This is a genomic window from Streptomyces sp. NPDC127117 (assembly GCF_042677325.1).
Classification (GTDB): domain Bacteria; phylum Actinomycetota; class Actinomycetes; order Streptomycetales; family Streptomycetaceae; genus Streptomyces.
Genome location: NZ_JBHXTM010000005.1, coordinates 126165 through 236227, shown reverse-complemented (window position 1 = coordinate 236227; position 110063 = coordinate 126165). Strand labels below are relative to the sequence as shown.

At 72.3% G+C, this 110063-nt stretch carries 110 protein-coding genes and 2 pseudogenes (2 of these 112 cut by a window edge); 48 read left to right on the top strand and 64 right to left on the bottom strand.

What is annotated here, in order from left to right; genetic code table 11:
- The 3 genes in view from ACFVH0_RS07370 to ACFVH0_RS07360 are tightly spaced (at most 13 nt apart) and all read left to right on the top strand, a layout consistent with a single transcriptional unit that may run on beyond the window.
- Positions 1–470, top strand: partial view of a lipid-transfer protein gene (locus ACFVH0_RS07370; RefSeq protein WP_385818566.1) — the final stretch only. The gene continues 679 nt to the left of window position 1, outside the view; the window shows 470 of its 1149 coding nt (coding positions 680–1149); its start codon lies off the left edge, out of view; it ends in the stop codon at positions 468–470.
- A gap of 13 nt (positions 471–483) precedes the next feature.
- Positions 484–924 (top strand): Zn-ribbon domain-containing OB-fold protein, encoded by a 441-nt coding sequence (locus tag ACFVH0_RS07365; RefSeq protein ID WP_385818594.1) that lies wholly within the window; start codon positions 484–486, stop codon positions 922–924.
- Between the two features lie 5 nt (positions 925–929).
- Positions 930–1703 (top strand): enoyl-CoA hydratase/isomerase family protein, encoded by a 774-nt coding sequence (locus tag ACFVH0_RS07360; protein ID WP_385818564.1) that lies wholly within the window; start codon positions 930–932, stop codon positions 1701–1703.
- A gap of 36 nt (positions 1704–1739) precedes the next feature.
- Here ACFVH0_RS07360 and ACFVH0_RS07355 read toward each other — a convergent pair whose 3' ends face one another.
- The gene (locus ACFVH0_RS07355; RefSeq protein WP_385818563.1) at positions 1740–2282 is read right to left on the bottom strand and encodes a hypothetical protein; all 543 of its coding nucleotides are present in this window, start codon (positions 2280–2282) and stop codon (positions 1740–1742) included.
- A 159-nt stretch (positions 2283–2441) separates the two neighbouring features.
- On the opposite strand from ACFVH0_RS07355, the gene ACFVH0_RS07350 reads away from it, so the two are divergent.
- The gene (locus tag ACFVH0_RS07350; protein WP_385818561.1) at positions 2442–3167 is read left to right on the top strand and encodes a hypothetical protein; all 726 of its coding nucleotides are present in this window, start codon (positions 2442–2444) and stop codon (positions 3165–3167) included.
- Positions 3168–3291: 124 nt separating this feature from the next.
- Here ACFVH0_RS07350 and ACFVH0_RS07345 read toward each other — a convergent pair whose 3' ends face one another.
- Positions 3292–5652: a PQQ-binding-like beta-propeller repeat protein gene (locus ACFVH0_RS07345; RefSeq protein ID WP_385818559.1), complete on the bottom strand. Its 2361-nt coding sequence runs from the start codon at positions 5650–5652 to the stop codon at positions 3292–3294.
- Between the two features lie 161 nt (positions 5653–5813).
- Positions 5814–6743: a VOC family protein gene (locus ACFVH0_RS07340; protein WP_385818558.1), complete on the bottom strand. Its 930-nt coding sequence runs from the start codon at positions 6741–6743 to the stop codon at positions 5814–5816.
- 329 nt (positions 6744–7072) lie between these two features.
- Between ACFVH0_RS07340 and ACFVH0_RS07335 the strand changes: the two genes are divergently transcribed.
- A complete protein-coding gene (locus ACFVH0_RS07335) occupies positions 7073–7720 on the top strand; it encodes a TetR family transcriptional regulator (protein WP_124717053.1) in 648 nt (215 codons plus the stop codon).
- A gap of 224 nt (positions 7721–7944) precedes the next feature.
- Here ACFVH0_RS07335 and ACFVH0_RS07330 read toward each other — a convergent pair whose 3' ends face one another.
- Both ACFVH0_RS07330 and ACFVH0_RS07325 read right to left on the bottom strand, forming a co-directional pair.
- Positions 7945–8439 (bottom strand): nitroreductase family deazaflavin-dependent oxidoreductase, encoded by a 495-nt coding sequence (locus ACFVH0_RS07330; RefSeq protein WP_385818556.1) that lies wholly within the window; start codon positions 8437–8439, stop codon positions 7945–7947.
- The gene (locus tag ACFVH0_RS07325; protein ID WP_385818555.1) at positions 8439–9650 is read right to left on the bottom strand and encodes an acyl-CoA dehydrogenase family protein; all 1212 of its coding nucleotides are present in this window, start codon (positions 9648–9650) and stop codon (positions 8439–8441) included. The genes ACFVH0_RS07330 and ACFVH0_RS07325 overlap by 1 nt, the downstream gene beginning before the upstream one ends.
- Before the next feature lie 209 nt (positions 9651–9859).
- Here ACFVH0_RS07325 and ACFVH0_RS07320 point away from each other — a divergent pair, with 209 nt between their 5' ends.
- Both ACFVH0_RS07320 and ACFVH0_RS07315 read left to right on the top strand, forming a co-directional pair.
- Positions 9860–11029, top strand: a complete 1170-nt coding sequence (locus ACFVH0_RS07320; protein ID WP_385818554.1) for an acetyl-CoA acetyltransferase — start codon at positions 9860–9862, stop codon at positions 11027–11029.
- Positions 11030–11145: 116 nt separating this feature from the next.
- Positions 11146–11826: a pyridoxal 5'-phosphate synthase gene (locus ACFVH0_RS07315; protein WP_385818553.1), complete on the top strand. Its 681-nt coding sequence runs from the start codon at positions 11146–11148 to the stop codon at positions 11824–11826.
- A 56-nt stretch (positions 11827–11882) separates the two neighbouring features.
- Here ACFVH0_RS07315 and ACFVH0_RS07310 read toward each other — a convergent pair whose 3' ends face one another.
- Positions 11883–12083 carry a ferredoxin gene (locus tag ACFVH0_RS07310; protein WP_385818552.1) on the bottom strand — a complete coding sequence of 67 codons (201 nt, stop codon included), beginning with the start codon at positions 12081–12083 and terminating at the stop codon, positions 11883–11885.
- 29 nt (positions 12084–12112) lie between these two features.
- A complete protein-coding gene (locus tag ACFVH0_RS07305) occupies positions 12113–13309 on the bottom strand; it encodes a cytochrome P450 (RefSeq protein WP_385818551.1) in 1197 nt (398 codons plus the stop codon).
- 324 nt (positions 13310–13633) lie between these two features.
- Here ACFVH0_RS07305 and htpX point away from each other — a divergent pair, with 324 nt between their 5' ends.
- The 4 genes from htpX to ACFVH0_RS07285 all read left to right on the top strand — a co-directional run bounded on the left by htpX (position 13634) and on the right by ACFVH0_RS07285 (position 16584).
- A complete protein-coding gene (htpX, locus tag ACFVH0_RS07300) occupies positions 13634–14557 on the top strand; it encodes a zinc metalloprotease HtpX (protein ID WP_385818550.1) in 924 nt (307 codons plus the stop codon).
- Positions 14558–14566: 9 nt separating this feature from the next.
- Positions 14567–15151: a hypothetical protein gene (locus ACFVH0_RS07295; RefSeq protein WP_385818548.1), complete on the top strand. Its 585-nt coding sequence runs from the start codon at positions 14567–14569 to the stop codon at positions 15149–15151.
- Positions 15152–15221: 70 nt separating this feature from the next.
- Positions 15222–15809 (top strand): DUF1707 domain-containing protein, encoded by a 588-nt coding sequence (locus ACFVH0_RS07290; RefSeq protein WP_385818547.1) that lies wholly within the window; start codon positions 15222–15224, stop codon positions 15807–15809.
- A 73-nt stretch (positions 15810–15882) separates the two neighbouring features.
- Positions 15883–16584, top strand: a complete 702-nt coding sequence (locus tag ACFVH0_RS07285) for a hypothetical protein (RefSeq protein WP_385818546.1) — start codon at positions 15883–15885, stop codon at positions 16582–16584.
- Positions 16585–16648: 64 nt separating this feature from the next.
- Here ACFVH0_RS07285 and ACFVH0_RS07280 read toward each other — a convergent pair whose 3' ends face one another.
- Positions 16649–17068, bottom strand: a complete 420-nt coding sequence (locus ACFVH0_RS07280) for a Zn-ribbon domain-containing OB-fold protein (RefSeq protein ID WP_385818544.1) — start codon at positions 17066–17068, stop codon at positions 16649–16651.
- Positions 17065–17517: a DoxX family protein gene (locus ACFVH0_RS07275; protein WP_385818543.1), complete on the bottom strand. Its 453-nt coding sequence runs from the start codon at positions 17515–17517 to the stop codon at positions 17065–17067. Before ACFVH0_RS07275 ends, ACFVH0_RS07280 begins: the two co-directional genes overlap by 4 nt.
- Positions 17518–17719: 202 nt before the next feature.
- Here ACFVH0_RS07275 and ACFVH0_RS07270 point away from each other — a divergent pair, with 202 nt between their 5' ends.
- Positions 17720–18907 (top strand): flavin-containing monooxygenase, encoded by a 1188-nt coding sequence (locus tag ACFVH0_RS07270; protein ID WP_385818541.1) that lies wholly within the window; start codon positions 17720–17722, stop codon positions 18905–18907.
- A 76-nt stretch (positions 18908–18983) separates the two neighbouring features.
- Here ACFVH0_RS07270 and ACFVH0_RS07265 read toward each other — a convergent pair whose 3' ends face one another.
- Together ACFVH0_RS07265 and ACFVH0_RS07260 are read right to left on the bottom strand one after the other, a co-directional pair.
- Positions 18984–19118, bottom strand: coding sequence for a hypothetical protein (locus ACFVH0_RS07265; RefSeq protein WP_385818540.1), 135 nt, complete (start codon positions 19116–19118; stop codon positions 18984–18986).
- A 111-nt stretch (positions 19119–19229) separates the two neighbouring features.
- Positions 19230–20582, bottom strand: a complete 1353-nt coding sequence (locus ACFVH0_RS07260) for a hypothetical protein (RefSeq protein ID WP_385818539.1) — start codon at positions 20580–20582, stop codon at positions 19230–19232.
- 253 nt (positions 20583–20835) lie between these two features.
- Between ACFVH0_RS07260 and ACFVH0_RS07255 the strand changes: the two genes are divergently transcribed.
- The gene (locus ACFVH0_RS07255) at positions 20836–23067 is read left to right on the top strand and encodes an acetate--CoA ligase family protein (RefSeq protein WP_385818538.1); all 2232 of its coding nucleotides are present in this window, start codon (positions 20836–20838) and stop codon (positions 23065–23067) included.
- A gap of 94 nt (positions 23068–23161) precedes the next feature.
- Positions 23162–24010: an enoyl-CoA hydratase/isomerase family protein gene (locus tag ACFVH0_RS07250; RefSeq protein WP_385818537.1), complete on the top strand. Its 849-nt coding sequence runs from the start codon at positions 23162–23164 to the stop codon at positions 24008–24010.
- Between the two features lie 201 nt (positions 24011–24211).
- Here the strand turns inward: ACFVH0_RS07250 and ACFVH0_RS07245 are convergent, their stop codons facing one another.
- Positions 24212–25033 (bottom strand): SDR family NAD(P)-dependent oxidoreductase, encoded by an 822-nt coding sequence (locus ACFVH0_RS07245; protein ID WP_385818536.1) that lies wholly within the window; start codon positions 25031–25033, stop codon positions 24212–24214.
- 170 nt (positions 25034–25203) lie between these two features.
- Here ACFVH0_RS07245 and ACFVH0_RS07240 point away from each other — a divergent pair, with 170 nt between their 5' ends.
- Both ACFVH0_RS07240 and ACFVH0_RS07235 read left to right on the top strand, forming a co-directional pair.
- Complete coding sequence (locus tag ACFVH0_RS07240) at positions 25204–26628, top strand: sensor histidine kinase (RefSeq protein ID WP_385818535.1); 1425 nt, start codon at positions 25204–25206, stop codon at positions 26626–26628.
- 31 nt (positions 26629–26659) lie between these two features.
- Positions 26660–27346, top strand: coding sequence for a response regulator (locus tag ACFVH0_RS07235; RefSeq protein WP_385818534.1), 687 nt, complete (start codon positions 26660–26662; stop codon positions 27344–27346).
- A gap of 39 nt (positions 27347–27385) precedes the next feature.
- Here the strand turns inward: ACFVH0_RS07235 and ACFVH0_RS07230 are convergent.
- From ACFVH0_RS07230 to ACFVH0_RS07220, 3 genes and pseudogenes are all read right to left on the bottom strand, one after another.
- Positions 27386–28033 (bottom strand): annotated as a pseudogene (locus ACFVH0_RS07230) (phosphatase PAP2 family protein); the annotation flags it as partial.
- Positions 28034–28128: 95 nt separating this feature from the next.
- The gene (locus ACFVH0_RS07225) at positions 28129–28779 is read right to left on the bottom strand and encodes a DUF1700 domain-containing protein (RefSeq protein WP_385818533.1); all 651 of its coding nucleotides are present in this window, start codon (positions 28777–28779) and stop codon (positions 28129–28131) included.
- On the bottom strand, positions 28776–29165 hold the full coding sequence (locus ACFVH0_RS07220) for a PadR family transcriptional regulator (RefSeq protein WP_385818532.1): 390 nt from the start codon (positions 29163–29165) through the stop codon (positions 28776–28778). Before ACFVH0_RS07220 ends, ACFVH0_RS07225 begins: the two co-directional genes overlap by 4 nt.
- Before the next feature lie 109 nt (positions 29166–29274).
- Between ACFVH0_RS07220 and ACFVH0_RS07215 the strand changes: the two genes are divergently transcribed.
- Positions 29275–29889 (top strand): flavin reductase family protein, encoded by a 615-nt coding sequence (locus tag ACFVH0_RS07215; protein WP_385818593.1) that lies wholly within the window; start codon positions 29275–29277, stop codon positions 29887–29889.
- A 13-nt stretch (positions 29890–29902) separates the two neighbouring features.
- Here the strand turns inward: ACFVH0_RS07215 and ACFVH0_RS07210 are convergent, their stop codons facing one another.
- Entirely contained in the window at positions 29903–30805 is a 903-nt protein-coding gene (locus ACFVH0_RS07210) for a LysR family transcriptional regulator (RefSeq protein ID WP_385818592.1), read from the bottom strand.
- A gap of 105 nt (positions 30806–30910) precedes the next feature.
- Between ACFVH0_RS07210 and ACFVH0_RS07205 the strand changes: the two genes are divergently transcribed.
- On the top strand, positions 30911–31654 hold the full coding sequence (locus ACFVH0_RS07205) for a DUF6585 family protein (protein WP_385818530.1): 744 nt from the start codon (positions 30911–30913) through the stop codon (positions 31652–31654).
- 25 nt (positions 31655–31679) lie between these two features.
- Here ACFVH0_RS07205 and ACFVH0_RS07200 read toward each other — a convergent pair whose 3' ends face one another.
- The 4 genes from ACFVH0_RS07200 to ACFVH0_RS07185 form a co-directional block, all read right to left on the bottom strand.
- Positions 31680–33044 carry an MFS transporter gene (locus tag ACFVH0_RS07200; protein ID WP_385818529.1) on the bottom strand — a complete coding sequence of 455 codons (1365 nt, stop codon included), beginning with the start codon at positions 33042–33044 and terminating at the stop codon, positions 31680–31682.
- A 306-nt stretch (positions 33045–33350) separates the two neighbouring features.
- Positions 33351–33506, bottom strand: coding sequence for a hypothetical protein (locus ACFVH0_RS07195; protein WP_385818527.1), 156 nt, complete (start codon positions 33504–33506; stop codon positions 33351–33353).
- Complete coding sequence (locus ACFVH0_RS07190) at positions 33503–33970, bottom strand: DUF2809 domain-containing protein (RefSeq protein WP_385818526.1); 468 nt, start codon at positions 33968–33970, stop codon at positions 33503–33505. Before ACFVH0_RS07190 ends, ACFVH0_RS07195 begins: the two co-directional genes overlap by 4 nt.
- Positions 33967–35184, bottom strand: coding sequence for an MFS transporter (locus tag ACFVH0_RS07185; RefSeq protein ID WP_385818591.1), 1218 nt, complete (start codon positions 35182–35184; stop codon positions 33967–33969). The genes ACFVH0_RS07190 and ACFVH0_RS07185 overlap by 4 nt, the downstream gene beginning before the upstream one ends.
- Positions 35185–35326: 142 nt before the next feature.
- Between ACFVH0_RS07185 and ACFVH0_RS07180 the strand changes: the two genes are divergently transcribed.
- Complete coding sequence (locus tag ACFVH0_RS07180) at positions 35327–36313, top strand: GlxA family transcriptional regulator (RefSeq protein WP_385818525.1); 987 nt, start codon at positions 35327–35329, stop codon at positions 36311–36313.
- Positions 36314–36352: 39 nt separating this feature from the next.
- On the opposite strand, the gene ACFVH0_RS07175 is transcribed toward ACFVH0_RS07180, so the two are convergent.
- The 3 genes from ACFVH0_RS07175 to ACFVH0_RS07165 are packed head-to-tail and all read right to left on the bottom strand — an operon-like array spanning position 36353 to position 39547.
- The gene (locus ACFVH0_RS07175; RefSeq protein WP_385818524.1) at positions 36353–37402 is read right to left on the bottom strand and encodes a Zn-dependent alcohol dehydrogenase; all 1050 of its coding nucleotides are present in this window, start codon (positions 37400–37402) and stop codon (positions 36353–36355) included.
- A complete protein-coding gene (locus ACFVH0_RS07170) occupies positions 37399–38595 on the bottom strand; it encodes an acyl-CoA dehydrogenase family protein (protein WP_385818523.1) in 1197 nt (398 codons plus the stop codon). Before ACFVH0_RS07170 ends, ACFVH0_RS07175 begins: the two co-directional genes overlap by 4 nt.
- A gap of 37 nt (positions 38596–38632) precedes the next feature.
- Complete coding sequence (locus ACFVH0_RS07165; protein ID WP_385818522.1) at positions 38633–39547, bottom strand: SDR family oxidoreductase; 915 nt, start codon at positions 39545–39547, stop codon at positions 38633–38635.
- Positions 39548–39630: 83 nt separating this feature from the next.
- On the opposite strand from ACFVH0_RS07165, the gene ACFVH0_RS07160 reads away from it, so the two are divergent.
- Positions 39631–40557 (top strand): cyclase family protein, encoded by a 927-nt coding sequence (locus tag ACFVH0_RS07160; protein ID WP_385818521.1) that lies wholly within the window; start codon positions 39631–39633, stop codon positions 40555–40557.
- Between the two features lie 48 nt (positions 40558–40605).
- Here ACFVH0_RS07160 and ACFVH0_RS07155 read toward each other — a convergent pair whose 3' ends face one another.
- The 4 genes from ACFVH0_RS07155 to ACFVH0_RS07140 form a co-directional block, all read right to left on the bottom strand.
- Positions 40606–41124 (bottom strand): ATP-binding protein, encoded by a 519-nt coding sequence (locus tag ACFVH0_RS07155; protein ID WP_385818519.1) that lies wholly within the window; start codon positions 41122–41124, stop codon positions 40606–40608.
- A 517-nt stretch (positions 41125–41641) separates the two neighbouring features.
- Entirely contained in the window at positions 41642–42592 is a 951-nt protein-coding gene (locus ACFVH0_RS07150) for an acyl-CoA dehydrogenase family protein (protein WP_385818518.1), read from the bottom strand.
- 7 nt (positions 42593–42599) lie between these two features.
- Complete coding sequence (locus ACFVH0_RS07145; RefSeq protein ID WP_385818516.1) at positions 42600–43760, bottom strand: acyl-CoA dehydrogenase family protein; 1161 nt, start codon at positions 43758–43760, stop codon at positions 42600–42602.
- A 7-nt stretch (positions 43761–43767) separates the two neighbouring features.
- A complete protein-coding gene (locus ACFVH0_RS07140) occupies positions 43768–44961 on the bottom strand; it encodes an amidohydrolase family protein (RefSeq protein WP_385818515.1) in 1194 nt (397 codons plus the stop codon).
- 144 nt (positions 44962–45105) lie between these two features.
- Here ACFVH0_RS07140 and ACFVH0_RS07135 point away from each other — a divergent pair, with 144 nt between their 5' ends.
- Positions 45106–46644 (top strand): class I adenylate-forming enzyme family protein, encoded by a 1539-nt coding sequence (locus tag ACFVH0_RS07135; RefSeq protein ID WP_385818514.1) that lies wholly within the window; start codon positions 45106–45108, stop codon positions 46642–46644.
- Positions 46645–46689: 45 nt separating this feature from the next.
- Here ACFVH0_RS07135 and ACFVH0_RS07130 read toward each other — a convergent pair whose 3' ends face one another.
- Both ACFVH0_RS07130 and ACFVH0_RS07125 read right to left on the bottom strand, forming a co-directional pair.
- Complete coding sequence (locus tag ACFVH0_RS07130) at positions 46690–47211, bottom strand: EF-hand domain-containing protein (protein WP_385818513.1); 522 nt, start codon at positions 47209–47211, stop codon at positions 46690–46692.
- A 272-nt stretch (positions 47212–47483) separates the two neighbouring features.
- On the bottom strand, positions 47484–47858 hold the full coding sequence (locus tag ACFVH0_RS07125) for an STAS domain-containing protein (RefSeq protein WP_385818512.1): 375 nt from the start codon (positions 47856–47858) through the stop codon (positions 47484–47486).
- Between the two features lie 293 nt (positions 47859–48151).
- Here ACFVH0_RS07125 and ACFVH0_RS07120 point away from each other — a divergent pair, with 293 nt between their 5' ends.
- A complete protein-coding gene (locus tag ACFVH0_RS07120) occupies positions 48152–48727 on the top strand; it encodes an RNA polymerase sigma factor (protein ID WP_385818511.1) in 576 nt (191 codons plus the stop codon).
- Positions 48724–50082: a zf-HC2 domain-containing protein gene (locus ACFVH0_RS07115; protein ID WP_385818510.1), complete on the top strand. Its 1359-nt coding sequence runs from the start codon at positions 48724–48726 to the stop codon at positions 50080–50082. The genes ACFVH0_RS07120 and ACFVH0_RS07115 overlap by 4 nt, the downstream gene beginning before the upstream one ends.
- Positions 50083–50085: 3 nt before the next feature.
- Here the strand turns inward: ACFVH0_RS07115 and purU are convergent, their stop codons facing one another.
- Together purU and ACFVH0_RS07105 are read right to left on the bottom strand one after the other, a co-directional pair.
- Positions 50086–50964 (bottom strand): formyltetrahydrofolate deformylase, encoded by an 879-nt coding sequence (purU, locus tag ACFVH0_RS07110; protein ID WP_385818509.1) that lies wholly within the window; start codon positions 50962–50964, stop codon positions 50086–50088.
- 28 nt (positions 50965–50992) lie between these two features.
- A complete protein-coding gene (locus ACFVH0_RS07105) occupies positions 50993–51496 on the bottom strand; it encodes a hypothetical protein (protein WP_385818508.1) in 504 nt (167 codons plus the stop codon).
- 117 nt (positions 51497–51613) lie between these two features.
- Between ACFVH0_RS07105 and ACFVH0_RS07100 the strand changes: the two genes are divergently transcribed.
- Entirely contained in the window at positions 51614–52894 is a 1281-nt protein-coding gene (locus ACFVH0_RS07100) for an ABC transporter substrate-binding protein (protein WP_385818507.1), read from the top strand.
- Positions 52895–52943: 49 nt separating this feature from the next.
- On the opposite strand, the gene ACFVH0_RS07095 is transcribed toward ACFVH0_RS07100, so the two are convergent.
- Both ACFVH0_RS07095 and ACFVH0_RS07090 read right to left on the bottom strand, forming a co-directional pair.
- Complete coding sequence (locus tag ACFVH0_RS07095) at positions 52944–54470, bottom strand: hypothetical protein (protein WP_385818506.1); 1527 nt, start codon at positions 54468–54470, stop codon at positions 52944–52946.
- 186 nt (positions 54471–54656) lie between these two features.
- Complete coding sequence (locus tag ACFVH0_RS07090; RefSeq protein WP_385818505.1) at positions 54657–56039, bottom strand: transcriptional regulator; 1383 nt, start codon at positions 56037–56039, stop codon at positions 54657–54659.
- A gap of 354 nt (positions 56040–56393) precedes the next feature.
- Between ACFVH0_RS07090 and ACFVH0_RS07085 the strand changes: the two genes are divergently transcribed.
- Genes ACFVH0_RS07085 through ACFVH0_RS07075 form a run of 3 tightly spaced genes read left to right on the top strand, consistent with a single transcriptional unit; the run spans position 56394 to position 59586 of the window.
- Entirely contained in the window at positions 56394–57047 is a 654-nt protein-coding gene (locus tag ACFVH0_RS07085) for a bifunctional DNA primase/polymerase (protein WP_385818504.1), read from the top strand.
- 59 nt (positions 57048–57106) lie between these two features.
- Entirely contained in the window at positions 57107–57946 is an 840-nt protein-coding gene (locus ACFVH0_RS07080; protein WP_385818502.1) for an ABC transporter ATP-binding protein, read from the top strand.
- A complete protein-coding gene (locus ACFVH0_RS07075; RefSeq protein WP_385818501.1) occupies positions 57943–59586 on the top strand; it encodes a transporter in 1644 nt (547 codons plus the stop codon). The genes ACFVH0_RS07080 and ACFVH0_RS07075 overlap by 4 nt, the downstream gene beginning before the upstream one ends.
- Before the next feature lie 56 nt (positions 59587–59642).
- On the opposite strand, the gene ACFVH0_RS07070 is transcribed toward ACFVH0_RS07075, so the two are convergent.
- Together ACFVH0_RS07070 and ACFVH0_RS07065 are read right to left on the bottom strand one after the other, a co-directional pair.
- On the bottom strand, positions 59643–60536 hold the full coding sequence (locus ACFVH0_RS07070; RefSeq protein ID WP_385818590.1) for an alpha/beta fold hydrolase: 894 nt from the start codon (positions 60534–60536) through the stop codon (positions 59643–59645).
- Positions 60537–61300: 764 nt separating this feature from the next.
- Positions 61301–61993: a metal-dependent transcriptional regulator gene (locus tag ACFVH0_RS07065; protein ID WP_351261730.1), complete on the bottom strand. Its 693-nt coding sequence runs from the start codon at positions 61991–61993 to the stop codon at positions 61301–61303.
- 217 nt (positions 61994–62210) lie between these two features.
- On the opposite strand from ACFVH0_RS07065, the gene ACFVH0_RS07060 reads away from it, so the two are divergent.
- A complete protein-coding gene (locus ACFVH0_RS07060; RefSeq protein ID WP_385818500.1) occupies positions 62211–62966 on the top strand; it encodes an SIS domain-containing protein in 756 nt (251 codons plus the stop codon).
- A gap of 32 nt (positions 62967–62998) precedes the next feature.
- Here the strand turns inward: ACFVH0_RS07060 and ACFVH0_RS07055 are convergent, their stop codons facing one another.
- Together ACFVH0_RS07055 and pdxH are read right to left on the bottom strand one after the other, a co-directional pair.
- Positions 62999–64357 (bottom strand): PAS domain-containing protein, encoded by a 1359-nt coding sequence (locus tag ACFVH0_RS07055; protein ID WP_385818499.1) that lies wholly within the window; start codon positions 64355–64357, stop codon positions 62999–63001.
- 354 nt (positions 64358–64711) lie between these two features.
- Positions 64712–65338, bottom strand: coding sequence for a pyridoxamine 5'-phosphate oxidase (gene pdxH, locus ACFVH0_RS07050; protein WP_385818589.1), 627 nt, complete (start codon positions 65336–65338; stop codon positions 64712–64714).
- Positions 65339–65559: 221 nt separating this feature from the next.
- Between pdxH and ACFVH0_RS07045 the strand changes: the two genes are divergently transcribed.
- Both ACFVH0_RS07045 and ACFVH0_RS07040 read left to right on the top strand, forming a co-directional pair.
- Positions 65560–66669 (top strand): citrate synthase 2, encoded by a 1110-nt coding sequence (locus ACFVH0_RS07045; protein ID WP_385818498.1) that lies wholly within the window; start codon positions 65560–65562, stop codon positions 66667–66669.
- Positions 66670–67142: 473 nt separating this feature from the next.
- Positions 67143–67787 carry a hypothetical protein gene (locus ACFVH0_RS07040; RefSeq protein ID WP_385818497.1) on the top strand — a complete coding sequence of 215 codons (645 nt, stop codon included), beginning with the start codon at positions 67143–67145 and terminating at the stop codon, positions 67785–67787.
- A 67-nt stretch (positions 67788–67854) separates the two neighbouring features.
- Here the strand turns inward: ACFVH0_RS07040 and ACFVH0_RS07035 are convergent, their stop codons facing one another.
- From ACFVH0_RS07035 to ACFVH0_RS06975, 13 genes and pseudogenes are all read right to left on the bottom strand, one after another.
- Positions 67855–68442 carry a hypothetical protein gene (locus tag ACFVH0_RS07035; RefSeq protein WP_385818496.1) on the bottom strand — a complete coding sequence of 196 codons (588 nt, stop codon included), beginning with the start codon at positions 68440–68442 and terminating at the stop codon, positions 67855–67857.
- Positions 68443–68457: 15 nt separating this feature from the next.
- Complete coding sequence (locus tag ACFVH0_RS07030; RefSeq protein ID WP_385818495.1) at positions 68458–68637, bottom strand: DUF397 domain-containing protein; 180 nt, start codon at positions 68635–68637, stop codon at positions 68458–68460.
- A complete protein-coding gene (locus tag ACFVH0_RS07025; RefSeq protein WP_385818494.1) occupies positions 68634–68780 on the bottom strand; it encodes a hypothetical protein in 147 nt (48 codons plus the stop codon). The genes ACFVH0_RS07030 and ACFVH0_RS07025 overlap by 4 nt, the downstream gene beginning before the upstream one ends.
- Positions 68781–68974: 194 nt before the next feature.
- A complete protein-coding gene (locus ACFVH0_RS07020; protein WP_385818493.1) occupies positions 68975–69568 on the bottom strand; it encodes a TetR/AcrR family transcriptional regulator in 594 nt (197 codons plus the stop codon).
- Positions 69556–70302 (bottom strand): enoyl-CoA hydratase family protein, encoded by a 747-nt coding sequence (locus ACFVH0_RS07015; protein ID WP_385818492.1) that lies wholly within the window; start codon positions 70300–70302, stop codon positions 69556–69558. The genes ACFVH0_RS07020 and ACFVH0_RS07015 overlap by 13 nt, the downstream gene beginning before the upstream one ends.
- A gap of 71 nt (positions 70303–70373) precedes the next feature.
- Complete coding sequence (locus ACFVH0_RS07010; RefSeq protein WP_385818491.1) at positions 70374–71534, bottom strand: acyl-CoA dehydrogenase family protein; 1161 nt, start codon at positions 71532–71534, stop codon at positions 70374–70376.
- The gene (locus tag ACFVH0_RS07005) at positions 71531–73480 is read right to left on the bottom strand and encodes a biotin carboxylase N-terminal domain-containing protein (protein WP_385818489.1); all 1950 of its coding nucleotides are present in this window, start codon (positions 73478–73480) and stop codon (positions 71531–71533) included. Before ACFVH0_RS07005 ends, ACFVH0_RS07010 begins: the two co-directional genes overlap by 4 nt.
- A 7-nt stretch (positions 73481–73487) precedes the next feature.
- Positions 73488–75086, bottom strand: a complete 1599-nt coding sequence (locus ACFVH0_RS07000; protein ID WP_385818487.1) for an acyl-CoA carboxylase subunit beta — start codon at positions 75084–75086, stop codon at positions 73488–73490.
- Between the two features lie 66 nt (positions 75087–75152).
- A complete protein-coding gene (locus ACFVH0_RS06995) occupies positions 75153–76808 on the bottom strand; it encodes an acyclic terpene utilization AtuA family protein (protein ID WP_385818588.1) in 1656 nt (551 codons plus the stop codon).
- Between the two features lie 65 nt (positions 76809–76873).
- Complete coding sequence (locus ACFVH0_RS06990) at positions 76874–77668, bottom strand: TIGR03084 family metal-binding protein (protein WP_385818486.1); 795 nt, start codon at positions 77666–77668, stop codon at positions 76874–76876.
- Between the two features lie 649 nt (positions 77669–78317).
- Positions 78318–78488: pseudogene (locus ACFVH0_RS06985) on the bottom strand (ABC transporter ATP-binding protein); the annotation flags it as partial.
- Between the two features lie 467 nt (positions 78489–78955).
- Positions 78956–79387, bottom strand: a complete 432-nt coding sequence (locus ACFVH0_RS06980; protein WP_385818485.1) for a DUF3592 domain-containing protein — start codon at positions 79385–79387, stop codon at positions 78956–78958.
- A gap of 83 nt (positions 79388–79470) precedes the next feature.
- Positions 79471–80442, bottom strand: a complete 972-nt coding sequence (locus tag ACFVH0_RS06975; protein ID WP_385818483.1) for a DMT family transporter — start codon at positions 80440–80442, stop codon at positions 79471–79473.
- Positions 80443–80592: 150 nt separating this feature from the next.
- On the opposite strand from ACFVH0_RS06975, the gene ACFVH0_RS06970 reads away from it, so the two are divergent.
- Entirely contained in the window at positions 80593–81495 is a 903-nt protein-coding gene (locus ACFVH0_RS06970; RefSeq protein ID WP_385818482.1) for a LysR family transcriptional regulator, read from the top strand.
- Between the two features lie 432 nt (positions 81496–81927).
- Here ACFVH0_RS06970 and ACFVH0_RS06965 read toward each other — a convergent pair whose 3' ends face one another.
- Entirely contained in the window at positions 81928–82866 is a 939-nt protein-coding gene (locus tag ACFVH0_RS06965) for a MarR family transcriptional regulator (protein WP_385818481.1), read from the bottom strand.
- A gap of 601 nt (positions 82867–83467) precedes the next feature.
- On the opposite strand from ACFVH0_RS06965, the gene ACFVH0_RS06960 reads away from it, so the two are divergent.
- Genes ACFVH0_RS06960 through ACFVH0_RS06950 form a run of 3 tightly spaced genes read left to right on the top strand, consistent with a single transcriptional unit; the run spans position 83468 to position 85183 of the window.
- A complete protein-coding gene (locus tag ACFVH0_RS06960) occupies positions 83468–84007 on the top strand; it encodes a hypothetical protein (protein ID WP_385818480.1) in 540 nt (179 codons plus the stop codon).
- A gap of 2 nt (positions 84008–84009) precedes the next feature.
- Positions 84010–84396 carry a tail fiber domain-containing protein gene (locus ACFVH0_RS06955; RefSeq protein WP_385818478.1) on the top strand — a complete coding sequence of 129 codons (387 nt, stop codon included), beginning with the start codon at positions 84010–84012 and terminating at the stop codon, positions 84394–84396.
- Between the two features lie 52 nt (positions 84397–84448).
- Positions 84449–85183 carry a 2OG-Fe(II) oxygenase gene (locus tag ACFVH0_RS06950; RefSeq protein ID WP_385818477.1) on the top strand — a complete coding sequence of 245 codons (735 nt, stop codon included), beginning with the start codon at positions 84449–84451 and terminating at the stop codon, positions 85181–85183.
- 26 nt (positions 85184–85209) lie between these two features.
- Here ACFVH0_RS06950 and ACFVH0_RS06945 read toward each other — a convergent pair whose 3' ends face one another.
- On the bottom strand, positions 85210–88140 hold the full coding sequence (locus tag ACFVH0_RS06945) for an FAD-binding and (Fe-S)-binding domain-containing protein (protein ID WP_385818476.1): 2931 nt from the start codon (positions 88138–88140) through the stop codon (positions 85210–85212).
- 293 nt (positions 88141–88433) lie between these two features.
- Here ACFVH0_RS06945 and ACFVH0_RS06940 point away from each other — a divergent pair, with 293 nt between their 5' ends.
- From ACFVH0_RS06940 to ACFVH0_RS06905, 8 genes are all read left to right on the top strand, one after another.
- Entirely contained in the window at positions 88434–90023 is a 1590-nt protein-coding gene (locus ACFVH0_RS06940; RefSeq protein ID WP_385818475.1) for an ATP-binding protein, read from the top strand.
- Positions 90020–90463: a roadblock/LC7 domain-containing protein gene (locus ACFVH0_RS06935; RefSeq protein WP_385818474.1), complete on the top strand. Its 444-nt coding sequence runs from the start codon at positions 90020–90022 to the stop codon at positions 90461–90463. Before ACFVH0_RS06940 ends, ACFVH0_RS06935 begins: the two co-directional genes overlap by 4 nt.
- A complete protein-coding gene (locus ACFVH0_RS06930; RefSeq protein ID WP_124717135.1) occupies positions 90460–90825 on the top strand; it encodes a DUF742 domain-containing protein in 366 nt (121 codons plus the stop codon). Before ACFVH0_RS06935 ends, ACFVH0_RS06930 begins: the two co-directional genes overlap by 4 nt.
- Positions 90806–91483 (top strand): ATP/GTP-binding protein, encoded by a 678-nt coding sequence (locus tag ACFVH0_RS06925; RefSeq protein WP_385818473.1) that lies wholly within the window; start codon positions 90806–90808, stop codon positions 91481–91483. Before ACFVH0_RS06930 ends, ACFVH0_RS06925 begins: the two co-directional genes overlap by 20 nt.
- Positions 91484–91491: 8 nt before the next feature.
- Positions 91492–92760: a cytochrome P450 gene (locus ACFVH0_RS06920; protein ID WP_385818587.1), complete on the top strand. Its 1269-nt coding sequence runs from the start codon at positions 91492–91494 to the stop codon at positions 92758–92760.
- On the top strand, positions 92757–93965 hold the full coding sequence (locus ACFVH0_RS06915; RefSeq protein WP_385818472.1) for a cytochrome P450: 1209 nt from the start codon (positions 92757–92759) through the stop codon (positions 93963–93965). Before ACFVH0_RS06920 ends, ACFVH0_RS06915 begins: the two co-directional genes overlap by 4 nt.
- 95 nt (positions 93966–94060) lie before the next feature.
- The gene (gene serC / locus ACFVH0_RS06910) at positions 94061–95179 is read left to right on the top strand and encodes a phosphoserine transaminase (protein WP_385818470.1); all 1119 of its coding nucleotides are present in this window, start codon (positions 94061–94063) and stop codon (positions 95177–95179) included.
- A 180-nt stretch (positions 95180–95359) separates the two neighbouring features.
- Positions 95360–95527 carry a hypothetical protein gene (locus tag ACFVH0_RS06905; protein ID WP_385818469.1) on the top strand — a complete coding sequence of 56 codons (168 nt, stop codon included), beginning with the start codon at positions 95360–95362 and terminating at the stop codon, positions 95525–95527.
- Here ACFVH0_RS06905 and ACFVH0_RS06900 read toward each other — a convergent pair whose 3' ends face one another.
- The 3 genes from ACFVH0_RS06900 to ACFVH0_RS06890 form a co-directional block, all read right to left on the bottom strand.
- Positions 95528–95938 carry a DUF4259 domain-containing protein gene (locus tag ACFVH0_RS06900; RefSeq protein WP_385818468.1) on the bottom strand — a complete coding sequence of 137 codons (411 nt, stop codon included), beginning with the start codon at positions 95936–95938 and terminating at the stop codon, positions 95528–95530. It abuts the gene before it with no gap.
- Between the two features lie 66 nt (positions 95939–96004).
- Complete coding sequence (locus ACFVH0_RS06895) at positions 96005–96532, bottom strand: GNAT family N-acetyltransferase (RefSeq protein WP_385818467.1); 528 nt, start codon at positions 96530–96532, stop codon at positions 96005–96007.
- A 4-nt stretch (positions 96533–96536) separates the two neighbouring features.
- A complete protein-coding gene (locus ACFVH0_RS06890; protein WP_385818466.1) occupies positions 96537–97526 on the bottom strand; it encodes a WD40 repeat domain-containing protein in 990 nt (329 codons plus the stop codon).
- Positions 97527–97584: 58 nt separating this feature from the next.
- Here ACFVH0_RS06890 and ACFVH0_RS06885 point away from each other — a divergent pair, with 58 nt between their 5' ends.
- Entirely contained in the window at positions 97585–98271 is a 687-nt protein-coding gene (locus ACFVH0_RS06885; RefSeq protein WP_385818464.1) for a GDSL-type esterase/lipase family protein, read from the top strand.
- Between the two features lie 57 nt (positions 98272–98328).
- On the opposite strand, the gene ACFVH0_RS06880 is transcribed toward ACFVH0_RS06885, so the two are convergent.
- Together ACFVH0_RS06880 and ACFVH0_RS06875 are read right to left on the bottom strand one after the other, a co-directional pair.
- Complete coding sequence (locus tag ACFVH0_RS06880; protein ID WP_385818463.1) at positions 98329–98952, bottom strand: helix-turn-helix domain-containing protein; 624 nt, start codon at positions 98950–98952, stop codon at positions 98329–98331.
- A gap of 35 nt (positions 98953–98987) precedes the next feature.
- Positions 98988–99578, bottom strand: coding sequence for a TetR/AcrR family transcriptional regulator (locus ACFVH0_RS06875; RefSeq protein WP_385818586.1), 591 nt, complete (start codon positions 99576–99578; stop codon positions 98988–98990).
- Between the two features lie 379 nt (positions 99579–99957).
- On the opposite strand from ACFVH0_RS06875, the gene ACFVH0_RS06870 reads away from it, so the two are divergent.
- Positions 99958–100734, top strand: a complete 777-nt coding sequence (locus ACFVH0_RS06870) for a class I SAM-dependent methyltransferase (protein ID WP_385818462.1) — start codon at positions 99958–99960, stop codon at positions 100732–100734.
- 245 nt (positions 100735–100979) lie between these two features.
- On the opposite strand, the gene ACFVH0_RS06865 is transcribed toward ACFVH0_RS06870, so the two are convergent.
- Positions 100980–101630, bottom strand: a complete 651-nt coding sequence (locus tag ACFVH0_RS06865; RefSeq protein WP_385818460.1) for a hypothetical protein — start codon at positions 101628–101630, stop codon at positions 100980–100982.
- A gap of 123 nt (positions 101631–101753) precedes the next feature.
- Complete coding sequence (locus ACFVH0_RS06860) at positions 101754–102338, bottom strand: isochorismatase family protein (RefSeq protein WP_385818459.1); 585 nt, start codon at positions 102336–102338, stop codon at positions 101754–101756.
- Positions 102339–102536: 198 nt separating this feature from the next.
- Between ACFVH0_RS06860 and ACFVH0_RS06855 the strand changes: the two genes are divergently transcribed.
- Positions 102537–102923 carry a YwqJ-related putative deaminase gene (locus ACFVH0_RS06855; RefSeq protein ID WP_385818457.1) on the top strand — a complete coding sequence of 129 codons (387 nt, stop codon included), beginning with the start codon at positions 102537–102539 and terminating at the stop codon, positions 102921–102923.
- Positions 102924–102960: 37 nt separating this feature from the next.
- On the opposite strand, the gene ACFVH0_RS06850 is transcribed toward ACFVH0_RS06855, so the two are convergent.
- The 3 genes from ACFVH0_RS06850 to ACFVH0_RS06840 all read right to left on the bottom strand — a co-directional run bounded on the left by ACFVH0_RS06850 (position 102961) and on the right by ACFVH0_RS06840 (position 106412).
- The gene (locus ACFVH0_RS06850; protein ID WP_385818456.1) at positions 102961–103578 is read right to left on the bottom strand and encodes a hypothetical protein; all 618 of its coding nucleotides are present in this window, start codon (positions 103576–103578) and stop codon (positions 102961–102963) included.
- Between the two features lie 54 nt (positions 103579–103632).
- Positions 103633–105699: a serine/threonine-protein kinase gene (locus tag ACFVH0_RS06845; protein WP_385818455.1), complete on the bottom strand. Its 2067-nt coding sequence runs from the start codon at positions 105697–105699 to the stop codon at positions 103633–103635.
- A 194-nt stretch (positions 105700–105893) separates the two neighbouring features.
- Positions 105894–106412, bottom strand: coding sequence for a hypothetical protein (locus tag ACFVH0_RS06840; protein ID WP_385818454.1), 519 nt, complete (start codon positions 106410–106412; stop codon positions 105894–105896).
- 145 nt (positions 106413–106557) lie between these two features.
- Here ACFVH0_RS06840 and ACFVH0_RS06835 point away from each other — a divergent pair, with 145 nt between their 5' ends.
- Positions 106558–107553: an aldo/keto reductase gene (locus ACFVH0_RS06835; RefSeq protein ID WP_385818453.1), complete on the top strand. Its 996-nt coding sequence runs from the start codon at positions 106558–106560 to the stop codon at positions 107551–107553.
- A gap of 113 nt (positions 107554–107666) precedes the next feature.
- On the opposite strand, the gene ACFVH0_RS06830 is transcribed toward ACFVH0_RS06835, so the two are convergent.
- Complete coding sequence (locus ACFVH0_RS06830) at positions 107667–108194, bottom strand: PadR family transcriptional regulator (RefSeq protein ID WP_385818452.1); 528 nt, start codon at positions 108192–108194, stop codon at positions 107667–107669.
- Positions 108195–108281: 87 nt separating this feature from the next.
- Here ACFVH0_RS06830 and ACFVH0_RS06825 point away from each other — a divergent pair, with 87 nt between their 5' ends.
- Complete coding sequence (locus ACFVH0_RS06825; RefSeq protein ID WP_385818451.1) at positions 108282–109058, top strand: alpha/beta fold hydrolase; 777 nt, start codon at positions 108282–108284, stop codon at positions 109056–109058.
- Between the two features lie 40 nt (positions 109059–109098).
- On the top strand, positions 109099–109416 hold the full coding sequence (locus ACFVH0_RS06820) for a hypothetical protein (RefSeq protein ID WP_385818449.1): 318 nt from the start codon (positions 109099–109101) through the stop codon (positions 109414–109416).
- Between the two features lie 134 nt (positions 109417–109550).
- On the opposite strand, the gene thpR is transcribed toward ACFVH0_RS06820, so the two are convergent.
- On the bottom strand, positions 109551–110063 hold the 3' portion of the coding sequence (thpR, locus tag ACFVH0_RS06815; RefSeq protein WP_385818448.1) for an RNA 2',3'-cyclic phosphodiesterase. 63 nt of this gene lie beyond the right edge of the window; only the last 513 of its 576 coding nucleotides appear in the window; its start codon lies off the right edge, out of view; it ends in the stop codon at positions 109551–109553.

The following is a 110063-nucleotide window of genomic DNA, read 5'->3' as shown; positions in this document are numbered from 1 at the left end:
GTGACTGCCGGCAGAAGCCCGTCTACCTCCACTCCGTAGCCCAGGGGCTGCCCGCCCAGCACCACGGGATGGTCAACTACTGGAACGAGGACCCGCTCTCCGGACCCGCCTGGACGGCCGCCCGGCAGCTGTGGAAGCAGGCCGACTTCGGCCCGGACGACGTGGACGTCGCGCAGATCTACGACGCGTTCACCCCGCTCATCCCGCTCTCCCTGGAGGGCTACGGCTTCTGCGGACGCGGCGAGGGCGCCGCGTTCACCGAGGGCGGGGCGCTGGAGAGCGGCGGCCGGCTGCCCATCAACACCGGGGGCGGCGGGCTCAGCGAGGCGTACGTGCACGGCTTCAACCTGATCAACGAGGGCGTCAAGCAGCTGCGCGGCGTCTCCACCGCCCAGGTCCCGGACGCCCGGACCTGTCTGGTCACCGCCGGGGAAGGCGTCCCCACGTCCGCCCTGCTGCTGAGGAGTTGAGGAGTTGACCGCCATGGATGCCCTGCTGCTGCCCGTCGTGGACGAGGACGGCGCCCCCTTCTGGGAGTACGCGGCCCGCGGTGAACTCCGCGTCCAGGCGTGCGCCGCCCCTCAGTGCGGACGGCTCCGCTTCCCGCCCCGGCCGTGCTGCCCGCACTGCCAGTCCTTCGAGAGCGAGTGGCGGCCGATGAGCGGACGCGGCCGCATCTGGTCCTACGTACGGCCGCATCCGCCGCTGCTGCCCGCGTACGCCGCGCAGGCCCCGTACAACGCGGTGGTGGTCGAGCTGGCGGACGCCCCGCAGATCCGGCTGGTCGGCAACGTGGTGAGCGGTCCGGAGGCCCCGCTGGACTCCGTCGATCCGGAGCGGCTGCGGATCGGTGCACCGGTCCGGGCGGTGTTCTGCCCGGCCGGTCCCGGGGTGACCCTGGTGCGCTGGCTGCTGGAGAGGTGAGCGCGATGGCGCTGCGCACGGAGACGGACAAGGAGACCGGGGTCGCGCTCGTCACTCTCGACCGGCCCGCGAAGCACAACGCGATCGACCTGGCCACGGCCGCCGAACTGACCGCCGCCTGGCGGGCGTTCCGCTTCGACGACGGGGTGCGGGCCGTGGTCCTCACCGGTGCGGGCGGCCGGGCCTTCTGCACCGGGATCGACCGGGGCGTGGAGGTGCCGCAGCCCTCGTCCCCGTACACGATCGACGATCCGCTGATCGCGATCGGGCCGAAGGCCAACGACCTGTGGAAGCCGGTGATCGCGGCCGTGGAGGGGATGGCCTGCGGCGGGGCGTTCTATCTGCTGGGCGAGGCGGAGTTCGTGATCGCGTCCGAGGAGGCGACGTTCTTCGACCCGCACACGACGTACGGCATGGTCAGCGCGTTCGAGGCGATCTCGATGGCGCAGCGGATGCCGTTCGGCGAGGTGGCCCGGATGGCGCTGATGGGGACGGCGGAGCGGGTCTCGGCCCGTCGCGCGTACGAGACCGGGCTGGTCAGCGAGGTGACGGCGCCCGGTGGCGCGGTGGACGCGGCGCTGCGGGCGGCGGGTGTGATCGCCTCGTACCCGACGCGGGCGGTGCAGGGGACGGTGCGGGCGGTCTGGTCCGCTCGGGAGGCGGCCAGGGCACAGGCCATGGCCCATGCCCCGCACCTCGTCGCGCTCGGCAATCTGCCGCCGGAGCGGCAGGCCGAACTGTTCCGGGGGCGGGGCGGCAGCGAATTCCGGACGCGCTGACGGGGCGGCGGGCGGGGCCGTCGCCGGGCCGGCGGGTCAGTGGCTCAGCTCGGCCACGACGCGGCACTTCTTCACCTTGGAGACCTTGCGCGGGCTGTCCATCCGCACGGAGACGGTCCTGGTCTCGCCGCCCTCGGCGTCCACGCTGGCCTCACCGGTGTCGACGGTGTTGCCCCGTGCGTCGAGGAAGGCCACGTCGACCTCGTAGGTGTGCGAGCCGGTGGCGTTGGCGGTGAGCCTGACGGTGGAGGTGGTGACGGCCTTGCGCTTGCCCTTGCGGGGCTGGGCGCAGCGCAATACGTACGCCTGGGGCTCGTCGGTCGCCGTGGCGGTCGGGGTCGGCGTCCCGTAGTCGGTGCCGCCGGAGGAACTGCTCGACGAGTCGTAGTCATCGTCGTCGTAGTCGCTGCTGTGGTAACCGCCGTTGCTCTTCTTGGAGTTGGAGCAGCCACCGCCGCTGCTCGACCCGTGGCTCTTGCTCTTGCCACTGCGGCCACCGTGGCTGGAGGTCGAGAAACCGGTGAGCGCGAGCACCACCACGACCAGTACCGCGGAAAGCCTTATGTGCTGCCGCATCATCGATGCAGCCCCCCTTGTGTTGTTGTCCGTTTCTGCAGTTGTCGAACGACCGTCCGTCACGCTAGCGCAAGGTGGCGAGGGCCAGGGGCCGGGCGTAGCGTCGAGGCCGAGAGCGGTGCAGAGCTGTGACGCCGGTCCGTGGCACGCAGGAGGCCGATGATGATCCGCAACGTCCTCGGCTCGGTCCTCGCTCTCGCCGGAGCGGCGGCCGCCGTGCTGAGCCCCTTCCGTGACTGGTACGACGGTCGCCTCGGGCGTCACTACCGGGTCGACGAGCTGTTCACCGGCATCACGGCCGGCCGGCCCGGACCGCTGGGTTCGATCCTGGTCGCGTTCCTCTTCGCCGCCGTGCTGACGGTGGTGGGTGTGGTGCTGCGGTCGCGGCTGCTGGTGGCGACCGCGGGTGTGGTGGTGCTCGGGTTCACCGTGCTGTGGATGGTGCGCCAGGGGGAGTCGGTGGGCAGTCTGACGGTCGCGGGCGACGGTTCCGGGCTGGGGTGGGGCGTGGCCGGGGCGGCGGCGGGCGGGGTGCTGCTGCTGTTGGGCGCGGCGGTGATGTCGGGGCGGCGCGGTACCGGTCGCCGGTCGGTCCGCAAGGGGCACAACCAGCCGTACGCGGCGCCGGGCTCGGAGAACCCCGACACCTGGCCGCCGACGCAGGAGCCGGGGCCGTCCGTGCAGACGAGCACCCTGCCGGAGCCCGAGCCGGAGCTGTACACGGGGCCGGATCCGGCGGAACGGCACCGTCCGGCCGCGGGCCCGGGCCCGGACGGCCGGGACACGGCCCCGTACCCCGTCGTGCCGGACGAGGGCCCGGCCCCCGGCCCGGGCTCCGCGCCCGGCCCGGGCTCCGCCTCGGATGCGGACGGGCGCCCGCGCGGCTGAGGCCCTCCTCGCCCGGGTTCCGTCCTCGAACGCCGGACGGGCTGGATTTCGCTGCGGCCCGGTCCATGTACCGACCTGACCTCGGACCGGCTGGATTTCGCCGGACGGGCTGGATTTCGCCTTGCTACGCCCTGGCCCGGCTGCCGGTGCCCGTGCCCTTCAGCGCGTCCAGCGCGTACACGCAGCGGTCCTTGCTGCACGCGTACACGACACCGCCCTGCGCCACCGGCGACCCCGTGATCTCGCCGCCGGTCGCCAGCTTCCAGCGGAGCTGGCCGCCCGCAGCGTCCAGGGTGTACAGGACGTGGTCGGCGGAGCCGAAGTGGACGCGGCCGTCGGCGACCACCGGGGCGCCCACCACCTCGCCGCCCGCCGCGAACCGCCACTTCGGGGTGCCGGTGACCGCGTCGAGCGTGTACAGCGCGCTGCCGCTGCCGACATGGACGTTCCCGGCCGTCACCAGCACCGGTTCGATCGACTGGCGGGCCTCCGTGGCGATGCGCCAGCGGTCCTTGCCGGTCGAGGCGTCGAGCGCGTACACCGTGCCGAGGTAGTCGGCGAGGTACACCCCGCCGCCGGTGACGGCGGGGCCGGGCGCGAACGCGGGCGGGGAGAGGAAGACCGCGGGCGACTCGAAGTGCCAGCGCACATGCCCGGACACGTTGTCCACGGCCAGGACCCGGGCCCCGGCGCTGACGTAGACGAAGCCGTCCGGCGCCGCGGTCACCCGGACCGGCACCCCGCCGCAGGAGGCCGCGTCGCCGATGGGGTACGACCAGCGCTCGATGCCGGTACGGGCGTCGACGGCGCGCAGCCGGGCGTCCTGCCAGAGGTAGACCGTGCCGTCGTGGATCGCGGGTCCGGCCTCCGCCGTCTCGAAATCGGTCTGTACGCCACCGCTCTCCCAGAGCTTCTCGCCCGTGGACGCCTCCCACGCCTGGACGCCGCCGCCCCGGGTTCCGGTGACGACGGTGCCGCGGTCGGCCTTGAGGGAGTACACCCAGGCGTCCGTCTGGAGCCGCCACCGCTCGGCGCCGGTGGTCGCGTCCAGGGCGTACAGGGACGGACCGTCCGAGGCATGGATCCGGCCGCCCTCGACGGCCATCACCCAGGCCACGTCGCGGGTCTTGAACTGGCGCCGCCCGTTTCCGACGTCCAGGGCGTGCACCTCGAACGACGTGACGTAGAGGAGGTCCCCGGCGACGACGGGCGTTCCCCAGACGTCGTTGGACATCCGGAACCGCCAGGGCCGCCAGCGGTCCGGGCCGGGCGGCGGCTCGGGCGGCTGCGCGGGGCCGGGTACGGGCGCGGACGGGCCGGAACCGTTCACTCCGGCGGGCGGGCGCACCCAGCCGGTCGCGGGGCCCGCGTCCGTGGTGGCCGTGGCGGTGGCCCGGACGTCCTGGGCCCGCGGGCCGGGGCCGATCGGCACCTTCGCGCCGGGCAGCCGTACCGGACCGCCCGCGTCGGGGGCGGGCACCGGATCGGGGGCCTGGGGGCGCGGGTCGGTGTTGCGGCGCCAGCCGGGGTCGATGCCCGGCGGCGGACCGGGCGGCGGGCCGACGGGCGGGCCGGGCGGCGTGGGCCTCCGGCCGCCGCGGCGCTGCTCGATCATCGCGGTGGCGGAGGTCGGCAGCCAGGCGGAGGCGGTACCGCTGTCGTCGCCGCCGGAGGCGAAGAGGTGCGGGGCGAGCTGGGCCTGGAGGTCGGCGGGGGTGGGCCGCAGCGCGGCGTCCATCTGCATGCAGGACTCGATCAGCGGCCGCAGCTCGCCGGGCAGGCCCTCCAGGTCGGGGCCCTCGCGCAGCAGCATGAAGACCGTCTCGACCGGGTTGGCGCCGTGGAACGGCGCGTGGCCGGTCGCGGCGAAGACCAGCGTGGAGCCGAGCGAGAAGACATCGCTGGCGCCGGTGACGCTGCGGGAATCCCTGGCCTGTTCGGGCGACATGTAGGCGGGCGTGCCCACGGCGACGTTCGTCATGGTCAGCCGGGTGTTGGAGACCCCGGACGCGATCCCGAAGTCGATCACCCGGGGGCCGTCCTCTACGACGAGCACGTTCGACGGCTTCATGTCGCGGTGGACCAGCCCCGCGCCGTGGATCGACTGGAGCGCCTCGGCGATGCCGGCGGCCAGCCAGCGCACCGCCTGGACGGGCATGGGCCCGCACTCGCTCACTATCTCCTCCAGCGAGGGGGCCGGCACATAGGCGGTGGCCAGCCACGGCACGGCGGCGCGCGGGTCGGCGTCCACCACGGCCGCGGTGTAGAAGCCGCTGACGGCGCGGGCGGCCTCCACCTCACGCGTGAACCGGACCCGGAACAGCTGGTCCTCGGCGAGCTCCGTACGGACCGTCTTGATCGCCACGCGCCGGCCCGAAGCCGAGCGGGCGAGATAGACCAGCCCCATGCCGCCGGCACCGAGCCGCCCCAGCACCTCGAACGGGCCGATCCGCCTCGGGTCGTGCTGCGTCAGCTGCTCCACCACTTGCCCTGCCACCTCCCCGTACGAGCCTCAGGAACAGAAGCCCGCGAAAACCCGCCCTGTACGGCGTCTCACCACTGGGCACCACCCGGCGGTGCGCACCCCCGATTCTTCCTGGCTGAGGCCCTGGTTGCGAACCCGGGGGCGGATCGGGGTGTCACAGCTCACTCTGCCCCGTTCTCGGACACAGGGGGCTGAAGTACGGCGAAGACGGCGCCCTGATCGTCCTGGAGGACCGCCATCCGCCCGTACGGAATGTCGAAGGGGGCTGCGGAGATCCGGCCGCCGAGGCGTACGGCGTTCCCGGCGGTGCGGTTGCAGTCCTCGACCGCGAAGTAGCTGAGGAAATAGCTGGGCATCTCCGCCGGGAGCGCGTCGGTGATGACGCTGCGGCCGCCGACCGCGGTGTCCGGACCGGGCTCGGTGCCCGCCGGGGACCACATGCGGAAGCCGGCGGACCGGGAGTCGTCGGGCGCGGAGTCGCCGGACCGGGAGTCGTCCGGCCGCGTGTCGGAGTCTTCGGGTCCGGAGTCGTCGGGGCCGGAGCCTTCGGGTGCGGCGTCGTTGAATACGGCGTCGTCGGGTCCGGCGTCGCCGGGTCCGGCGTCGTCGAGGTCGGTGCCCTGGAAGCCGAAGACCCTCTCGTAGAAGGGATCCACCCGGTCCTTCTGCCGGGTGTAGACCTCGGTCCAGCAGAAGGAGCCGGGCTCGTTCTGCTTCTGGAAGCCCTCGCGGTCACCGGCCTGCCAGAGTCCGAAGACGGCTCCGCCGGGGTCGGCCGCCTGGGCGAGCACCCCGGCCCGGCCGGCCCGGACCGGCTCGGTGATCACCTGGCCGCCCGCCTCCCTGATCCGGGTCACGGACGCGACGATGTCGTCGGTGGCGAAGTAGATCCCCCAGGCGGTGGGCATCCGGCCGTCCTGCTTGGCGGCGAGCGCGGCGACGAGCTTCCCGCCGCTGAAGGCGTCCGCGTACGGCCCCTCACCGGCCCGGAAGGTCCAGCCGAACAGCTCGCCGTAGAAGCGCTTGCCCGCTTCCAGGTCGGGCAGCTGCACATCCACCCAGCACGGCGCGGATCGCGCGAATGCGGCCATGGGCCCGGGTCCTTCCCTTTGCGGCGGTCGTACGGCGCACGCGGCGGTCGAAGTTCGTCACAGTGACACTCGTCACAGCAAACGTAACCGCGGGTCGCACGCACCGCGCCCCGACCCGTCCGCATCGAACTCATTTTCGAAAGAAGGGTTCCATGCTCACGGCATCACGGAAAGTTATCCACGGAAGTTATCCACAGGCTGTTGATAAGACTTATCGCTCCGTGGTGCGCATACGTCGAAATCCGGCCACTCCCCCCACCACGTCTGCGGTGATCCCCATTTGCAGTCGGCCGAATCGCGCTCCGATCACCCCTCGGTAAGCTGACGGCATGACAGGACAAGTGCGCACCGTCGACGGCCGCGTGGCCGGTCGACGCGGACAGGCGACGCGGCAGAAGCTGCTCGACTGCCTCAGCGAGATGCTCAGCTCCTCGCCGTACCGGGACGTCAAAGTCATCGACGTCGCCCGGAAGGCGGGGACTTCACCCGCGACCTTCTACCAATACTTCCCCGACGTCGAGGGCGCCGTCCTCGAAATCGCCGAGGAAATGGCCAAGGAGGGCGCCGGGTTGACCGAACTGGTCGCCGGCCGCTCCTGGGTCGGCAAGGCCGGCTGGCAGACGGCCGAGGAACTCGTCGAAGGGTTCCTCGACTTCTGGCGCCATCACGACGCGATCCTGCGCGTGGTCGACCTCGGCGCGGCCGAGGGCGACAAGCGGTTCTACAAGATCCGCATGAAGATCCTGAACTCGGTCACCAACTCCCTCACCGATTCGGTGAAGGAGCTCCAGGCCAAGGGCAAGGTCGACAAGGAGGTCAGCGCCGCCGCGATGGCGGGCTCGCTGGTCGCGATGCTGGCCGCCGTCGCCTCGCACCAGAAGGGTTTCACGACCTGGGGTGTGAAGCAGGCCGAACTCAAGCCGAACCTCGCCCTGTTGGTGCATCTGGGCATCACCGGCAAGAAGCCCACGAGGTAGCGCAGGCGCCGACGGCCCCTTCCCCACCGGGTTCGCGCGGCCGTCCCGGGCGCCCCAGGTCCTGTCTCACCGACGGCGGGCCACGCATTGTGGTCCGCCGTCGGTGCACCCGGACCGGGTCACGGCGCACGGCCCCTTCCCCGCACTTCCCGGCTCTCCGGCTCCCGCTGCCCAGCTCCTCCGCTTCTTCGCTCCTCGGCTCTCCCGCTTCCCGCTCCCCCGGCTCAGGACGCGGCTTCGTCCCGCCCGCGCAGCCTGAAGAGCCGGATCTCCCGCTCCACCCGCGCCTGGTAAGTCGCGTACGGGGGCCAGAACTTCAGCGCCGCCCGCCACACCTCTTCCCGTTCCTCGCCCTCCAGCAGCGTGGCGTGCACCGGGATGTCCCGGCCCTGCCAGTTCACGACCGCCTCGTCGGGACCGGCCAGCAGATTCGCGGTCCAGGCCGGGTGCCCGGCACGGCCGAAGTTGCTGCCGACCAGGATCCAGCTCCGCTCCGTACCCTTCTCCGGCATGCAGGCCAGCGGGGTGGTTCTGAGCTGTCCGCTCCGCGCCCCCGGCACCGTCAGGATCAGCCCCGGCAGCATCCGGGCACTGAGCAGCACCTTTCCGCGCGTGAGCCGGTGCACCGTACGGTCCATGACGGGAACCACATGCGGGGCGACCCTCGCGAAGGCGCGGGTGGAGGAGACCTTCTGGACCAGCCGGACGCCGGGCGCCATCAGACCGCCACCCGCTCGGCCGGTGCGGTCGTGGCCGCTCCCGCGAACAGCCCGGCCAGCTGCGCCGCCCGGTCCCGGAGCCGGTGGACGGGGCCGAAGAGCAGTTCGTCGGCCGCGGCCCGCTTGAAGTACAGATGCGCCTCGTGCTCCCAGGTGAAGCCGAGCCCGCCGTGCAGCTGGACGGCCTCGGCGGTGGTGATCCGGAGCGCTTCCAGGGCCTGGGCCAGGGCGAGCCCCCCGGCGTCGGCCGGATCCCAGGCCGCGTAGTACGCGGCGGAGCGGGCCGCCTGCACCTGTACGTACAGATCCGCCAGGCGGTGCTTCACGGCCTGGAAGGAGCCGATCGCCCGGCCGAACTGCTCGCGCGCCTTCACGTATTCGACCGTCCGCTCCAGCGCACTGCTCGCCGCTCCCACCGCCTGGGCGGCGAGCAGCGCGGCGACCGGGTGCCCGGCCGTGGCGAGTGCGCCGGTGACGTCGGCGCTGTCGTCGGCGCCGAGGAGTTCGGCCTCGGTGTCGCGGAGTTCGATCCGGGCCAGCGGGCGGGTCTCGTCGAGCGAGGTCCGGCGGGTGCGGACGACTCCGGCCGCCGTGTCGGGACGGACCAGGAAGAGGAGCGTGCGGCTGCGCGGAAAGCCTCCGGCGTGGGCCGCGACCAGCAGGAGTTCGGCGCTGTGCCCGTCGAGGACCTGCGCGGCCTCCCCGTACAGCCGCCAGCCCCCGGCCCCGTCGGCCGGTGCGGCCTGCATGCCACCCGCCCGGCCGCCGCCCGCCCAGGTGCCGTCGGCGGGGTCGCCGGTGAGGCCGAGGGCGGTGGCGAGCGAGCCGCCGGGGACGGCGAGGGTCGCGGTCAGCTCACCGGCCGCGATGCGCGGCAGCAGGGCGGTGCGCTGGGCGTCGGTGCCGAGTGCGGCGATCAGGGGCGCGGCGAGCACGGCGGTGGCGATCAGCGGCGAGGGCAGCAGGGCGCGGCCCGTCTCCTCGCAGGCGACGGCGAGCTCGGTGCGGCCGCAGCCGACGCCCCCGTACTCCTGCGGGAGGGCGAGTCCGGGCAGCCCGAGGTCCTGGGCGAGCCGTCGCCACAGGTCCGCGTCGTACCCGTCGGCGGTGCGCACGGCGCTCCTGACGTCGTCGGGCGCGCAGTGTTCGGCCAGCAGTTCGCGCAAGGTGCGGCGGATCTCGTCCTGTTCCGCGGTGAAGGCGGCATCCATCGTCGGACTCCTTCCCCTCAGAGGCCTCCGGCCCCCGATCTGACGGTGCGTCATGTTAGGGGCGAATACGTCAGATGCCCAGAGTCTCGCACCGGCGGGGACGGAAGATCCGCGCCCGGCCGTTATGGGGCATCCGTACGCGGCCGGACGGGAGATCCACGCCGTACCGGGCGGTCCACCCCCGCCCTATCTGATGTACCGTCAGATTCATGCCTTCTTCCCACCGCAAGGTCGCTGTCGTCGGCATATCCCTCGCCGACTGCGGACGCGTCGACACGGCCACGCCGTACGCACTGCACGCCCAGGCCGCCCGCCGGGCGCTGGCCGACTCGGGGCTGGACCGGTCCGTCGTCGACGGTTTCGCCTCCGCCGGGCTCGGCACGCTCGCCCCGGTCGAGGTCGCCGAGTACCTGGGGCTGAAACCCACCTGGGTGGACTCCACCTCGGTCGGCGGCTCGACCTGGGAGGTGATGGCGGCGCACGCGGCGGACGCCATCGCGGCGGGGCACGCCAATGCCGTACTGCTGGTGTACGGGTCGACGGCGCGCGCGGACATCAAGGCGGGCCGGCGGACCTCCAACCTCTCCTTCGGCGCGCGCGGCCCGCTCCAGTTCGAGGTGCCGTACGGGCACTCGCTGATCGCGAAGTACGCGATGGCCGCCCGCCGCCACATGCACGAGTACGGGACGACCCTGGAGCAGCTCGCCGAGGTCGCGGTCCAGGCACGGGCGAACGCGGCGGCCAACCCGGACGCGATGTTCCGTGACCCGGTCACGGTGGACGACGTCCTGTCGGGGCCGATGATCGCGGACCCGTTCACCAAGCTGCACTGCTGCATCCGCAGCGACGGCGGCTGCGCGGTGCTGCTGGCCGCCGAGGAGTACGTACCGGACACGGCGAAGGCGCCGGTGTGGATCCTCGGCACGGGCGAGCACGTCTCGCACTCCACCATGTCCGAGTGGGACGACTTCACGGTCTCCCCCGCGGCGGTCTCGGGCCGCCTGGCGTTCGAACGGGCCGGGGTGCGCCCCTCGGAGATCGACCTCGCCGAGATCTACGACGCGTTCACCTACATGACCCTGGTGACGCTGGAGGACCTGGGTTTCTGCGCGAAGGGCGAGGGCGGCGCGTTCATGGAGAAGGGCCGGACGGGGCTGACCGGCGAGCTCCCGGTGAACACCGACGGCGGCGGCCTGTCCGCCTGCCACCCCGGGATGCGCGGGCTGTTCCTGCTGGTGGAGGCGGTACGCCAACTCCGCGGCGAGGCAGGCGAACGCCAGGTGCACCGCCCGGACGGCCGGCTCCCGGAACTCGCGGTGGCATCGGGCACGGGCGGCTGGTTCTGCTCGTCGGGGACGGTGGTGCTGGGGCGGGGGTGAGGGGCGGGGTGGGGCGTCTGCGGGTGGGCGGCCGCGGCCCGGCGGCCGCCATTGCGTTGCGGGTGATGTGAAGGACCCCGGCCGGCCCGTGCCGTCCCATGCGCTGCAATGGGGGCATGACCGACGCACACCAGAACTTCCTGGACCTGCTCCACACCCAGCGCGTCTGGGACGTGGAGCTTCCCGGTTTCGACCCGGCCGCCGCGCCCCCGGCCCCGCTCCCCCTCTTCCACAGCTGGTTCGCCGAGGCGGTGGCCGCCGGGCAGGTGGAACCGCACACCATGTCGCTGGCCACCGTGGACGCCGAGGGGCGTCCCGACGTACGGACGGTGATGCTGCACGACGCGGACGAGCGCGGCTGGCACTTCGCCACCCACCGCACCAGCGCGAAGGGCCGCCAGCTCGCCGCCCGGCCGTACGCGGCGCTCGGCTTCTACTGGCCGGCGCAGGCCCGGCAGGTACGGGTGCGGGGTCCGGTCACCGAATGCACGCCCGCCGAGAGCCGGGCCGATCTGCGCGCCCGCTCGACCGGGGCGCTCGCATCCGCGCTGACCGGCTCGCAGAGCGAGGTGCTGGGCTCGCGGGAGGAACTGGACCGCACCGCCGACGCCGCCAGGGAACGGGCCCGGGCCGAGCCGGACGCGGAGGTGGCGAGCTGGACCCGGTACGTGGCCGAGCCGCAGGAGGTCGAGTTCTTCCAGGGCGACGCCGCACGCAGACACGTACGGCTGCGCTACCGCAGGACGGACCCGGCCCGGGGCGACGCGGCGTGGGTCCGGGAACTGCTCTGGCCCTAGGGCCAGAGCAGTTCCGTACGCACGCGGACGCGGACACGAGCCGGCGGGCGGGCCGGTCACCCGATGGTGATCGCCTGTACCGGGCAGACGCGGACGGCTTCCTTCACCGATTCCTTCACCGTCGCACCGTCGAGGGCGTCCTCGTGGCCGGGCAGCAGTTCGCTGAAACCGTCGTCGTCCTGGGTGAACACCTTCGGTGCGGTGAGCGCGCACTGACCCGCGCCGATGCACCGGCTCCGGTCGATATCGATCTTCATCGCTTCGGGGCCTTCCGGTCGGATTCCGGTCACCATGTCACGGGCATTTCGAGCAGGCCCTGAATGGTGTCACCGGGTTTGAACGGGACTTCTTCGGCGGGGACCGCCAGCCGGAGTTCCGGAAGGCGGTCGAAGAGTGCGGGCAGTGCGATCTCCAGCTCGGCCCGTGCCAGATTCTGTCCCAGGCACTGGTGAATTCCGAAGCCGAACGCGACGTGATTGCGCGCGTTCCGGCCGAGGTCCAGCTCGTCCGGCGACGGGTACACGGTCTCGTCCCGGTTGATCACCGCCGTGGTCAGGATGACGCCGTCCCCCGCACGGATGGTCACCCCGCCCACTTCGATGTCGTCGACGGCGACCCGCGAGATCCCGTCGGCGATGGACAGGAAGCGGAGGAGCTCCTCGACCGCGGAAGGCATCAGGCCCTCGGACTCGCGCATCCGGGCCAGCTGGTCGGGGTGCTGGAGCAGGGTGAACGTGCCGAGCGAGATCATGTTCGCGGTCGTCTCGTGACCGGCGATGAGCAGGATCTGGGCCAGCCGCACCAGCTCCTGGTGGTCCACGGCCCCGGTCTCCAGCTGCTTGACGATCAGCTCGTCGAGCAGCCCTTCGCCGGGGGCGGCCTGCTTCTGCTCGATCAGGACCTGGAAGTACGCGTCGAGCGCGTCCCGCGCGGCCTCGACATCCGCCGAGGCCGGGCCGCGGAGCAGCTTGCGCGACTGCGCCTCGAAGAACTCGTGGTCGTCGTAGGGCACCCCGAGCAGCGCGCAGATGACCATGGAGGGCACCGGCAGGGCGAACGAGTCGACCAGATCGGCCGGCGGACCCTGCTTGACCATCGCGTCGAGCAGCCGGTCCACGGTCGCCCGGATCTGCGGCCGGAGCGAGGCCGTCCGCCTGACCGTGAAGCTCGGGATCAGCATCCGGCGCTGGACGTTGTGCTCCGGATCGTCGACGCCGAGCAGCTCGACGCGCCGCAGGGAGCTGGAGGCCACCCGCTCGGCGAGGAACGGGAAGTGGGGGTTCTCCCGGTCGGACGACAGTCGCCGGTCGGACAGGAGCGAACGCGCCTCGGCGTGCCCGGTCACCAGCCACACCGTACGGCCGTCGAAGAGCCGGGCCGGGGACACCGGCTGCGGTCCCCGATGCGCGCTGCGGTATTCCGTCGGCGGGTTATAGGGACAGGTGCGGTTCTGCGGGAAAGAGACGGTCTCGGCATCTGCCATGGCGGACCTCGCAAGAGATGGGGGAGTCCTACCGATCTCCACCACTAGATGCCTCAGGCACCTAATGGGTCTAGGTGTAGTTCGGCCAAATGTCCTCGGATTGATCTCCGATCACCCTCGGATCCCTCCAGGACTCCCTTTCGGGCAGATCCATTGAGAGATCAATCAGATCCGTCGACTGATCAATTCTCCGTCCGCCCGCCCGGGCGGACGCATCGAGCCCGGATCACATTTCGAGCCCGGATCAATTGTCTCCGATTTCCCTGCGAAAGGGGCAATATGGAAGGCACCGAGGGCTGTTCCTCAGGGCGACTGGAGGCCACGATGAGCCAGACCCGTTCCCGCCCCCGATCGCGTTACGCCCCGGACAGCGGGTTGACCACTCGCATGGTCGGCACCATGTTCCTGATCGGCCTGCTGTACGTGGTCCTGGTCGGCGTGCTGCTCGCCGTGCTGCGCGGCGCCTGGCCGATCATCCTGATCCTCGTCGGCGGCATGTTCATCGCCCAGTTCTGGTTCAGCGACCGCATCGCGGCGTTCAGCATGGGAGCCCGTGAGGTCACCCCGGAGGAGGCGCCCGAGCTGCACGGCGCCGTCGACCGGATCTGCGCCCTTGCCGACATGCCGAAACCGCGCGTGGCCATCGCACAGAGCGACGTACCGAACGCCTTCGCGACCGGCCGCAGCGAGAAGACCGCTCTCGTCTGCGCCACCACGGGGCTGCTGCGCAGACTGGATCCCCCGGAGCTGGAGGGCGTGCTCGCGCACGAGATGTCGCATGTCGCGCACCGTGACGTCGCGGTCATGACGATCGCCTCGTTCCTCGGTGTGCTCGCCGGCATCATCACCCGGGTCGCTCTGTGGGGCGGGCTCTCCCGCAACAGCCGCAGCAATGACCCCGTAGGCATCGCGATCATGCTGATTCCGCTGGTCAGCGCGGTCGTGTACGCCCTCAGCTTCCTGCTGACCCGGCTGCTCTCGCGATACCGCGAGCTCTCCGCCGACCGCACCGCCGCCCTGCTCACCGGCCGCCCCTCCGCGCTCGCCTCCGCCCTCACCAAGGTGAGCGGCCAGATGGCCCGCATCCCGACCGAGGACCTGCGGAAGGCGGAGCCGTACAACGCCTTCTACTTCGTCCCCGCGTTCTCCTCCAAGGAGAGCCTGAGCCGGCTGCTCTCCTCCCACCCGACCCTCGAACAGCGCCTCGACCAGCTGGCCCGGATCTCCGCCGACCTCGCCCGTCCGTAAGGAACGCCCATGGGCCTTCTCGACACCATCCTCGGCCGCAGCAAGCCGGTCCGCCCCGACCTCGACCAGCTCTTCGCCGTACCCTCCGCCGCCCTCACCCTCCAGGCGGGCGCGGGCTTCACCCCGACCGGTCTCGGCTCGGTCTGCTTCGCGGGGGTCGAGGGCGGCACCTTCGCCCGCATCCAGCAGGACGTACGAGAACTGCTCGACGCCGACACCGGCCGCGACGGAATCCCGGTGGAGTTCAGCCAGGACGCCTACGGCTACACCTGGCTGCTCTCCCGCCGCCCGGCCGAGGACACCGCCGCCCTGGTCAACGACCTGCACGCGGTCAACACCCTGCTCCAGGACGGCGGGTTCGGGCCGCACCTGCTCTGCTCCCTGATCGGCTTCCGCGATGCGCGGGACCGTCCGCTGGCCCTGGTCTACCTCTACAAGCGCGGCACGTTCTACCCGTTCGCACCCCTGCCCGGCGGCCTGGAGAAGCGGGACAACCAGCTGGAGTTGCAGGTCAGAGCGGTGCTCGGAGACGACCTGCGGGTGGAGAAGGACCTGTCCCGGTGGTTCCCGGTGTGGGGGGCGCCGGGCCTGTGAAGCAGCCGGGGCGGGCGGCGGGGGAAATGGCGGGGAGCCCGGCGCGGCCCCCGCCCGTATCATCACTTCCATGACTGCAGAGCCCGCCCGTTCCGCCGCCCGTATGCGCGCTTCGGATGCCGATCGCGAGGCGGTGGTCGAGCAGTTGCGCGAGGCGGCGGCCGAGGGCCGCATCGACATGGACGAGCTGGACACCCGGCTCGGGCAGGCGCTGTCCGCCAAGACCTACGCCGAACTGGCGCCCCTCACCGAGGACCTGGTCCCGATCGAGGTGGCGAAGGGCCGGCCACTGGTCCTCAAGGGCGGCATGCACGGCATGACCCGCGCGGGCGTCTGGAAGGTCCCGCCGGTGATCCGCGCCCAGGGCGGCGTCGGCGGCGTCCGGATCGACTTCACCCGCGCCGAGTGCCGGCTGCGCGAGATCGATCTGGAAGTGCGCGGCGAGATGGCCGGGGTGAAGATCGTGATCCCGGAGGGCTGGACCGTGGAGAGCGACAACCTGGACCGGGGCCTCGGCGGCCTGAAGGACAAGACCACGGAGGCACGGACCCCCGGCGCCCCGGTCCTGCGGCTGTCCGGCTCCTGCGGCATGGGCGGCGTGGTCGTACGCCACCCGAACTTCCGCGAGCGCCGCAAGCTGCGCAGCATCGAGCCCTGAGTACGCGTACCCAGTACCTGCCGGGTGACCGTACCCATCCGCCGCGTACCCCCGGCGGCATACCGTCCCCCGTATGCCCGAGGAGACCGCACCCACCGGCACCACGCCCGATCCGGCCCCCGCCCCGGCCGGATCGAAGTCCCCCTCTTCCGTTCTCGGGGCTCTCGGATGCGGCTGCGCCGCGCTCGTCCTCGTACCCGTCGTCGCCCTGGTCGTCCTGCTCGCTGGGGGCTCCCCGGGGTCGACGGATTTCCCCCGGGTCGCGCCCGAGGAGATGGCGGACCGCGCCTTCCAGCGCTCCCAGGAGGCGTACGGCCTCATGGGGTTCGAGCGGACCGTGGAGCCGGGGGTCGAGAAGATCGGCGTCAGCACGGAGAACACCCTGAGCTCCGGCTACTGCTACGACGGGGGTCTGCTCGGGCTGGAGGACAAGACCGTCGACGGCGCCTACCGGATGAGCCACCGCTGGGCGCTCGACCACGTGCCCGCGAGCCGGGCCGTCCCCGGCCTCCGCCGACTGCACCGACAGCTCAAGGACGACGGCTGGAAGGTCACGTCCTACCGCGAGGGCGGGAAGAGCAAGGACTGGGAGCTGTACGTCCAGCGGGACGACGGGGACGAACGGATGTCCTTCACCTGGTACCCGGACCGGGATTACTTCACCGGCGGCGCCTCCGTGCCCTGCGCCTACGACCCCGGGTGGAAGGACGGCGACACCGGCCTCGCCGGGGACGACCGGAGGCCGCCCGCTCTCGGGCCCGCGCCGCGGAGCTGAAGCACGTTCACGCTTCCGGCGAAGCACTCGGCAGCCCCCGGGGCGCCGGCGGCCCTCCGCGGCCTCAGCAGTCCCCGGGGCGGAAGACCGCGACGGACTCCTCCCCCTCCTCCCGCCGGAAGGCCACCCGCAGCGCCATGCCGATGGCGAGCCGGGACTCCTCGCAGTCCACGATCTCCGTCATCATCCGCGGCCCCTCCGCCAGGTCGACCACGGCGGCGACGTACGGGACTCGGGCGCCGAACGGCGGCAGGTCGTTGCGGTGGACGACGGACCAGGTGTAGAGCGTGGCGTCCCCGCTCGCCCGCTCCCAGGCGACGTCCTCGCTCCAGCAGTGCGGGCAGAACTCGCGCGGATAGTGGTGCGCGCGCCCGCAGTCGCGGCAGCGGCGCAGCAGCAACCGCCCCTCGGCGGCGGCGTCCCAGTACGGGCGGGTGAAGGCGTCGGGTTCGGGACGGTCGAAACGTACGGCGGCCGAGGTCACAGGAAGAGTCCGATCGCTTCGTCGAGGGACCAGGTCTGCCAGGACATCGCGAACAGCGCGACGAGCGAGATGAGCGCCATCATCGCGTTCTGCCCCTGCTCGGCCCAGTCGTGGATCATCAGCACGAGGTAGAGCAGATTGAGCAGCAGCCCGGCGACGAGCGCGACGGGCGTGAGGAACCCGGTGACCAGGCCGAGGCCCAGGGCGAGTTCGGCGTACACGACGAGGTAGGCCATGGCCTTCGGGCGCGGGGCGACGATCCGCCGGAAGCCGGTGCGTACGGCCGCCCAGCGGTGCTTGCCCGCTACGTCCGAGGCCCAGGCGATGCCCGTGCCGCGCTCGAACCAGCCCTTCTTGTCCTTGTGCCGCCAGCTCTCCAGCCACCACAGGCCGAGGCCTATCCGGAGAACGGCGAGCCACTCGGCTCCACCGAGCCAGATCGTCTGCATGGGGCCTCCCGTGGCCTCCCGTTCACTGAATCTGACGGTACGTCAGTTCACCTGATGGCGGGCAACTCGCGCAAGAGGCGCGCACGGAGTGCACAGGAGATGGATGCAGAGCGATCAGAAACCGTGCACCCGTGATCAATTCGCAATTGATTCCGGTCTTGACCGAGACCCATCAAGCGGGTGCGCGATTACGCTCCGAACCATGCCCGACAGCGCACCTACCGCCGGTATCCCCATATCGGCCCCCACCGACCTCACCGAGGACCGCCCCGTCTACGTCATCGGCGGCGGGCCGGGCGGTCTCGCCGCCGCCGCGGCCCTGCGCGAACAGGGCGTACGGGCGGTCGTGCTGGAGAAGTCCGGGAACGTGGGCGCTTCCTGGCGCCGCCACTACGACCGGCTGCACCTCCACACCACCCGGCGCCGGTCCGCGCTGCCGGGGCTCGCGATGCCGCGCCGGTTCGGGCGCTGGGTGTCCAGGGACGATGTGGTGCGCTATCTGGACAAGTACGCCGAGCACCACGAGCTGGAGGTGGTGACGGGTGTCGAGGTGTCCCGGGTCGACCGCGCCCCGGACGGTACGAGCTGGCAGCTGACCGCGAGCGGCGGCCGGGTGCTGACCGGCCGGGCGGTCGTCGTCGCCACCGGCTTCAACCACACCCCGCGCATCCCCGACTGGCCCGGCCGCGACACCTTCACCGGCGAACTGGTCCACGCCTGCGACTACCGCAACCCCGCCCCGTACGCGGGCAAGGACGTCCTGGTCGTCGGCATCGGCAACACGGGCGCGGAGCTGGCCGTGGACCTGGTCGAGGGCGGGGCGGCCCGGGTACGGATCGCCGTGCGCACCGTGCCGCACATCGTGCGCCGCTCGACGGCGGGCTGGCCCGCGCAGCTGACCGGCATCCTGGTCCGAAGGCTGCCGGTCCGGCTGGTCGACCGGGCCGGGCGCCTGATGGCAGGGGTCGCCGTGCCCGACCTCACCGCGCAGGGCCTCCCCCGTCCGGACACCGGCCTGTACTCACGGGTCAAGGACGGTGCGATCCCGGTGCAGGACGTGGGGCTGATCGACGCGGTGAAGCGCGGCCGGGTGGTACCGGTGGCGGCCGTCGAGTCGTTCGACGGGGACACGGTGGTACTGGCCGACGGCGACCGGATCACCCCGGACGCGGTGATCGCGGCGACCGGCTACCGGCGGTCCCTGGAGGGCCTGGTCGGCCACCTCGGCGTACTGGACGCCCGGGGCCGCCCGGTCGTCCACGGCGCCCGCACCCCCAAGCAGGCCCCCGGCCTGTACTTCACCGGCTTCACCAACCCGATCAGCGGCATGCTGCGCGAACTGGCCCTGGACGCCCGCAAGATCGCCAGGAAGGCGGCACGCGGGCGCTGAGCCCGCACGGGGCGGGGCGGCCGTGACCATCAGGCGTACAGCGGCGGCCCGTCGGCTCCTGGGGGTGTCCGGCGGATCACGGCCCGGAGTCCCCAGTCACGGCCCGGAGTCCCCAGCCGTCCAGGAGCGCGAGTTGGGCGAGCAGCTTGCGCACCCGCTCGCCGAAGCCGGCCTGCCCCACCTCGTGGTGCGCGGCCGGGAAGGAACGCACCGGCGGCTTCGCCTTCCACCCGGTGCACGTTCGCGGCCATCGGCGTGGCAGCCGTCGCGGGGCGCGGCCGGTCGCTCCGGGCGCGCCCCGCACTCATGATCCGGCGTCCGGTCAGGCCGCGGGCGTGGCGTTCACCACGAGCCGGGCCGTGTTGTTGGCGGGCTGGGGGTCGAACGGGAAGGTGGCGGGGGCGGAGCCGCCGGTGGTGAGCACGATGCGGCCGGTCGCGTCGGGGACCAGTCGGTCGATGCGCAGCTGGAACGGGAGGGAGCGCGTCTCGTCCGGCAGGGCCCAGTACGGCATCTCGCAGCTGTAGCGCGGGGCACCGGTCCGCTGCGGGTAATAGCCGCCGCTCAGGGTGCGCGGCTCGCAGTCGGCGGGGGCGGAGGTGACGGTGGCGCCCTCGGGGACGGTGAAGTCGACGGCCGCGACCGGGTCGCCGGAGCCGAGGTTGCCGATCCAGGCCGGGCCGTTGTTACGGAAGCCGAGTTCGGCGGTGACGGTCTCGCCGACGCCGCCCGTGACCTGGGCGCCCTGGGCCGCGAAGTCCGCCGTGTTCACCGCGCCGAAGGCGGCGATGGTGTAGTTGTCCTCCTCCGAGAGGTCCGTGGCTCCGTTGCCGGGCTCGACGCTGATGTCGAGGCGCTCGGCGTACGCGTGCGCGGCGAGGGCGACCCGCAGCGGCGTCGGCAGGGTGAAGGCGTCGCCCGGCTCGATGACCTGGCCGAAGGAGCAGGTGGCCTGGCTCATCGGGGCGTAGTCGCCGCCGGTCGTCCCGTAGGTGCACTCGGCGTACTCGCTGAGGAAGCTCAGCCCGTACGAGGCGGTGAAGGTGGCGGTGAGGCCCTCGGACCGCTCGCTGCCCTTGTTGGTCACCGCGAACGGAACGGTCCGGACGGTGCCCGGCTGGAGGTTCTTGACCGGGGCGATCTCCCCGAGGGACAGATCGGGGCCCGTACCGACCGAGACCGTGGTGTCGAACGAGTCGTGCGGGGCTTCCAGCGTGCCGTCGGGGCCGCCGGTGGCCACGGCGGCGTAGGTGATCCGCCCCTGGGCCCCGACCGCGGCGCCGTCGGCGGCACGGACCGTGAGGTGGACCTGCGGGCTGTAGGCGTCACCGATGACGGGCACCTCGGGGACGGTGCACACGGCCGTGGTCCCGGTCGGGGCGCAGTTGTCGGGCCAGGTCACATCGGCCACCCCGGCGATGCCGGAGATGTCGACGGAGAGCCTGCCGTCGGTGACGGCGAAGTTGTCGTTGTCGTGGTAGAGCCCGATGTCCAGCGGGCTGCCCTCCGACGTGCTGCCGGATAGCAGCTTCTGCTCACTGGGCGCCTGTATCCAGAGCTGATCGGTCTGCTCCTCGGCGAACGCGGGAGCCGCGAGGCCGGCGGTCAGCAGTCCGGCGGCTGCGGCGACACAGACACCGAGGCGCACGGTGCGCCGGGCGGAGACGGGTCTCATGTTTCTCCCAGGGGTGAGCCATGGATGGCGATGGATGGCGTACAGCGGCCGGTGTGTCCGGTCCGACCGTTTGACGTTCAAGATCACCCGGAGGTTGTACGGCGTCGGCCGTCGCCGCGCCCCGCTCTTACAGGCTTTGCCTGCACACCCATTCCTGACGCGCCGTCAGTTCAGTAACCTGACAGGGCGTCAGCTTTTGGGAGCTGGCCGGGCACGATCACCCGACGGACCCCGAGCAGGAGTGGGCGGAACGATGCTTGGATCGACTCATGGCACCCTCACCACCGACTTCCGCGCCAGGGTGGTGGCCTGTGGCGAGGAGCCGCACGCCGCCGTCCACAGCATGACGGTCGCCGCCGCCACGGAAGGCGTGCTGGACGTCAGCGGCCGGCCGTTGCACGCGGCGGTGCCGGATCTGGACCGGTTCTTCCGGCCCGGGTCCGTGGCCGTCATCGGCGCGTCCGACACCGAGGGACGGCCCAACACCGGCATCACCCGGCAGCTGATCCGCTGGGCCGAGCGGGTCGGGGCGCGGCTGTATCCGGTGCACCCCACCCGGGAGTCCGTGTTCGGGCTGGCCTGCTCTCCTTCCGTCGCACAGCTGCCGGAACAGGTCGATCTGGCCGTACTGCTGGTCGGCGACCCGCTCCCGGTGATCGAGGAACTCGCCCAGGCCAAGGTGCGGTTCGCCGTCGCCTTCGCCTCCGGGTTCGCCGAGACCGGCGAGGAGGGCGCCGCCGCCCAGGCACGGCTGGCCGCCGCGGTGGAGCGGTCCGGGCTGCGGCTGCTCGGGCCGAACACCAACCTCAACGCCTTCGAGGAGTTCCGGGACGATCTGGACGGGCCGGCCATCGCGCTGATCACCCAGTCCGGTCACCAGGGGCGCCCCGTCTACACCCTTCAGGAGCTGGGCGTGCGGCTCTCGCACTGGGCGCCCACGGGCAACGAGGCGGATCTGGAGACCGCCGACTTCATCTCGTACTTCTCGCAGCGCCCCGAGGTCGGGGCCATCGCCTGCTACGTGGAGGGGCTCAAGGACGGGCGCTCCTTCCTGCTGGCCGCGGACCGCGCGGCGCGGGCCGGGGTTCCGGTCGTGGCGGTCAAGGTGGGACGTACCGAGACGGGGGCCAGGATGGCCGCGTCACACACCGGCAAGCTGACCGGCGCCGACCAGGTGGTGGACGCGGCGATGCGGCAGTTCGGCGTGATCCGGGTGGACGGGCTCGACGAACTCCAGGACACCGCGGCGCTGCTCGCGCGGGCCCGGAAACCTCAGGCCGAGGGGGTCGTCGTGTATTCGATCTCGGGCGGCACGGGCGCGCACTTCTCGGACCTGGCGACCGGCGCCGGGCTGAACCTGCCCACCCTGTCCGAGGCGAAGCAGCGCGAGCTGCACGAGTGGATCCCGGGCTATCTGAACGTGGCGAACCCGGTCGACAACGGCGGCCATCCGGTCGGCGACTGGCGCGGCCGGAAGATCATCGACGCGATACTCGCCGACCCCGGCGTCGGGGTGCTGATCTGTCCGATCACCGGCCCCTTCCCGCCGATGAGCGACAAGCTCGCGCAGGACCTGGTGGACGCGGCGGAGAGCACGGACAAGCTGGTGTGCGTGGTGTGGGGCTCGCCCGTCGGTACGGAGGAGGCGTACCGCACGACGCTGCTCGGCTCGTCCCGCGTCGCCACCTTCCGTACTTTCGGCAACTGCATCACCGCCGTGAAGGCCTATCTGGACCATCACCGGTTCGCCGCCTCCTACCGCTCCCCCTTCGACGAAGCGCCGCGCACGCCCTCGCCCTCGTTCCGCAAGGCGCAGGCCCTGATGCGCCCGGGCCGGCAACTGAGCGAGCACGCGGCGAAGCAGCTGCTGCGGGCGTACGGGATCCGGGTGCCGCGCGAGCAGCTGGTGACCAGCGCCGCGGCGTCCGTCCGGGCCGCGGCCCTGGTCGGCTACCCGGTCGTCATGAAGGCCTCGGGCGCCCGGCTCGCCCACAAGACCGAACTGGGTCTGGTCAAGGTCGGGCTCACCTCCGCGAGCCAGGTGCGGGACGCGTATCGCGAACTGACCGACATCGCGCGGTTCGAGGGCATCGAGCTGGACGGGATCCTGGTCTGCCAGATGGTCGAGCGGGGCGTCGAGATGATGGTCGGCGTCACGCAGGACGCGCTGTTCGGGCCGACGGTGACGGTCGGGCTCGGTGGCGTACTCGTCGAGGTGCTGCACGACGCCGCGGTGCGGGTGCCGCCGTTCGGCGAGGACCAGGCGCGCTCGATGCTGGGCGAACTGCGCGGCCGGGCCCTGCTGGAGGGGGTGCGCGGCGGCCCGCCGGTGGATGTGGACGCGCTCGTCGAGGTCGTGCTGCGGGTGCAGCGGATGGCGCTGGAACTGGGCGACGACCTGGCCGAGCTGGACATCAACCCGCTGATGGTGCTCGGGCGGGGGCAGGGCGCGGTGGCGCTGGACGCGCTCGCCGTCTGCCGCTGACCGCTCGTCCCCCGACCGGCCGCGCCACCACCTGCGCCATCGCCCGAATCGCCCGCCACCACGACCGCCGCCGCGCCCACCCAGGAGCTGCCCCATGCCGTCCTCCCCCGAAGACATCACCGAGTCCACCGAGCCCGCCGCATCCGCCGACCCGCTCCGTTCATTGGTACTCCACACCACTGACAACGGCGTCTCGTGGGTCACGCTCAACCGTCCCGAAGCGATGAACGCCGTCACCTGGGAGCAGCGGGAACGCGTCATCGGCCTGCTCGCCGAGGCCTCCGCCGACCCGGCGGTCCGGGCCGTCGTACTCACCGCCACCGGCCGCGGCTTCTGCGCGGGCGCCGACCTGCGCGGCGCCCCGGCGACCGGCGAACGGGTGCCGGGCGATGTGGCCCGTACGATCCGGCTCGGCGCGCAGCGTCTGATCGCCGCGGTCCTGGACTGCGAGAAGCCCGTCATCGCGGCGGTCAACGGCACCGCGGCCGGCATCGGCGCCCATCTCGCGTTCGCCTGCGATCTGGTGCTGGCCGCCGAGTCGGCGAAGTTCATCGAGGTGTTCGTACGCCGCGGCCTGGTACCCGACGGTGGCGGCGCGTATCTGCTGCCCCGGCTGATCGGCCCGCAGCGCGCCAAGGAGCTGATGTTCTTCGGCGACTCGCTCCCGGCGGCGGAGGCGGAACGTCTGGGGCTGGTCAACCGGGTCGTACCGGCGCAGGAGTTGACGGCGACGGCGCGGGCGTGGGCCCAGCGGCTGGCCGAGGGGCCGACCCGGTCGATCGCCCTCACCAAGCAGCTCGTCAACGCGTCGCTGGACGCCGACCGCTCGACGGCGTTCGCCGCCGAGGCCATGGCCCAGGAGATCAACATGACCACGCAGGACGCCAACGAGGGCGTGGCGAGCTTCGTGGAACGGCGGGCGCCGAAGTACCGGGGGGTCTAGAAACCGTCAAGCGGGCGACAGGGCACTGGTGTCCAGGTCCAGGTCGAACGGATGCGGAAGCCTCAGAATTTCAGCGCGCGTTCGGAATCGATGCCCTGGCTGTAGTCGGGTGCACTGGTCATTCGGTGTCTCCTCCCGCTCAGCCGGTCCGACGACTCAGAGTAGCGGCCCGCGACCGGGCGTGGCCGCCATCCGGCGTGCTCACCCCGGTGCCATGCGGCTGAGGGTTTCCCAGGCGCGGTACTCCTCCGCGCGGGCCCGGTCCATCTCCAGGACGATGTCGAACGACCGGCTGCCGAGGATCAGGCGGCGCGGCGGGTCGGGCAGGGCGGCCAGTTCCAGGAGTACGGGGGCCGCCTCGCTCGGGTCCGGGCCCGCGTCGTCGCCCCACATCTCCTCCAGCCGGGTGCGCAGTCCGGCGTAGGCGGGGTCGGGTGTGGTCGCCGTGGTGCCGGAGGTGAACAGGCCCGTGGCGTAGCCGCCCATCCGGATGATGGTGACCTTGATACCGAACTGCTCGACCTCCATCGCCAGCGCCTCGCTGACCGAGTCGAGCGCCGCCTTGCCCGCCCCGTAGAAGCCGACGGCGGCCATGCCGCCGCCGCTGCCCATCGACGTGACCTGGAAAAGGCGCCCGGAGCCACGCGCACGCAGGTGGGGAAGGACGGCCTGGGCGACCCAGACGGCGCCGAAGAAGTTGACGTCGAGGTGGTCCCGGATCTGTTTCTCGCTGGCCTCCTCCACCATGCCGTACAGCAGGCCGCCGGCGTTGTTGACCACGATGTCGAGGCCGTCGAAGGCCGCCGCCGCGCGTTCCACGGTCTCGAACACGGCCTGCCGGTCGGAGACGTCGAGGGGCAGCGCGCGGAGTCGGTCCGGGTACTTCTCCGTCAGAGCGGCGAGCGGGCCGATGTCGCGGGCGGTCGCCACCACCCGGTCCCCGGCGGACAGCGCGGCCTCCGCGAAGGCGCGTCCCAGGCCACGGGAGGCGCCGGTGATGAACCAGGTTCTGGTGCTCGGCACGGGATGCCACTCCTTCGTCGTCCGACAACGAGACGGGACGCTCCGTCTCGTTGAGGAGCCTAGCCGTCCCCGCCTGCCCGGCGCCAGGCAATTGGCAACGGTGACTTTCGGCAGTGTCGGGGCACTGCCCGGCTGCGTACGGTCGTCCGGGTGGAGAGGTGGAGAGAGTGATGTCGAGCGGTGCGGTCCGGCGGGCGCCCGTCGCCCCGGGGAGCCTGCTGGCCGTCGGGGCGGCGGTCTGCGTCGGGCTGAGCGCGGTCAGTCTGTGGTGGGCGCTGCCCGCCGCCGTCGCGGCGTTCTTCGCGGGGCGGGAGCCCGGGAGGACCGGGCCCACGGTCCTGGTGCTCGTGGCGGTGCTGGCCGGTGGCGTGGTGGCGGTGGCCCTGGTGCCTTCCTGGCTGCTGATGGCGGGGCGGTTCGTCGCGGTGGTGGCGGTGGCGGCGATGCTGCCGTGGTTCGCGGGGCGCTTCTGGCGCCAGTACCAGGAGCTCGTCCGGGCCGGCTGGGAGCGCGCGGGCCGGCTGGAGCGCGAACAGCGGCTCGTCGCCGAGCAGGCCCGGTCCCGCGAACGGGCCAGGATCGCCCAGGACATGCACGACGTCCTCGGACACGACCTCAGCCTCATCGCGCTGTCGGCCGGCGCCCTCAAGCTGGCCCCCGGCCTCGACGAGGCGCACCGGGCCGCGGCCGGGGAGATCCGGGCCCGGGCGGCCGCCTCGGTGGAGCGGCTGGGCGAGGTGATCGGCCTGTTGCGCGAGGAGGCGGGCGAGGAGTCGCCGCAGCCTTCCGGCACCGGTATCCCCCGGCTGGTCGAGGAGGCCGCTGCCGCCGGGCTCGCGGTCGGCCTGCGGGTCGAGGGGGAGGCCGGCGCCATGTCCCCGGCGGCGGCGCGGGCCGCCCACCGGGTGGTCCAGGAGGCCCTGACCAACGCGGCCAAGCACGCGCCGGGGGCGCGGGTGGACGTGCGGGTGACGCATGCGGCCGGGGAGACGACGGTCCGGGTGGCCAACGGGCCCGCGCCCGCACCGGCCCGCGCCGAGGGCGTCCCGGGCACCGGACGGGGACTGGTCGGGCTCGACGAGCGGGTACGGCTGACGGGCGGCGAGTTCGCGCACGGCCCGTACGAGGGCGGCTTCGCGGTCACCGCCCGGATCCCGCACGCCCCGCCCGCCGCACTCGCCCACCGAGCACCCGCCGCTCCTCGGGCCGCTCCCCCGGCGCTGCCCCCGGAACACCGGCACGCCCGCAGCCGGGCCCGCCGGGCACTGGCCGTCGCGGTCGTGCTGCCCCTGGTGGCCTGGGCGTTGCTGAGCGCGGCGCTGATGGCCTGGGACATCCGCTCGGCCCGGCTGTCCGTGCTGGACCCGGGCGACTACGCCCGGCTGCGGGTGGGACAGGATCGGGAGAGCGTCGGGCCGCTGCTGCCCGACCGCGAGACCAGGCAGCGGCCGGTGGCCGGGGAACCGAAGGGTGAGGGCATCACATGCCGGTACTACGCGATGACGGCGGACCGCTTCGACGACCGGTCGGGGGACGCCTACCGGCTCTGTTTCCGGGACGGCCGGCTGATGTCCAAGGAGGCGCTGACGCCGTGAGTACGGCCGGTTCCGGGGAGGTGGGCGGACGGTGATCCGGGTACTGATCGCCGACGACGAGCCGATGATCCGTGCGGGGGTGCGCTCCGTGCTGTCCACCGATCCGGACATCGACGTCGTCGCCGAGGCCGCCGACGGGCGCGACGCCGTGGAGCTGGTACGCCGCCACCGCCCGGCCGTCGCCGTGCTCGACATCCGGATGCCGGGGACGAACGGCATCGAGGCGGCGGCCGAGATCCGGCGCACCGTGCCGGAGACGGGGGTCGTGATGCTCACGACCTTCGGGGAGGACGACTACATCCTCCAGGCGCTGGGAGGCGGCGCCGCCGGTTTCCTGATCAAGTCGGGCGAGCCCGAGGAACTGATCGCGGGGGTCCGCGCGGTGGCCGACGGGGCCGCCTATCTGTCACCGAAGGTCGCGGCGCGGGTCGTCGCCCATCTCTCGGCGACGGGCGCGGGCGCCCTGGCCGGCCGCCGGGCCGCCGCCCGGGAACGGGTCGGTGCGCTCACCGGCCGGGAACGCGACGTACTGACCTTCCTCGGCAGCGGGCTGTCCAACGGGCAGATCGCCCGTCGGCTCCATGTGGTGGAAGGGACGGTCAAGGCACATGTGAGTTCCATCCTGGCCCGGCTGGGCGTGGACAACCGGGCCGCCGCGGCCGTCGTCGCCCACGAGGCCGGAATCGTCGCGCCCACGCAGCCGCCGCTCGATCGCTGACGCCGCACGCCGGGCGAGCGGCAGGAACGCCAGCAGCACGGCCGCCACCACCGAGGCCCCGAGGACCGCGCCGGCCAGCACGTCGTGCGGGTAGTGCGCGCCGACCATGACCCGCAGCAGCGCCGCCGCCGCGCCCACCGGCAGGGTGACGGCGGCGAGGCGCGGGCGCAGCACGGCCAGGCCGACGGCGAGGCCGACGGCGAGGGTGGCGTGGTTGCTCGGGAAGGACCAGTCGCCGGGCGGCGGGCACTCGGCGGCCGTCTCCGCGATGCCGTGCAGGGCCCGGCAGGGGCGCTCCTCGTCCACCACCAGCTTCACCGCCTCGCTGACCGCGTACGCCAGCACGGTGCCGATGCCGGTGAGCACCGTGCCCGCGGAGACCCGGGTGTCCCCGCGGCGTACGGCGCTCCACCAGACCCATGCCAGCAGCAGGCCGAGGACGACCAGGGTGCCGTCGGTGGCCGCCTCCAGCAGCGGTCCCGCCCAGGACGGCGCGTCGGCCACCGCCCCGGTCACCGAGCGGTACGCGGACGCCGACGCACCGCCCGTCACCTCCACGGCGTCCGCCGCGCCCGACCCGCCCGGGGCGAGCCCCACGACGGCTGCCGCCCCCGCACCCAGTACGACGCAGGCCGACAGCGGCCGAGCGGACCGGGTACGGGTCCTGCTTCCGGTTTCTCGTCTCATGAACGTGAATCTAGGAGCGGCCCGGACCGCGGACCCGGGCCGAACGGCAGGGCCCACCCCTGACGATCGTCGGGGGTGGGCCCTGCCCAGGACTACTACCGCTGCCCGGCGTTCGCGTCGCTCCGCACCCGCCAGAGCCAGCCCGCCCCGGCGACCGTCACGACGGCCACCGCCACGATCGCCGTCCAGTACTCGGCCTGCGACGGGTCGTTGGGGTAGCTGAAGAGGAACCAGGCGACGTTCATCAGCGAGGGCGCCAGCGCGGTCAGGCCGAAGCCGGTCCACTTCTGGCTCTTCGTCCAGTGCCGGGACCTGAACAGCACGACGGCTCCTGCCACCTTCAGCGCGAAGCCGAGCGGAACCCAGAGATAGCCGAGACCGAAGGCGAGCACCGGCAGCAGCACCACGAGCCACGCGGGCGAGCGGTGACCGGGCGCCTCCCCCGCGCCGGGGACAGCGCCGGCACCGGGAACCGCCCCGGGGCCGAACCCGGACTCCTGGAGGGCGGTGGCGGCGATGGCGCGCGGGTCGCCCAGTTCGCGCAGGACCTCCCGGTCGCTTCCGCCGGGCCGCTCGGCGAGCGCGATCTCGATGTGCTCGGCGAGATCGGCCACGAGTTCCTGGCGGCGGTCCGCAGGAAGCGCCGACGCCTCGCGCTCGACCGCCGCGAGGTAGTCCCGGACCAGTTCGCTCCCGGTGCTGTTCCCGGTGCTGTTTCCGACGCTGTGCGACTTCTTCGTGTTCATCGTCCGGTCTCTCCAGATACCTGCGGTTGCGCCTTCGGCGCGAGAAGGTGGTCGACGGCATCCCGGAAAACGGGCCACGTTCCCGCGAACTCCGCGAGCGCGGCGCGTCCGGCCTCGGTCAGCTCGTAGTAGCGCCTCGGTGGCCCCGAGGCGGACTCCTGCCAGGTGGTGACGACGAGTTGATCCCGTCGCAGCCGTGACAGCAGCGGGTACACCGTGCCCTGGCTGGTCGCCAGCGCCCCGGTCTCCTCCAGCTCCCGCAGCAGTTCGACCCCGTACCGCGCCCCGTCGCGCATCAGGGCGAGTACGCAGTACTCCAGCACGCCCTTGCGGAGCTGGCTCTCGGCCTTGCTCGCGGGTCGGTTGATCGGATCACCTGGTTCCATGCAATGCAATGTACCTTGCAGCACACAGGCAGGTCCAAGCCGCCTGCCCCCGGGCCTTCCCATCTGATGGGGTGTCAGCTCTAATCGAAGGGTGATGGGACACGCAGGCATGGCCGCCATCGCCGTCCGGTACCTCAGGTCCGTCGGCGCCGCCACCACCTCAGGGCCGGCACCGGTCGATCCGCTGCCGCGCCCGCATCTGCGAGCCGTTGCCGACGGGGAGCGGCCGCCCGTCGACCCGGGCGAATTCCGCCGCGTACTGGGGCACTTCGCCAGCGGCGTCACCATCGTCACCGCACACGACCCGGACGACCCGGCGGGCCCGGCGGGCTTCGCCTGTCAGTCGTTCGCCTCGCTCTCCCTCGATCCGCCGCTGGTCACGTTCATGGTCGCCCGTACGTCGACGACCTGGCCGCGCATCGCGCGCGCCGGGGCCTTCTGCGTCAACATCCTCGGCGCGGGCCAGGGCGCGCTGTGCCGGAGCTTCGCGGTGAGCGGCGCGGACAAGTTCGCGGGGGTGGCGTACGAGGCCGCCCCGGCGACCGGATCACCGCTGCTGGACTCCGTACCGGCCTGGATCGACTGCCGCGTCCAGGCGGTGCACACCGGGGGCGACCATCTGATCGTCGTCGGCCGGGTGGCGGCGATGGGGGCGGTGGACGGGGCCGATCCGCTGCTGTTCCACCGGGGGACGTTCGGACGGTTCGGGCCGCTCGACGGGTGAGCGCGTCGGCCGCTCAGCCGGCGGCGCCGCGCGGGACCGCTTCGTACAGCAGATCCCGGAGCTCCAGCGCCGCCGGAAGCGGCGCGCCGGCGGGCAGTGCGACGTGTACGGTCCGGTGCGGCGCGAGGTCGCCGAGCCGGCATACGGCGAGCTCGGCGGGGACCGCCCGGGCGGACAGCGAGGGGACCAGCGCGACCCCCAGTCCGGCCGCCGCGTAGCCGAACTTGCCGGTCCATTCGCCGATCCTGGTGATCCGCTTCGGCCGGAAGCCGGCCCGGCCGCAGACCTCGGCGAGCATCATGGGCCGGTCGGCGGAGACGTCCTGGAGCCAGGTCTCGTCGCGCAGTTCGCGCAGATCGATCGTGCCTGCTCCGGCCAGCCGGTGGTCGCGGGGAAGGACGACGAACAGCTCGTCCTCCAGCAGGACCTCGGTCGTGACGCCGTCGACCGGCGGCACACCGGACGGGTAGTCGCTGACCACGGCCAGGTCGATCGCCCCCTCCGCCAGGCGCCGCATCGACTCGCCGCTCCGGCCCTCCACCACCACGATCTCGACCTCCGGCCTGGACCGGGCGAACGCCCGCAGCGCGGCGGGCACCAGCGAGACATTGGCCGTGGCGAACGCCCCCACCCGCAGCCGGCCGCCCCGCCCGGCCCGGATCGCGGCCATCTCGTCCTGCGCGCCCGCCAGACGCGCGAGCACCTCCACGGCGTGCCGGTGCAGGGCGTGACCGGCCGGATTCAGCCGTACGCCCCGGGCCAGCCGCTCGAAGAGCGGCCCGCCCGTCTCCTTCTCCAGCGAGGCGATCCGCCGGGACACCGCCGACTGTGTGTAGTCGAGCCGGACCGCGGCCTTCGTGAACGATCCGGTCTCGGCCACGGTCACCAGCAGACGCAGCGCGTCGATCTCGAACACATTCCCCCCATGCATGGCTCACATGCAATCTAGTCGCTGGTGGAATGCCTTGTCCGGCCCTAGTTTCAGAACGAGTTGGCGAGCTTCGAGACGAGGGAAACGTCCATGGCAGCAGCACCGAACACCCTGTCACCCGAGGCCGCCGAACTGGCCGCCACCCACCGACTCGGCGACCTGCAGGGCACGTTCGTCCCCAAGCGCCTGAACAAGCTGCTCTTCGCCCTCTACATCTTCACGACGGTCCATCTGCTGGCGCTGTTCGTGATACCCGGTGTGCTGTTCTTCTGGTGGCTGCGCCGGACCCCGGACTTCAGCCGAAGACAGGCCGCCAAGCGTCTCCACCTGTTCGAGCACGGCCTGATGGTGCACCCGCAGTCCGGCGACGGCGTGGTCGTCGTCCGCTGGGACTCCGTACGGCTCTACCAGAACATCACCCGGAAGATCATCAACGGCATCCCGTCGACCACCGAGTACGTCTACTCCGCGGTGGGACCGGGCCGGGACCACGCGACGATCACCCACTTCTACGAGGGCCCCGAGACCTGGGGACCTCATATGCAGCAGGCCGTCCTGCGGACCCAGGGTCCGACGGCCCTGGAATCGGTCCTGGCGGGCGAGACGGTGAACTTCGGGGACCTCTCGCTCTCCGCCACCGGCCTGACCGCCAGGGCGAAGGGTCTGCTCCCCTGGTCCGAAGTCCGGGCGATCCAGGTCAGGGCGGGCCGGGTCCTCGTCGCGGGGACCGGCGGCTCGGGCGCCTGGTGCAGCTGCGCCGTCAGCGACATCGCGAACCTGCACGTCTTCCTCGCCGTCGCCGAGCACCTCCACGCCCACCGCCCGGCGGTCTGAACCACGGGCCGCCGCCCCCGCACCTTCAGCCGAGTCCGACGACCGCCTCCGCAGGCTCCCGGACCCGCCGGATCACCAGCGCCATCAGCGCCGCCATCGCGCACAGCGCCCCGGACGCGTACCAGACCACGTCGTACGAACCGAACACGTCGCGCGCCACCCCGCCCAGGAACGCCACCAGCGCCGCGCCCACCTGATGGGACGCCAGCACCCAGCCGAAGACGATGGCGCTGTCCTGCCCGTACCGCTCGCGGCACAGGGCCAGGGTCGGCGGGACGGTGGCGACCCAGTCCAGTCCGTAGAAGACGATGAAGAAGACCATCGGCGGGTGCACCGTCGGCGCCATCAGCATCGGCAGGAAGAGCAGCGAGACGCCGCGCAGCGCGTAGTAGACGGCCAGCAGCCGCCGGGCGTCGAAGCGGTCGGTGAGCCAGCCTGAGAAGACGGTGCCGATGATGTCGAAGATCCCGATGACGGCGAGCAGCGAGGCCGCGGCGGTGATGGGCATGCCGTGGTCGTGGGCCGAGGGCACGAAGTGCGTACGGATCAGGCCGTTGGTCGAGGCCCCGCAGATCGCGAACGTGCCGGCCAGCAGCCAGAACGGTCCGGTGCGGGCCGCGTCGATCAGGACGCGTACGGTCCGCCTCGCCGCCCCGCGCGCCGGCGCCGGCTTGTCCGCGTACTCCCCGCCGTACGGGGCCAGGCCCACATCGGCCGGGTGGTCGCGGAGCAGCAGCCAGACGAACGGGACGACGGCCAGGGCGGCGAGGGCGACGGTCACCGACGCCGGGCGCCAGCCGTGCCGGTCGACGATCCAGGCGCACAGCGGCAGGAAGACGAGCTGTCCCGACGCGCCCGCCGCGGTGAGGATGCCGGTGACCAGGCCGCGCCGGGCCACGAACCAGCGGTTGGTGACCGTGGCGGAGAACGCCAGCGCCATGGAGCCGGTGCCGAGGCCGACGAGCAGCCCCCAATAGATCATCAGCTGCCAGGCGGCGGTCATCCACACGCCGGCCAGCGCCCCGGCGGCCACGGTGCTGAGTGCCACGACGACGACCCGGCGGATGCCGAACCGGTCCATGAGCGCGGCGGCGAAGGGCGCGGTGAGCCCGTACAGCGCCATGTCGATGGAGACGGCGAGGCCGATCTCCCCGCGCGACCAGCCGAACTCCGCGTTGAGCGGGTCGATGAGGAGGCCGGGGAGTGAGTTGAAGGCGGCGCCGCCGATGATCGTCACGAAGGTGACGGCGGCGACGATCCAGGCACGGTGAACACGCCGGCGGGAGGCACGCCCGGGGACTGCGGAAGCTGCGGGGACCACGGGGGCTGTCGGCCGGTCGTCGTCCCGGGCGGCGGCGCTTTCGGTTGTCTGGGTCACGTCACTCAGCATCGGCGCGCGGCACACCTCCCCACGAGTGGCCGGAGGGACACTGTTCGCAGGGATCGGGCCATCGGGACCGCCGCTTTCCGGCCCGGACGGACGGCCCGCATGCGCGTACGATCGCCAGTCGGCCGAGGAGCCGGGTCCGCCGGCCTCGTCGCGCACCGATCCGGGGGGCTCCATGCAGTGGGCAGCACGCCGGCACTTCCACCACCGTTCCGCGCTGATGCGGACCTGGGGCGTACTGCTGCTCGTCGCCTGCGCTCTGTGGGTCTGGCTGGGCTTCCTGCCGGCGGGGCAGCAGGACATGTACTGCTACCGGACCATGTCGTCGGCGTGCGAGGTGGACACCGGCGCACCGAAGCAGTTGACCGTGCTGGGGATCTCCGCTCCCCTGTCCGTCGTCGGCGCGGGCCTGCTCGTCGCCGGGACGGTGCGCAGGCAGACCAGCGCCCATGTCTTCGAGGTCATCGAGACGCAGAAGTCCGAGGAGCGCAACCGGCGGAACCAGTCGCGGACTCGGCCACCGCCAGTACCGCCCAGGCGAAGCCCGCGCCCACCACGTACCAGAACAGGTCGGGGGCGTTGAAGGTCGAGCCGAGCACCAGCCGGGCCACCGCGCTGTGGCGGGAGAGGTCCGCCGGCACCCCGGTCAGCTGGAGCAGTTCCACCGCCCAGCTGAACGCCAGTCCCGCCCCGGCCTTGGCGACCGGGCGTGCGCCGGGCGCGATCACGGCGGCCAGGGCGCAGACCAGCACGGTGTAGAGCGCGTCCCCGGCGTACTTGGCGAGGTCGCCGTCCGCGAACGCCCTGACCCCGAGCCCGGCGAGGACGGTCAGCACCGCGGCCCCGGCCGCGGTCGCACGCGCACGCAGGCCCGCGGCAGCCCGCGCGGCCGTGCGGGACGAGGCCGTCGGCACATCGTCCTCCCTCATCGGATCCGTTCCAGCCGGCTGATCGGCCGGGCCACCAGCAGCACCGCGACCGCCAGCAGGTTGATCACCGCTCCGGCCAGCAGCACCTCGGGTGCGCCCACCCGGTCCGCGACCGGTCCGGCCAGCGCCCGGCCCGCCGCCAGCATCAGCAACGAGCCCGCCACGTCGTACGCGTGCAGGCGGTTCAGCGCCTCCGGCGGCACATGGGTCTGGACCGTCGTCGACCACATCACCAGCCAGAACGCGAACGCCGCACCCGCCACGAACTGCCCCGCCCCGAGTGCGAACACCGGCATCCCGAGCCCCAGCGCCACCAGGTTCACACAGACCCCGGTCAGCGCCACGGCCCCCGCCGCGAGCGGGCGGCGCGGTCTCAGCCGCAGGGCGAGCAGCCCGCCGACGACGCTGCCCGCGCCGTTCACCGCCATCATCACGCCGTACGTTCCCGAGCCGTGCGCCTCGGTGACCTCGACCGCGGTGAGCGGCAGCATCGGACCGAGCACCGTGAATCCGTACACCGTCCAGATCGCGATCACCCCCCACAGCCAGCTGCGGGCCCGGAACTCCCGCCATCCGTCGACCAGTTCGGCGACGAAGCCACCGCGCCGAGCCTCGTCCGAGGGGGCCGGGGCGAGCCGCAGCAGGAACAGGCAGACGCCGGAGACCAGGAACGTCGACGCGTTCGCCGCGTAGACCGCCCCGGCGCTGGCCAGCCCGACGAGCATGCCCGCGAAGGCCGGGCCCGCCATGGTCATCAGCGCCTCGGAGACCCTCAGCACCGCGTTGGCCCGCTGCACGTCCGAGGCCACCCGGGGCACGGTCGAGGCGACGCCCGGCTGGAAGAGCGCGGCGCCCACCCCGGCCACCGAACTCAGCGTGTACACCGCCCACAGCGGGGGGTTCCCGGTGGCGAAGGAGAACGCCAGCACGGAGGCGCCGACCAGTCGAAGCGCATCCGCGATGATCATCATCCGGCGGGGGGTGAACCGGTCCGCCAGTACGCCGCCGAAGAGCACGAAGACCGCCAGCGGCCCCATCCAGGCCGCGAGCGCGTATCCCACGGAGGAGTGCGGGCGGCCGGCTCCCAGCAGACCCGCGGTGAGCGCCACCGGGATCATGCCGTCACCGAAGAGCGCGGCGGTTCGGGCGACGAAGAAGAGCCGGAAGTTACGGTTCCAGAGCCCTTCCGGCCGACCGTCGCCGATCAGCCGCACAGAGGACGAACCGGGCGAAAGGGGCTGTACGTCATCGCGTTCGGCGGCGGGAATGCGCGGGTGCTCCGCTGACTTTTCCTTCACAGGAGTGACATGTATCAGGGTTGAGGTCTATACCACTAGGGGTGAAGGGAGTCCGCCAATGCCGCACCGAATAGCCGTCCTGGCCCTCGACGGGCTGCTCCCCTTCGAACTGGGCATCCCCCAGCGGATATTCGGCCGCGCGTTCGGTCTGGAGCCGCACGAAGAGGGCCGCAGTCTGTACGAAGTCGTGACCTGTTCCGTCCGCGCGCCGGGGCCGGTCGGCACCGACGCGGACTTCACGATCACCGTCGAACACGGACCCGAGGCCCTGGCCACCGCCGACACGGTGGTGATTCCCGCCAGCTACGAGCTCGGCCCCGTCTTCGACGAGGGCAGGCTCACCGACGAACTGTCCGCCGCGTTCACCCACATCCGGCCGGGAACCCGGATGGTCTCCATCTGCACGGGCAGTTACGTGCTGGCCGCCGCCGGATATCTCGACGGTCGCCCCGCCACCACCCACTGGTCGCACGCCGACCACTTCCAGCAGCTCTTCCCCGAGGTCCGGGTCGACCCGGACGTCCTGTTCATCGACGACGGGGAGGTGCTGACCTCCGCCGGGGTCGCCGCCGGGATCGATCTCTGCCTGCACATCGTGCGCCGCGACCACGGCAGCGCCGTCGCCAATGACGTGGCCCGCCGCACGGTGGTACCCCCGCACCGGGACGGCGGGCAGGCACAGTACATCCAACGCCCCGTGCCCGACACGCAGTTCGCGACCACGACCACCGCGCGCACCTGGGCGCTCGGGCGGCTGGAACGGCCGATCCTGCTGCGCGACATGGCGCAGCAGGAGTCGATGAGCGTACGGACCTTCACCCGCCGGTTCCGGGAGGAGGTCGGGGTCAGCCCCGTCCAGTGGCTGACCCGGCAGCGGGTCGAACGGGCCCGGCAACTGCTGGAGTCGACGGACCTGTCGATCGACCAGGTGGCCCGGGACGCGGGCTTCGGCACGCCCACGTCACTGCGGCAGCACCTCCAGGCGGCGCTGGGGGTCTCCCCGACGGTGTACCGGCGCACGTTCCGGGCCGCCGGAAGGGGCTGACCGGAGGGGCTGACCAGAGGGGCTGACCGGCCACGGGGCTCAGAACACCAGCACTCCCCGCGCCACCCGGCCCTGGTGCGCGTCGTCCGCGGCCTCGGCGAAATCCTCCACCGGGTAGGTGGTGGTGACGAGTTCGTCCAGGAGCAGTCGGCCCTCCCGGTACAGCTCCGCGTAGAGCGCGATGTCCCGCTGCGGGCGCGAGGAGCCGTACCGGCAGCCCAGGATCGACTTGTCCAGGTACATCGACGAGACGAGGAACGACGCCTCCGCCGTGGCCGCCGGGACGCCCAGCAGGATCGCCTGGCCGTGCCGGTCCAGCAGGTCGATCGCGGTACGGATCAGCTCCGTACGACCGACGCACTCGAAGGCGTGGTCGGCTCCGTTCGGCAGGATGTCCCGCACCCCGTCCGCCGAGGTCAGGAAGTGTGTCGCGCCGAACTGCCGGGCCGCCGCCTCCTTCGCCGGGTTGGCGTCCACGGCGACGATCGTCAGCGCGCCCGCGATCCGGGCGCCCTGGATCACGTTGAGCCCGATGCCGCCGGTGCCGATCACCACGACCGTGTCGCCCCGGTCGACCTTCGCCCGGTTGAGCACGGCGCCGACCCCCGTCAGCACCCCGCAGCCGATCAGGGCCGCCGAGGTGAGCGGCAGATCGTCCGGGATCTTCACCGCCTGCACGGCCTTGACCAGGGTCCGTTCGGCGAAGGCCGAGTTGGAGGCGAACTGGTACAGCGGCTCCCCACGCCGTGAGAACGGCTGCCCCGGCATCCCGATCGCCTTGCGGCACATCGTCGGGCGACCCCGGTCGCACTGGGCGCACGCCCCGCAGTTGGCCAGCGTGGACAGCGATACGTGGTCGCCGGGCGCCACATGGCGGACGCCCGCGCCGACCGCCTCGACCACCCCCGCGCCCTCGTGCCCGAGCACCACCGGTGACGGGAACGGAATCGTCCCGTCGATCACCGAGAGGTCGCTGTGGCACAGCCCGGCCGCGGCCACCGCCACCAGCACCTCGCCGGGGCCCGGATCGCGTATGTCCAGATCATCGACGACCTCGGCCCGCTTGCCGTCGAAGACGACGCCTCTCATCTCGGCTCCCTCGGTAGGCCGAGCACCCGCTCGGCGATGATGTTCCGCTGGATCTCGTCCGAGCCGCCGTAGATGGTGTCGGACCGGGTGAACAGGAACAGGCGCTGTGCCTCGTCGAGTCCGTACGGTGCCTTCGCCGACCAGTCGTCCGGGCCGACGGCCGCCGCCGCACCCCTGACCTGCACGGCCAGCTCCCCGAGGCGCTGGTGCCAGCCGCCCCAGAGCAGCTTCGCCACACTGGGCGCGCCCGGGTCGCCGGTGGAGCCGAGGGTGCGCAGGGCGTTCCAGCGCATGGTGCGCAGCTGCGCCCACTGCCGTACGAGGCGCTCGCGCAGGACCGGGTCGGTGACGGCGCCGCTGTCGACGGCCGCCCGGACCACCCGGCCCAGTTCGGCGGCGAAGCCGATCTGCTGGACGAGCGTGGAGACGCCGCGCTCAAGGGCCAGCAGCCCCATGGCGACCGTCCAGCCGTTGCCCTCGCCGCCGACGCACTCCTCGGCGTGCGCCCCGTCGAAGAAGACCTCGTTGAACTCGCTGGTCCCGGACATCTGGCGGATCGGCCGGACCTCGATCCTGCCGGGCTGGTCCATCGGTACGAGGAGGAACGACAGGCCGTGGTGGCGGCTGGAGCCGGGCTCCGTACGGGCCAGCACGAAGCACCAGTCCGCCTCCTTCGCGAGTGACGTCCAGATCTTCTGCCCGGTCACCCGGTGGCCGCCGCCGCTCCGGTCGGGCACGGCGGCGGTGCGCACCGCGGCGAGGTCCGATCCGGCGTCCGGTTCGCTGTAGCCCTGGCACCAGAGCGCCTCGCCGCGCGCCACGGCGGGCAGGAAGCGCCGCTGCTGTTCCTCGCTGCCGTAGGCGATCAGGGTCGGGGCGAGGAGGTTCTCGCCGATGTGGCCGACCCGGGCGGGGGCGGCGGCGCGGGCGTACTCCTCGGCCCAGACGACCTGCTGGGTGAGGCTCGCGCGGCGGTTGCCGTGGCCGGTGCCGTGGTTCTGCCAGCCGAGGCCGATCCAGCCGTCCCGGCCGAGTTCGCGCTCCCAGGCGCGGCGGATCGCGACGCCCTCGTGCTCGCTGCCGGGACCGCCGGTGCCGGCGGCCGCCGCGTACTCGCCCACGAGATGCGCTTCCAGCCAGCCACGTGCCTCCGCGCGGAACGCGGTGTCGTCGGGGCCGAAGGTGAAGTCCACGGTGTCTCCTGACCGTTGCCGCTCGCCGTGCAGGGCCTCACGCGTTGGGGCGCGCCTTCGCCGCGGCCGCCGCGGCCATCTCCTCCAGCCGGGCCAGCATCGGCATCGGGTCGGTGCCCACCGTCCCCGGCAGGAAGTCCGCGATCCGTTCCGGGGTCCACGCCCCCTCGACGTATCCGGCCCGCAGCTCCCTCGGCTGGGCCCAGACCGCGATCTTCGGTCCCGCTACGGTGTACACCTGGCCGGTGATCTTCTCCTGGCGGGCCCGTTCGCTGAGTAGGTAGACGACGAGCGCCGCCACGTCCTCCGGCTCGCCGATCTCCTTGAGTTCCATGGGGACGTTGGCGGACATGCGGGTGCGGGCGACCGGGGCGACGGCGTTGGCCGTGACGCCGTACTTGTGCAGTCCGAGGGCCGCGCTCCGGACCAGCGAGATGATCCCGCCCTTCGCGGCGCTGTAGTTGGCCTGGGCGACGCTGCCCTGGTGGTTGCCGCTGGTGAAGCCGATCAGGGTGCCGCCGCCGTCCTGCTTGCGCATCACCGCCGACGCGGCCCGGAAGACGGTGAAGGTGCCCTTGAGGTGGGTGGCGATCACCGGATCCCACTCCTCCTCGGACATGTTGAACAGCATCCGTTCGCGCAGGATGCCGGCCACGCAGACGACCCCGTCGATCCGCCCGAACCGCGCGAGCGCCGTGTCCACGATCCGCCGGCCGCCCGCCATCGTGGAGATGTCGTCGGCGACCGCCACCGCCTCGCCGCCCGCCGCCCCGATCTCCTTGACGACCGATTCGGCCACCTCGCTGCTCGGCTCGCCGCCCTCGATGGAGACGCCGTAGTCGTTGACGACCACCCGCGCCCCCTCGGCCGCCGCCGCGAGCGCGACCGCCCGCCCGATGCCGCGCCCGGCACCGGTAACGGCCACCACCTTGCCTGCCAAGAAGTTCCCCATGCCCGGCCCCTTCCCGCGGTTTCTGACGGACCGTTAGATTTTATGGGCCATCAGGTCCACGAGCACAAGCCCCAGGAGGCGCCATGTCACTGCCGGCCGAGTTCCACGACATCGCGAAGCGGGTCAACAATTGGGGCCGCTGGGGCGACGACGACGAGATCGGGACGCTCAACCTGATCACCGACGCCGTGGTGCGCGAGGCCGCCGCCACCGTCCGCAGCGGTCTGCGGATCCCGCTCGCACTCCCGCTCCAGCAGGACGGCGTGCAGAGCGGGCTGATCCCGGGACGGATCAATCCGCTGCACACCATGGTCCAGATAAACCAGGAGCTCTTCGGCCCCGGCACCGTCGCCACCAGCGACGACACGGCGGTACTGAGCCTGCAGACGGCCACCCACTGGGACGCCCTCACCCACGCCTCGCACTCGGGGAAGATCTACAACGGCCGCCCGGCCGCGACGATCACCGCACACGGCGGCGCGCAGTTCAGCGGGATCGACAAGGCACCGCACATCGTCTCGCGCGGGGTGCTGCTCGACGTGGCGCGCGCCCACGGCGTGGACCGGCTGCCCGGTGGCCACGCGGTCACCCCCGAGGACCTGGACGCGGCCGAGGAACTGGCGGGGGTACGGGTCCGGTCCGGCGACATCGTGCTCGTCCGGACCGGGCAGGTGCAGGTGTATCTGGCGGGCGACAAGCACGCGTACGGCTATCCGTCGCCCGGACTGTCGGTCCGGACGCCCGAGTGGTTCCGCGCGCGCGATGCGGCGGCGGTCGCCAACGACACCCTGACCTTCGAGATCTTCCCGCCGGAGATCGAGGACCTGTGGCTGGGGGTGCACGCCCTGGACCTGGTCGAGATGGGCATGCCGCAGGGCCAGAACTGGAATCTGGAGGCGCTGTCCACAGCCTGTGCACAGGAGAAGCGGTACGCCTTCCTGCTCTCCGCGATGCCGGAGCCGTTCGTCGGCGCGACCGGCACCCCGGTCGCGCCGGTCGCCATCCTGTGACGGGACCGGCCGGCGCCGGACAGCAGCCCGGAAGAACTGCTTTAACCTTTATGCAAGGTTCGTAACGACCTGCGACGGCTTGCGCGCATCACGGCCCGTGTCCTCCGCGCAGGGGGCGACGCCCTGTGCGCCGGAGTGCAGCGGCAGCTGGATCAGCGGTGCGCCGCGGTCGACCTCGCACCAGATGCGCTTGCCCGCGCCCTCCGGCTGCCAGCCCCAGCGGTCCGCGAGGCCGTCGACCAGCTCCAGGCCCCGGCCGTTGGTGTCCTCGCCGGCCGCGTGGCGCTGCTGCGGCGGGCGGCAGCTGGCGTCGGCCACCTCGACCCGGACGGTCCCGGGCGCACCGGCCGATCCGGTCAGGCCGAACAGCATCCGCAGCACCGCCGGGCACCCGGTGTGCACCACCGCGTTGGTGACCAGCTCCGAGATCAGCAGGATGAGTGTCTCGGCCAGTGGCTCGTCGTCCCTTATCCCGGACCCGACCAGTCTCGACCGGGCCCATCTACGGGCCCGCCCGACCTCCGCGGGATCCGGCCCGACCTCCAGCTGAACCTGAAGCACCTGCACCGCTCACACCATCCGAACCGGCGGACACATCGCCTCGCGCCTCCTCGGGGTCACGGAACGTGACTCCCCTGCGAGACAGCATGGTTGACGTACAGTCACCGCAACAAGCGCTTCGGGCATATTCCAGCGCGAAGGAGTACGCGTGATGCATACTGTGCGACGCACGTTGCGGGGAGTCGAACAGAGGCACGCAAAGGCCGCCCGAACCGCCTCCCGGGCGCTCCCGGCGCTTCTGCCAGGAACGCGAGCAGGGCACCGCTCCGGACCCGGAGTCATTGCACGGGCAACCTCCGGATCGCCCGGTTCCAGTTCCTGTCGCATCCAACGGAGCGTACCCGAGCCCGGCGCCGACTCCACCCCGTGACGGAGAACGTGAAGGCCGGAGACCGGCCCCCGCGCCCGCCGGCTGCACTGTGTAACTCCGCAGCGTGAGGCTCGTGGCCCTGCCTGTCACCTCCGTGCACCGTACATTCGCCCACCGCCGGTCGCCGGAAGCCTGCACGGAAACCCTCCCGCTTCAGCACAGGTCCCCCGCAAGCACCTCCTCGGCCACCGCCGCCGTGAGCCACTGCCCGGACCGCAGCCAGGCCCGTTTGAGGTGCAGGTGAACATCTGCCTCCCAGGTGAAGCCCATGCCGCCGTGCACCTGGAGGCAGTCCCGCGCGTTGCGGACCGCCGCGTCGTCGGCGAGCAGTTTGGCGCCCGCGATCTCGACCGGGTCCGCGGTCACGGCCGCCGCGTACACGGCGCAGCGGGCCAGTTCGGCGCGGACCAGCATTCCGGCGCACAGATGTTTGACCGCCTGGAAGGAGCCGATCGGCGCGCCGAACTGTTCGCGCTCACCGGCGTGTTGGACGGCCATCTCGGTCGTCCGGGCGGCACTGCCGAGCTGTTCGGCGGCGGCCAGCAGGGCCCCCTCGTCGCGCAGCCGCCCGCCCCCGGGCAGCGGTTCACCGGCCTCCACCGGGTCCTCGGCCCGCCACAGTGGCGTGAACGGGTCGACCGAACGTACGGGGGTGGCGGCGTCCCGCACCCGGGAGACGTCCACCGACGCGGCGGACGCCTGCGGCCCGTCGCCGGCGCCGAGCACCAGCAGCGCGTCCGCCTCCCCCAGGTGCGCCACCGGCTGCCCCGGATCGAGCACGGCGACCACCGTCCCGCCCTGCGCCGCGCCCTTCACCCGGCCGGCCGCGAGGTGGGTGGCGATCAGCGGCCCCGGCAGCAGCGAGCGCCCCGCCTCCTCGAAGAGCAGCACCGATTCGGGCAGCCCTAGCCCGACGCCCCCCTCCGTCTCCGGCAGCCGCAGCGCGAAGAACCCGGCCTCGCCGAGCTCCCGCCACAGCGCCCTGTCGACGCCCGTGCCGTCGTCGAGCGCCGCCCGCATCCGGTCCCTGCCGAAACGCCCGGCGAGGAGTTCCCGCACCCCCGCCCGCAGGGCCCGCTGGTCGTCCGAGAGCTGGAAGTCCATGAGTGCGTCAGCGCCCCTTCGGCAGGCCGAGAATGCGTTCGGCGACGATGTTCCGCTGGATCTGCGAGGTGCCCGCGGCGATGGTGTACGAGAGCGAGGAGAGCCGGTCCAGGACCCATTCCCGGTCCAGGTCCGCGCTGTCCGCGCCGAGCACCTCGGCGGCGGCCTCGTACAGTTCCTGGCGGGCGTGCGAGTAGCGCAGCTTGAAGACCGAGCCGCCGGTGCCGGGCACGCCTCCGCCGCCGGCTCGCTGGGCCTCGCTGACGTTCCACTGGGTGAGCCGCCACAGCGCCCGGAATTCGGCGTTCAGCCTGCCCAGCCTGCGGCGCAGGACCGGATCGTCCCAGCGCCCGCTGCGCCGGGCCTCGGCGGCCAGCGCGTCCAGGGTGCGGCGGCAGGCGACGACCTCGCCGACGAAGGCCGTACCGCGCTCGAAGGAGAGGGTGACCATGGTGACCCGCCAGCCGTCGTTCTCCGCGCCGACCCGGTGCGAGAGGGGCACCCGCACCTCGTCGAGGAACATCTCGGCGAACTCGGTGGACCCGGCGAGGGTGCGCAGCGGGCGGACGGTGACCCCGGGCGCGTCCATCTCCATCGCGAGCCAGGTGATCCCCCGGTGCCTGGGCGCCGCCGGGTCCGTACGCACCAGGAGTTCGCACCAGTCGGCGACCTCCGCGTGCGAGGTCCAGATCTTGCTGCCGCTCACCAGGTAGTGGTCGCCGTCGCGCACCGCCCTGGTCCGCAGCGCGGCGAGGTCCGATCCGGCGTCGGGCTCGCTGAACCCCTGGCACCAGATCTCGTCGCCGCGCAGCACCGGGGGCAGCCAGCGGGCCCGCTGCTCCGCGGTGCCCTCGGCGGCGATCGTCGGGCCGGCGTGCAGCAGCCCGACGAAGTTCGCGCCGACGTACGGGGCCCCGGCCTTCTCCGTCTCCTCCAGGAAGATCAGGTGCTGGGTCGGGGTCGCGCCCCGGCCGCCCGCGTCGACGGGCCAGTGCAGGCCCGCGTAGCCGGCGTCGTGGAGCATCCGCTGCCAGGCCGTGTCGTACGCGCGGCGCCCCGGCCAGTCGTCGGGGCGGGGCTTCGCGGGGAGTCCGGGGAGCACGGCGGCCAGCCACTCGCGCAGCCGCGCCCGGAACTCCCGCTCCTCCTCCGTGTACGCGAGGTCCATCGCGGGCCTACTTGTCGAGGTCCAGATCGAGCATCCGGATCGCGTTTCCGCGCATCAGTTTGTAGACGGTCTCGTCGTCCAGTCCCTTGACGTGGTCGAGGGCGACCTCCTTGGTGTGCGGGAAGGTCGAGTCGACGTGCGGGTAGTCGGTCTCGAAGGTGGCGTTGTCCCGCCCGACGACGTCGAGCGAGGCGACGCCGTGCTTGTCCCGGAAGAAGCAGCAGAAGATCTGCCGGTAGTAGTACGTGGACGGCGGCTCGGGGATCAGATCGCGCACCCCGCCCCATGCCCGGTGCTCCTCCCAGACGTCGTCGGCGCGCTCCAGGGCGTACGGGATCCAGCCCATCTGGCCCTCGCTGTAGGCGAGCTTCAGCCGGGGGTACTTCACCAGGACCCCGCTGAACAGGAAGTCCATCATCGAGGCCATCGCGTTGTTGAAGGAGAGGCTGGCCTGTACGGCGGGCGGGGCGTCGGGCGAGGCGGCGGGCATCTGCGAGCTGGATCCGATGTGCATGTTGACGACCGTGCCGGTCTCCTGGCAGGCCGCGAAGAACGGATCCCAGTACCCGGTGTGGATCGACGGCAGTCCGAGGTGGGTGGGGATCTCGGAGAAGGTCACCGCGCGCACCCCGCGCGCAGCGTTCCGGTGGATCTCGGCGACCGCCAGGTCGATGTCCCAGAGCGGGATGATGCAGAGCGGGATGAGCCGGCCGCCGCTGTCGCCGCACCACTCCTCCACCATCCAGTCGTTGTAGGCGCGCACGCAGGCGAGCGCCACCTCCTTGTCGTGGGCCTCGGCGAAGGTCTGGCCGCAGAAGCGCGGGAAGGTCGGGAAGCAGAGGCTCGCCTCGACGTGGTTGAGGTCCATGTCCTTGAGCCGCTCGACCGGATCCCAGCAGCCGGGCCGCATCTCCGCCCGGGTGATGCCCTCCAGCGTCATGTCGTCGCGGTCGAAGCCGACGGCGGCGATGTTGCGCTTGTACGGGAACTTCAGGTCCTCGTAGATCCACCAGTCGGTGGGCGGGCCGTCCGGGTCCATCGTGATGACGTACTTGCCGCCCGTGTACGCCAGCTCGCCGATGCCCGCGGTGAGCGGCTGCGGGCCGCGCTCGCGGTACTTGGCGGGCAGCCAGGTGGAGAAGAGGTGCGGCGGCTCGATCACATGGTCGTCGACGCTGACGATCCGAGGCAGTTCCGTCATGGTGTCCCCTCCGGCGCGCGATTTTCTGATGACCCGTCAGATTTATGTCGCACTCAGGCTAGCCCCGCACCCCTGGACCGACAAGGCGCAGCGCTCTACGCTCTCCGCACTATCTGACTGTCCGTCAGCTGTGAGGGGTTCGCCGTGACCGAGACCGCGCACGCCCTGGGTGCATCGGGCACCTTCTGGGAACTCGTCGAACGCCGGGCCGGCCTGACCCCGGACCGTCCGTTCCTGATCCAGGACGACCGCACCCTGACCTTCGGCGAGCTGCGCGGCCGCGGCGAGCGGGTCGCGGCCGGGCTGTGGGAGATGGGCGTGCGTCCCGGCAGCGTCGTCGCCTGGCAGCTGCCGACCCGGATCGAGACGGTGCTGCTGTCGTTCGCGCTGACCCGGATCGGGGCCGTCCAGTCGCCCGTCATCCCGTTCTACCGGGACCGCGAGGTGGGGTACGCGCTGCGCGAGTCCGAGGCGGAGTTCTTCGCCGTACCGGGCACCTGGCGCGGCTTCGACCACACGGCGATGGCCGGACGGCTGACGGCGGACCGGCCGGTGACGGTGTTCGAGGCGTACGCGTCGCTGCCGGACGGTGACCCGTCGGTGCTCCCGCCGCCGCCGGGCGACGGTACGCAGGTGCGCTGGATCTACTGGACGTCGGGCACCACCTCCGACCCGAAGGGGGTGCTGCACACCGACCGCAGCCTGATCGCGGGCGGCTCCTGCCTGGCCCACGCGCTGCATCTGTCGGCCGACGACATCGGCTCGATGGCCTTCCCCTTCGCCCATGTCGCCGGGCCCGACTACTCGGTGATGCTGCTCCTGTACGGCTTCCCGGCGGTCCTCTTCGAACACTTCGCGATGCCGGACGCGCTGGCGGACTACCGGCGCCACGGGGTGACGGTCGCGGGCGGTTCCACGGCGTTCTACTCGATGTTCCTGGCCGAGCAGCGCAGGGCGCCGGACCGGAAGCTGATCCCCACCCTGCGGCTGCTGGCGGGCGGCGGGGCCCCCAAGCCGCCGGAGATCTACCACGCGGTGGTCCGGGAGATGGGCGTCCAGCTCACCCACGGGTACGGCATGACCGAGGTCCCCATGATCACGATGGGCGCCCCCGACGACACGGTGGAACACCTCGCCGAGACGGAGGGGCGGCCGCCGGCGGGCATGGAGATCCGGATCACCGACGAGGACGGCAAGCCGCTGCCGCACGGCACGGACGGCGAGGTGCGGCTGCGCGGGGAAGCCGTCTGCGAGGGCTATCTGGACCCGGCGGCGTCCGCGTCGGTCTTCGACGCGGAGGGGTTCCTGATCACCGGCGACGTCGGCCACGTCAGGGCGAGCGGGCACCTGGTGCTCACCGGGCGGCTGAAGGACATCATCATCCGCAAGGGCGAGAACATCTCCGCGAAGGAGATAGAGGACCTGCTGCACCGGCACCCGGACGTCGGGGACGCGGCGGTGATCGGGCTGCCGGACCCGGAGCGGGGCGAGCTGGTCTGCGCGGTCGTGGAACAGCCGGCGGGTGCGGCGCCGCTGACGCTGACGCGGCTCACGGGGTATCTGCGGGCCGAGGGGCTCTCCGTGCACAAGCTGCCGGAGCGGCTGGAGGTGGTGGCCGCGCTGCCGCGCAACGACACCCTGCGCAAGGTGCTGAAGTACCGGCTGCGGGAGCAGTTCACCTGACGGGCGGGGCGGGCGGGCGCCGCACCGCCCGTCGGGCGACGGGGCCTACGCGTCCGGGGCGATCACCGTGAAGTAGTCGGCGAGCGCCGACACCGCCTCGTCCTCCGCGATCCTGCCGTCCTGGTCCGTGTCCAGGCTCCGGGCGGCGAGCCGCGCCGTCCCGGCGTCCGCGCCGAGCACCTGGAGCGCCCGCTCCACGGCGGGTACGGCCGCCGTGCCCCGGTCGTCCGGGTCCGCCACGGCGATCGCCGCGCGCAGGAAGGGGCGGGCGATCTCCGCGAAGCGCTCCGGGTTGTCGCGCAGCCGCTTCACGGCCCCGCCCACGAACTCCTCACGGGTGACGCGCTGGTCCCCGTCGACATCGGCGATGCCCGCCATGCCCTGCCAGAACGCCTCGGCCCCGGTGTAGAGCGCCTGGCCCTTGTCGCAACGCGCCGTCGTACCGAATTCGGCGAGCAGCCGGGCCGCGGCGGCATTGAAATCCGCGCGATCGATGTATCCGTTGCCGTCCTGGTCGAAGGCGGCGAAACGGAAAGCGATCTTGCGCTCATACTCTGCGCTGTCCATGCGGGGAGCGTACGACGCCGGAAGGCGTCACGTGTCACTTACGCGCCCCACCGGTGTTACGACCCGGTCATCGCCGCCCGCCGCCACCCCCGCCGACGGCGCACCCGGGGGGCTTTCGTCTGGATCGGGCCGGATCAGGGAGCGGGGTCCGGTGTCGTGCATCACAAGGCGGAGGAGGGAGTCGAGGCAGAGCGCCGGCGACGACAACGCGGCGAGGCGCGGCACCGGGGCACGCGAGCCCGGCATGATCCGGACGAAAGGCCCCGGCGGCTTCACGCCGAGAGCGGCCGGGCCCGGTCGTCGACGGCCGTGCCCCAGTCGGGGTAGACCTCGAAGAGCCGGCGTACGCCGAGCGCGGCGAGCACCCGGTTGACGTGCGAGCCCTCCTCCGCGCCCCGGGCCGGCAGGATCAGCCGCAGCCGGCCCCCGCAGGAACGCATCAGCTTGCGGGAGGCGATCAGCACGCCGACCCCGCTGGAGTCGCAGAACAGCACCCCGGAGAGGTCGAGCACCACATCGTGGCGGCCGACGGCGACCGCGTCATGCACGGACTGGCGCACCGCGGGCGATGTCAGCAGATCCAGCTCGCCGTGCATGTGAAGTACGGTCCATTCACCCTGCACGGTCTCGGCCACTTCGAGTGTCACGCCACTGGGCCTCTCGTTCCGGGGCTTCCGACGATCCGGAAGTTTCCGTTCCTTCTCGCGGCTGCCCCAGCCGCACCCCCATGAAACACCGAGCGGCCCGGCAGGACGCAGCCGGATTCGAACAGAATTGATCGATTCGGGTCCGAATCCGTCGGCACCGGCCGGCGCATTCCCTATCATCCCGGGCCTCTTGGCGGGCGTACTTGCCGTAAAGAGAGGTGCATGGCCGGTACCGCCGACTACATTCGATGTGACGAGGGGAACAGAGCAGAGGGAACAGGGTCGGGGGTCGCATGGCCAAAAACGCACCACCCCGCTGGGACCGCAAGATGCAGCAGCGGCTGGCACGCGGTGAGGCGGCGGCTCTCGGTGAGCTCTACGACCGGTTCGCCTCGCTCGTGCACAGCCAGGCCCACCGGATGCTGGACGACGAGACCGCCGCCGACCTGGTGACCCGCGAAGTCTTCGGCTACGTGTGGGAGAACCCGGACGCGTACGACCCCAAGGAGGGCTCGATGCGCTCCTGGGTGGCCCGGCTCACGCACCGCCAGTCCGTGCGGCGGCTGCGCAAGGAGGACGGCCTGCGCGACGACCCGGACGAGGACGGGAGCGGTCTGGCGGATCGGGTGCACCGGGCCACGGTCGCGGCCCGCGCCGACTACATCGTCGCGTCCATGCCCGCCCCGCTGCGGGCCGCCCTGGAACTCGCGTACATCCAGCGCCGGGACTACCGGCAGACCGCGGCCGACCTCGGGGTCACCGACGACGAGGCCCGCCGCCGGCTCCGGCTCGGACTGCAACTGCTCTCCACCGCGCACACCCGCCCGCTCGAAGGGATGTCGCCGCCCGGATACGGACGGCCCCTGTGACCGGCGACGAGGCGGACGGGCACGGTGACGGCGGACGCGACGACGAGGTGCGGGGCGCGCGGCGCATACCGGGCCCCCGGGCCGCCGCGGACGACTTCGATCTCTCCGCCGTACCCCTGCCGCCGCCCGTCCCCGCGCCCCCGCCCGAGGAGCCGCGCAGGCCCCCGCGGCCGACAGCACCGGAACCGGAAACCGCCGTGGCACCACCGGCCCCATCAGCACCGCCGGATCCGCCGGTGCTGACCCACCGCGTACTCAAGGCGCTCCTCGGCGCGTGGGCCCTGGCGGCCTGCTCGGCGGAGGAGACCGAGGCCGTCGAGGCGCATCTGACCGAGTGCGCCGCCTGTGCGGACGAGGCCCTGCGGCTGCGCGACGCGGTCGGACTGCTGCACACCGACCGCAGCCTGGATCTCGACCCGACGCTACGGACCCGGGTGATCGACGCCTGTCTGAGCCGCCGCCCGGCCGACATCCCGGTGCCGGACTGGGCCGCTCCGTACGACGCGGAGACCGCGCGGCTGGACGCGCTGCTCCGGGACATCGGCAGCTCGGAGTGGCACGCCCCGGTGCGGCTGAAGTGGTTCGAGGGCGAGCAGGAGGCCGGCCGCAAGACCACGGTCGCGGGCGTCATCGGCCATCTCATGGCCGTCGACGGACTGATCGGCGCCGCCCTCGACATCGACGTGCCGCTCGGCGACGGAGTCCTCGGCCGGGGCGCCGACTGGCCGCTCTCGCCCACCGCACGCACCGAGAGGTACTGGTCCGCCGCGCTGCGGCCGCCCACCCGCGCGGTCCACGAGCCGTGGCGGGCACAGAGCCACGCCCTCATCCGCACGGTGTCCTTCGCCGGCCGCGGGGTCTCCGAACTCTCCGTCTCGTACGGGGACTTCGCCCTCCCGATGCACGACGCCCTGCTGGACCGGGCGTTCGAGTGCTGGGTGCACGGCGGCGACATCGCGGAGGCGGTGGACTATCCGTACGAGGCGCCGTCCGCCGCCCATCTCAACCGGATGATCGACCTGGCGGCCCGGCTGCTGCCCGCCGTCCTCGCCGAGCGCCGCAGGACCGGACTCGCCGGGCCCGCCCGCCATCTGGTGACGGCCGGTTCGCCGGGCCGTTCGCTGCATCTGGAGGTCGAGGGTTCGGGTGGCGGCGACTGGTACATCCCGCTGGACTCCCCGGCCGCGCTCGGCTCCCCCGCGCACACCGTGGCGCAGGTCGCGCTGGACGGCGTGGAGTTCTGCCAGCTGGTGGCCGGGCACGTATCGCCGGTCGAAGCGGCGGCCGGTCAGGAGGGCGACCGCGAGGCGATCCGCGACGTGCTCTGCGCCGCGGCCTCGCTGAGCCGCCTGTAGTGACTACGCGAAGACCACCGTGCGGCGGCCGTTGAGCAGGATGCGGCGCTCCGCGTGCCACTTCACGGCCCGCGCCAGCGCCTGGCACTCCACATCGCGCCCGATGGCGACCAGCTGGTCCGGCGTGACGCCGTGGCCCACCCGCTCGACCTCCTGCTCGATGATCGGCCCCTCGTCGAGGTCCGCGGTCACGTAGTGCGCCGTCGCACCGATCAGTTTCACACCTCGGGCGTGCGCCTGGTGGTACGGCTTCGCGCCCTTGAAGCTCGGCAGGAAGGAGTGGTGGATGTTGATGATCCGGCCGCTCAGCTGCTTGCAGAGGTCGTCCGAGAGGACCTGCATGTAGCGGGCGAGGACGACCAGCTCGACGTTCTCCTCGCGCACCAGCTCCAGCAGCTCCGCCTCCGCCGCCGTCTTGTTCTCCCTGGTCACCGGGATGTGCCGGAAGGGGACGTTGTACGAGGCGACCAGCTCGGCGAAGTCGGTGTGGTTGGAGACGACGGCGGCGATGTCGATCGGCAGCGCCCCGATCCGGGAGCGGAACAGCAGGTCGTTGAGGCAGTGCCCGAACTTGCTGACCATCAGCACGACCCGCATCCGGTCCGAGGAGCGGTGGATCTGCCAGTCCATCCGGAAGGAGTCGCCGACCGCGGCGAAACTGGCCCGCAGCTTCTCCACGGTCACCGGGGCGTTCGCCGCGAAGTGGACCCGCATGAAGAACAGACCCGTGTCGTGGTCGCCGAACTGCTGGCTGTCCTCGATGTTGCAGCCGGTCATGAAGAGATAGCTCGACACGGCGTGCACGATGCCCTGCTTGTCGGGGCAGGAGAGAGTGAGGACGTACTGCTCGGGGGCGGTGTCGGCAGGCTGTGGCACGGTCATCCCCGTAGCGTGCCACACCGGCCCGGAATCAGGCCGACCTGGTCATGATGCGGAGCACGTCGAGGGAGCGCGGCGGCGTGTCGGGGTCCTCGCCGTCGTTGCCGGCGAGCAGCACATGGGCCTCGCGGGCGGCCCGTACGGCCTCCTGCCAGCCGTGGTGCTCCAGATACGCCGAGACGGGGGCGTCCGCGCCGACCTGGTGCATGATGCGCAGCACCCGGAGCACGGCGACGTCGACGAGCGCGGCCTCGTCGGTGTCGCGGAAGATCGTTCCGATGTACTTCTCGGCGGACCAGTTGTCCAGCCAGGTGTCCTCGACCAGGCGGTACACGGCGTCGGTGACGTCGCCGTACCCCTCCCGGCCGGCCAGCCAGCACTCGTGGTGGAAGACGGGGTCGGAGAGCATGTGCAGCGCCGAGCGCACGTTGCTGCGCCAGCGCCACCAAGGCATGTCATTCAGCGGCATGCCGCCCATGGTGGAGGAGCGACGGCCGCGACGGGAAGAGTTCTCCGAACCTTGCTGCACGGTCATCGATCGTACGTTCCCTTTTCCGTCGCCCACACCGGCCCCTGCAATTCACCCGGATGTCACCGAGTGTTGAGCGGGGCACACTGCGGCGTTACCCCACGGCCGGAAATGTACGTGTCCATGACCGGACGGCGACGCCTCACCTCCCCCCGCCCCTACAAGCTCCTCACAAGTACGGCGGCGGCCGGGGCGTTGCTGGTCACCGGTTGCGGCGCACTCCCTGGGGCCACGGGGGGCTCCAGGGAGCCCGTCACCGTCATGACGTGGGCCCCCAGCGGGGTCGCGGGGCCGGACGCGGCGAACATGGCGGGCATGACCGCCATGGCCCGCGCCTACGCCCGCTGGGCCAACGACAACGGCGGGCTGGACGGTCACAAGCTGCGCGTCGTCACCTGCGACGAACAGGACACCTCGATCGGGGCGGCGAACTGCGCCCGGCAGGCCATCAAGCAGAAGGCGGTGGCGGTGGTCGGCTCGTACAGCCGGCACGGCACGGCGTTCATGCCGCCGCTGGAGGCCGCCGGAATCCCCTACATCGGTGGCTACGGCGCCTCCGACGAGGAGTTCAGCAGCTTCACCTCCTTCCCGGTCAACGGCGGCCAGCCCGCCCTGCTCGCGGGCAACGCCCGTCAGCTGGCCCGCAGTTGCGAGCGGGTGTCCGTGGTCCGGCCCGACACCCTGGCCGGCGACGGCCAGGCCTGGCTCCTCAAGACCGGCCTCACCGAGGCCGGCCGGCCCGCGCCCGCCGACATCCGGGCACCCGAGTCGGCCACTTCGTACGACGAGGCGGCCACCCCCGCGCTCCAGGCCGCCGGGGCGTCCGACGGCTGTGTGACGGCGGTGCTCGGGAAGCGCACGGAAACCTTCTTCGACTCCTTCCGGCGGCTCGAACCGTCGTACGGGAACGTCCGGATCTCCTCCGTGCTGGGCAGCGTCGACCAGCCGTTGATCGACAGCACCGGCGGCCGGAACAGCCCGTTCGAGGGGGCGTACATCACCGGCTGGTACCCGGACGCGGGCGACGCCCGCTGGGACGCGATGCGGAACGTGATCCGCAAGCACGCCTTCGGCGACAACCGGATCGACCCGGACGACACGGGCGTGCAGACCACCTGGATCGCGTACACCGTGCTGAAGGAGATCGTGGAGTCGGTCGGCTCCGCGCAGATCACTTCCTGGAAGCTGACCTCCGCCCTCAACCAGGGCACCCCGGCGGAGACCGGCGGCCTCACCCCGGTGCTGCGCTGGAGCTTCAAGGACGTGCTGGGCTCGTCCTCGTACCCCCGGATCGTCAACACCAGGGTGACGTATCAGGTGGTGCGCAACGGCCGGCTCGTCGCGGACCGGAAGGGCTTCATGGACGTCTCGAAGACCCTGTCGGACGCCAGCGCGAAGGGCTGACCCGCGGCACCCGCCCGGATTCGCGGGACGGGCGCCGCGGGACGGACCGTCACAGCTGTGTGGCCGCCCGCCGGGTCAGTCCGTACTTCGACGCGATCGAGTCCCACAGCCCGGACGCCTGCCGCTTCTGCTTGCTCGCCTCTTCGCTCTGCTGGGTGGCCGCCTGCGTCTCGGAGGTCGTACGCGCCTTCCCGTGCTTGCACACCTTCTTGCCGTTCTTGGCCTGCGCGGCCCACGCGGCGTAGTGCTCGTCGGCGGCGGCGGAAGCCTGCCATGCCTTGGTGAGCGAGGAGGTCAACTGGGCGTGGTTCGGCAGCTTGTCGACGGACAGCCCCTCCAGCCGGGTCACCAGATCGCGGCGCTGCTGGGCGGCGCCCTTCAGATCGGTCACGGCCTGGTCCAGATCCGTGCAGCTCTTGATCTTCTCGACGGCCCCGATGACCGCGGCACGGCTGTTGTTGCTGTCCGCGAGCAGCTTGTCGAGCTCCTCGGCCTGCGGCTTGGCCGGATCTGCGGCGGCCTGCGTGGAGGGCTCCCCGGCCGGTGAACTCGCCGCGGCCACCGGCTGCTTGTCGTCCTTGCCCTTGTCGTCGCCACCGCTCAGCAGCGCACCGGCGCCGAGCCCGACCACCGCGCAGCCGACCACGACCGCCGCGATCAGCGTGACATGGGGCCGCTTCTTGCGCGGCGGCTGCGGCTCCTCGGCCACCGGCTGGTACGGGGCCTGCGGAGGCTGCCCGCCACCCTGGTACTGCGGGGCGCCCTGGTACTGCTGACCGGGGTGCTGACCGGGGTCGAGCCGGGGCATCTGCTGGGTGGCGCCCGCCGGTTCGTCGCTGCGGAACAGGTTGTCGAACTCGGCGGGCGGCTGCCGGTCGCCCGGGGCGCCGGGCCTGATGCCGTAGGGGGTGCCGCCGGGGACCGGCGGGATGTACTGGGTCGCCTCGGCGTCGCCTCCGTTGCCGGGCTGCTGCGGGTACGCCTGCTGCTGCGGCGCCCCGTGGCCGAGGAACGTCGTCGACTCCGCGGGGTTCTCCGGCGGCAGCCCGCCCGGCACGGGCCCACCGGGCACCGGCGCGATGTACTGCGTGGCCTCCGCGTCCCCGCCCATGCTCATCCCGGGCACGGCCTCGGGCGGCAACGGCTGCGCGAACGACTGCGGCGGCTGCGGCTGTTGCTGCATCTGCTGGGGCGGCTGCGGCTGATGCATCTGCTGCGGCTGCTGATGCTGTACGGGGGGCAGCGGCTGGGCCTGCGGCATCTGGGCGTGCTGCGGGGCGGGCGGCTGCCCGTACTCCCCCTGCTGCACCTGGCCGTACTGCCCCTGCCCATACGCACCCTGGCCCTGGGCGTGCCCCTGGGGCTGGTGCTGCGGCTGGGACTGTTGCGCGGGGTCCTGGTGCGCCGCCTGCGGCCCCCAGGGCTGCCCCCACGGCCGGCCGCCCGCCGGGGCGGCCTGATCCGCGGGGCCCCCGGGTATCCAGGGCTCGCCGCCACCCGCGGGCAGCACGACACCTTCGTGCGTGGGCCGTACAGCAGGGAGCTGCTGCTCGTCACCCTGTCCGCTCTGCGTCACCGGGACTCCTACGTGTAAACCTACGGAATCGTCGGCTCACGCTATCGGGTGGTTGCCGCCGTTCGCCAAGCGTGTGTTGTCACTCACCAGCCCTTCACAGGTGTTGTAACACTCAGCGCTCTTAAGACGCAGTTAATGGAACGCCCGGACGCGCCCGCCGGCCGGGCCCCCGTTCCCGGGCCCCGGTCAGGCCGCCTGGAGCTCCAGCCGGGCGCCGAACTCGCGCACCGCCGACTCGTCCCCGTACGGGATCAGCCGCTGCTGGAGATCGTCCAGGTACTCCGCTCCCCGGCTGGAGCGCACCGACCCCAGCAGCTCCATCGCCCGCGTGCCCGTGTGGCAGGCCTGCTCCACCTCGCGCATCTGGACCTGGGCCGTGGCCAGCAGCACCAGCCCGATGCCGCGGCGGCGGGTCCGGGACTCCGGGTGGCCGGCCAGCGACTCCTTGGCGCGGCGCGCGGCGGCCTCCGCCTGGCCGAGGTCGCGGTGGCAGTGCGCCAGCTCGTCCGCGAGATAGGCGCGGTCGAAGTGGGCGATCCAGTCGGGGTCGTCGCCCGTGCCCGGTTCGGCCCGCTCCATGGCGCCCAGCGCGCGGCCCGTCACCGCCTGGCAGGTGCGGGCGTCGCCGAGCAGGGCGTGTCCGCGCGCCTCCGCCGCGTAGAACATCGCCTCCGCCCGCGGGGTGACGCGTCCGCGCGCGCCCTCCTGGGCGGCCCGGGCCAGCTGGGCGATCTCCCGGGGGTTGCCGAGCTGAGCGGCGAGATGGCTCATCGAGGCGGCCAGCACATAGCCGCCGTACGCCCGGTCGCCCGCCGCCTGGGCCAGCCGCAGCGCCTGGATGTAGTAGCGCTGGGCGAGCCCCGGCTGACCGGTGTCGACCGCCATGTACCCGGCGAGCTCGGTGAGCCGGGCGACCGCCGCGAACAGCTGCCGGCCGACCGCCTCCCGGTACGCCCCGGAGAGCAGCCCGGAGACCACGCTGTTCAGGTAGTGCACCAGCACCGGCCGGACATGTCCGCTGCCGAACCGGTGGTCGAGATCGACCAGCGCGGTCGTCATCGCCCGCACCGCCTCCACGTCCGGCATCCCGACGCGGGCCCCGGAGGAGCGTGCCACCTGTGGGTCGGAGCCGGTGATCAGCCAGTCGCGGCTGGGTTCGACGAGCGCGGAGGAGGCGACCGCCGAACCGGACAGGAAGTCCCGGCGGCCGACATCGCTGCGCCACAGCTCGCAGACCTGCTCGATCGCGCCGATCACGGTCGGGGCGAACTGGAGGCCGACGCCGGACGCCAGATTCTTGCCGTTGGCCATCCCGATCTCGTCGATCGTGACCGTACGGCCGAGCTTGCGGCCGAGCGCCTCGGCGATGATTCCCGGTGCCCTGCCGCGTGGTTGCTGTCCGCGTAGCCAACGGGCCACGGACGTCTTGTCGTAGCGCAGGTCGAGCCCGCGTTCCGCGCCGACCATGTTGACGCGGCGGGCGAGTCCGGCGTTGGAGCATCCGGCTTCCTGGATGAGCGCCTGGAGCCGTTCGTTCGGCTGGCGTGCGACGAGAGGCCTGGCTGCCATGTTTCCCCCTGAGGCCGCAGTGATCATTGAGCCGATCACTGCCCGGCGATTACGCGGAAAATGCACAGATTCATCGTGTTCGTCACGTGCGTCTTGTTCCTTGTCATTCATGTCGGCATATGACAGAGGCCGACCGGTTCCGGACCCGCACAGAGGCGGTCCGGCGGTTGCCCGTATGTGGCTACCCGCCCTGCCGGGCACCGCCTCACGCGCGCCCCCGCCCATGCATCCATGCGCCCCGTGTGCCGGATCGATACGCCGGGACCGCACCCGTCACGCCCGTAACCCCGGGTGTTGGCCGTAGTTGTGCTGAGCGTGGAAGAGCCCATCGCAGTCGAAGAGCCCGTCGGAGTCATGAAAGCCGCGAAGGTCCCCCAACAGCGGGGCGAGCAACTGCTCGACGCGGCGGTGCGGTACGCGGAGGAGCGGCACTGGGACGTGTGCCCGGGCACCTGGCTGGAGGCGGCGGAGGGGACCGAGCGGTGCTCCTGCGGCGACACCGGCTGCGCCGCCCCCGGCGCCCATCCCGCCGGCCCCGACTGGGCGGGCCAGGCGACCGGGAGCGGGGCCGCGGCCCGCCGGATGTGGTCCAGGCACCCGAAGGCGTCGATCCTGCTGCCCACCGGTCGCAGCTTCGACGCGATCGACGTACCGGAGTCCGCCGGCTTCCTGGCGCTGGCCCGGATGGAGCGGATGGGCCTGCCGCTGGGCCCCGTCACCTGCAGCCCCGACCGCCGGATGTTCTTCTTCGTGCTGCCGGGCGCGGCGGCCAAGTCGGACGGCCTCGTGAGGAAGCTGGGCTGGCGGGCCGCCGCCATCGATCTGGTCGCCCGCGGCGAGGGCCACTACGTCACGGGGCCGCCGACCCGGGTCGGCGAACGCGGAGCGGTGCAGTGGGCCCGCCGCCCCACCCCCGCCAACCGCTGGCTGCCGGACGCGGAGGAGCTCATCAGCCCGCTCGCCTACGCCTGCGCCAGGGAAGCGGCCGACGCCCGGACCCGCCTCTGACGGAACGCCCTTTCGTAGGCTGGTCCCGGAACACGGGGCCACCGAAAGGCAGAGGAATCATGCGTGACCGCGCAGAGACCGACAGAGCGGTACGGGCGGACGAGGCGGGCGAGGCGGGCGGCGGCGATGAGGCGACGCCCGCCGTTCGCGTACAGGGGCTGTGGAAGCGGTTCGGGGAACAGACCGCGGTGGCCGGGATCGATCTGGAGCTGCCCGCAGGCAGGTTCATCGGTCTGGTCGGGCCCAACGGCGCGGGCAAGACCACCACGCTGTCGATGGTCACCGGACTGCTCCGGCCCGACCAGGGCAAGGTCGAGGTGGCCGGCCACGACGTGTGGCGCGACCCGGTCGAGGTGAAGTCCAGGATCGGCGTGCTCCCGGAGGGGCTGCGGCTCTTCGAGCGGCTCTCGGGGCGCGAACTCCTCGCGTACACCGGCAGATTGCGCGGGCTGCCGGGCGCCGAGGTGGACAAGCGGGCCACCCAGCTCCTGGACGTTCTCGGTCTGGCGGGTGCCCAGCACAAACTGGTCGTCGACTACTCGACCGGCATGCGGAAGAAGATCGGGCTCGCCGCCGCACTGCTGCACAACCCCGAAGTGCTGTTCCTGGACGAGCCGTTCGAGGGCGTCGACCCGGTCTCGGCGCAGACCATCCGTGAGGTCCTGGAGCGCTACACCCGCTCGGGGGCGACCGTCGTCTTCTCCAGCCATGTGATGGAGCTCGTGGAGTCCCTCTGCGACTGGGTGGCCGTGATGGCGGCGGGCAGGATCCGGGCCCAGGGCCCCCTGGCCCAGGTGCGCGGCGACGCGCCCTCGCTGCAGAACGCCTTCCTCGAACTCGTCGGCGCCGGCCCCCGCGCCGCCGACGGCTCCCTCGACTGGCTGGGCGGCAAGCGATGAGCGTGCTCGACGCCCCCGTGGGGACCGCCCCCGGCCGGGCCGCGAACGAGAACCTCGTCCCCGTCTTCGTACGGCTGAAGCTGACCCTGCTGCGCAACGGGCTGCGGCAGTCGGCCGGCCGGCGGGCCGCGTACATCGCCTCCGTCGTCGTCACCCTGCTGTTCGCCGCGGGCCAGCTGATCGGGCTGATCGCACTGCGCGGATATGCCCACACGGACTCCCTCGTGGTGCTGCTGGCCGCGGTGCTGGCGGTCGGCTGGGCCGTGATGCCGCTGTTCTTCCCCAGCGGTGACGAGACCCTGGACCCGAGCCGGCTGGTGATGCTGCCGCTGCGGCCGCGCCCGCTGATCTCGGCGCTGCTGGCGTCCTCGCTGGTCGGGATCGGTCCGCTCTTCACGCTCTGTCTGACGGCCGGCTCGGTGTTCGCGGTGGCGCACGGGGCGGCCGGCGCGGTGTTCGCCGTGGTGGCCGCGCCGCTCGCGCTGCTGGTGTGCGTGGCGCTGGCACGGGCGGTGGCCACGGCCAACACCCGGCTGCTGACCTCCCGCAAGGGCCGTGATCTCGCGGTGCTCAGCGGGCTGGTGATCGCGGTCGGCTTCCAGGTCGTCAACTTCGGCGCCCAGCGGCTCGGCCGGGCGGGCGGGCTGTCCGCGCTCGACCCGGTCACGGACGTGGTGCGCTGGCTGCCGCCCGCCTCGGCGATCGGAGCGGTGGACTCGGCGTCGCGGGGCTCGTACGGGCAGGCGTCCGTGCAGCTGCTGCTCTCCGTCGCGGCGCTGGGCGCGCTGCTGTGGCTGTGGCAGCGGAGCCTGGTGAAGCTGATGACAGCCCCGGACGGCTCGACCCTGGCGGCCGCCGGGCCGGGCCGCGAGAAGGCCGGCAAGGGCGGCTCGGGGCTCGCCGCGCTGCTGCCGCAGGGGCGAACCGGGACGGTGATGGAGCGCAGCCTGCGGTACATCGCGCGTGACCCGAAGACCAAGGCCGCCTGGACGACGGCGCTGGCGGTCGGGCTGATCGTGCCGGTCCTCAACGCGCTCCAGGGCACCGGCTCGGTCTACTTCGCCTGTTTCGCCGCCTGGATGCTCGGCATCCAGATGTACAACCAGTTCGGCCAGGACACCTCGGCGTTCTGGATGGTGGCGCTGACGATCTCCTCCACCCGTGACGCCTATCTGGAACTGCGGGCGCGGGCACTGGCGTTGCTGCTGATCACGCTGCCCTACACGATCGTGGTGACGGTGGTGACGTCCGCGGTGCTCGACGACTGGGCCGCGCTGCCGGAGGTCATGGGGCTGTCGTTCGCGCTGCTGGGCGGGATGCTGGCGACCGGCGCGGTGGCGTCGGCGAACTTCCCGTACTCGATCCCGCAGGACGGGGCGTTCAAGAACGTGGCGCCGGGGCAGGCCGGGCTCGCCTGGATCTCCATCTTCGGCGGCATGGTCTCGGCGGGGCTGCTCTGCGCGCCGGTGGTCGCGGCGACGATCTGGCTGCACGTCGCGGACCACGAGCAGTGGCTGTGGCTGCTGCTGCCGGTGGGGGCGGTGTACGGGGTGCTGATCTCCTGGGCGGGGCTGCGGGTGGCCGCCCCGCGCACGGCGGACCGGCTCCCGGAGATCCTGGCGGCGGTCAGCAAGGGCTGAGGGCGGCCGTAGCCGGACCCTCGGGCCCGGCTGCGCCGCTCCGTCGTGCCACCCGGTCAGGACGGGACGGGTTCGCGCTCCTCCCGGGGGTCCTCGGCGAACTGCTCCAGGAAGGGTTCGACCGCGGCGCGCCAGCCCTCGGGCTGGTCGTAGTGGACGAGGTGGCCGGCGTCGGCCACTTCCGCGTACTGCCCGCGCGGCAGTACGCGGACCATCTCCTGGGCCTCGGCCCGGCCCAGCTCGCCGTCGAGCCCGCGGAGCACCAGGGCCGGGCAGCGTACTTGCGCCAGCTCCTCCCAGTGCGCGTCGAACACCCAGGTCGCGCGGGACCGGAGCATCTGGCGGCGGGAGAAGACGGGGCGCCAGCCGTCGGCCCGCTCGGCCATCACCTCGGCGAAGAACTCGCCGCGGGCCGGGTTGGGCCGCTCCACCCAGGGGTCGTCCTCGCCGAACCACTTCCGTACGTCGGAGAGCGTCGCGAACGGCACCGGCCAGGTCTTGAACCAGTCCTCCCACTCGCGCTGCGAGGCCGCGCCGAGCGCGGAGGCCCGCATGTCGCAGATGACCAGGGCCCGCACCAGATCGGGGCGCTTCGCGGCGAGCTGCCAGGCCGTCAGCGCCCCCATCGAATGCCCGACGAGGGTGACGGGGGCGAGGCCGAGCTGTTCGATCGCGGCCTCGGCGTCGGCGACGTACGCGTCACGGGTGTACGGGCCTTCGGCCGGCTTGTCGCTGCGGCCGTGCCCGCGCTGGTCGAGGCCGACGGCCCGGTACCGCTCCGCGAGCCAGCGGGCGGTCGAGGCCCAGTGCGCGGCCCGGCCCATCAAGCCATGGAGCAATAAGACCCCGGGGGCGCGCTCGCCCTCCGTGCGCCCCTTGGGCGGGTCGGCGAACTCCCAGGCCGCGAGGCGTACGCCGTCGGTCCCGGTCACATCGATGCGCCGCACCATATGTCCTGGCACCCCCTTCTGGTCCTCGATCACCGCTTGATCACTGCCTCGATCACCGCGTGGTCGCGTCACGCCAGACTATCGAACTTGTATTCGAAAACCGGCTTCTGCCACCCAACACCGCTCGTTCGAGTGACCGGCCCCAAGGATTGACCGCGGCGGCGGCGGGGAGATCTTCTCCGGGAGACGGGCCACTCGGGGATGAGGGCCCGTGGGGACCGACCTTGAGAGCTCGGGGCTCCAGGTCGAAGCAGGGGAGGACAGGCCCCGGCGCCGCGAGGCGCCGGGGCCCTCTGTCTTCCGGGGAGCCGCCGGCGGCGACGCGCATCGACGGACGCCGGCGCCGGTCCCCCGGGCGGCGGTGTGCGATTCATGGGCATGGGTGCGCGATGCGCGGGCGGCCGGGACCGCAGCAGCCACCTTTTGGTGCGCGTGCCGGACATGCCGGACACGCCAGTACGACGGGCGCATGCACCTGCTCCCTCCCCGACCGCGCGACCAGATGGCCGACACTCTCAGGTATGCCTCAGCCACAGCCTGGCATGCGATCCGTCCGGGCGCTGCAATTCCGGACGGAAATCGGTAAGCGGACGCCCCTCGCCAACGCTCCGGCGGCGCCCCGGCAACGACATCCGGCCAAGCGGCGCCCCGGAGGCGGGATTCCGGCCGAAGAGCGTCCGCTCAGCCGCACCCGCCGACCGGCGCCCCCACGGCGGCATCCGCCCGGGGAGCCCGGCCGACGGTGGACCTCAGCGGCGGAGCACTCAGCGCTTGGCCACGAACACGTGCGAGGCGACCTCGGTGTCCAGCTCCGCCGCCTCACCGCTGCTGCCGACCAGCACACCACCGGGCGACTGCGTCACGCTGACCACGGAACCGGGCTGCACACCCGCACGCCGCAGCGTGTACATCAGCTGGGCGTCCGTCTGGATCGGCTCCCCGATCCGGCGCACGACCACCGTCTTGCCGTCCGCGCCCGGGTCGAGCTCCGACAGGCTCACCATGCCCTCGTCGAGGAACGGGTCGGCCTCGGCCTTCTCGCCCAGCTCCTCCAGGCCCGGGATCGGGTTGCCGTACGGGGACTCCGTCGGGTGACGCAGCAGCTCCAGCACCCGCCGCTCCACCGCCTCGCTCATCACATGCTCCCAGCGGCACGCCTCGGCGTGGACCTGCTCCCACTCCAGGCCGATCACGTCGACCAGCAGGCACTCGGCGAGCCGGTGCTTGCGCATCACCCGCGTCGCCAGGCGGCGCCCCTCGTCGGTCAGCTCCAGGTGCCGGTCGCCCGCGACCTGCACCAAGCCGTCACGCTCCATCCGCGCCACCGTCTGGCTGACCGTCGGACCGCTCTGGTCCAGCCGTTCCGCGATCCGGGCGCGCATGGGGACCACGCCTTCCTCTTCGAGTTCGAGGATGGTGCGGAGATACATCTCCGTAGTGTCGATCAGTCCGGACATTCGTGCCCCTCGATGCTGTGACAGGAAAACGTCGTAAGCGCTGCGCGCTGGCCCTCCCCCAATTCTGACGCATACCGCCGACAACCGTGCCGGGCCGGTCGAACACCGGGCGGCGGAGCCCCGCAGGCGGTATTGACATGTCACTGGTCCAGACCGCAACGTGATCCGCGGCACGGACACCCATGAACACCTCTTCCCGCCGGAAAGGGCCTCCTCGATGAGCGACAGCAAGCTGGCCGGTCAGTTCTTCGACGCAGCGATCAGCCTGCTGGAACGAGTACGCGACGAGGAGTCCGGCAACATCGCGGCCGCCGGTGCCGCGATCGCCGACACCGTCGAGGCGGGCGGCAGGCTCTTCGCCTTCGGCGCCGGACACTCCTCGCTCGCCGCGCAGGACGTCGTCTACCGGGCCGGCGGACTCGCCCTGATGAATCTGCTGGCCGTACCGGGGGTGGTCGGCGTCGACGTCATGCCCGCGACACTCGGCTCCGCGCTGGAGCGGGTCGACGGACTGGCGGGCGCCGTGCTGGACTCCAGCCCCGCCACCGCCGGCGACGTCCTCGTGATCATCTCGCTCTCCGGCCGCAACGCGCTGCCGGTGGAGATGGCGCAGAACGCACGGGCGCTCGGCCTGAAGGTCATCGGCGTGACCTCGGTGGCGTACGCGGACGGCACCCGCTCCCGGCACGCCTCGGGCGGCTTCCTGCGGGACCACTGCGACATCGTGCTCGACAGCAAGATCGCCATCGGCGACGCGGAGCTGACCCTCGACGGGGTCGAGGCGCCGTTCGCCCCCGCGTCGACCGTCGTCACCAGCGCGTTGATGCAGGCCATGATGGCCGCCGCGGCGGAGCAGCTGGTCGCCCGGGGGATCGAGCCGCCGCTGCTGCGGTCGGGGAACGTCGACGGCGGCCACGAGTGGAACGGCCGCGTCATGACGGAGTACCGGGACCGGATCTTCTACCGCCGGTGAAAGCGACGAGGTGACGGACCGGACAGCTCCCGTCACCTCGTCGTGGCCAGCACCTGCGCCAGGTCCACCGCCGCCGCCACCCGCACCGCCACGCTCTCCGCGTACGCCGCGTCCGGGCGCTCGAAGGCGGCGCGGTGGGCGGAACGCAGGAACGTCACCACGCCCAGCGTGCGCCCCCGGCTCCGCAGCACCGCGCACAGCGCGTGCACGGCGTCGCCCGGCCACTGCCGCTCGGCCGCCCACACCCCGGCCCCGGACCCGGCACCCGCACTGGCCCGCACCGCCCCCCTGCGGTCCACCGCCTGGAGGGCCGGGTGCCCCGCCGCGTACCGCAGCGGAATGGAACCGCCGGCCACCGGCAGGCAAGGACCCGGCTCACCCGACGGCGTCGCCGCCACCCGCACCAGCCGCTCCCCCGCCACCACATCGACCAGCGCATGGTCCGCGAAGCCCGCGAGCGCGTAGTCCAGATAGGACGTCGCCGCCTCCATCGGGTCCTCGCACTCGGACGCCGACCGCGAGGCCCGGTGCAACTGGTTCGACCGGAACCGCATCCGGTCCGCCTCCTGCGCCGCCAGCTTCTGGTCCGTCACGTCCTGGAACAGCCAGCCCACCCCCAGCGGAACCGGCTCCTGGGCCAGCGGCGAAGCCAATTGCAGAAAACCGCTGCGCCAGCACCGCCGCCGCTCCCCCTCCGCCGTCCGCAGCGTCACCCACAGCTCGGCGGGCGCCGGTGGCGCGCCCTCGGCGAGCACATGCTGCAACGCGCCCTCCAGGTCCTCCACGCCCTGCCCGATCAGCTCCCCCAGCGGGCGCCCCAGCAGCGTCTTACGGCCACCGCCCAGCGCCCGCGCCGCATGCGCGTTGACGACCGTCGGCCGCAGATCCGCGTCGACCAGCACCACACCCCAGGACGCGTCCTCGAACAGCGCCTCGCTCAGCGCGATCGACCGCTCCAGATCGATCTGCGCGTGCACCTCGCCGAACGCGCAGTACACCCCGGCCGGCCCGCCGTCCGCGCCCCGCACACCGGCCGACTGGGTCCGCACCAGCACCCGCCCGCCGTCCTTCCGCAGCAGCGCGAATTCATGCACCTGACGCCCCGGCGCCCCCATGACCGCCATCAGCCGCCCCTGCACCTCCTCGGCGTCCGCCCGCCGCACCGCCCACCCGGCGAACCCGGCCCGCCCCACGGCCTCCTCGGCGGACCAGCCCAGAATCCGCTCGGCCTCGCGGTTCCAGTGGGTGATCGTGCCGTGCGCGTCGAAGGCGCAGAGCGCGGCGTCCATCCCGTCGAGCAGCGCGGCGAGCAATTCGGCCCCGGACCCGCCCTTCGGCCCCTCGTCGGGCCCGAGCGCCTCGGCCGTTCCACTGCTCGTGGACGCACTCACCCCGTACCTCCCGCAGGACGCATCCGGCATTTCCGCACGTCAGACCATTGAACTCGAAGGTGACCCGGCCCACGTCGACTTCCCGGAAATCGGCCGTCGCATTAATTCGCTTGTGCGGTGCCGGAGGCGTTCCTAGGCTGCTGCTACACGCGAAAGGAGGTGTTCCGGAAGTGATTTCTTCTCGGACTCGTGAGGTGGCTGCGGGCTGACGCCCGTTGTCGCACTTTGCAGTGCAGGCCGGTCGTCGGCCAATCCCAAGCAGTCACCGACCCGCAGGCTCGCCGGTAAGTCCGGCCGGCTCCTCCGCAAGGAGGGACCAGAGCCTGCGGGTCTCTGCATGTCCGGGCGGGGCCGCTACGGGCACAGGCGCTCGACGCGCCACCGGTCGCCCTCGCGTACGTACCGCAGGCGGTCGTGCAAGCGGTTCTCGTGGCCCTGCCAGAACTCGATCGTGTCGGGGACGACGCGGAAGCCGCCCCAGTGCGGGGGCGCGGGGACCTGTTCGCCCTCGGGGTAGCGGGCCGCGAGTTCCTCGTAGCGGGCGAGCAGTTCGTCGCGGGAGGCGATCACCGTGGACTGGGGGCTCGCCCAGGCGCCGAGCTGGGAGCCGTGCGGGCGGGTGCGGAAGTAGGCGACCGTCTCGTCGCGGCCGGTCCGGTCCGCCTTGCCGGTGACGATGACCTGGCGGGCCATCGGATGCCAGGGGAAGAGCAGCGAGACGTACGGGTTGGCGGTCAGTTCGCGGCCCTTGCGGGATTCGTAGTTGGTGAAGAACACGAAGCCGCGCTCGTCGTACTTCTTCAGCAGCACCGTGCGCGAGGACGGCCGGCCCTCGGGGGTGGCGGTGGAGACCACCATCGCGTTGGGCTCGTGGAGCAGCCCGCCGACGGCGACCTGCCGGAACCAGTGGGCGAACTGCTGCATCGGGTCGGCGGCCAGCGTGTCCTCGGTGAAGCCCTCGGAGCGGTACTGCTCGCGCATCGCGGCCGGATCGGTGGTGGAATCGGAGGGGGAATCTGCGGTGGGCACGGGGTCATCCTGCCGCAGCGGCAGGACCGGCCCGGCAAGGAGGGGTGTCGTGGGGCGGGGCCGATTCGGGGTGCTGTGCCGGATGTCACGCTTCCCCGCGTCCCGGGTGACCCGCCAATATCTTGGGGCAGGCCACTGTGGCCTCCGCAGAGCCGCCGACCGAGGGAGCCGCCATGTCCGACTTCGTACCGGGACTAGAGGGAGTCGTCGCGTTCGAGACGGAGATCGCCGAACCGGACAAGGAAGGCGGTTCGCTCCGTTACCGGGGTGTCGACATCGAGGATCTCGTCGGCCATGTGTCGTTCGGCAACGTCTGGGGCCTGCTGGTCGACGGGGCGTTCAACCCCGGTCTGCCGCCGGCCGAACCGTTCCCGATCCCGGTGCACTCCGGGGACATCCGGGTCGATGTGCAGTCCGCGCTGGCGATGCTCGCCCCCGTGTGGGGTCTGAAGCCGCTGCTCGACATCGACGAGGAGACGGCGCGCAACAACCTGGCGCGGGCCGCCGTGATGGCGCTGTCGTACGTCGCCCAGTCGGCGCGCGGACAGGGGCTGCCGATGGTCCCGCAGAGCGAGATCGACAAGGCGAATTCCGTGGTCGAGCGGTTCATGATCCGCTGGCGGGGCGAGCCGGACCCCAAGCACGTGAAGGCCGTCGACGCGTACTGGACGTCGGCCGCCGAGCACGGCATGAACGCCTCGACGTTCACCGCCCGGGTCATCGCGTCGACCGGCGCCGATGTGGCGGCGGCGCTGTCGGGCGCGGTGGGCGCGATGTCGGGGCCGCTGCACGGTGGTGCGCCGTCCCGGGTGCTCGGGATGATCGAGGAGATCGAGCGGACCGGCGACGCCACCGCGTATGTGAAGAAGGCCCTGGACAAGGGCGAGCGGCTGATGGGCTTCGGCCACCGGGTCTACCGGGCGGAGGACCCGCGGGCGCGGGTGCTGCGGCGCACCGCCGAGGAGCTGGGCGCGCCGCGCTTCGAGGTGGCGCAGGCGCTGGAGAAGGCCGCCCTGGAGGAGCTGCATGCGCGGCGCCCGGACCGGGTGCTGGCGACGAACGTGGAGTTCTGGGCGGCGATCATGCTGGACTTCGCGGAGGTTCCGGCGCACATGTTCACGTCGATGTTCACGTGTGCGCGTACGGCCGGCTGGTCGGCGCACATCCTGGAGCAGAAGCGGACGGGGCGGCTGGTGCGTCCTTCGGCGCGGTACGTGGGTCCGGGCTCGCGCGATCCGCGGGAGATCGAGGGGTACGACCAGCTGGCGGATCTGGGCAACTGAGTCCGGGCCCGGCCGGACGGGAGACGCCGCGGCGCCCCCGTCCGTGCCGTGTTCGGCGAGGCAGGCCGCAGGAGCCCGGCCCTCCGAGCCGTGCCGCGCCCGTCACGCACCTGTGCCGCACCCTTCGCCGCGCCCTGTGCCGCACCCTTCGCCGCGTCCTGTGCCGCACCCGCCGCGCGTCCTGTGCCGCATCCCTCGCGCGCGCCCTGTGCCGCACCCGCCGCGCGTCCTGTGCCGCATCCCTCGCGCGCGCCCTGTGCCGCACCCGCCGCGCGCCCTGTGCCGTGCCTGTGCCGTGCCTGTGGCAAGTCTGTGTCATTCCCGCCTCAGCCTGAGATGGCGCCGTGGCGCGCCTCGTTGACGCACCGCCGTCGTCGTGCCGCGCCGGCGCGTCCGGTCACATGGCCGGGCGCTTCGCCCAGTTGAACGTTCCGGCTGCCGTACGGGCACCCCTCACTGCCAGTTAGGTCAAAATGAAACACAAGGTACGTATCGTCTCCGCAGTTGCCCTCACCACCCTGACGCTCGGGCTCACGGCCTGCAACGACGGCGAGGACTCGGCATCCAGGCAGGACTCTCCGTCGGCCTCCGCCCCGGCGTCGTCCGACCCGGGCAGCAAGAGCCCGTCCGCGGACCCCAGCGACGACGCTGCCGCTCCGGCCGGTGGTGACGTCGCCGCACCGGGCACAAAGTTCAAGATCGGTGACCGAGCGGTCCTGCCGTTCAAGTACGGGACCGAAAAGAAGGGCACCGTCGCCGTGACCGTCACGGCGATCGAGAAGGGCGCCGAGGCCGACATGGCCCCATTCGGTGAGAAGGCGAAGGGCATGACGCCCTACTACATCCGGATGAAGGTGGAGAACGTCGGCGGTACCGACCTGTCGTACGCGTCGCTGAGGCTGCGCGGCAAGCTGGAAGGCGGCGGCCCCACAGGCGTCATTCTGGTCGGCGACCTCCCGGGCAAGTGCGACAGCGAGACGGCACCCCGCGACTTCACCACCAAGGGCGCGTCGTACGAGACCTGCTCGCTCAGCGCCACGAAGACCGATCCCATCGCGGTTGCCTCGTTCGAGGAGGGTGACGCGTACAGCGACAGCCCGGTCCTCTGGACCAGCTGATCAGCCGTCCCGGTCCGCGGACCGGGCATCCCGTCCCTGACGGCGCGCCCGGCCCGCGGCCCACGCTCTACAGCTTCCCGGCGAGGAGCACGGTGCGATGGCCGCCCAGTCTGCGGCCGATCTCCCGGGTGAAGTCGGACGTGAGCTCCGCCCAGCCCCAGAACGTGAACCCGAGGTGCCCGCACGCGTAGTAGTCGTCCTCCCAGCTCCACCGGTCGATCCCGGACGGCCGGGCGCAGGACGGGCAGTGCACGATCCCTTCGCCACCGTCCTCGGCCCAGTCCTGGAACCGCCCCTCGAAGGGATCCCAGGCGGACTCGATGGGCTCCCACACCTCGTCGACCAGCCGGATCTCGGTCCGGCAGAGCGGGCAGGTGGCCGCGCCCGCGTCTCCCTGGCCACTGTCGAAGACCGTACGGCCGGTCTGGACGTGAAACCCGTTGGTCCACAGGTCGACCGGGTCCGGGTCATCGACGGCCTTGGTGAAGTGCGGGCCGGGGGCGTGACCGTATCCGTCGCCGCCCAGGACGCAGTCGGTGCGCTCGGCCGCCACGATCCCGTCCGCGATCAGCCAGTCCAGGACCCGGGCCCCGAGCTCCTGTGCGTCCCGCTCGGTGGCGTCGAGGTCGACGATCGTCTGGAAGTGGTCCCCCATGATTCCCCCGGTTCCTCAGCGGCCCACGCGTGCGGTGAAAGCGGCCCAGGCGGCGGGCGGGAGCGCGAGGGCCGGGCCCTCGGGGTTCCTGGAGTCGCGGACGTGTACGGCGGCGGGGTGCACGGCGACCTCGGCGCAGGCGCTGCCCTCGTCACCGCCGCAGCTGTACTCGAACCACGGGCGTGCAGTGCTCATCGTTCTCCCGGCAGACGGTCCGACAGGCCCGAGGTGTCTTCGGAGCTGAGGGCCTGAGCTGGCAGCATCGCATACATGTGCTGCTGGATTTCCGGGTAGCCGATCATCGTTCGATCCGCGAGGAGCAAGAACTCCAGCTCCACCCCGCCCACGACGCGGACCGCCCGCTGGGTACGGACGGGCCACCGATCACCGCAGGTACGCGCGCTCCTGCAACCAGCTCGTTCCGATCCTGAACAAGCACACACCGGGCGGCTGCTCCAAGACGGAAGTGAGCCCCGCCGCCGGCATGTGGAAACCGGCGCTCGCCATCGGTGGTCCGGCGCAGCGCAAGCCCTCACCCCAGCGCGTCCTCCACCAGCGCGGCCCACTGCGCCACGACCCTCCGCCGCCGGGCCGTGTCGTCGGTGAGGACGTTGGCCAGGCCCAGGCCGCGGGCCATGTCGAGGAGGCCCTGGACGGTTTCGCGTACTCCGGGGCGGGTTTCGTCGGCGGCCAGGAGTTCGACGGCGATGCGGTGGGTCTCGCGTCCGACGCGGGCTTCGAGTTCGGTGACCCGGGGGCGCAGCTGTGCCTCGTTGGAGGCGGCCACCCAGAGCTGGAGGGCGGCGCGGAAGAGCGGGCCTGTGTAGAGGTCGACGAGGGCGGCGACGACGTCCGTGCGGCCCTGGACGGGCAGGGCGCGCAGGGCGGCGGAGCGTTCCTCGGCGACGTATTCGACGGCTGCGGTGAACAGGTCCTCACGGGTGGGGAAGTGGTGCTGGGCGGCGCCCCGCGAGACGCCGGCGCGTTCGGCGACGACGGAGACCGTGGAGCCTGCCCAGCCGTGTTCGGCGAGGCAGGCGACGGCCGCTTCGAGCAGGCGGCGACGGGTGGCCCGACTGCGGTCCTGTTTGGGGGTCCGGTCGGTGGGGGGCGTCACAACACCCATGCGGGCTCCCGTCGTTCGAGGAAGGCCGTCATTCCTTCCCGTGCCTCGGCGGAGGCGAAGAGGGCCGCCGAGCGGGCGATGAGGTCTTCGGCGTGCTGGTCGAAGTTGCTCAGCACAGTAGCTGTGACCAGCTTCTTCGATGCCGTCAGCCCCTGGGGGGACGCCTTGCGCAGGCCGTCCAGGACGGGGGCGAGGGCCGTGTCGATGTCCTCGGCCGGTCCGGTGGCGAGTGTGATCAGGCCGATGCGGGCGGCTTCGGCGGCGTCGAAGCGTTCGCCGGTGAGGTAGTAGCGGGCGGCGGCTCGGGGGTCGGTGCGGGGCAGCAGGGGCAGGGAGATGACGGCGGGGGCGAGGCCGAGCCGGGATTCGGTGAGGGCGAAGGTGGCTCCGGGGCCGGCCGCGGAGATGTCGCAGGCGCCGAGCAGGCCGAGGCCGCCCGCCCGTACGTGCCCGGTGACCCGGGCGACGACGGGTTTGGGCAGGGCGACGATCCGCCGCATCAGGGCGACGAAGGCCGCCGGGTCGGGCGGTCCGGTCAGGTCGGCGCCTGCGCAGAAGGTGTTGCCGGTGTGGGTGAGGACGACGGCTCGTACGGTGTCGTCGGCCGCGCAGTCGGCCAGGGCGGTGGTGAGCTCGCCGACCAGGGCCGCGGAGAGTGCGTTGCGGTTGGCGGGCGAGTCGAGGGTGAGGGTGGTGATGCCCCGGTCGTGGGTGGGGCCGGCGAGCGCCGTCATGGGTCGGTCGTCTCCTTCTGGTGTCCTCGGCCGGTGGTCGTCGTGCGGGACTTCTCCCGGACTGCCGTGTCTCAGTACGACTTGGGCAGGCCCAGGGACTGGTGGGAGACGTAGTTCAGGATCATTTCCCGGCTGACGGGGGCGATCCGGGCGACGCGGGCCGCCGTGATGAGGGAGGCGAGGCCGTATTCGCGGGTGAGGCCGTTGCCGCCGAGGGTGTGCACGGCCTGGTCGACGGCCTTGACACAGGCTTCGCCGGCCGCGTACTTCGCCATGTTGGCGGCCTCGCCGGCGCCGATGTCGTCGCCGACGTCGTAGAGCCGGGCGGCCTTCTGCATCATCAGCCGGGCCAGTTCGAGTTCGATGTGGGCCTGGGCGAGGGGGTGGGCGATGGCCTGGTGGGAGCCGATGGGGTCCTTCCACACCTGGCGGGTCCTGGCGTACTCGACGGCGCGGGCGAGGGCGTAACGGCCCATGCCGATGCCGAACGCGGCGGTCATGATGCGTTCGGGGTTGAGCCCGGCGAAGAGCTGGAGGAGTCCGGCGTCCTCGTCGCCGACGAGGGCGTCGGCGGGGAGGCGTACGTCGTCGAGGACCAGCTCGAACTGCTTCTCCGGGGCCTGGAGTTCCATGTCGATCTGTGAGCGGCCGAAGCCGGGGGCGTCGCGCGGGACGATGAAGAGGCAGGCCTTGAGCTTGCCGGTCCTGGCGTCCTCGGTGCGGCCGACGACGAGGGTGGCGTCGGCGATGTCGACGCCGGAGACGAAGACCTTGCGCCCGGTGAGCAGCCAGTCCTCGCCGTCCCTGCGGGCGGTGGTGGTGATGCGGTGGGAGTTGGATCCGGCGTCGGGTTCGGTGATGCCGAAGGCCATGGTGAGGCTGCCGTCGGCGAGGCCGGGGAGCCACTGCTGTTTCTGGGCGTCGGTGCCGAAGCGGGCTATGACGGTGCCGCAGATCGCCGGGGAGACCACCATCATCAGCAGCGGGCTGCCGGCCGCTCCCAATTCCTCCAGGACGATGGAGAGTTCGGCCATTCCGCTGCCTCCGCCGCCGTACTCCTCGGGGAGGTTCACGCCGAGGTAGCCGAGCTTGGCGGCCTCGGCCCACAGTTCGCGCGGGTGGGCGCCGTCGCGTACGACGGAGGTCATGTAGTCGCGTCCGTAGCGCTTTCCGAGGGCGGCGACGGCGGCGCGCAGTGCCTGGTGCTCTTCGGTTTCGAGGACGGTGCTCATTGCTTCGGTTCCTCCTGTGCGTCTTGCACGACGGCGAGCAGGGCGCCGACCTCCACCTGGAGGCCGGGGGCGGCGTGGAGTGCGGTGAGGGTGCCGGTGGCGGGGGCGAGGATGCGGTGTTCCATCTTCATCGCCTCCAGCCAGATCAGTGGCTGCCCGGCCTCGACCACCGACCCTTCGGTGAGCCCGTCCGCGAGGCGGACGACGGTGCCGGGCATGGGGGCGAGCAGCGAGCCGGGTTCGGTGCGGTCGGTGGGGTCGGTGAAGCGGGGCAGGGCGGTGAAGGTGTACGAGCCGGTGGCGGTGTCCACGTACGCCTTGTCGCCGTGGACGGCGATGTCGAAGTGGCGGGTGATGCCGCCGGTTTCGAGGGTGACGCGGTCGGGCCGGGCGGCGATGACGCGTTCCCCGGTCTCGGGGGCGGGGCCGGTGCGGGTGGTGCGGTAGGCGGCCTCGTGTTCGGTGCCGTCGGGTTCGGCGCGGTAGCGCTTGGTCCGGGGCTGGGAGGAGATGTTGCGCCAGGCTCCGAAGCGGGCCGGTCCGGGGCCGGGTGCCTGCTGCCGGGCGGCGGCGTCGGCGAGGGCGGCGGCCAGGGCGGCGAGGCGCGGCCCGGCTCCGTCCGGGGCCGTGGTGAGGGCGTCCAGGTGGCGGTCGTAGAAGCCGGTGTCGGGGCGGGCGGCGAGGAAGTCGGGGTGGCGCAGGGACCGTACGAGCAGGTCGCGGTTGGTGACCGGGCCGTGGATGCGGGTGCGTTCCAGGGCGCGGGCGAGCAGGCGTACGGCTTCGGTGCGGGTGGGGGCGTGGGCGATGACCTTGGCGAGCATCGGGTCGTAGTGGACGCCGATGGTGTCGCCGTCGGTGTACCCGGTGTCGAGGCGGAGTCCGGGTTCCCCGGGTACGTGGAGCGTGTGCAGTGCTCCGGTCTGGGGCTGCCAGTCGCGGGCGGGGTCCTCGGCGTAGAGGCGGGCCTCGACGGCGTGGCCGTTCGGTGCGGGGGGTGCGGTGGCGGGCAGGGGTTCGCCTTCGGCGATGCGTAGTTGGAGGGCGACGAGGTCGAGGCCGAAGACGGCTTCGGTGACGGGGTGTTCGACCTGGAGGCGGGTGTTCATCTCCAGGAAGTACGGGCGTCCGTCGGCGGCGAGCAGAAATTCGACGGTGCCCGCGCCCCGGTAGCCGACGGCGTGCGCGGCGGCGACGGCGGCGTCGTGCAGCCGGGTGCGCAGCGCGTCGTCGAGGCCGGGGGCCGGGGCTTCCTCGATGACCTTCTGGTGGCGTCGCTGGAGCGAGCAGTCGCGGGTGCCGAGTGCCCAGACCCCGCCGTGCCCGTCGGCCATGACCTGGACCTCGACGTGCCGGCCGCGCTCCACGTACGGTTCCGCGAAGACCTCGCCGTCCCCGAACGCGGATGCCGCCTCGGCGGACGCCGCCGTCAACTCGGCTGGCAGTTCGGCGAGTTCACGGACGATCCGCATTCCGCGCCCGCCGCCGCCCGCCGCTGCCTTGAGCAGCAGCGGCAGGTCGTCGGCGGTGGCCTTCGCCGGGTCGACGGGGGCGAGCAGCGGCACCCCGGCGGCGGCCATCAGTTCCTTGGCGCGGGTCTTGGACGCCATCAGCTCGATGGCCTTGACGGGCGGGCCCACCCAGACGAGTCCGGCGTCCTGCACGGCGCGGGCGAATCCGGCGTTCTCGGAGAGGAAGCCGTAGCCGGGGTGGACGGCGTCGGCGCCGGCCGCGAGCGCGGCGCGCACCACGAGGCCGGCGCGGAGGTAGGTGTCGGACGGGGCGGCGCCCGGCAGCCGTACGGCGGTGTCGGCCTCCCGTACGTGGAGGGCGTCGGCGTCCGCGTCGGAGTACACGGCGACGGTGGCGATGCCGAGTTCCCGGCAGGTGCGGAAGATCCGGCAGGCGATCTCGCCCCGGTTGGCGACGAGCAGGGTGCTGATCATGTCTTCCTCACATCCGGAAGATGCCGAAGCCGCCGCGGGCGCCTTCGACCGGGGCGGTGTGGATCGCGGACAGGCACATCCCGAGGACGGTCCTGGTGTCGCGCGGGTCGATGACCCCGTCGTCGTACAGCCGCCCGGAGAGGAACATCGGCAGCGACTCGGACTCGATCTGCTGCTCGACCATGGCGCGCAGTCCGGCGTCCGCCTCGTCGTCGTAGGGCTGCCCCTTCGCGGCGGCGGAGGCGCGGGCGACGATGGAGAGCACCCCGGCGAGCTGCTGCGGTCCCATGACGGCGGACTTGCTGCTGGGCCAGGCGAAGAGGAAGCGCGGGTCGTAGGCCCGGCCGCACATGCCGTAGTGCCCGGCCCCGTACGAGGCGCCCATCAGCACGGACAGGTGCGGGACCTTCGAGTTGGACACGGCGTTGATCATCATCGCGCCGTGTTTGATGATGCCGCCCTGTTCGTACTCCTTGCCGACCATGTAGCCGGTGGTGTTGTGGAGGAAGAGCAGTGGGGTGTCGCGCTGGTTGGCGAGCTGGATGAACTGGGCGGCCTTCTGCGACTCCTCGCTGAACAGCACCCCTTGCGCGTTGGCGAGGATGCCGACCGGGTAGCCGTGCAGGGTCGCCCAGCCGGTGACCAGGCTGGTCCCGTACAGCGGTTTGAACGCGTCGAAGTCGGAGCCGTCGACGAGCCGGGCGATGACCTCGCGCGGGTCGAAGGGCACCTTGAGGTCGCCGGGCACGATGCCGATCAGCTCGTCCTCGTCGTACTTCGGCGGCTGCGCGGGGCCCGGATCGGTGTGTGCCTTGCGCCAGTTGAGGCGGGCGACGATCCGGCGGGCCTGGCGCAGCGCGTCCTGCTCGTCCACGGCGAAGTGGTCGGCGAGCCCGGAGGTGCGGGCGTGCATCTCGGCGCCGCCGAGCGATTCGTCGTCGCTCTCCTCGCCGGTCGCCATCTTGACCAGGGGCGGTCCGCCGAGGAAGACCTTGGACCGTTCCTTGATCATGACGGTGTGGTCGGACATGCCGGGTACGTACGCCCCGCCCGCCGTGGAGTTCCCGAAGACCACGGCGACGGTCGGGATGCCGGCCGCCGAGAGCCGGGTGATGTCGCGGAACAGTGCCCCGCCGGGTATGAAGATCTCCTTCTGCGAGGGGAGGTCGGCGCCGCCCGACTCGACGAGGCTGACGCAGGGCAGCCGGTTGGCGAAGGCGATCTCGTTGGCCCGCAGTGCCTTCTTCAGGGTCCAGGGGTTGGAGGCGCCGCCGCGCACGGTCGGGTCGTTCGCGGTGATCAGGCACTCGACGCCCTCGATCACTCCGATCCCGGTGACGATCGAGGCGCCGACCGTGTACTCGCTTCCCCAGGCGGCGAGCGGCGACAGCTCCAGGAACGGGGTGTCCTCGTCGATCAGCAGCTCGATCCGCTCGCGGGCCAGGAGCTTGCCGCGCGAGCGGTGCCGCGCCACGTACTTCTCGCCGCCGCCCGCCTGCGCCCGGGTGTGCTCGCCGGCCAGTTCGTCGAGCTTGGCGAGCATGGCCGTGCGGTTGGCGGCGTATTCGGGGCTCGCGGTGTCGAGCGCGGTGGGCAGGACGGTCATGCGTGCGCCTCCGGTGCGTGGACGGTCATGCTCATGCGTGCGCCTCCGGTGCGTGGACGGTCATGCTCATGCGTGCGCCTCCGGTGCGTGGACGGTCTCCAGCAGCGCTACGGGTATGGGCAGGTGCCGGGAGCGCAGCCACTCCCCCACCGCCTTGGCCTGCGGGTCGAACCGGTGCTGGGCGGCGACGCCCTCGCCGAGCAGCCCGTGGACGGTGAAGTTCAGGGCGCGCAGGTTCGGCAGGAGGTGGCGCACGACGGTGAGGGCGGCGGTCTCCGGGAGCAGTTCCCGGAACCGTTCGACGGTCAGTTCGTGGGCCAGCCACCGCCAGGCGTCGTCGTCGGCGGCCCACACCCCCACATTGGCGTCGCCGCCCTTGTCGCCGCTGCGGGCGCCCGCGATCCGGCCGAGCGGGGCGGACCGGGTGGGCCCGGGGTCCGGCAGGGGTTCGGGCAGCGGCGGCTCGTCGGCGTCCCGGAGCGGCTGTGTCGTCGCGGGAGGCGCCAGGCTCTGTCGCCGTCCGTCGGGGAGCACGGCGAGGTGCGGGACCTCACCGGCGGGTACGTACCGGGCCTCGAACACCCCGTACGGGGCGCCCCTGCCGGGCGGGGCGGTGACGTGGAAGCCGGGGTAGCTGCCGAGGGCCAGCTCGATCGCGGCGCCGGAGACCGCGCGCCCGACCGTTTCCTGGTCCCGGTCGCGGACGACGAGCCGGAGCAGGGCGCTCGCGCTCTCCTCGGTGGCGGCGTCGGCCCGGTCGGTCCGGGACAGCTCCCACCGCACCTCGTCGGGTTCGGCGCCGGAGCGGGCGAGCGCGTCCGCGAACTGTTCCCGCACCAGTTGGGCCTTGGCCTCGATGTCGAGGCCGGTGAGCACGAAGACGACCTCGTTGCGCCAGCCGCCGAGCCGGTTCAGCCCGACCTTGAGGGTGGGCGGCGGGGCCTCGCCGCGCACTCCGGTGATCCTGACCCGGTCGGGTCCGTCCTGGGTCAGCCGTACGGTGTCGAGCCGGGCGGTGACGTCCGGTCCGGCGTACCGGGCGCCGCCGGTCTCGTACAGCAGTTGCGCGGTGACGGTGCCGAGGTCGACGACGCCGCCGGTGCCGTCGTGCTTGGTGATGACGGACGAGCCGTCGGCGTGGATCTCGGCGACGGGGAAGCCGGGCCGGCGCAGGTCGTGGCCCCGGAAGAACGAGTAGTTGCCCCCGGTGGCCTGGGTGCCGCACTCCAGGACGTGTCCGGCGACGACGGCTCCGGCGAGCGCGTCGTGGTCGCCCGGCCCCCAGCCGAAGTGGGCGGCGGCGGGACCGGTGACGAGGGCCGCGTCGGTGACCCGTCCGGTGACGACGATGTCCGCGCCCGCGGTGAGGCAGGCGGCGATCCCGGCGCCGCCGAGGTAGGCGTTGGCGGTGAGGAATCCCTCGGGCACGGGCAGGCTGTCGCCCTCCACATGGGCGACGCGCACCGGGACGCCGACCTTCCGCGCCAACTCCCTCACCGCATCGGCCAGTCCGGCCGGGTTGAGGCCGCCCGCGTTGGCGACGATCTTCACCCCGCGTTCGTGGGCGAGCCCTAGTTCCTCTTCGAGCTGCCGCAGGAAGGTCGTGGCGTAGCCGCGCGTCGGGTCCTTGAGCCTGCTCCGGCCGAGGATGAGCATGGTCAGCTCGGCCAGGTAGTCCCCGGTGAGGATGTCGAGGGGGCCGCCGGTGAGCATCTCGCGCATCGCGTCGAAGCGGTCGCCGTAGAACCCGGAGGCGTTGCCGATCCGCAGCGGTGCGTCCTGCCCGGTCACTCGGCGCCGCCCCGGGGTGCGCGGCCCGGTCCGGCGGGCCCGGCGAAGGCCTGGGCGATGCCGAGCCACTGGTCGGCGTCGGGGCCGGTGGCCCGGACGGCGAGATCGTCGCGGTGTGCGCGCTGGGTGACGAGGAGGCAGAAGTCCACGAGCGGCCCGGTGACGCGCTGGGGTGCGTACGGCGCACCGAAGGTGATCAACTCTCCGTCCGGGGTCAGGAGTTCGACCCGGAACTCCTCCTCGGGTGCCTTGATCCCCCGTACCAGGTAGGCGTAGTCGCGGGCCCGCACCCCGATCCGGGCGACGTGCCGCAGCCGGGCGGTGGGGGTCCTGGTGACCCCGAGGGCGTCGGCGATGTCCTGGCCGTGCGCCCAGCTCTCCATGATCCGGGCGGTCGCCATGGACGCGACGCTCATCGGCGGCCCGTACCAGGGGATGCGGGTACCGGCCGGGGCCTCCCGCAGCACCGCTTCCAGCCGCTTGCGCCCGGTGCGCCACCGCGCGAGCAGCGCCTCCGGGGCCAGTACGGCGATCTCCTCGGCGCCCCGGTCGACGAAGGAGTCGGGCGCCTCCATGGCTCTGGCCACCTCCCCCGCGAAGGCCTCGGCGTCGGTGGCGGCGAGCACCGCGACTTCGTCGGTCCAGGTGAGATGGGCGATCTGATGCGCGACGCTCCAGCCGGGGGCGGGGGTCGCGGAGGCCCATTGCTCGGCGCCCAACTCCCGTACCAGCGCGTCGAGTTCATTGCTCTCGTCGCGCAGATCATCGATCACGGCTGCGACATCGGGCACGGTGCGCTCCCCTCGGGGCGTGGCGGTGTGCCCAGGAGCATGACAGCGGACCAATAAACAAGCAAGCATGCTTGCATTATTTTCTGCCGCCCGCCGCCCGCCGCCCGCTGCCCACTGCCCGCCATCCCCTATCCGCCGCCCGCCGCCCGCCGGGCTGCCGGGCTGCCGGACTGCCGGGTTGCCGGGCTGCCGGACTGCCGGGCTGCCGGGCTGCCGGGCTGCCGGGCTGCCGGGCTGCCGGGCTGCCGGGCTGCCGGGTTGCCAGGCAGCCAAGTCGCTCGACGGATCGAGGCTCAGCCGTCCGTCCCGCCCGGATGCACCGCCGCGTGGACCGACTCGAAGAGAGCGAGGACCTCCTGGCCGCCGAGGCCCTGGGAGCGTGCCATCGGAGCTGCTGACCAACGATCCATTTCGTACATGCCGTCGAGCTTGGCGGGGGATTCGCGTTCAACGGGTAGTTGATCATCCGCGGCGAGGCGAGGGATTAGCACACCAGGCCCCAGGCGACTTCCACGAAGACGGTGAAGCCGAACGTGACCACCATGGACAGCAGGACGCGACGCAGCAGCAGCAGCAGCCCGATGGCGATGCCGGCCGCGGCCAGGAAGAGGGAGAGCGCCGGAAGTACCGGACCGGCGTTGTCGAAGATCGCCCCGTCGGGGCCCACGAGTCCACAGATCCGTCCGGCCGGAAGCCGGAAGGAACAGTCACGCAGTGCCCATCCGCGCCGGTACTGCTTACCGAGTCCACGGGCCTCCAGCACCCAGGCGCCGGAGGCGCCTGCCGGAGTGGATGCGTCTGCCGTGCGCTTCGCCTCAATTCCACTAATCCATTAATGGAATCAAGATCTTGTGCGAGAGGCGCTGTCAAACCACTCGGGGCGTCCACCCCGGCGGACCATGGTGCGAATGTCCGTAATGAACCCGTTCAGAGTGCGCGTCGCGCTCCCTTCCGAGGACCGGACCACTGAATCCATGAACGACCGCAGGCAGCAGCTCTACGGCCTGCGAGGGCGCGCCCACTCGGCCGGAGGCAAGAACGACCTGATCGACGGGGTCGACAGGAACGGCGGGAACGGCGGGAACGAGAAGTTCAACGGGAAGATCCGCGGCAGGGGCTCGACGTCACGGTGCGCCCCCTCGGGGCAGGGCGGTGCCCCCAGGAGCACGGCAACGGAGCAGTGGGCGCGGGTTGAGCGCGCGTGCTCGATTTTCCGCGCGCCCCAGTGGCGCCTTTCTCAGGCGCTGTTGTGGGGCGAGTGCCCCAGGAAACCGGCAAGCGCCGCGCTCAGCCGACCACGGCGATGACGACCGCCGAGACCAGGGCGAAGAAGCAGCCCGCCGCGGTGATCACGGTCCTGGCGTGGCGCATGCCGAAGGACGGTGCCCGGGTTGTCGCACCCTCCGGGTTGGCGGCGCTGTAGTGGACGGTCACGAAGTCACCCTTGGCCGGCGTCAGGCGAGACCGGCGCTCCTCGAAGCTGACGGTGCGCCCGTCGTCCGTGCGGAACTCCAGGGTGGGGTGGGTGTGCACGGCGGGGCCGCCCTCGGGGTTCTGGACCTCTTCGGTGCGCAGGGAGACGCACCGGGCCTCGGCGGTGAGCCCCTCGGCCCAGGCGGCCCGGAGCCGGGGGCCCTGGAGGCTGCGGTCCAGGCTTCTTCCGGAGATCACGGCCGCCCCTGCGGCGACGACGAAATAGACGGCGGCGACAACAACCATGGGGGTCCCCCTGCGTGATCCCGTGCGAGGGCAGACATGATCCTGCGCGCGGGCCGGGCCGACAAGGGCCCGGCCCTCGGACGTCAGGCGCGTTCGCGGGGTTTCACGCGCCGGGTCTGGCTGCGTACCGCGCCCATGCTCGCCCCGATGACGAGCGCGATCGCCAGCGCGTCGGTGGTCGTCAGGGCCTGGTCCAGGATCAGGAAGCCGGCCGTGGCCGCGATCGCCGGTTCCAGGCTCATCAGGATCGCGAAGGTGGGCGCGGGCAGGCGGCGCAGCGCCATGAGTTCGAGGGTGTACGGAAGCACCGAGCTGAGCAGTGCGACCGCCGCGCCCAGCCCCAGCGTGGAGGGGACCAGCAGCTTCGAGCCCGACTCGACGATGCCGAGGGGCAGCGAGAGCAGCGCGGCCACGACCATGGCGAGGGCCAGGCCGTCCGCCTGGGGGAAGCGGCGGCCGGTGCGGGCGCTGAAGACGATGTACGTCGCCCACATGGCACCGGCGCCCAGGGCGTACGCGGCGCCGACCGGATCAAGGCGGTCGAGACCGCCGCCGCTGAGCAGCACGACGCCGCCCAGCGCGAGCCCGGCCCAGACCACGTTGATCAGCCGGCGGGAGGCGAACACCGAGAGGGCGAGCGGGCCCAGCACCTCCAGGGTGACGGCGGCGCCCAGCGGGATGCGGTCGACGGCCTGGTAGATGAGCGTGTTCATGCCGCCCATGGCCAGCCCGAAGGCGAGGACCGTGCCCCAGTCGGCGCGCGAGTGGCCGCGCAGCTTCGGGCGGCAGACCACCAGCAGGACGAGCGCGGCCACCGCGAGGCGCAGGGTGACGACGCCGAGCGCGCCGGCCCGTGGCATCAGCAGCACCGCGACGGCGGAGCCGAACTGCACGGAAAGGCCACCTGCGACCACCAGCGCGACCGGGGCGAGCGCCGCGCCCCGGCGGCGTGCGGGGCCTGCCCCGTCACCCGGGGCGGGAGCCGCCTCGGGTACGGCGACGGCCACGGCCTGCTCGGCGGCCGCCACCCCTGCTGCACTGTGCTGGTCGTTCACTTGCGGTGTTCCTCCCGGATCCAACAGTGCAATAAAATGCACCGCTCGATTGAACATACTGCACTCCACTCGTGCGGTACGTCCTCTTACGGTAGGTACCTCCGCGTGGCACGTGAAATGTCGAGCGAGCTCCGGTTATGCTCCCCACGCATGAGCATCGGGCGTTCCGGACAAAGCACTGGTCGCGGCATCGAAGTGCGGCATCTGCGCGCCTTTCTCGCCGTGGCCGACGAGGGCAATGTCACCCGCGCCGCCGCCCGTCTCCGCCTCACCCAGCCCGCGGTCTCGCGCACCCTCGCCGCGCTGGAGCAGCATCTCGGCATCCGGCTCGTCGACCGGTCCACCCACCATCTCGCCCTCACCCCCGAAGGCGTCGTCTTCCGGGACAAGGCCGCCGCCGCGGTCGCCGCCTTCGATGCGGCGCTCGACCCCGGCGGGCTGCGCCACTGGCCACTGCGGCTCGGGCACGCCTGGTCGGCGTTCGGCCCGTACACCACACCGCTGCTGCGCCGCTGGCAGGAGCTGTACCCGCAGACCCCGCTCGAACTGCTGCGGATCGACGACCGCACCGCCGGTCTGACCCGCGGCGAGGTCGACGCCGCGCTGCTGCGGGGGCCCGTCGAGGCGCCCGGCCTCGTCACCGAGGTGCTGTTCGAGGAGGACCGGGTGGCGGCGGTCGCGGCGGACGGCCCGCTCGCGGACCACGCGGCGCTCCGCCTCACCGACCTGACAGCCGAGACCGTCGTCCTCAACACCGTCTCGGGCACCACCACCGTGGACCTGTGGCCACCGTCCGCCCGGCCCGCCGCGACGCTCACCGTCGCCAACACCGACGACTGGCTGACCGCCATCGCGGCGGGACGCGGCGTCGGCGTCTCGGCCGCGTCCACCGCCGGCATGCACCCGCACACCGGCGTCGCCTACCGCCCCCTGACCGACGCCCCACCCGTCCCCGTACTCCTCGCCCGGCGGGACGCCCCGGGGCACCCGGCACTGCCGAACCTGGTCACGCTGGCGCGCGAGGTGGTGTGGCGGGACGGCGGTGGCGGCTGAGCCGCGTGGCCCGGAGGCTGTCGGCCTGCGGTCACGCCCAGGTGAGGCGCTGCCCGTCGGGGCCCACGTGCGGCCGCATACGGCCGGCGGGCAGGCATCCGCCCGCCTGCCACTGCGGGACACGCTCGGCACAGCCGCCCGGCATGGGGAGCCGGGCGGCCGGCCGACTGTGCGGAGCCACTTCCCGCCGACGGGGCTGTCGGTGCAGCCGGCGTGGCACTGCGAGCAGTCCGCCGCACCCTCGTCCGGCCGGAACCCGGCGTCGATGCCGAACCCGGCCGAACGGATCGCAGCCGTGGTCAGGGCCATGGCTGTACGGCCGGCCTCGGGGTCCGAGCCGCAGCCGTTCTCCCGTGGAGTTCGCCGAGCGCCACGGACGACCGGCCCCGGATGACCGGCCCTCGCCGCGTGGCGAGGGCCGGTGTCATGTCGTCAGGCCCGGTCGGGTTCGCGGCAGGGCCTGCACAGGCCGTCGCGGAATGCTTCGGGCTTGCCCGGGACGCCGCACTCGGTGCACTCGACCATCAGGCGGCGTACGGGAGTTCCCGCCGCGGCCGGGGTCGCGGCGGGCAGGCGGGGCGGGAGCTTGTCGTGGAGGCGGCGGCGGACGAAGCCGAAGGGTGAGTCGACGGACGCGGGGAGCCCGGCGGTGAGGGCCTGTGTCAGGTAGTCGGCGTCCACGCCGCGCGCGAACCACTCGGCGGCCGCCCGCTCCAGCGCCGTGCAGTCCGCTGCCGAGAGGGCCAGGCGGGAGTCGGTACGGCCGAGGCGGGCCAGGGCGGCGAAGGCGGGAGAGGAGTCCCCCACCGTGTGGACCGGCGCCGACACCTGCCTCACGGTGCGCTGCTGCGGTACCACCATGACGGGAGGCTGCGCCGGTACGGGTGCGGGTTCGGGTGCTTCGTCCGGGACGTCTGCCCCGGCGGCCCCGGCGGGCTCCTGCGATGCGCAGGGCGGCGCGGAAGGGCTCTCCTCGACGGCCAGGAAGGCGTCCCACCACTCGTTGTCACGGGCGGTGCGGGACCAGAAGGTGCGGGTCACCCAGCGGACCTGGCCGCCCTCGCCGCTCAGGCATCGCACATGTCGCAGATGGCCCGCCACACCAAGGGCCCGCAGAGCGCTGCCGACGGCCATCTGTCCGTACAGCGGTTGGCTTCTGGCCAGCGACTTGATGTCCATCGCGGCGCCGTCGGGCAGCGTGTCGACGTAACCGGCGATGTGCCGCTCGCGCTCGGGCAGCAGTGCGAAATCGCCTTTGCAGGGCGGACGTTGATCCGAGACGGATCGCTTTCCGTAACCGGGCTTGGCCTTCGGGTGGGCGCGCGAGGATGCGGGCGCACGCAGGGCAGGGCTAAGGTTTGGGACAGCCACGGGATCGCCTCTGATTCGATCTTGGGGTCAGACCCCGGCCGGTGCTGTGAACACCGCGTCGGGGTCGTTGCGTTGGGCACCGTAAGCAGCCGCGACTCGCCGCCGCAAGTTGGTCACGACTAGTCATACTTGCTGGCCGTGACGGGTCGGGTCGGGCGGGGAGGTTTTCCCAACCACCCTCTTTTTCCTACCGGTTGTAAGGCATCGCTCGAATCCCGACATCCGGATCCCGGCTCCCGAAGCCCGAAGCTCAAGATCCGGACCCGGCCTTCTCCGCGTACCCACGAAAGAGTGAACGAGACCTTCCCGAAGCTCGAAACCCGGCTCCCGGGACTCGGGTCTCGGGTGTGCCCCAAACGCGGGCTTCGGCAGTCGTTCGGCGGTTTTTGCGCGTTGATGGTGTTCGTCACTGTTCTACCGGCGGTTCATCAGATAGCGCGAACTCGCGTTTAGCGGCTGGTCGGGCCGGATGCGCGTGGATAGCGTCGTCCGCGCCGTCCGGAGAGGCCGGCACCCGTCACGTACCGCACGCGCCCGGCCGTCCCCTCCGTCATGCGCCGGTACGGGGCTCACGCCAGGGCGGTTCCCATGGGGAGTGGACATGAGTTCTGTAGGCCGTAAGACCGTCGCGGTGATGGCCGCGGCTCTGGCGTCGCTGGGCGCGGGAAGCGGTGTCGCCGCCTCCGCGGCCACCCCGTCGGCCACATCGTGCAGCGGGGCGGAATGCTCCAGCCTGAAGCCGGTCAGGCTCGCGGCCAGTCAGGCCACCCTGAACATCACGCAGATGCAACTGGAGAACATCCAGGCGATGGCGTCCGACGCGGTGACCGGGGAGCCCATCCGCGGTGCGAAGGTCGTGTTCGCCACCGTCGGCGGCCGGACGCTGGGAGCCGCCTACACCGATTACGACGGCGTGGCCGCGATCACCGCCCCGGAGAACCTTGGGCCGGGAACCCTCCAGGAGCTGCTGGGCGGCTACGAAGCCGCGTTGGTCGGCGACGGCGTCCACGCCCCGGTCGGGGCCCATGGAGCGATCACCGTCGGCACCGACCAGGCCCCTGGTGTCCCGAACGCCCCGTGCGGCATCTGCAGCGACCGCGGGCTCAAGCGGGACGTGGTCCCGGTCGACTGGAGCCGGTGAGGATGCGGTTCCTCCGCCGACGGTCCCGGGCGGCCGGTCCGGGCGCCCCGGGCCCTCGTCCGGCCGGGGCGCGGGAGAGCGGGGCCGGGGCCGTGGCCCCGGTCGGCGCGGTCAACGGCCATGCGGTCCTGGACACCGTGGCCGCGCTGCCCATCAGCACCTGGCGCTACCTCTGGGAGCCCGAGGACGTACGACACCTCGGGCCGATGGCCCAGGACTGGCACGCCGCCTTCGGGTTCAACCGGGACGACACCACCATCCCCGTCGTCGACGGCCTCGGCGTCGCCCTGGTGTGCGTCCAGGCGCTCAACCGCCGGGTGGAAGAACTCACGGCCGAAGTGGACCGTCTGCGCGCGGCCGTGCGCATGGATCCGCCCGAGGCCGCGTGACGACGCCGGGATTCGGACCGGAGGATCAGGACACCGTGACAAGCAGGACGGCATGACAGAGACAGAACAGGACACCTCGGCAGGGCACGGGACCATGGCGGAGCCGTCCGGGGCGGTGGACGAGCCGTCACCGGTGTCCACGGACGCGATCTGGCGGCTTCCGGTGACGGTCTGCCGCATCACCGGGTTCCTGGGTGAGCGGACCGCCGACGCCCTGCTGGAGCGGGCCATCGCCGCCACCGGCGACGCGTTGAAGCCCTCCATGATCCGGGACCGGGAGGTGGTTCCCGACGTCCGCCGGTCCCGGTCGTGCCAGGACTTCGCCGCGCCCGAACTGCTGGCGGCCGTCGACGACGTACTGGAGGCGGTCGAGCACACGCTGGGCATCTCCTGCCGGTACACCGAACCCGACTACGGCCTCAATGTGCACAACGACGGCGACTACTACCGGCCGCATCAGGACACCAGCGGCGACTTCTCCCCCCGGCGCCTGCTCACCTTCGTGTACTACCTGCATCGCACGCCCCGGCCTTTCGACGGGGGCGAACTGCGTGTGTACGACGCCGCCCTGCCGCTGCACACCGACACGACCGGGAGGTGGGAGGAGCGCACCTGGCGGGACTGGGAGCCCGAGCACGACAGCATCGTGTTCTTCCCGCCCGCCGCCTGGCACGAGGTACGGCCGGTCGGCTGCCCGAGCAAGCAGCACGCGGACAGCCGCTTCGCCGTCAACGGCTGGCTGTGCAGCCCCGACCCCGCGCACCGCACGCGTCGGGGCGCGACATGAGCCGGTGAGATCCGCCGGCTCCGGCACTACCCCGCTTCACGCCCCTGGGCCGGTCCTTCCGCCAGGCCCTCGGACAGGCCCTCGGCCAGAACCTCTGCCAGGTGCCGGGCCCGTACGCCGCCCAGTTGTTCCAGCTGGGTCCGGCAGGAGAAGCCGTCCGCCAGGATGGCCGTGCCCGGCTCGGCGGCTCTTACCGCCGGCAGCAGTTGCTCCTCCGCGCAGGCCGCCGACACGTCCCAGTGGCCGCGTTCGAAGCCGAAGTTTCCGGCCAGGCCGCAGCAGCCGCCGCTCAACTCGCCGGTCAGTCCGGCCCGTTCGCGCAGTCGTCGTTCCGCCGCGTCGCCCAGGACCGCGTGCTGGTGGCAGTGCGTCTGGCCGGTGACCGGGCGGTCCAGGCGCGGTGGCTGCCAGTCGGGGGCGTACTCCTCCAGGTACTGGGCCAGTGTTCTCACCGACGCGGCCAGTTCGGCGGACCTCGGGTCGTCGGGGAGGAGTTCGGGCAGGTCCGTGCGGAGGGTGGCGGCGCAGCTCGGTTCGAGGACGACCAGGGGGTCGCCGAGCATGCCGCCCAGCCGGTCCAGGGTGCGGCGCATGACCTTCCGGGCCTGGTCCAGCTGGCCCGTCGATACGTAGGTGAGGCCGCAGCACAGGCCGCGGCCGGCGGGGATCGCCTTGCGGCCCGCCGCCTCCAGGACCCGTACCGCCGCCCGGCCCACCTCGGGCGAGAGGTGTTCGGTGAAGGTGTCGGGCCAGACCATGGCCACCTCGTCGTTCGAGAAGATGAACGTGCCCTTGCCCCAGCGCCGGTTCAGCCACCGGGTGAACGTCCCCCGCGCCAGGACCGGAATGCCGCGCTCCGGTGCGACGCCCGCCAGTCGTTTGGCGAGGGCGGCGAGGAGGCGGACCCTGGCCAGGGCGTTCAGCGGGCCCGCGAAACGGGACGCCAGGCGCAGCCACACCGGCAGCCGGCCCATCGAGTAGTGGGCGGCCGGGCGCAGCCGCCGCCGGTAGTGGTGGTGCAGGAACTCGGCCTTGTACGTGGCCATGTCGACGCCCACCGGGCAGTCGCTGCGGCAGCCCTTGCAGGACAGGCAGAGGTCGAGCGCGTCCCGTACCTCCGTCGACCGCCAGCCGTCCGTGATCACCCCACCCGCACCGCCCGCACCGCTCGCACTGCCCACGCCGCCCACGCCGCCCACGCCGCCCACGCCGCCCGCGCCGCCCGCGCCGCCCGCGAGCATCTCGTGCAGCAGCCTCGCCCGGCCGCGCGTGGAGTGGGCCTCCTCGCCGGTCGCCCGGAAGGAGGGGCACATCACGCCGGTGCCCGCAGGCTCGGCCGTACGGCACTTGGCGACGCCCACGCAGCGGCGTACCGCCGCCGAGAAGTCGCCGCCGTCGTGCGGGTAGCCGAAAGCGACGTCCACCGGGCGCTTCGGCAGCACCTCGAAGCGGAGGTTCTCGTCGAGCCGGGCGGGGCGGGCGAGGATGCCGGGGTTCATGCCGCCGTCCGGATCCCAGATGTCCTTGAACCGGGAGAAGAGGGCGACCGGTTCGTCCCCGTACATGCGCGGGAGCAGTTCGGCGCGGGCCTGGCCGTCGCCGTGTTCGCCGCTCAGTGATCCGCCGTGCGCGACGACCAGGTCCGCGAGCTCCTCGGAGAAGCGGCGGAAGCGGGCGACGCCCGGCGGGCTCAGCAGGTCGAAGTCGATCCGGACATGGATGCAGCCGTCGCCGAAGTGCCCGTACGGGGTGCCGCGCAATCCGTGCTCGGCGAGCAGGGCGCGGAAGTCGCGGAGGTAGGGGCCGAGGCGGGCGGGCGGTACGGCGCAGTCCTCCCAGCCGGGCCAGGCCTCGGTGCCGTCGGGCATCCGGGTCGCGGTGCCCGCGGCGTCCTCGCGGATGCGCCACAGGGCCCGTTGCCCGGCGGGGTCGGTGACGACGGTGCCGTCCAGGGCGCCGGCCGACCGGAGGATGCGCTCGGCGTGCGCCCGCGCTTCGGCGGGGGTGGCGCCGCCCGTCTCGGCGAAGAGCCAGGCGCCGCCGCGCGGCAGCCCGGCCGGTTCCCGTACGAGGTCGGCGGCCATGCCCTCGACGGTGAGCGGGTGGTGCGGGAGCAGGCCGGGGGCGGCCTCGGCGGCCGCGGCCTCGTCGGCGTATCCGAGTACGGCGAGCGCGCGGGCCGCCGGGGCCTCGACCAGTCGTACGGTCGCCTCCGTCACCACGCCGAGCGTTCCCTCGCTGCCGCAGAAGGCGCGGGCGAGGTCGGTGCCGCGTTCGGGCAGGAGGGCATCCAGGGCGTATCCGGAGATGCGGCGCGGGAGTTCCGGGAAGCGGGTACGGAGCAGGGCGAGGTTCGTGCGGATGAGTTCGGGGAGGCCGGGCAGGGACGCGGGGACCGGTCCCCGGGCCAGTCGCAGGGTGTCGCCGCCGTAGCGGGCCACGGTCAGATCGTGCACGTTGTCGGCGGTGGTGCCCCAGGCGACCGAATGCGCGCCGCAGGAGTTGTTGCCGATCATGCCGCCCAGCGTGCAGCGGCTGTGCGTGGACGGGTCGGGGCCGAAGGTGAGGCCGTGCGGGGCGGCGGCGGTGCGCAGGTCGTCGAGGATCACGCCGGGCTGGACGACGGCGGTGCGGGAGACCGGGTCCAGCTCGACGATCTTCCGCAGGTGTCGGGTGAGATCGAGCACGACGCCGGTGCCGGTGGCCTGGCCCGCGATGGAGGTGCCGCCGCCGCGCGGCACCACGGGCACCCCGTGCGCGCGGCAGACCGCGAGTGCGGCGGCCACGTCGTCGGCGTCGCGCGGGGAGACGACGCCGAGCGGTACGCGGCGGTAGTTGGAGGCGTCCATCGTCGTCAACGCCCGTGCGGTGGCACCGAAGTCGGCCTCGCCGCGGACCGCGGTACGCAGGGCCTGTGCGAGTTCGGCGCGTTCCGTCGGATTCTGGGGTGCGGCCATGCGGCCCAGGATGCCGTTGATCGGGCCACTCGGCCGTCCGGCGCCGCACGTTTCCCCTGAATACGTCAATACGTCGGCATACGTCGGACGCGTAGTCACATACGTAACAGAGAACGCTACAAGATCTTCCCAAAGAGAGCGTCAATTCTCATATAGTGACCAGGACTTACCTTGGAATTGTCAGCTCCAGTTGCCATGTTCAGTCCCACTGTTCCGAACTGTCCTGATCTGGGCCATTCGGTTCGCCCCGCTTGCCCGATCCGTCCGTTCCCGTCCGCCCCCAAGGACTCCCTTTGAGCCCCTCATCTCGGCCGACCGCAGTGGCCCTGCTGATATCGCTGGCCGTCACCGGATCCCTGTGTCTGTGGGCGGTCGCCGCGGCCCCCGCCTCGGCCCGGCCCGAGCTGGCCTGGGGGGCGGGCGCCGGCGCCGTACTGCTGTCCGCCGCCGTGGCCGTCGCCGTCCGTGCCCGCGCCGAGGCGAACCGGCTGCGCGCCCGGCTCGCCTCGGAGACCCAGCGGTTCACCGGCGAGATCAGCCGCCTCGTCTCCGCCTCCGCGGCCGAAGGCCAGCGGTTCACCGCCGAGACCGCCCGGATCAAGTCCGCCGCGGCGACCGAGACGGCACGGCTCAGGTCCGCGGCCGAGGCCGAGACGGCACGGATCACCGCCCGGGCCGCCGCCGAGACCGAACGGCTCACCACCGACAACAAGCGGCTCACCGCCCGCGCGACCCGCAGCGAGACCGAGCGCTCCGCCGCGGTCGCCGCCTGCGCCAACGCCGCGGGCCGGATGCAGGCCCTGGCCACCAGCATGCTCGCCGACCTGCGCGAGATGGAGCACCGGCACTCCGCCGAGGACGTGCTCGGCGATCTGCTCCACCTGGACCACCGCACCGCCCAGGCGGGCCGGCTCGCCGACTCCATCGCCGTGCTGACCGGCGCCCGCTCCGGGCGGCGCTGGGCGAAGCCGATCGTGATGGAGTCGATCCTGCGCGGCGCGATGGGCCGGATCAGCGGCTACCAGCGGGTGCGGCTCCACTCGACCAGTGATGTCGCGGTCGCCGGGCACGCCGCCGAGGGCGTCATGCACGCGCTCGCCGAACTCCTCGACAACGCCGCCAACTTCTCGCCGCCCACGGCCGAGGTCCATGTGTACGTCGAGGAGGTGCCGGCCGGCATCGTCCTGACCGTCGAGGACAGCGGCCTGGTCATGAGCGATGTGCAGCTGCGCCGCGCCGAGCGCGCCGTATCGGCCGACCTCCAGGACCTGACGGGCCTGTCCGGCACCCGGCTCGGCCTCGCCGTCGTCGGCCGGCTGGCCCGCAAGCACGGTCTGACCGTCTCGTTCCGGCCGTCCGCGCGCGGCGGTACGGGCGCCCTGATGATGCTCCCGCAGGAGCTCCTCACCCGGGCCTCCGCACCGACCCCGGTCCCGGCGCCCCGGCCGGTCCCCGAGCCGGAGCCCGCGCACGACAGCGCGTCGACGGCCCGGACGGCTGTCCCGACGGCCAAGGCCACGGCGGCGCCGGCTGCGACGCCGACCGCCCCGGCCGGCGCACAGCAGCAGCACTCCCAGCACGCCCCGGCCGCCACCGAGCCGGCCGGCCCCGCCCCGGCAAACCCCTCCGCAGACCCCGCCGAGGACTCCCCCGCCTCCGACACCACGGGCAACCTGCCCCGGTTCGGCGAGAGCGGGCTGCCCAAGCGCCCCCGCGGCCGTACCCTCGCCGCCGCCGAGGCCCGCGCCAACGCCCACACCGACGGCGCCGCGGCCCCCCGGCCCCGCACCTCCGACCCCAAGGAACAGGCAGCCCGCTTCAGCAGCTTCCGCCAGGCTGTTCGGGCCAACTCCCCGCACCCGGAAGAAGGCAACACCCGATGACCGCGACCACCGACGAGAAGCTCAACTGGCTGCTGGAGGGGCTCCTGGAGCGCACCCCCGGCACTCGTCATGCCCTCGTCCTGTCCAGGGACGGGCTCAAGCTGTGCCGCACCCCCGAGCTCTCCGTCGACCAGGCAGACCAGCTGGCCGCGATCTCGGCCGGCATCCAGAGCCTGTCGCACGGCGCGTCCGTCGAGTTCGGTGACGGCACCGGCGGCGTACGGTCCGCGATGGCCGAGTTCTACGGCGGCGTGCTGTTCATCGTCGAGGCGGGCGCGGGCGCCCATCTCGCGGTCGTCGCCTCCGAGGACTCCGACGTCGGCCTCATCGGCCACAACATGAGCGAGCTGGTCGAGCAGCTCGGCGAGCACCTCAGTGCCCCGCCGCGCTCCCCCTCGGCCTCCGAGGTCACCACTGCCGACGCGAACGCGGCCGTATGACCCGCCCCCGCCGCCCCGGCCGGGACGACGATCCGGACCGGCTGTACACCCTCACCGGAGGGCGCAGCCGGTCCGACTCGGACGCGTTCGACCTGGTGACGCTGGTGGTCTCCGAGTGCGAGCCGACCCCCGGCATGCAGTCGGAGCACGCCACGATCCTGCGGATGTGCCAACTGCCCACCGCGGTCGTGGAGATCTCGGCGGCCCTCGGCCTGCCCGTCAGCATCGTCCGGATCATGTTGTCCGACCTGCTGGACACCGGCCGGATCAGCGCCCGTCACCCCCGTACTGCCCGTGTCGCGGACCGGCTCCCCGACCCCGACATCCTGGAACAGGTGCTCGTTGGACTCCGCAACCTCTGACCGTGCCGCCCTGCGGGCGACGGCCGACAACGGACTGAAGATCGTCGTCGTCGGCGGCTTCGGGGTCGGCAAGACCACCATGGTCCGCTCCGTCAGCGAGATCCGTCCGCTGAACACCGAAGAGACCATGACCCGCGCGGGCGAGGCAGTCGACCACCTCGACGGTGTGCAGTCGAAGACGTCCACCACGGTCGCCTTCGACTTCGGCCGGATATCGCTCGACGAACGCTCGGTGCTGTACCTCTTCGGCGCCCCCGGCCAGGAGCGCTTCTGGTTCCTGTGGGACCGGCTGTTCTCCGGCACGCTCGGCGCCGTCGTGCTCGTCGACACCCGCCGGCTCGCCGACTCCTGGTACGCGATCGACCGGCTGGAGCACCACGGCACGCCGTTCATCGTGGCGTGCAACGACTTCGGCGGCCCGCTCCACACCGAGCAGCAGATACGCGAGGCGCTCGCCCTGTCGGACGACGTACCGCTGGTGGAGTGCGACGCCCGGGACCGTTCGTCCAGCAAGTACGTACTGATCACGCTGGTCGAGTACCTCCACGCCCTCTCGCAGCGCGGGGCCGGTGCCCGGTCCGGCGCTCCCGACACCGACCCGTCCGCCGCCGCCCGTCCGGGGCTCGCGCCGGCGAAGACCCCGGAGCCCACCCCGTGACCCAGCCTCTGGTGCCGCCCTCCGGCTGCCCCGTCTCCCAGGGCCGCGTGCCGCTCTCCGGCCCCCGGTTCCAGACCGAACCGACCCGGCTCTACCGGGAGATGCGCCGCGACCACGGGGCCGTGGCACCGGTCGTCCTCGACGGCGACATCCCCGCCTGGCTCGTGCTCGGCTACCGCGAACTGCACCAGGTCACCGCCGACCCGGTGCTGTTCAGCCGCGACTCGGAGCTGTGGAACCAGTGGGACCGGATCCCCGGCGACTGGCCGCTGCTGCCGATGATCGGCCGCAAGCAGCCGTCGATCCTGTACACGGTCGGCCCCCGGCACACCGAGCGCGCCGCGATGATCAGCAACGCGCTGGAGGCCGTCGACCCGTTCGCGCTGAAGCGGTACGCGGAGGAGTTCGCCGACGGTCTCATCGACCGGTTCTGCGCCACCGGAAGCACCGAGGTCATCGCCGAGTACGCGATGCTGCTGCCCGCCCTCGTCCTGGCGAAGATCTACGGCTTCAGCGACACCGTCGGCCATGCGCTCGTCGGCTCGCTCAACGACATGATCGACGGCCGGGAGCGGGCACTGGCCGGTCAGCAGCACCTCGCCTCGTCCATGTTCCAGCTGCTGGCCGACAAGCACACCGAGCCCGGCGACGACGTCGCGACGCGGATGCTCGCGGACCGCGGCGGCTTCACGGACGAGGAGGTCGCCCAGGACCTGATGGTCATGATGGCCGCCGGCCACCAGCCGACCGCCGACTGGATCGGCAACTCGCTGCGGCTGATGCTCACCGACGACCGGTTCGCCGCCTCCCTCTCGGGCGGCCGGCACAGTGTCGCCGAGGCCATGAACGAGGTCCTGTGGGAGGACACCCCGACGCAGAACGTCGCGGGCCGCTGGGCCTCGCGCGACACCCGTCTCGGCGGCCGCCACATCCAGGCGGGCGACCTGCTGCTGCTGGGTATCGCCGCCGCCAACGCCGACCCGCAGGTCCGCACCGACGGCTCCACCCTGACCGGCGGCAACAACGCGTTCCTCTCCTTCGGCCACGGCGAGCACCGCTGCCCGTTCACGGCCCAGGAGACCGCCGAGGTCATCGCCCGTACCGGCATCGAGGTACTGCTCGACCGGCTCCCGGACATCGACCTCGCCGTCCCCGCCGAACAGCTCACCCGGCGCCCGTCCCCGTGGCTGCGTGGGCTGACCGATCTGCCGTTGACCTTCACTCCCACCCTCGCCCTTGGACCCACCGCGGGAACCACCACCGGAGGCCAGAGATGACCCGGATCGCGCTCGACCCCTTCGTCACCGACCTCGACGGCGAGAGCGCCCGGCTGCGGGCCGCGGGCCCGCTCGCCGAGGTGGAGCTGCCGGGCGGGGTGCACTGCTACGCGGTCACCCACCACGCCGAGGCGCGGCAACTGCTCACCGACAGCCGGATCGTGAAGGACATCGACGTCTGGAACGCCTGGCAGCGCGGCGAGATACCGATGGACTGGCCGCTGATCGGCCTCGCCAACCCGGGCCGCTCCATGCTGACGGTCGACGGCGCGGACCACCGCCGGCTGCGCACCCTGGTCGCCCAGGCGCTGACCGTGAAGCGGGTGGAGCGGCTGCGGGCCGGCATCGAGGCGCTGACCACGGCGAGCCTGGACCGGCTGGCCGCGCTGCCGAAGGGCGAGCCGGTCGACCTGAAGGCGGAGTTCGCCTACCCGCTGCCGATGAACGTGATCAGCGAGCTGATGGGCGTGGACAGCGCGGACCACCCGCGGCTGAAGGAGCTGTTCGAGAAGTTCTTCTCGACGCAGACGCCGCCGGCGGAGGTCCCGCAGATGATGGCGGACCTCGGAGAGCTCTTCACGAAGATCGTCGACGGCAAGCGGAAGAACCCGGGCGACGACCTCACCAGCGCCCTGATCGCGGCGTCCGAGAACGGTGACCAGCTCACCGACGAGGAGATCGTCAACACCCTCCAGCTGATCATCGCGGCCGGCCACGAGACCACGATCAGCCTGATCGTGAACGCGGTCGTCGCGCTCCAGACCCACCCCGAGCAGCGCGAGCAGGTGCTGAACGGGGCGGTGCCGTGGGAGAACGTGATCGAGGAGACCCTGCGCTGGAACACCCCCACGTCGCACGTCCTGATCCGGTTCGCCACCGAGGACATCGAGGTCGGCGACAAGGTCCTGCCGAAGGGCGAGGCGCTGATCGTGTCCTTCGGCGCGCTCGGCCGCGACGAGGCGCAGCACGGTCCGACGGCCGGTGACTTCGACATCACCCGCTCCCCCAACCGCCACATCGCGTTCGGTCACGGCCCGCACGTCTGTCCGGGTGCGGCGCTCTCCCGGCTGGAGGCGGGCGTGGCACTGCCCGCGCTGTACGAGCGGTTCCCGGAGCTGGAGCTCGCCGTACCCGCGTCCGAGCTGCGGAACAAGCCCATCGTCACCCAGAACGACCTGCACGACCTGCCGGTGGAGCTGGGCTGAGCGGCACTCCCGTACGCGGTCCACGGACCGGAGCGGGTGTCTCATCCGACGGACACGGTGCTCGGCCGTGTCCGGGAGGCACTACGCTCCGGTTCGTGGCCGATATCCAGATTCCCGCTGACATCAAGCCCGCCGACGGACGCTTCGGCGCCGGTCCTTCCAAGGTGCGGACGGAGGCGCTCGACGCGCTCGCCGCCACCGGCACGTCTCTTCTCGGTACGTCCCACCGCCAGGCCCCGGTCAAGAACCTGGTCGGCGCGGTGCGTCAGGGCGTGCGCGACCTCTTCTCCCTCCCCGAGGGCTACGAGGTGATCCTGGGCAACGGCGGCTCCACCGCCTTCTGGGACATCGCGACGCACGGGCTCATCGAGACGAAGTCCCAGCACCTCAACTTCGGTGAGTTCTCGTCGAAGTTCGCGAAGGCCGCCAAGCTCGCCCCGTGGCTGGCCGACCCGACCGTGATCGCCTCCGACCCGGGCACCCACCCGGACCCGCAGGCCGAGGCGGGCATCGACGTGTACGCCTTCACACACAACGAGACCTCGACCGGTGTCGCCGCGCCCGTCAAGCGCGTCGCGGGTGCCGACGAGGGTTCCCTGGTCCTGGTGGACGCCACCTCCGGCGCGGGCGGCCTGCCCGTCGACATCACCGAGACGGACGTCTACTACTTCGCCCCGCAGAAGTCCTTCGCCTCCGACGGCGGCCTGTGGATCGGTGTCTTCTCCCCGGCGGCCCTGGAACGCGCCGCGCGCGTCCACGCCTCGGGCCGGCACATCCCGGAGTTCTTCTCGCTGCCGACGGCGATCGACAACTCCCTGAAGAACCAGACGTACAACACCCCCGCCCTGGCCACGCTGTTCCTCCTGAACGAGCAGCTGACCTGGATGAACACCCAGGGCGGCCTGGACTTCACCACCGGCCGCACGGCCGCCTCGGCGCAGAACCTGTACGGGTGGGCCGAGGAGTCGAAGTACGCGACCCCGTTCGTCACCGACCCGGCGAAGCGCTCGCAGGTCATCGGCACGATCGACTTCGCGGACGAGATCGACGCCGCCGCCGTCGCCAAGGTGCTGCGTGCCAACGGCATCGTCGACACCGAGCCGTACCGCAAGCTGGGCCGCAACCAGCTCCGCGTGGCGATGTTCCCGGCGATCGACCCGTCGGACGTCCAGGCGCTGACCGCCTGCATCGACCACGTGATCGAGAAGCTGTAACACGTACCCACATGCCGAAGGGCCCCGCGCCGGTGCGCGGGGCCCTTCGGCGTTCACTCGGTCGAGTGGCGGAACGGCTTTCGGGCACTGGCGACCGGATCGGCCTACGCCGATGACCTCGACATCACCCCTTCGGGAGGCCCGCAATGTCTGCGGCAGCGGTCGAGCACCCCTGTGACGGTGAGCCGGAATGGGCGGGCACATGTCCTGACCGAGCCCATGGGCGGCGGTTACGACAGCCACCAGGTGTACGCCCCCGGGCAGACCGTCACCCTCCCCGAGTCGATCGGCGCCCCGGTGGCCCTCGACGTCGACAAGCTCATCCAGGCCGGCCGGCCCCGCGCCTGATCACCCGGCGCAGCCCGCCACCAGCACCTCCCGGAGCCGGGCTATGCCCGGGGCCCACTCCTTGTCCCCCGCGTCGTCCCACAGCTCGCGCAGCTCCGAGTCCTCGCCCAGCACCGCGTCCAGGGCCTTCACCGCGAGGGGGCGCAGGTCCGTCGCGAGGACGGGCAGCGGCTTGTCGGGTCCGTACGCGGTGGTCACCGGCTCGCCGCCCGGGCACTGGGAGGCGACCAGGGCGGCCGATGCGACGGCGATCACGGCCTCGTCGCTGTCCAGGTAGTCCGTGGGGGCGATCGCAGCCTCCAGGGCCTCGCGAATCACCGCTTCCCGTCCGGCCTCCGGCGTGTCGTCGATCCGTCCCGAGAAGTCCGCAGCGGTGTCGTTGTCGAAATGTCCGGTGTCCCAGGTGCCCATGAGGTCCCCTCCGCAAGTGCTGTCCGTAGGTGGCCCACTCTCGCACCGGCCACTGACAACGGCGGGTCAGCCCTCCACCGCACCCCGCTCCCAGCGCCGTTCGCCCTCGCACCACCGCTCCGTGGGTGCCAGCCCCGCCGCACCGGCCACGGCGGCGGAGGCGTCGTGGTCCGGATGGATGTGGGCGAGGACCGTACCTACCGCCCCCGTCCCCGGGCCCGCCGCCAGCAGGTGTGCCACCAGCCCCGCCGCGGCCTCCTTCGCGTATCCGCGCCCCTGCCACCGCGTCCCGACCACCCAGGCGATCTCCGCCTCCGCGCCCGGCACGTCCACCGTCGCCTGGACGTATCCGGCCAGGCAGCCCTCGTCCCGTACCCGCAGCACCCAGTTCCACCACCGCACCCGGGGATCCGGCGAACCGGCGGTCTGGCGTCCGTAGCGGGCCCTCAGCCCGTCGGCGGTCTCCGGGGCGCCCCCGGTGTACGTGTGCAGGGCGGGATCGCCGAGGACCGCCGCCATCTCGTCCGCGTACGCGACCCGCAGCGGCAGCGCGTCCAGCCGTGCGGTGGTGAAGGGTTCGGGCTCAGGAATCATTCGCTCAGTTTCCTTTCCGCCGCCGCCCCATGACCACCAGGAAGCCGATCCCGGCGAGAACGAGCACCCCGGTCAGGGTCGTCCCCTTCACGTCCCCGCCGCCGCTTCCCGCTCCGGCGGAGGAGGCCGACGAGTCACCGCCCCGGGACGGCGACCGGCCGCCGCTCCCGCTGCCGCCCTCCACGTCCACGCGCTCCACATCGCTCTGCTCCCCCTCCGAGCCGAACATCAGCGCCGAGCCGTCCGCCGTGTACGTCACGGACTCCGCCTGCCGCTGGATCGGCGCCCGGACCGCGGTATCGGCGCCGAGCCTGCCGTTCTCGAAGACGTAGCCGCGGGCGCTGAAGTAGGAGCGCAGCACCAGCTCCTTGCCGTCCGGCGAGAACGCCCCGTCCGTCACCCACGGCACCTCGCCCACCCGCCGGAAGACATTGGCGGCGCCGGTGGTCAGCTTCGCGGGGCCCTCGTACAGCCCGCCGCCGTCCTCGTTCTTCGAGGCGATGTAGACGCGTCCGGTCTTCGGGTGGACCATCAGCGCCTCGGCGTTGCGCGGGCCGTCCGCGTACTTCACGTCGAACTGGGTGGCCCGGACCGTCGCGTCCTTCAGCTCCTTCGGCTCCGGGAAGCGGTAGATCCAGACGTGGTCCCAGCTCCCGTTCAGGTTGTCGCCGATGTCACCGACGTACAGATCGCCGTCCGGCCCCAGCGAGATGGCCTCCACGTCGCGCGGCTGCCCCACCCCGCGCATGGTGATCGTCGCGACGGTCTTCCCGGTCCGGGAGTCGACGGCGTAGACGTACGGCCCGTCGTCGCTGTCGTTGTGCGTCCAGTAGATGCCGGGATGGGCACGGCTCGCGGCGAGGCCGCTGGACTCGGTGATCCGGGGGTCCTCGATCGTGAAGCTCCGGTCGGCTCCGTCGTCGGCCACGGCCGGAGCCGGCCCGGCGAACAGGAGCAGCGCGGCGGCTCCGGACACAGTCAGGTACGAACGCATGGCACAAGTGTCCATCGTCACGTCGCAGGCGGCGGGAGTGATCCGCGATGATGACGCCATGCGGTTCACGTTTGTCGGCGATTCCATGACCATCGGCTGCGCCGGCGACTTCACCTGGCGCTACCGGATGTGGCAGCACCTCGATGCCACTCTCGGTGCTCCGTTCGCGATCGTGGGACCGCGCAGCGAGCTGTACGACACCGTGGCGGGCGGGCCCGTCTCGTACGAGTACGGCGCGCCGGACTTCCCCGCCGGGGCCCGCACCCACCTGGCCGGCTGGGGCGAGGGCTGGCTGCACATGGCCCCCGTGATCGCCGGGACGGTGGCCGCGCACGGCACGGACGTGCTGCTCGTCTCGCTCGGGCTGATAGACCTCGGGTTCTACACGGACAGCGGTCAGACCGCTCTGAACGCAAGGGCGTTCATCGCGGCGGCGCGCACCGCGAACCCGCGCGTGAAGATGGTCCTGATGCCCGTGATACCGAACATCCGGGCCGAGTCGGACGCCCCGTTCGCCGCGGAGTGCGACCGCTTCAACGAGCTGCTGGCGAAGGCCGTCGCCGATCTGGACGACCCGATGTCCCCGGTCCTGCTGGCCTCCCGGCCGCCGGGGTACGACATCCACGAGGACACGTACGACGGTACGCATCCCGGCCCGACCGGCGAGCACGCGCTGGCGGCGGCGTTCGCCGACGCGATGCATCAGGCGTGGGGGCTGGGCGGCCCGTACACGCCCCGGCCGTGACCGGCCGCCGGACAACCCGCCTGGCGGGAACGGCTGCCCGGCGCCTGAGGGCCGGGGCTACCGGCGGTCCGAAGAAGGCCGGGCCCGTACGTGCATCCGCTCGCCCTGCTGCCCGAACAGGCTGAGGAATTCGACCGGCTCGGGCCCGGCACTGGCCCACGCGTGCGGCGTACGCGTGTCGAACTCGGCGACCTCGCCGGCCGTGAGCACCAGATCGTGCTCGCCCAGCAGCAGCCGCAACCGCCCCGCCAGCACGTACAGCCACTCGTACCCCTCGTGCACCCGCTGCTCCAGCGGCCCGGTGGCCCCACGGCCGCCGGGCAGGATCTGCTTGTACGCGTGCAGCCCGCCGAGGTGCCGGGTGAGGGGTACGAACGTCATGCCGTCGCGGGTGAAGGGGCGGAAGTGGATGCGCGGGTCGCCCGTGGCCGGGGCGCCGACCAGTTCGTCCAGCTGGACCCCGTACGCCTTGGCGAGCGGCAGCAGCAGTTCGAGCGTGGGCTTGCGACCGCCCGACTCCAGGCGGGAGAGGGTGCTCAGCGAGATCCCGGTCGTCTCGCTGAGCTGGGCCAGGGTCGTGCCGCGCTCCTGGCGCAGGGCCCGCAGGCGCGGGCCGACGCCTGTCAGGACGGTCGTGATCTCGTCGTCCGGTTGTTCCGCGTGCTGCGCGCCGTCGTCCATCTCCCCATTATTTGCCGTCCCGGCAAGCGGACGCGTCAGGACGACAGGATCATGGCCAGCGAGAGCCGGGTCAGCTCGTCGGTCAGCCACTGGGCGTCGACCTGGCGGGGGCGGCGGCCGTGGTGGGCCATGAGCTCGTCCACCGCGTGGTTCAGTACCGTGACGGTCACCTTGTGGTCGCTCGGCACCGCCTCGCCCCGGCGCACGGCCCGCTCGGCCTCGGACGTCAGGAACTCGATCCACATCGCCCGCCAGGTCGCGAGGTGGTTGTCCACCTCCCGGCTCACCCCGAGCACCTCGACGAAGGCGACCCGGGCCGCGCACGGGTCCTCGGTGACCGCCTTCACATAGGCGGCGAACAGGAGCCGGACCCGGTCCGCCGTCGAGCAGTCCTCCATGCCCTCCGCCATCAGGGCGTTCTCGGCCGCGCGCAGCCCGTGGGTCGCCACCTCGTCGTAGAGCGCCATCAGCAGCACCTCCCGGGAGACGAACTCCTGCTGGAAGACATGGCCGGGCACCTTCGCGCGGGCGCACAACTCCTCGACCCCGGTGTGCGCGTACCCGTACGCGCCGAACAACTCGCGCCCCGCCCTCAGGAGTCGCTCCCGCGCTCCCAGCAGCTCCATGGGCTGCCGCACCGCCTTCTTCCGCCGGCTCGCCACGACACCCGCCATCGGTCCTCCTTCGTCGTCCTTACCGCTGCCGCCACTCTTCCCGCTCCGCCAGGTCGGTGGTGGGTCCGCCACGCACTCCGGACTCCATCACTTCCCGGGCTCCCCCGCCTCCGGAACTCCCCAAGAAACAACCCTCGGGGGGCGCGAGACCTGCCCCTTCACGCCTCGGCGCAGGCGCCCCCGCCCCCGATTCGGGCCGGTGCGACCGGGGTTGCCGACCCCGGTCGCTCCCGCCCGGCAGGCTGCCGCCGGGAGGTTTCGCGGACCTCCGGCCAGCTGGGTCCGGAGGCCCTGCGAATCTACGATTCGACCTTGTGGAAAGGAGGTCCGCGTGGACCGGAACATATGCACGACGGATGACGTACTGCGTCTCATGGACGGCCTGTTCGCACGGGACAGCGATCGGTGGACGGCCGAAGCGGGCTCCTGGTGGGACGGTTTCTACGCGGACCGGGAGCGGCCCGTGCCGTTCTTCGTGGCGAAGCCGGACGAGCACCTCGCCTCGTACGCGGACCGTGGTCTGATCGCGCCGGGCCGCGCCCTGGAACTCGGCTGCGGGCCGGGCCGCAACGCCGTCCATCTGGCGTCCCTGGGCTTCGAGGTCGACGCGGTGGACCTGTCGCCGTCCGCCCTCGCCTGGGCCGAGGACCGGGCCCGCGAGGCGGGGGCCGACGTCCGGTTCCATCGCGGCGACATCTTCGACCTCACGGCGACGGAGCTGACCGGCCCGTACGACCTCGTGTACGACTCCGGCTGCTTCCACCACCTGCCGCCGCACCGGCGCATCAGCTATCTCGCCCTGCTCGACGAGGTCCTCGCCCCCGGCGGCGGCTTCGCCCTCACCTGCTTCGCGGCCGGCGAGGGCGGTATGGGTTCCGAACTCCCCGACGCGGCCTTCTACGAGGAGGGCGGGCTCCAGGGCGGGCTACAGGGCGGCCTCGCCTACACGCCGCAGTCGTTGCGCCGGATCTTCTCCGGCCTGACGGAGATCGAACTCCGCCGGATGCACGACGAACCGCCCGGCTCCCGGCTCTTCGGCGAACCCTTCCTCTGGACGGCCCTGTTTCGCCGGCCCGCCGAAAAGGCCGCCTGCCGAAAGCCCGCCTGACGGGAGCCCGCCTGCCGCAAAGCCCGTCCGACGAAGGCCGGCCGGGGTGCGGCTGTCCCCGGGGCGGCGGACGCCGACGCCGGCCGCCGCCTGTGGGAGCTGTCGGAACGGCTGACGGACGTACGGTTCACGTCCCCGGCTCCGGTGAAACACCGCTCGTCCGGCGGACACACCTCGGCCGGTGAAGCACCGCACGCGCCACCGGCCGGGGTATGTGCGTCAAGTCCTGTACGTCACCGGGTCCGTCACGCCTTGCCGGTGCAGATCGCGTCGTAGGGCCGTCCCGGGCTCGGGAACAGCTCCAGGGGCTTGCTTCCGGCCGGGCACTGCTCCGCGGTCTTCGTCAGGTCGAGCACCTTGCTCACACCGCTGCCACCGCTCCCACAGGCGACCTCCTTGGCCTGGTCGTCCACGCAGTCGCCCTTCACCAGCTGCCCGCCGCCCGCACCGGCGTCACCGGGGTGGTCGCCGCTCAGGTTGCGGCCGCAGATGGTCTTGCTGGGTATGCCGGCGCCGGCGTCGCCGGAACCGAAGGAGACCTTCACCGAGATGATCGCGTCCGTGCCGGCCGGGCACTGGATGGAGTCGGCGAACATGGAACCGTCCTTGATCTCCAGGGCCTTGAGCGTCGCCTTGGAGTCGCCGCAGTCCAGCGGCTGGTAAGCGTCCTTCTTGCTGCTGTCGGGCCCGGCGCAGTCGCCGACCTTCCAGTCCTTGGCCTCGTGGGTTCCGTCGCCGGACGACTTGCTGCACGCGGTGGCGGCCGCCAGGACGAGTGCGAGGGCCAGCACCGCCTTCGAGCCGTTCAGGAGAGTCGCACGGGAGCCCCGGCGCGGCGAGGAACCGGTGCTTCTTCGGCTGCCGCTGAGGGGTCGCGTGCTGCCGTCAACGCTCATGCTGCTCCTTGGTCCGTGTGTGGGGCACGGCCCGCACGGCACTCGGTGCGGGTCCGCGCATGGTGGCGCGGGCGTGATGACGACAGGAGCGGGCACCGCGGTTCCCGGACCGCACCGACCGGTTCAGCCGGCTCGCGCCGGCAGTGCGGTGAAGGCCACGTCCGAGGCGCGCGCGACGATTTCGACCTCGCTGCCGAGGGCCCACTCGGCGACCCGCGAGACCGCGGCGGCCGGGATCCGGTCGCTGATTCCGGGCGCGGCCGGGATGTCGTGCGTGGCGTGGGCGTCGTGCGGCATGACGACCCGGTACCCCAGCTCCAGGGCGGTACGGGCCGTCGCCTGTACGCACATCTCCGACATCACCCCGCAGATGGCGAGCGCCCGCACCCCCGAATCGGCCAACAGGCCACCCAGGAGCGTCCCGTGGAAACCGTCGTCCCGGGTCTTGCGGACCACGACCTCCGTATCCGAGGCATCGACGCGATGGTGGAGCTCCCACCCGGGCGTACCCGGCTCGTCCCCCGTCCCGGGCTGTCCGTCGTTCTGCACATGGACGACGAGCGCCCCGCCCCTGCGCGCCCGCGCGATCAGATCCGCCGTCCGGTCGAGAAGCCGGCCCGCATCGGGAACCGCCCGCTCACCGACGACCGCGTCCGCCTGGACGTCCACAACGAGCAGTGCCTGTACGGGAAGTGCGCGATCACTCATGCCGCCATCATGTCCGTCGGCCCCGGTGCGCCTCCACATGTTTTGCAGCAGAGGAGGGTGCCCCCGCTCATGACAGAGCCCTCGTAGAATCCCGGTTGAGGAAACGGGCCGAAGGATGAGCTCCGACGTGATCCACGCATTCGGTCTCCCGCACCGGTTCCCGACCGGCCCACCCCGACCCCGACGCGGAGGACTTCCTTGTCCGAGCAATTCCCTGCCGTCGCCTCCTCCCTGCTGATCGGCGGCCAGGTGGTCAGCCACACCAGCCTGGTCGGGGAAGGCACCGCCGATCTCCATCCGGCCCTCCGGCAGTTCGTCGAAACGCTTCCGGCCGACGCACAAAAGCCGTTCACCGGGCACTGCGCCGAATCCGCCCTGGTGTCGGACCAGTTGTGGGCACTCGACTCCGCACGCGGCGACGGCCGCACGACCACCCTCGACGAAGCCGCACCGCACTTCGCGGGATCCGCCATCATCTCCAGGATGATCCGCGGCCAAGGGCACCCCGATCACGGCAGGGCCACCGAGCCGTGCGAGGTCTGCCGGCTCCTGCTCCGGAAGCTGGGCGTGGACGTGCTGTCCTGACGAAGTGCTGGTGCCCGCCGAGGACCGGAAAGCGGCCCTACTCGCTCAGCCCCACGACGCCCCACCCCCGCCGGGCGGCTTCGGTGAGGATGCGTCCCCACTCCTCCAGCAGGAGGGCGAACCCGTCGAAGTCGCCGCCCCGGCCGTCGGGGACAGCGGAATACACGGTGAAGGCCTCGCGCAACCCGCCGAGCCGCAGCCGTACGCCCTCCCAGGTCGAGGCCAGTTCCCGGACGCTGTCCGGCGACCGGGCGACCAGCAGGCCGTACGAGACTTCCGGGTCGTCGGAGAAGAAGCCCCGGTCCGTCCGCCCCGACTCGCCGTCCATGCCGCCCCAGATCAACCCGAGCAGCAGGGTGTCCAACTCGGACCGCAACAGCGGTTCGGCGTGGTCACGGACGCGCTCCCAGTGATGCGTGGCCCAGAAGTGCGGCTTGTACGAGCCGAGGGTGTGCCGGAACTCGTAGATGGCGAAGCAGTCGCCGTTCGGCCCCTGCGGCCACTCCCAGTCGCCCTTGACCACAGGGGCGTCGTGGTCCCACAGCCCCGTCTCGTCGGCGTACCAGGCGTCCCTCAGTCGCGGCAGCCGGTCCCGCTCGGGGCGTTCGCCCAACCACGACCAGTCGACGATCATCACCGTGACATCGAGTCCCATGGCGCGAGGCTACCGATCGCCCTGTACCGGCCGGGACCGGGGAGCGTCAGCCCGTCAGGACGGGCATTCCGTCAGTTTCGGCTTGTTCGGCGGACTCACCCTGTTCAGGAGTGGGGCGAGGTGGTGGGCGTACAGCTTCTCCCAGACGCCGTCCGTCATGATCTTCTTCAGCGACGAACACACCTCTGCCTTCAGCCCCTTCTCGTCCGGATTCATCGCGACGCCGTAGCCCTCCGCACCCGGGCCGCTGTCCAGCCGCTTCAGCTCGGTGGGGTTGTTCTTCACGAACCCGGCGAGGATGACGTCGTCCGTGCTCACCGCGTAGACCGGCGACAGCGGGTCCAGCAGGTCGTGCACGCACCGGTCGTAGCCGCTCGGCAGCGACTCCGTCATGTTGTAGCCCGCCTTGGGCAGCCATGACTCGTACGTCGAACTCCTCGCCGTACACACTTCGAGCTGCCGCTTCTCCAGCACCCTGGTGTCGTCGATCGACACCGCCTTCGCCTTCCTGCGGACCATGAAGCTCCGGCTCGCCACGTAGTACGGACCGGCGAACGCGACGCTGTAGTCGGGGGCCTTGGCGTGTTTGCGCTCCTCCGTGATGCTGTAGGTGGCGATGACCAGATCCACATCGCCCTTCTGCAATATCGTGCTCCGGTTCTCGCTGCTCACGGGCTCGAAGGTGACCCGGTCGCGGCTGTAGCCCATGTCCTGCGCGATGGCGTAGGCCACGTCGATCTCGTACCCGCGGTACTTGCCGTTCTTGGTCTTCTCGCTCAGTCCGGGCTGGTAGGCCTTGACGCCCACCTTCAGGACCGGATGCGTCTTGATGTACGGCTCCGACACGGGGCCCCGGCCCGGAGGGCTGCCCGCGCCCGGATCGCCGTCCCCCCGCATCCGCTCCACGGCGAACCATCCGAGACCGGCCACCAGCGTCGCGCACACCGCGACCGCCGAGAGCTTCTGCCAGCCGGGGACGCGCTTGCGCGTTGCCTGCGGCAGGGACGGGGGCGGGGACTGTGGCCCTACGGGGGCCGGGATGGGGACGGGGGGCGCCGCCTTCTCCTCCACCGGGGACGGCGGGCGTACCGGATCCGGTTTCGCGGTGGTGGTGCGGAGGATCTCCTGAAGCATTTCCTCCGCACGCTCAGCACTCAGCCGGCGGCGCGGATCCTTGTGCATCAGCTGCCCGACCACCTCGGCCAGTTCCTCGCCGTGTTCCATCGGAAGCGGGTCGGACTGGCAGACGGCGACCAGGAGTTCGTACTCGTTCGGCCGGTCGAAGGGGTGCCTGCCCTCGACCATCTCGTACAGCGTGACGCCCAGCGACCACAGGTCGGACGCGGGGGTCGCGGCGCTCTCCTGCGACGTCTGGCCGAGCAGTTCGGGCGCCAGGTACTTGAAGGTGCCGATGAGTTCACCGGCCCTGGTGAGCGGGACGGCGCCGTCGAAGGTCGCGATGCCGAAGTCCGCCAGGATCGCGAAGTCGTCCTTGGCGAACAGGATGTTGGCCGGCTTCACGTCGCGGTGGACCACCCGCGCCTCGTGGACCGCACGCAGCCCGCCGAGCACCTGGAGCCCGATCGCGGCCGTCCGCCGCACCGGGAGCCGCCGCTCCTCGCGCATCAGGTCCGCCAGGGAGCGCGCGTTGAGCAGGTCCATCACGATCCAGACCTGGTTGCCGGACTCGACCCTGTCGTGCACCGCCACCACGTTCTGGTGCCTGATCTTGGCGATGGCCGCGGCCTCCCGCCGGGCCCGCTGCATCCTCTGCTCCTGCGTGGCCACCCCGATGGCGTCCCGGCCGAGCAGACCCTTCACCGCGACGTGCCGGTCCAGGCGGGTGTCCAGGGCCTCCCAGACCTCGCCCATGCCACCGCGCCCGAGGCTGTGCAGCAGCTCGTAACGGCCGTCGATCACCTTGTGCGGCGCGGGGGCGGCCTCCTGGCCGGACAGCTCGGACGGCTCGGACGGCTCGGACGACTCCTGGGTCGGCTGCGTCTCGGGCCGCGGCTGCGCGTGTCCGGTGGAGTCGCTCCGGAGGAACTCGTCTGCCCCACGGGGGGAGTCGTCGCCCTGTCCGTGGTCCGAATCGCGACCGGCCGTACCCTCGCTGTGCATGCGACCCCCTGTGGACTACATGGAGTCAACAGACTAGACGCTCGGTCATATGCGGGCCTGTTCAAGGCACTTGCGATTCGGTCACTTCCGGCGGGCCGCACGGGCGGTCCGAACCGCCGCCGCTCCCCCTTCCCGCTCACCCGTCGGCTCCCCCGTCGGCTCGCCCTCCGCGCGCCCTCCGCTCACCCCTCCGCTCACCCCTCCGCGAACCGCTCCCCGCACCGGCTGCAGAACACCGGCTCCGGGTCCTGCGAGAGCCGGCCGCACCCCGGGCAGACCAGGTCCAGCATGCAGGGCGGCTCGCCCCCCTCGCGCGAGGGAGCGCGCACCGGCGCGGGCACGGCCGGGGCCGAAGCCGGGGGCCTGATGGTGAGGCCGGGGCGGCGGCGGTGGACGGTCAGGCAGGCGAGGCCGTCCGGGCCGGCCGTGAGGGCGCGACGGGAGGTCCGGGGCAGCCAGGCGACCGTACCGGGGGTCAACTCCAGCGAGTCGTCCCCCGCCTCGATCCGGCCGGCGCCCGCGACGACGACCAGAAGCACGTCCAGCACGTCCTCCTGATGCGCACCGACCTCGCCGCCCGGCGGCAGACGTACCAGGTTGGCATCCAACTCCCGGCCCTGCTCGGACAGTTGCCACAGCGCCCCGCGCTCCTCGCGGGGCGCGCCGCGGAGCAGCTCGTCGAGTACGGCAAGAACGCGCGGTACGGAGTTCACGACGCCCAGGCTACGCGCGGGCAGGGGCAGGCCCCGGACCGCCGTACGGCAACCGCATGACGCACCGCCCCCGGTACTCCGCCGGGGGCAATCGCGTTCCGGTGCCCTTGCTTCGAGCGGGCTCGAAGGCGTTGGCTTGATCGCCATGGAGTACACACAGCTCGGACGCACCGGACTCAAGGTCAGCCGACTCGTCCTCGGCACCATGAACTTCGGCCCGCAGACCAATGAGGTGGACAGCCACGCCATCATGGACGCGGCGCTGGACACGGGGCTGAACTTCTTCGACACCGCGAACGTGTACGGCGGGCCCGGGAACAGGGGCCGCACCGAGGAGATCATCGGCACCTGGTTCGCCAAGGGCGGCGAGCGCCGCGACAAGGTGGTCCTGGCCACCAAGATGTACGGGAACATGGGCGCCGACGGCGAGGCCTGGCCCAATCACGACAAGCTCTCGGCCGTGAACATCCGACGCTCCGTCGATGCCTCGCTCAAGCGGCTCCAGACGGACCGCATCGACCTCTATCAGTTCCACCACGTCGACCGGAACACCCCCTTCGAGGAGATCTGGCAGGCGATCGACGTCCTGGTCCAGCAGGGCAAGATCCTCTACGCGGGTTCGTCGAACTTCCCCGGCTACAAGATCGCCCAGGCCAATGAACTGGCCGCCCGGCGCGGCTCGCCGGGTCTGGTCAGCGAGCAGTGCATCTACAACCTGATCGAGCGCCGCGCCGAGATGGAGGTCATCCCGGCCGCGCGGGACTACGGCCTCGGCGTCATCCCGTGGTCCCCGCTGCACGGCGGGCTGCTGGGCGGTGTGCTCAGGAAGGAGCGCGAGGGCACGGCCGGGCGGTCGGCCTCCGGCCGCAGCGCGGACGCGCTGAAGGACTCGGCGCAGCGCGAGAAGATCCAGGCGTACGAGGACCTGCTCGACGAGCACGCCCTGGAGCCGGGCGAGGTCGGCCTGGCCTGGCTGCTCACCCGGCCGGGGGTGACGGGGCCGATCGTCGGGCCGCGCAACCGGGAGCAGCTGGACTCGGCGCTGCGGGCGCTGGAGCTCGACCTCTCGGCGGAGCTGCTGGCGTCGCTGGACGAGATCTTCCCGGGGCCCGGGCCTTCGCCGGAGGCGTTCGCCTGGTGAGGACCGCCTGATCCGGGTTTCCTTGCGAGGCCCCATCGTCGAACGGGCCGCTGTCGCCCTGCCTTCCGGCGGGGTGGCGGCGGCCCGTCGTCCTGTCCGCGGTGCCGCCCGGCTCAGGACGCGTCCAGTTCCTTCAGTGTCTCCCCGAGCCAGCTCAGCTCCGCCTCGCCGGTCGCGCGGGCGATCCTCAGCAGCCCGCGCCGGAACGGGTCGCCGAACGACTCGGCGCCCAACGGCCGTTCGCCCTCGTAGAAGAAGCTGCTCGGCTCCTCCAGGAAGGTGAGCCGGCGCCGCAGTACGTCCGCCTGTTCGGCCGGGGACGAGAGGTGGCGCAGGAAGGCGAGGACGGTGAACCAGCGGTTCTCGTCGCTGATGTCCACCTCGTCGGCCTCCCGCAGGCGTCGCCGCAGTTCCTCGCGTCCCGGGCCGGTCAGGGTGAGGGTGTGGCGGGGGGCGGCCCTGCTGCCGGGTTCGGTGCGGCGCTCCAGCCAGCCGGCGCGCTCCAGGCGCTTGATCGCCGGGTAGAGCGTGCCGTCCGCGATGGGGCGGACGTGTCCGGTGAGGTGGGCGACCCGGCGCTTCAGCTCGTAGCCGTGCAGCGGTTGCTCGTACAGAAATCCAAGGATGGCCAGTTCCAGCATGTGCGTATCCTCTCCGATGCCTCTAGCTATACCTCGGCATCGATGTATAGTCTCACCGATGGTTCAGGCGGAAGCGGAGGAGGAGACATGCGGAACGCCCGGGTGACGGCGGATGGCGCGCGCATCAGATGGGTGGAGCTTCCCGGCCGGCCCGGCGGAGCCCGGACCCGGGTCTATCTGCACGGGCTCGGGGCCTCGTCCGGCCCGTACTTCACCGCGAGCGCCGCCCATCCGCTGCTGGCGGAGAGCCGCTCACTGCTCATGGACATGCTCGGCTTCGGAATCAGCGACCGCCCCACGCAGTTCGGCTACACGCTGGAGGAGCACGCCGACGCGGTGGCGGCGGCACTGGAGGCGGCCGAGGCGTACGACACCGATGTGATCGCGCACAGCATGGGCGGCGCGGTGGCCATCGTGCTCGCGGCGCGCCATCCGCACCTGGTGGCCCGGCTGGTCCTGGTCGACGCCAATCTGGACCCGGTCGCGCCCGGCCCCGCCCGGCCGGGAAGCAGCGGCATCGCGGCGTACTCGGAGGAGGAGTTCCTGGCGCACGGCCGGTCCGAGGTACGCGACCGGGTCGGGCCGCACTGGTGGGCGACCATGCGCCTGGCGGGCCACGAGGCGCTGTACCGCAGCGCGGTGCACCTCGCCCGGGGGACGACGCCGACGATGCGGGAACTCCTGCTGGACCTGAAGATCCCGCGTACGTTCCTGCGCCCGGCGGCCGGCGGGCCGCTGCCCGGCGAGGCGGCGCTCGTCGAGCACGGGGTGCGCGTCGTGGCCGTCCCGGACTGCGGGCACAACATCATGCTGGACAACCCGGAGGCGTTCGCCCGGGAGACGGCGTCGGCGCTCACTGTCTGAGGAGCGCGGCGGCGCCCAGGCTCGCCGTACGGACGAAGTCGTGCCGCTCCTGGTCATCGTCGCGGCCCTCGCCGCGGTCATGGGCTGCTTCACCTGGCTCGCGGTCGGCGCCCGTCGGCGCGGGGTCGCGGGCTCGGCCCCGAGCGCCGCCCCGGCCTCGTACAACGAGGCGTACCAGGGCACCGCCCATCAGGCGTACCACGAGATCCGGGCCCGGGCGGAACGCCAGGTGCCGGTCCTCTCGCCGGACGGCGCATGGCAGCCGGTGGTGCCGGGCGCGGAGGGCGTACGCCGTGGCCGGCCGCCCGCGCGCAGGCCGCTGCGGCGCCGGTTCGGCCGGCTGCGCCGCAGCCGCTGAGACCGGTCAGGTCACCCGCCGGTCACGCCCCGACGGCGGCCGCCACGGCGACGACGACGAACATCAGCACAAGCACGGCCGCCATGATGCGGTTTCTGGTCTTCGGGTCCACCCTCCGAGCGTAACCGCCGCCCTCAGTGCCCCAGCGACCAGGATGCGACCACCTCGTACCTGGGCCGCTCGCCCGGCACCCCGCTGTCCGGGAGATTGCTGCGTACGAGGGCAATCTCGCCGACCTCCCACCCGGTGCCCTCGAAGCCTCCGAGCGCCTCCACGCAGGGGCGCAGGTCGGTCTCGCCGTGGCGGCTGCGGGCGAGGGTGAGGTGCGGGCTGTAGCGGCGGTGCTCGTCCATCGGGATGCCGGTGCGGCGGGCGGCGGCGTCGGCGCGCTCGGCGAGCAGCCGCAACGTGTCCAGCGCCCCCGCGGCCCCCGCCCAGAGCGCCCGCCCGCCGAACCGGCCGGCCCCGTGGACGCGCAGCGGGAAGGGCTCGGTGCGGCGGGCGGCCCGCGCGAGGCGCTCCTTCAGCTCGGGCAGCAGTCCCTCGTCCACGGGCCCGAGGAACGCGAGCGTGAAGTGCCAGCCGGGCACCCCGGTCCAGCGCAGCCCCTCGGCCTCGGGCAGCGCGTGCAGCGGGGCGACGGCACG

Bases quoted from the DNA above. Each gene is read 5' to 3' on its own strand.
- purU (WP_385818509.1), bottom strand. From the start codon at position 50,964: ATGACCGTGCCACAGCCTGCCGACACCGCCCCCGAGCAGTACGTCCTC.
- ACFVH0_RS06880 (WP_385818463.1), bottom strand. From the start codon at position 98,952: ATGGACGACGGCGCGCAGCACGCGGAACAACCGGACGACGAGATCACG.
- ACFVH0_RS07145 (WP_385818516.1), bottom strand. From the start codon at position 43,760: ATGGACCTCGCGTACACGGAGGAGGAGCGGGAGTTCCGGGCGCGGCTG.
- ACFVH0_RS07340 (WP_385818558.1), bottom strand. From the start codon at position 6,743: ATGGCCGCATTCGCGCGATCCGCGCCGTGCTGGGTGGATGTGCAGCTG.
- ACFVH0_RS06935 (WP_385818474.1), top strand. From the start codon at position 90,020: ATGACCGCGACCACCGACGAGAAGCTCAACTGGCTGCTGGAGGGGCTC.
- ACFVH0_RS06860 (WP_385818459.1), bottom strand. From the start codon at position 102,338: ATGAGTGATCGCGCACTTCCCGTACAGGCACTGCTCGTTGTGGACGTC.
- ACFVH0_RS07010 (WP_385818491.1), bottom strand. From the start codon at position 71,534: ATGAGCACCGTCCTCGAAACCGAAGAGCACCAGGCACTGCGCGCCGCC.
- ACFVH0_RS07180 (WP_385818525.1), top strand. From the start codon at position 35,327: ATGCCGCACCGAATAGCCGTCCTGGCCCTCGACGGGCTGCTCCCCTTC.
- ACFVH0_RS07290 (WP_385818547.1), top strand. From the start codon at position 15,222: ATGACTGCAGAGCCCGCCCGTTCCGCCGCCCGTATGCGCGCTTCGGAT.
- ACFVH0_RS06875 (WP_385818586.1), bottom strand. From the start codon at position 99,578: ATGGAGCTGCTGGGAGCGCGGGAGCGACTCCTGAGGGCGGGGCGCGAG.
- ACFVH0_RS07080 (WP_385818502.1), top strand. From the start codon at position 57,107: ATGCGTGACCGCGCAGAGACCGACAGAGCGGTACGGGCGGACGAGGCG.
- ACFVH0_RS07275 (WP_385818543.1), bottom strand. From the start codon at position 17,517: ATGCAGACGATCTGGCTCGGTGGAGCCGAGTGGCTCGCCGTTCTCCGG.
- ACFVH0_RS07195 (WP_385818527.1), bottom strand. From the start codon at position 33,506: ATGACCTCGAAGACATGGGCGCTGGTCTGCCTGCGCACCGTCCCGGCG.
- ACFVH0_RS07205 (WP_385818530.1), top strand. From the start codon at position 30,911: ATGGCAGCAGCACCGAACACCCTGTCACCCGAGGCCGCCGAACTGGCC.
- ACFVH0_RS06865 (WP_385818460.1), bottom strand. From the start codon at position 101,630: ATGAGCGTTGACGGCAGCACGCGACCCCTCAGCGGCAGCCGAAGAAGC.
- ACFVH0_RS07225 (WP_385818533.1), bottom strand. From the start codon at position 28,779: ATGAACACGAAGAAGTCGCACAGCGTCGGAAACAGCACCGGGAACAGC.
- ACFVH0_RS06845 (WP_385818455.1), bottom strand. From the start codon at position 105,699: ATGCACAGCGAGGGTACGGCCGGTCGCGATTCGGACCACGGACAGGGC.
- ACFVH0_RS07020 (WP_385818493.1), bottom strand. From the start codon at position 69,568: ATGGGTGTTGTGACGCCCCCCACCGACCGGACCCCCAAACAGGACCGC.
- ACFVH0_RS07130 (WP_385818513.1), bottom strand. From the start codon at position 47,211: ATGGACAGCGCAGAGTATGAGCGCAAGATCGCTTTCCGTTTCGCCGCC.
- ACFVH0_RS07085 (WP_385818504.1), top strand. From the start codon at position 56,394: ATGAAAGCCGCGAAGGTCCCCCAACAGCGGGGCGAGCAACTGCTCGAC.
- ACFVH0_RS06945 (WP_385818476.1), bottom strand. From the start codon at position 88,140: ATGGCCGCACCCCAGAATCCGACGGAACGCGCCGAACTCGCACAGGCC.
- ACFVH0_RS07035 (WP_385818496.1), bottom strand. From the start codon at position 68,442: ATGGGGGACCACTTCCAGACGATCGTCGACCTCGACGCCACCGAGCGG.
- ACFVH0_RS06955 (WP_385818478.1), top strand. From the start codon at position 84,010: ATGCGGTTCCTCCGCCGACGGTCCCGGGCGGCCGGTCCGGGCGCCCCG.
- ACFVH0_RS07160 (WP_385818521.1), top strand. From the start codon at position 39,631: ATGTCACTGCCGGCCGAGTTCCACGACATCGCGAAGCGGGTCAACAAT.
- ACFVH0_RS07295 (WP_385818548.1), top strand. From the start codon at position 14,567: ATGGGCCTTCTCGACACCATCCTCGGCCGCAGCAAGCCGGTCCGCCCC.
- ACFVH0_RS07270 (WP_385818541.1), top strand. From the start codon at position 17,720: ATGCCCGACAGCGCACCTACCGCCGGTATCCCCATATCGGCCCCCACC.
- ACFVH0_RS07070 (WP_385818590.1), bottom strand. From the start codon at position 60,536: ATGGTGCGGCGCATCGATGTGACCGGGACCGACGGCGTACGCCTCGCG.
- ACFVH0_RS06980 (WP_385818485.1), bottom strand. From the start codon at position 79,387: ATGGTTGTTGTCGCCGCCGTCTATTTCGTCGTCGCCGCAGGGGCGGCC.
- ACFVH0_RS07355 (WP_385818563.1), bottom strand. From the start codon at position 2,282: ATGATGCGGCAGCACATAAGGCTTTCCGCGGTACTGGTCGTGGTGGTG.
- ACFVH0_RS06850 (WP_385818456.1), bottom strand. From the start codon at position 103,578: ATGGGACTCGATGTCACGGTGATGATCGTCGACTGGTCGTGGTTGGGC.
- ACFVH0_RS07075 (WP_385818501.1), top strand. From the start codon at position 57,943: ATGAGCGTGCTCGACGCCCCCGTGGGGACCGCCCCCGGCCGGGCCGCG.
- ACFVH0_RS07315 (WP_385818553.1), top strand. From the start codon at position 11,146: ATGACCGACGCACACCAGAACTTCCTGGACCTGCTCCACACCCAGCGC.
- ACFVH0_RS07190 (WP_385818526.1), bottom strand. From the start codon at position 33,970: ATGAGGGAGGACGATGTGCCGACGGCCTCGTCCCGCACGGCCGCGCGG.
- ACFVH0_RS07030 (WP_385818495.1), bottom strand. From the start codon at position 68,637: ATGAGCACTGCACGCCCGTGGTTCGAGTACAGCTGCGGCGGTGACGAG.
- ACFVH0_RS07260 (WP_385818539.1), bottom strand. From the start codon at position 20,582: ATGAGACCCGTCTCCGCCCGGCGCACCGTGCGCCTCGGTGTCTGTGTC.
- ACFVH0_RS07105 (WP_385818508.1), bottom strand. From the start codon at position 51,496: ATGACCGTGCAGCAAGGTTCGGAGAACTCTTCCCGTCGCGGCCGTCGC.
- ACFVH0_RS07040 (WP_385818497.1), top strand. From the start codon at position 67,143: ATGAAACACAAGGTACGTATCGTCTCCGCAGTTGCCCTCACCACCCTG.
- ACFVH0_RS07165 (WP_385818522.1), bottom strand. From the start codon at position 39,547: ATGGGGAACTTCTTGGCAGGCAAGGTGGTGGCCGTTACCGGTGCCGGG.
- ACFVH0_RS07320 (WP_385818554.1), top strand. From the start codon at position 9,860: ATGCCTTCTTCCCACCGCAAGGTCGCTGTCGTCGGCATATCCCTCGCC.
- ACFVH0_RS07285 (WP_385818546.1), top strand. From the start codon at position 15,883: ATGCCCGAGGAGACCGCACCCACCGGCACCACGCCCGATCCGGCCCCC.
- ACFVH0_RS07240 (WP_385818535.1), top strand. From the start codon at position 25,204: ATGTCGAGCGGTGCGGTCCGGCGGGCGCCCGTCGCCCCGGGGAGCCTG.
- ACFVH0_RS07325 (WP_385818555.1), bottom strand. From the start codon at position 9,650: ATGGATGCCGCCTTCACCGCGGAACAGGACGAGATCCGCCGCACCTTG.
- ACFVH0_RS06825 (WP_385818451.1), top strand. From the start codon at position 108,282: ATGCGGAACGCCCGGGTGACGGCGGATGGCGCGCGCATCAGATGGGTG.
- htpX (WP_385818550.1), top strand. From the start codon at position 13,634: ATGAGCCAGACCCGTTCCCGCCCCCGATCGCGTTACGCCCCGGACAGC.
- ACFVH0_RS07060 (WP_385818500.1), top strand. From the start codon at position 62,211: ATGAGCGACAGCAAGCTGGCCGGTCAGTTCTTCGACGCAGCGATCAGC.
- ACFVH0_RS07100 (WP_385818507.1), top strand. From the start codon at position 51,614: ATGACCGGACGGCGACGCCTCACCTCCCCCCGCCCCTACAAGCTCCTC.
- ACFVH0_RS07310 (WP_385818552.1), bottom strand. From the start codon at position 12,083: ATGAAGATCGATATCGACCGGAGCCGGTGCATCGGCGCGGGTCAGTGC.
- ACFVH0_RS07015 (WP_385818492.1), bottom strand. From the start codon at position 70,302: ATGACGGCGCTCGCCGGCCCCACCCACGACCGGGGCATCACCACCCTC.
- ACFVH0_RS07305 (WP_385818551.1), bottom strand. From the start codon at position 13,309: ATGGCAGATGCCGAGACCGTCTCTTTCCCGCAGAACCGCACCTGTCCC.
- ACFVH0_RS07150 (WP_385818518.1), bottom strand. From the start codon at position 42,592: ATGGACTTCCAGCTCTCGGACGACCAGCGGGCCCTGCGGGCGGGGGTG.
- ACFVH0_RS07250 (WP_385818537.1), top strand. From the start codon at position 23,162: ATGCCGTCCTCCCCCGAAGACATCACCGAGTCCACCGAGCCCGCCGCA.
- ACFVH0_RS07255 (WP_385818538.1), top strand. From the start codon at position 20,836: ATGCTTGGATCGACTCATGGCACCCTCACCACCGACTTCCGCGCCAGG.
- ACFVH0_RS07215 (WP_385818593.1), top strand. From the start codon at position 29,275: ATGGCCGCCATCGCCGTCCGGTACCTCAGGTCCGTCGGCGCCGCCACC.
- ACFVH0_RS06900 (WP_385818468.1), bottom strand. From the start codon at position 95,938: ATGGGCACCTGGGACACCGGACATTTCGACAACGACACCGCTGCGGAC.
- ACFVH0_RS06890 (WP_385818466.1), bottom strand. From the start codon at position 97,526: ATGCGTTCGTACCTGACTGTGTCCGGAGCCGCCGCGCTGCTCCTGTTC.
- ACFVH0_RS07120 (WP_385818511.1), top strand. From the start codon at position 48,152: ATGGCCAAAAACGCACCACCCCGCTGGGACCGCAAGATGCAGCAGCGG.
- ACFVH0_RS06950 (WP_385818477.1), top strand. From the start codon at position 84,449: ATGACAGAGACAGAACAGGACACCTCGGCAGGGCACGGGACCATGGCG.
- ACFVH0_RS07140 (WP_385818515.1), bottom strand. From the start codon at position 44,961: ATGACGGAACTGCCTCGGATCGTCAGCGTCGACGACCATGTGATCGAG.
- ACFVH0_RS07350 (WP_385818561.1), top strand. From the start codon at position 2,442: ATGATCCGCAACGTCCTCGGCTCGGTCCTCGCTCTCGCCGGAGCGGCG.
- ACFVH0_RS06915 (WP_385818472.1), top strand. From the start codon at position 92,757: ATGACCCGGATCGCGCTCGACCCCTTCGTCACCGACCTCGACGGCGAG.
- ACFVH0_RS07200 (WP_385818529.1), bottom strand. From the start codon at position 33,044: ATGCTGAGTGACGTGACCCAGACAACCGAAAGCGCCGCCGCCCGGGAC.
- pdxH (WP_385818589.1), bottom strand. From the start codon at position 65,338: ATGCGCGAGCAGTACCGCTCCGAGGGCTTCACCGAGGACACGCTGGCC.
- ACFVH0_RS06895 (WP_385818467.1), bottom strand. From the start codon at position 96,532: ATGATTCCTGAGCCCGAACCCTTCACCACCGCACGGCTGGACGCGCTG.
- ACFVH0_RS07090 (WP_385818505.1), bottom strand. From the start codon at position 56,039: ATGGCAGCCAGGCCTCTCGTCGCACGCCAGCCGAACGAACGGCTCCAG.
- ACFVH0_RS07000 (WP_385818487.1), bottom strand. From the start codon at position 75,086: ATGACCGTCCTGCCCACCGCGCTCGACACCGCGAGCCCCGAATACGCC.
- ACFVH0_RS07330 (WP_385818556.1), bottom strand. From the start codon at position 8,439: ATGGCGCCCGGCGTCCGGCTGGTCCAGAAGGTCTCCTCCACCCGCGCC.
- ACFVH0_RS07005 (WP_385818489.1), bottom strand. From the start codon at position 73,480: ATGATCAGCACCCTGCTCGTCGCCAACCGGGGCGAGATCGCCTGCCGG.
- ACFVH0_RS06930 (WP_124717135.1), top strand. From the start codon at position 90,460: ATGACCCGCCCCCGCCGCCCCGGCCGGGACGACGATCCGGACCGGCTG.
- ACFVH0_RS07175 (WP_385818524.1), bottom strand. From the start codon at position 37,402: ATGAGAGGCGTCGTCTTCGACGGCAAGCGGGCCGAGGTCGTCGATGAT.
- ACFVH0_RS06960 (WP_385818480.1), top strand. From the start codon at position 83,468: ATGAGTTCTGTAGGCCGTAAGACCGTCGCGGTGATGGCCGCGGCTCTG.
- ACFVH0_RS06885 (WP_385818464.1), top strand. From the start codon at position 97,585: ATGCGGTTCACGTTTGTCGGCGATTCCATGACCATCGGCTGCGCCGGC.
- ACFVH0_RS06995 (WP_385818588.1), bottom strand. From the start codon at position 76,808: ATGCGCGAGATGCTCACCGGCGGCCCCCTCGACATCCTCACCGGGGAC.
- ACFVH0_RS06830 (WP_385818452.1), bottom strand. From the start codon at position 108,194: ATGCTGGAACTGGCCATCCTTGGATTTCTGTACGAGCAACCGCTGCAC.
- ACFVH0_RS07220 (WP_385818532.1), bottom strand. From the start codon at position 29,165: ATGGAACCAGGTGATCCGATCAACCGACCCGCGAGCAAGGCCGAGAGC.
- ACFVH0_RS07335 (WP_124717053.1), top strand. From the start codon at position 7,073: ATGACAGGACAAGTGCGCACCGTCGACGGCCGCGTGGCCGGTCGACGC.
- ACFVH0_RS06970 (WP_385818482.1), top strand. From the start codon at position 80,593: ATGAGCATCGGGCGTTCCGGACAAAGCACTGGTCGCGGCATCGAAGTG.
- ACFVH0_RS07360 (WP_385818564.1), top strand. From the start codon at position 930: ATGGCGCTGCGCACGGAGACGGACAAGGAGACCGGGGTCGCGCTCGTC.
- ACFVH0_RS07365 (WP_385818594.1), top strand. From the start codon at position 484: ATGGATGCCCTGCTGCTGCCCGTCGTGGACGAGGACGGCGCCCCCTTC.
- ACFVH0_RS07065 (WP_351261730.1), bottom strand. From the start codon at position 61,993: ATGTCCGGACTGATCGACACTACGGAGATGTATCTCCGCACCATCCTC.
- ACFVH0_RS07045 (WP_385818498.1), top strand. From the start codon at position 65,560: ATGTCCGACTTCGTACCGGGACTAGAGGGAGTCGTCGCGTTCGAGACG.
- ACFVH0_RS06835 (WP_385818453.1), top strand. From the start codon at position 106,558: ATGGAGTACACACAGCTCGGACGCACCGGACTCAAGGTCAGCCGACTC.